The organism is Arthrobacter sp. 10N418, from assembly GCF_056394725.1.
Genome location: NZ_JBFTIK010000016.1, coordinates 1 through 85665, shown reverse-complemented (window position 1 = coordinate 85665; position 85665 = coordinate 1). Strand labels below are relative to the sequence as shown.

The 85665-nt window shown below is 62.5% G+C and carries 82 protein-coding genes, 1 tRNA gene and 1 pseudogene; 36 read left to right on the top strand and 48 right to left on the bottom strand.

Annotated features, from left to right (window positions below):
- Positions 1-768: 768 nt before the first annotated feature.
- From AC1DCZ_RS14000 to AC1DCZ_RS13970, 7 genes are all read right to left on the bottom strand, one after another.
- Positions 769-1893, bottom strand: coding sequence for an EAL domain-containing protein (locus tag AC1DCZ_RS14000; protein WP_476975131.1), 1125 nt, complete (start codon positions 1891-1893; stop codon positions 769-771).
- A 137-nt stretch (positions 1894-2030) separates the two neighbouring features.
- A complete protein-coding gene (locus tag AC1DCZ_RS13995) occupies positions 2031-2249 on the bottom strand; it encodes a hypothetical protein (RefSeq protein ID WP_476975130.1) in 219 nt (72 codons plus the stop codon).
- 407 nt (positions 2250-2656) lie between these two features.
- Complete coding sequence (locus AC1DCZ_RS13990; protein ID WP_476975129.1) at positions 2657-3379, bottom strand: SDR family NAD(P)-dependent oxidoreductase; 723 nt, start codon at positions 3377-3379, stop codon at positions 2657-2659.
- A 26-nt stretch (positions 3380-3405) separates the two neighbouring features.
- On the bottom strand, positions 3406-4173 hold the full coding sequence (locus AC1DCZ_RS13985; RefSeq protein ID WP_476975128.1) for an SDR family NAD(P)-dependent oxidoreductase: 768 nt from the start codon (positions 4171-4173) through the stop codon (positions 3406-3408).
- Positions 4170-5567, bottom strand: a complete 1398-nt coding sequence (locus AC1DCZ_RS13980; protein WP_476975127.1) for an MFS transporter — start codon at positions 5565-5567, stop codon at positions 4170-4172. Before AC1DCZ_RS13980 ends, AC1DCZ_RS13985 begins: the two co-directional genes overlap by 4 nt.
- Entirely contained in the window at positions 5564-6454 is an 891-nt protein-coding gene (locus AC1DCZ_RS13975; protein ID WP_476975126.1) for a polysaccharide deacetylase family protein, read from the bottom strand. The genes AC1DCZ_RS13980 and AC1DCZ_RS13975 overlap by 4 nt, the downstream gene beginning before the upstream one ends.
- Before the next feature lie 57 nt (positions 6455-6511).
- Entirely contained in the window at positions 6512-7528 is a 1017-nt protein-coding gene (locus AC1DCZ_RS13970) for an asparaginase (RefSeq protein ID WP_476975125.1), read from the bottom strand.
- 522 nt (positions 7529-8050) lie between these two features.
- Between AC1DCZ_RS13970 and AC1DCZ_RS13965 the strand changes: the two genes are divergently transcribed.
- The gene (locus AC1DCZ_RS13965) at positions 8051-8884 is read left to right on the top strand and encodes a substrate-binding domain-containing protein (RefSeq protein WP_476975124.1); all 834 of its coding nucleotides are present in this window, start codon (positions 8051-8053) and stop codon (positions 8882-8884) included.
- Between the two features lie 346 nt (positions 8885-9230).
- Here the strand turns inward: AC1DCZ_RS13965 and AC1DCZ_RS13960 are convergent, their stop codons facing one another.
- Complete coding sequence (locus AC1DCZ_RS13960) at positions 9231-10721, bottom strand: PucR family transcriptional regulator (protein ID WP_476975123.1); 1491 nt, start codon at positions 10719-10721, stop codon at positions 9231-9233.
- Between the two features lie 75 nt (positions 10722-10796).
- Between AC1DCZ_RS13960 and pxpA the strand changes: the two genes are divergently transcribed.
- From pxpA to AC1DCZ_RS13930, 6 genes are all read left to right on the top strand, one after another.
- A complete protein-coding gene (pxpA, locus tag AC1DCZ_RS13955; protein WP_476975122.1) occupies positions 10797-11552 on the top strand; it encodes a 5-oxoprolinase subunit PxpA in 756 nt (251 codons plus the stop codon).
- Positions 11553-11589: 37 nt separating this feature from the next.
- Complete coding sequence (locus AC1DCZ_RS13950) at positions 11590-11829, top strand: acetyl-CoA carboxylase (protein WP_476975121.1); 240 nt, start codon at positions 11590-11592, stop codon at positions 11827-11829.
- Between the two features lie 2 nt (positions 11830-11831).
- On the top strand, positions 11832-13184 hold the full coding sequence (locus tag AC1DCZ_RS13945) for an acetyl-CoA carboxylase biotin carboxylase subunit (protein WP_476975120.1): 1353 nt from the start codon (positions 11832-11834) through the stop codon (positions 13182-13184).
- Positions 13181-14086 carry a 5-oxoprolinase subunit B family protein gene (locus AC1DCZ_RS13940; RefSeq protein WP_476975119.1) on the top strand — a complete coding sequence of 302 codons (906 nt, stop codon included), beginning with the start codon at positions 13181-13183 and terminating at the stop codon, positions 14084-14086. Before AC1DCZ_RS13945 ends, AC1DCZ_RS13940 begins: the two co-directional genes overlap by 4 nt.
- Entirely contained in the window at positions 14076-15065 is a 990-nt protein-coding gene (locus AC1DCZ_RS13935) for a 5-oxoprolinase subunit C family protein (protein WP_476975118.1), read from the top strand. Before AC1DCZ_RS13940 ends, AC1DCZ_RS13935 begins: the two co-directional genes overlap by 11 nt.
- Positions 15066-15393: 328 nt before the next feature.
- Positions 15394-16497, top strand: coding sequence for an oxidoreductase (locus AC1DCZ_RS13930; protein WP_476975117.1), 1104 nt, complete (start codon positions 15394-15396; stop codon positions 16495-16497).
- 72 nt (positions 16498-16569) lie between these two features.
- On the opposite strand, the pseudogene AC1DCZ_RS13925 reads toward AC1DCZ_RS13930, so the two are convergent.
- Together AC1DCZ_RS13925 and AC1DCZ_RS13920 are read right to left on the bottom strand one after the other, a co-directional pair.
- Positions 16570-16650, bottom strand: a pseudogene (locus tag AC1DCZ_RS13925) (IS3 family transposase); the annotation flags it as partial.
- 536 nt (positions 16651-17186) lie between these two features.
- Positions 17187-17888: a FadR/GntR family transcriptional regulator gene (locus tag AC1DCZ_RS13920; RefSeq protein ID WP_476975116.1), complete on the bottom strand. Its 702-nt coding sequence runs from the start codon at positions 17886-17888 to the stop codon at positions 17187-17189.
- A 145-nt stretch (positions 17889-18033) separates the two neighbouring features.
- Between AC1DCZ_RS13920 and AC1DCZ_RS13915 the strand changes: the two genes are divergently transcribed.
- A complete protein-coding gene (locus tag AC1DCZ_RS13915) occupies positions 18034-18945 on the top strand; it encodes an NAD(P)-dependent oxidoreductase (RefSeq protein ID WP_476975133.1) in 912 nt (303 codons plus the stop codon).
- Positions 18946-18964: 19 nt separating this feature from the next.
- The gene (locus tag AC1DCZ_RS13910; RefSeq protein ID WP_476975115.1) at positions 18965-19819 is read left to right on the top strand and encodes a class II fructose-bisphosphate aldolase; all 855 of its coding nucleotides are present in this window, start codon (positions 18965-18967) and stop codon (positions 19817-19819) included.
- 150 nt (positions 19820-19969) lie between these two features.
- On the opposite strand, the gene AC1DCZ_RS13905 is transcribed toward AC1DCZ_RS13910, so the two are convergent.
- Positions 19970-20806: an aldo/keto reductase gene (locus AC1DCZ_RS13905; RefSeq protein WP_476975114.1), complete on the bottom strand. Its 837-nt coding sequence runs from the start codon at positions 20804-20806 to the stop codon at positions 19970-19972.
- Between the two features lie 133 nt (positions 20807-20939).
- Positions 20940-21872, bottom strand: coding sequence for an aldo/keto reductase (locus AC1DCZ_RS13900; protein WP_476975113.1), 933 nt, complete (start codon positions 21870-21872; stop codon positions 20940-20942).
- A gap of 262 nt (positions 21873-22134) precedes the next feature.
- Between AC1DCZ_RS13900 and AC1DCZ_RS13895 the strand changes: the two genes are divergently transcribed.
- The 11 genes from AC1DCZ_RS13895 to AC1DCZ_RS13845 all read left to right on the top strand — a co-directional run bounded on the left by AC1DCZ_RS13895 (position 22135) and on the right by AC1DCZ_RS13845 (position 34278).
- A complete protein-coding gene (locus tag AC1DCZ_RS13895; protein WP_476975112.1) occupies positions 22135-23472 on the top strand; it encodes a four-carbon acid sugar kinase family protein in 1338 nt (445 codons plus the stop codon).
- The gene (gene pdxA, locus AC1DCZ_RS13890; RefSeq protein WP_476975111.1) at positions 23469-24491 is read left to right on the top strand and encodes a 4-hydroxythreonine-4-phosphate dehydrogenase PdxA; all 1023 of its coding nucleotides are present in this window, start codon (positions 23469-23471) and stop codon (positions 24489-24491) included. The genes AC1DCZ_RS13895 and pdxA overlap by 4 nt, the downstream gene beginning before the upstream one ends.
- 36 nt (positions 24492-24527) lie before the next feature.
- Positions 24528-25304 carry a DeoR/GlpR family DNA-binding transcription regulator gene (locus AC1DCZ_RS13885; RefSeq protein WP_476975110.1) on the top strand — a complete coding sequence of 259 codons (777 nt, stop codon included), beginning with the start codon at positions 24528-24530 and terminating at the stop codon, positions 25302-25304.
- Between the two features lie 703 nt (positions 25305-26007).
- Positions 26008-26700 (top strand): aspartate/glutamate racemase family protein, encoded by a 693-nt coding sequence (locus tag AC1DCZ_RS13880; protein WP_476975109.1) that lies wholly within the window; start codon positions 26008-26010, stop codon positions 26698-26700.
- A 2-nt stretch (positions 26701-26702) separates the two neighbouring features.
- Positions 26703-28202 carry a four-carbon acid sugar kinase family protein gene (locus AC1DCZ_RS13875; RefSeq protein WP_476975108.1) on the top strand — a complete coding sequence of 500 codons (1500 nt, stop codon included), beginning with the start codon at positions 26703-26705 and terminating at the stop codon, positions 28200-28202.
- Positions 28203-28337: 135 nt separating this feature from the next.
- Complete coding sequence (locus AC1DCZ_RS13870; protein WP_476975107.1) at positions 28338-29321, top strand: sugar-binding protein; 984 nt, start codon at positions 28338-28340, stop codon at positions 29319-29321.
- Between the two features lie 73 nt (positions 29322-29394).
- Positions 29395-30909 (top strand): sugar ABC transporter ATP-binding protein, encoded by a 1515-nt coding sequence (locus tag AC1DCZ_RS13865; protein ID WP_476975106.1) that lies wholly within the window; start codon positions 29395-29397, stop codon positions 30907-30909.
- Entirely contained in the window at positions 30906-31952 is a 1047-nt protein-coding gene (locus AC1DCZ_RS13860) for an ABC transporter permease (protein ID WP_476975105.1), read from the top strand. The genes AC1DCZ_RS13865 and AC1DCZ_RS13860 overlap by 4 nt, the downstream gene beginning before the upstream one ends.
- Positions 31953-32003: 51 nt before the next feature.
- Entirely contained in the window at positions 32004-32891 is an 888-nt protein-coding gene (locus AC1DCZ_RS13855; protein ID WP_476975104.1) for an NAD-dependent epimerase/dehydratase family protein, read from the top strand.
- A gap of 121 nt (positions 32892-33012) precedes the next feature.
- Entirely contained in the window at positions 33013-33417 is a 405-nt protein-coding gene (rbsD, locus tag AC1DCZ_RS13850; protein ID WP_476975103.1) for a D-ribose pyranase, read from the top strand.
- Positions 33418-34065: 648 nt separating this feature from the next.
- Positions 34066-34278 carry a hypothetical protein gene (locus tag AC1DCZ_RS13845; protein ID WP_476975102.1) on the top strand — a complete coding sequence of 71 codons (213 nt, stop codon included), beginning with the start codon at positions 34066-34068 and terminating at the stop codon, positions 34276-34278.
- Positions 34279-34439: 161 nt separating this feature from the next.
- On the opposite strand, the gene AC1DCZ_RS13840 is transcribed toward AC1DCZ_RS13845, so the two are convergent.
- A complete protein-coding gene (locus tag AC1DCZ_RS13840; protein ID WP_476975101.1) occupies positions 34440-35114 on the bottom strand; it encodes an SDR family NAD(P)-dependent oxidoreductase in 675 nt (224 codons plus the stop codon).
- A gap of 694 nt (positions 35115-35808) precedes the next feature.
- Between AC1DCZ_RS13840 and AC1DCZ_RS13835 the strand changes: the two genes are divergently transcribed.
- Positions 35809-37266, top strand: a complete 1458-nt coding sequence (locus AC1DCZ_RS13835) for a DUF2971 domain-containing protein (RefSeq protein ID WP_476975100.1) — start codon at positions 35809-35811, stop codon at positions 37264-37266.
- A 274-nt stretch (positions 37267-37540) separates the two neighbouring features.
- On the opposite strand, the gene AC1DCZ_RS13830 is transcribed toward AC1DCZ_RS13835, so the two are convergent.
- Positions 37541-38332: an AbiTii domain-containing protein gene (locus tag AC1DCZ_RS13830; RefSeq protein ID WP_476975099.1), complete on the bottom strand. Its 792-nt coding sequence runs from the start codon at positions 38330-38332 to the stop codon at positions 37541-37543.
- A gap of 842 nt (positions 38333-39174) precedes the next feature.
- Between AC1DCZ_RS13830 and AC1DCZ_RS13825 the strand changes: the two genes are divergently transcribed.
- The 4 genes from AC1DCZ_RS13825 (at position 39175) to AC1DCZ_RS13810 (ending at position 42485) form a co-directional block, all read left to right on the top strand.
- Positions 39175-40278, top strand: a complete 1104-nt coding sequence (locus tag AC1DCZ_RS13825; RefSeq protein WP_476975098.1) for a site-specific integrase — start codon at positions 39175-39177, stop codon at positions 40276-40278.
- Positions 40275-41777: a tyrosine-type recombinase/integrase gene (locus tag AC1DCZ_RS13820; protein ID WP_476975097.1), complete on the top strand. Its 1503-nt coding sequence runs from the start codon at positions 40275-40277 to the stop codon at positions 41775-41777. The genes AC1DCZ_RS13825 and AC1DCZ_RS13820 overlap by 4 nt, the downstream gene beginning before the upstream one ends.
- Complete coding sequence (locus AC1DCZ_RS13815; RefSeq protein WP_476975096.1) at positions 41764-42147, top strand: DUF6262 family protein; 384 nt, start codon at positions 41764-41766, stop codon at positions 42145-42147. Before AC1DCZ_RS13820 ends, AC1DCZ_RS13815 begins: the two co-directional genes overlap by 14 nt.
- A gap of 95 nt (positions 42148-42242) precedes the next feature.
- The gene (locus AC1DCZ_RS13810) at positions 42243-42485 is read left to right on the top strand and encodes a hypothetical protein (protein WP_476975095.1); all 243 of its coding nucleotides are present in this window, start codon (positions 42243-42245) and stop codon (positions 42483-42485) included.
- A gap of 1437 nt (positions 42486-43922) precedes the next feature.
- Here AC1DCZ_RS13810 and AC1DCZ_RS13805 read toward each other — a convergent pair.
- The 3 genes from AC1DCZ_RS13805 to AC1DCZ_RS13795 form a co-directional block, all read right to left on the bottom strand.
- Complete coding sequence (locus tag AC1DCZ_RS13805; RefSeq protein WP_476975094.1) at positions 43923-44561, bottom strand: HAD-IA family hydrolase; 639 nt, start codon at positions 44559-44561, stop codon at positions 43923-43925.
- 47 nt (positions 44562-44608) lie between these two features.
- Positions 44609-45154, bottom strand: a complete 546-nt coding sequence (locus tag AC1DCZ_RS13800; RefSeq protein ID WP_476975093.1) for an AAA family ATPase — start codon at positions 45152-45154, stop codon at positions 44609-44611.
- A gap of 71 nt (positions 45155-45225) precedes the next feature.
- Positions 45226-45516, bottom strand: a complete 291-nt coding sequence (locus AC1DCZ_RS13795; protein ID WP_476975092.1) for a putative quinol monooxygenase — start codon at positions 45514-45516, stop codon at positions 45226-45228.
- A gap of 239 nt (positions 45517-45755) precedes the next feature.
- On the opposite strand from AC1DCZ_RS13795, the gene AC1DCZ_RS13790 reads away from it, so the two are divergent.
- Together AC1DCZ_RS13790 and AC1DCZ_RS13785 are read left to right on the top strand one after the other, a co-directional pair.
- Positions 45756-46325, top strand: a complete 570-nt coding sequence (locus AC1DCZ_RS13790) for a hypothetical protein (protein WP_476975091.1) — start codon at positions 45756-45758, stop codon at positions 46323-46325.
- A 26-nt stretch (positions 46326-46351) separates the two neighbouring features.
- Positions 46352-46852 carry a hypothetical protein gene (locus AC1DCZ_RS13785; protein WP_476975090.1) on the top strand — a complete coding sequence of 167 codons (501 nt, stop codon included), beginning with the start codon at positions 46352-46354 and terminating at the stop codon, positions 46850-46852.
- 539 nt (positions 46853-47391) lie between these two features.
- On the opposite strand, the gene AC1DCZ_RS13780 is transcribed toward AC1DCZ_RS13785, so the two are convergent.
- The 7 genes from AC1DCZ_RS13780 to AC1DCZ_RS13750 all read right to left on the bottom strand — a co-directional run bounded on the left by AC1DCZ_RS13780 (position 47392) and on the right by AC1DCZ_RS13750 (position 53286).
- The gene (locus AC1DCZ_RS13780; protein WP_476975089.1) at positions 47392-47799 is read right to left on the bottom strand and encodes a hypothetical protein; all 408 of its coding nucleotides are present in this window, start codon (positions 47797-47799) and stop codon (positions 47392-47394) included.
- Positions 47800-48051: 252 nt separating this feature from the next.
- Positions 48052-48570 carry a dCTP deaminase gene (locus AC1DCZ_RS13775; RefSeq protein WP_476975088.1) on the bottom strand — a complete coding sequence of 173 codons (519 nt, stop codon included), beginning with the start codon at positions 48568-48570 and terminating at the stop codon, positions 48052-48054.
- A complete protein-coding gene (locus tag AC1DCZ_RS13770; protein WP_476975087.1) occupies positions 48567-49094 on the bottom strand; it encodes a dCTP deaminase in 528 nt (175 codons plus the stop codon). The genes AC1DCZ_RS13775 and AC1DCZ_RS13770 overlap by 4 nt, the downstream gene beginning before the upstream one ends.
- The gene (locus AC1DCZ_RS13765) at positions 49078-49599 is read right to left on the bottom strand and encodes a hypothetical protein (RefSeq protein WP_476975086.1); all 522 of its coding nucleotides are present in this window, start codon (positions 49597-49599) and stop codon (positions 49078-49080) included. The genes AC1DCZ_RS13770 and AC1DCZ_RS13765 overlap by 17 nt, the downstream gene beginning before the upstream one ends.
- Positions 49600-49667: 68 nt before the next feature.
- Positions 49668-51644 (bottom strand): hypothetical protein, encoded by a 1977-nt coding sequence (locus AC1DCZ_RS13760; RefSeq protein ID WP_476975085.1) that lies wholly within the window; start codon positions 51642-51644, stop codon positions 49668-49670.
- A 203-nt stretch (positions 51645-51847) separates the two neighbouring features.
- Entirely contained in the window at positions 51848-52711 is an 864-nt protein-coding gene (locus tag AC1DCZ_RS13755; RefSeq protein ID WP_476975132.1) for a DUF4231 domain-containing protein, read from the bottom strand.
- Between the two features lie 23 nt (positions 52712-52734).
- The gene (locus AC1DCZ_RS13750) at positions 52735-53286 is read right to left on the bottom strand and encodes a TIR domain-containing protein (RefSeq protein WP_476975084.1); all 552 of its coding nucleotides are present in this window, start codon (positions 53284-53286) and stop codon (positions 52735-52737) included.
- Between the two features lie 266 nt (positions 53287-53552).
- On the opposite strand from AC1DCZ_RS13750, the gene AC1DCZ_RS13745 reads away from it, so the two are divergent.
- On the top strand, positions 53553-54527 hold the full coding sequence (locus tag AC1DCZ_RS13745) for a TIR domain-containing protein (RefSeq protein WP_476975083.1): 975 nt from the start codon (positions 53553-53555) through the stop codon (positions 54525-54527).
- 517 nt (positions 54528-55044) lie between these two features.
- On the opposite strand, the gene AC1DCZ_RS13740 is transcribed toward AC1DCZ_RS13745, so the two are convergent.
- From AC1DCZ_RS13740 to AC1DCZ_RS13645, 20 genes are all read right to left on the bottom strand, one after another.
- Entirely contained in the window at positions 55045-55221 is a 177-nt protein-coding gene (locus tag AC1DCZ_RS13740) for a hypothetical protein (RefSeq protein WP_476975082.1), read from the bottom strand.
- Positions 55222-55513: 292 nt separating this feature from the next.
- Positions 55514-57709 (bottom strand): hypothetical protein, encoded by a 2196-nt coding sequence (locus AC1DCZ_RS13735; RefSeq protein WP_476975081.1) that lies wholly within the window; start codon positions 57707-57709, stop codon positions 55514-55516.
- Positions 57702-59258, bottom strand: coding sequence for a hypothetical protein (locus tag AC1DCZ_RS13730; protein ID WP_476975080.1), 1557 nt, complete (start codon positions 59256-59258; stop codon positions 57702-57704). The genes AC1DCZ_RS13735 and AC1DCZ_RS13730 overlap by 8 nt, the downstream gene beginning before the upstream one ends.
- Positions 59259-59398: 140 nt before the next feature.
- Entirely contained in the window at positions 59399-60679 is a 1281-nt protein-coding gene (locus AC1DCZ_RS13725) for a tyrosine-type recombinase/integrase (protein WP_476975079.1), read from the bottom strand.
- A 693-nt stretch (positions 60680-61372) separates the two neighbouring features.
- Positions 61373-62536, bottom strand: coding sequence for a flagellar hook protein FlgE (locus tag AC1DCZ_RS13720; protein ID WP_476975078.1), 1164 nt, complete (start codon positions 62534-62536; stop codon positions 61373-61375).
- 31 nt (positions 62537-62567) lie between these two features.
- Positions 62568-63032: a flagellar hook assembly protein FlgD gene (locus AC1DCZ_RS13715; protein ID WP_476975077.1), complete on the bottom strand. Its 465-nt coding sequence runs from the start codon at positions 63030-63032 to the stop codon at positions 62568-62570.
- 18 nt (positions 63033-63050) lie between these two features.
- A complete protein-coding gene (locus tag AC1DCZ_RS13710; RefSeq protein ID WP_476975076.1) occupies positions 63051-64754 on the bottom strand; it encodes a flagellar hook-length control protein FliK in 1704 nt (567 codons plus the stop codon).
- On the bottom strand, positions 64691-65383 hold the full coding sequence (locus AC1DCZ_RS13705; protein WP_476975075.1) for a C40 family peptidase: 693 nt from the start codon (positions 65381-65383) through the stop codon (positions 64691-64693). Before AC1DCZ_RS13705 ends, AC1DCZ_RS13710 begins: the two co-directional genes overlap by 64 nt.
- Positions 65380-65814 (bottom strand): flagellar FliJ family protein, encoded by a 435-nt coding sequence (locus tag AC1DCZ_RS13700; RefSeq protein ID WP_476975074.1) that lies wholly within the window; start codon positions 65812-65814, stop codon positions 65380-65382. Before AC1DCZ_RS13700 ends, AC1DCZ_RS13705 begins: the two co-directional genes overlap by 4 nt.
- Positions 65811-67139 carry a FliI/YscN family ATPase gene (locus AC1DCZ_RS13695; protein WP_476975073.1) on the bottom strand — a complete coding sequence of 443 codons (1329 nt, stop codon included), beginning with the start codon at positions 67137-67139 and terminating at the stop codon, positions 65811-65813. The genes AC1DCZ_RS13700 and AC1DCZ_RS13695 overlap by 4 nt, the downstream gene beginning before the upstream one ends.
- Positions 67136-67771: a FliH/SctL family protein gene (locus tag AC1DCZ_RS13690; RefSeq protein ID WP_476975072.1), complete on the bottom strand. Its 636-nt coding sequence runs from the start codon at positions 67769-67771 to the stop codon at positions 67136-67138. Before AC1DCZ_RS13690 ends, AC1DCZ_RS13695 begins: the two co-directional genes overlap by 4 nt.
- Positions 67761-68777: a flagellar motor switch protein FliG gene (gene fliG / locus AC1DCZ_RS13685; protein ID WP_476975071.1), complete on the bottom strand. Its 1017-nt coding sequence runs from the start codon at positions 68775-68777 to the stop codon at positions 67761-67763. The genes AC1DCZ_RS13690 and fliG overlap by 11 nt, the downstream gene beginning before the upstream one ends.
- Positions 68774-70417 carry a flagellar basal-body MS-ring/collar protein FliF gene (gene fliF, locus AC1DCZ_RS13680; RefSeq protein ID WP_476975070.1) on the bottom strand — a complete coding sequence of 548 codons (1644 nt, stop codon included), beginning with the start codon at positions 70415-70417 and terminating at the stop codon, positions 68774-68776. Before fliF ends, fliG begins: the two co-directional genes overlap by 4 nt.
- Complete coding sequence (gene fliE, locus AC1DCZ_RS13675) at positions 70417-70722, bottom strand: flagellar hook-basal body complex protein FliE (protein ID WP_476975069.1); 306 nt, start codon at positions 70720-70722, stop codon at positions 70417-70419. The genes fliF and fliE overlap by 1 nt, the downstream gene beginning before the upstream one ends.
- Positions 70722-71114 (bottom strand): flagellar basal body rod protein FlgC, encoded by a 393-nt coding sequence (locus tag AC1DCZ_RS13670; RefSeq protein ID WP_476975068.1) that lies wholly within the window; start codon positions 71112-71114, stop codon positions 70722-70724. The genes fliE and AC1DCZ_RS13670 overlap by 1 nt, the downstream gene beginning before the upstream one ends.
- Positions 71114-71455, bottom strand: a complete 342-nt coding sequence (locus tag AC1DCZ_RS13665) for a flagellar basal body rod protein FlgB (protein WP_476975067.1) — start codon at positions 71453-71455, stop codon at positions 71114-71116. Before AC1DCZ_RS13665 ends, AC1DCZ_RS13670 begins: the two co-directional genes overlap by 1 nt.
- Before the next feature lie 148 nt (positions 71456-71603).
- Entirely contained in the window at positions 71604-71957 is a 354-nt protein-coding gene (locus tag AC1DCZ_RS13660; RefSeq protein ID WP_476975066.1) for a hypothetical protein, read from the bottom strand.
- On the bottom strand, positions 71950-72456 hold the full coding sequence (fliS, locus tag AC1DCZ_RS13655) for a flagellar export chaperone FliS (protein WP_476975065.1): 507 nt from the start codon (positions 72454-72456) through the stop codon (positions 71950-71952). The genes AC1DCZ_RS13660 and fliS overlap by 8 nt, the downstream gene beginning before the upstream one ends.
- Complete coding sequence (gene fliD, locus AC1DCZ_RS13650) at positions 72453-73784, bottom strand: flagellar filament capping protein FliD (protein ID WP_476975064.1); 1332 nt, start codon at positions 73782-73784, stop codon at positions 72453-72455. The genes fliS and fliD overlap by 4 nt, the downstream gene beginning before the upstream one ends.
- A gap of 154 nt (positions 73785-73938) precedes the next feature.
- Positions 73939-75135 (bottom strand): flagellin N-terminal helical domain-containing protein, encoded by a 1197-nt coding sequence (locus AC1DCZ_RS13645; protein WP_476975063.1) that lies wholly within the window; start codon positions 75133-75135, stop codon positions 73939-73941.
- Between the two features lie 304 nt (positions 75136-75439).
- Between AC1DCZ_RS13645 and AC1DCZ_RS13640 the strand changes: the two genes are divergently transcribed.
- Genes AC1DCZ_RS13640 through AC1DCZ_RS13625 form a run of 4 tightly spaced genes read left to right on the top strand, consistent with a single transcriptional unit; the run spans position 75440 to position 78624 of the window.
- Positions 75440-75928: a flagellar protein FlgN gene (locus AC1DCZ_RS13640; RefSeq protein ID WP_476975062.1), complete on the top strand. Its 489-nt coding sequence runs from the start codon at positions 75440-75442 to the stop codon at positions 75926-75928.
- A gap of 10 nt (positions 75929-75938) precedes the next feature.
- On the top strand, positions 75939-77348 hold the full coding sequence (gene flgK, locus AC1DCZ_RS13635) for a flagellar hook-associated protein FlgK (RefSeq protein ID WP_476975061.1): 1410 nt from the start codon (positions 75939-75941) through the stop codon (positions 77346-77348).
- Positions 77349-77350: 2 nt separating this feature from the next.
- Positions 77351-78238, top strand: a complete 888-nt coding sequence (flgL, locus tag AC1DCZ_RS13630; protein ID WP_476975060.1) for a flagellar hook-associated protein FlgL — start codon at positions 77351-77353, stop codon at positions 78236-78238.
- Entirely contained in the window at positions 78235-78624 is a 390-nt protein-coding gene (locus AC1DCZ_RS13625) for a flagellar assembly protein FliW (RefSeq protein ID WP_476975059.1), read from the top strand. Before flgL ends, AC1DCZ_RS13625 begins: the two co-directional genes overlap by 4 nt.
- A 48-nt stretch (positions 78625-78672) precedes the next feature.
- Here AC1DCZ_RS13625 and AC1DCZ_RS13620 read toward each other — a convergent pair whose 3' ends face one another.
- The 3 genes from AC1DCZ_RS13620 to AC1DCZ_RS13610 form a co-directional block, all read right to left on the bottom strand.
- Positions 78673-79218: an AMIN-like domain-containing (lipo)protein gene (locus tag AC1DCZ_RS13620; protein WP_476975058.1), complete on the bottom strand. Its 546-nt coding sequence runs from the start codon at positions 79216-79218 to the stop codon at positions 78673-78675.
- Positions 79219-79366: 148 nt separating this feature from the next.
- Positions 79367-79672, bottom strand: a complete 306-nt coding sequence (locus AC1DCZ_RS13615) for a DUF4193 domain-containing protein (RefSeq protein WP_476894769.1) — start codon at positions 79670-79672, stop codon at positions 79367-79369.
- 161 nt (positions 79673-79833) lie between these two features.
- A complete protein-coding gene (locus AC1DCZ_RS13610; protein WP_476975057.1) occupies positions 79834-80328 on the bottom strand; it encodes a GyrI-like domain-containing protein in 495 nt (164 codons plus the stop codon).
- 201 nt (positions 80329-80529) lie between these two features.
- Here AC1DCZ_RS13610 and AC1DCZ_RS13605 point away from each other — a divergent pair, with 201 nt between their 5' ends.
- The 4 genes from AC1DCZ_RS13605 to AC1DCZ_RS13590 all read left to right on the top strand — a co-directional run bounded on the left by AC1DCZ_RS13605 (position 80530) and on the right by AC1DCZ_RS13590 (position 85090).
- The gene (locus AC1DCZ_RS13605; RefSeq protein WP_476975056.1) at positions 80530-81561 is read left to right on the top strand and encodes a nitrilase-related carbon-nitrogen hydrolase; all 1032 of its coding nucleotides are present in this window, start codon (positions 80530-80532) and stop codon (positions 81559-81561) included.
- Positions 81558-82583, top strand: coding sequence for an agmatine deiminase family protein (locus AC1DCZ_RS13600; protein ID WP_476975055.1), 1026 nt, complete (start codon positions 81558-81560; stop codon positions 82581-82583). The genes AC1DCZ_RS13605 and AC1DCZ_RS13600 overlap by 4 nt, the downstream gene beginning before the upstream one ends.
- 14 nt (positions 82584-82597) lie before the next feature.
- Complete coding sequence (locus AC1DCZ_RS13595) at positions 82598-84169, top strand: APC family permease (protein ID WP_476975054.1); 1572 nt, start codon at positions 82598-82600, stop codon at positions 84167-84169.
- Between the two features lie 180 nt (positions 84170-84349).
- The gene (locus AC1DCZ_RS13590; RefSeq protein ID WP_476975053.1) at positions 84350-85090 is read left to right on the top strand and encodes an SDR family NAD(P)-dependent oxidoreductase; all 741 of its coding nucleotides are present in this window, start codon (positions 84350-84352) and stop codon (positions 85088-85090) included.
- 142 nt (positions 85091-85232) lie between these two features.
- Here the strand turns inward: AC1DCZ_RS13590 and AC1DCZ_RS13585 are convergent.
- A tRNA-Thr gene (locus AC1DCZ_RS13585) sits at positions 85233-85306 on the bottom strand.
- Between the last annotated feature and the right edge of the window lie 359 nt (positions 85307-85665).

The following is an 85665-nucleotide window of genomic DNA, read 5'->3' as shown; positions in this document are numbered from 1 at the left end:
TGGAGCTTCAAGAAAATGCACGACGGATCCCATGGGGTTGGCTTCCCCACCAAGCAAAACAGTCACAGCATCACGCTATAGGGTCCGCCCAACGAACGGCTTCCGGGAAGCCAACTCGTCCCACATCAACACGTCCCGCTGCCAGTTAACTCCGCCGTCGCGATCGCCGAATTCGTTGCCGCTGTTCCGGCCGAAAGTGCCCGCCTGCTCGGGCAAACCCCGCACCAACGAACTCCTTGGACTGCGCACCACCCGCCGTGGTCACTACGCCGCGTTGTTCACCTCGATGTCGAAGAGCACGCGATATTTTTCCACCGCATCGAGCACCCTGGGGACGTCTACAAGCCTGGCTGAGCCAGTCCGGCCGGAGAGGCTGCTCCGCCGCCCCGTTCTCCTCGGTCAGGTCCCGGGGTAATCGGGATTACCAAAGACCCGGCAAAGTCCTCAACGAGCGGTTCATGGTTGTGAGGAACAAATGTACGGCTCCTCCGTCATTGACGTTCCATCCGGCGACACCTAAGGGCATCCGCAGCGTAGTTTGGCGTCAATATAAAAGTTCAACATGCCTGCCATCGCTGGCCAGCCGCCCTCCCCGACCAAGGGGGTTAGCCTCCAGATCGTCTGCTTAGGCCGGCTACCCTCGAAGTAGATCCCGCCTGCACCATCCGTAATTAACTTGTCGCAGGCAAGCAATCGATGCTCCTGACCGAGGGAGATTTAATCGGCAGTGTAGTAACCTCAGCAGCTCCGGACGGGGAACGACCCCTGTCACCGGGCATGGCCGTCCGTTCTCGTCCGTCTTTGTAAGGCCCAATTGCCCGGGGTGCGCGGCCAAACGTTCCAGTCTTCCGGGTGAGTGGTGGGCGCGCCCAGCAAGGAGCCCTGCCCAGCCGCTATGCCCAGCCCCCTGACGGCTGCCAGTTCGGCCGCGGTTTCGATATCTTGGGCAATCACGCCGGCACCGATGTGTCCGGCGAACCCGACCATGGCCTCGCACAGTGAGGAACGGAACGGGTTTGTATCAAGGCCGGAAACGAGGTTTCGGTCGAGTTTAATGATGTCCGGCCGGAGAACCCTGAGATGCCGGATCGACGTGACATTCGATCCGGAATGATCAATTGCGAGTCGGATCCCGGTCCGGCGCAATGGAGCCAGCGCGGCGGCTAGCTCCGTGGGTTCCTCCCGGGTCATCGTGTCGCTCACTTCCAGGACCAGTCGTCCGGGTTCAACGTCGTATTCCTCCAGAAACCCCGCCAGCAGTGGGTCCAGGCAGGTGTACGACGACAGTTTCAAGGTCACGAACAGGTGGGCCGGGAGGATCCTGGCGGCGGTTAGTGCCGATTCCATTTCCGCGAATTCAAGATCACATCCCAGCCGTTCATCCTCAACTCTGGCGAACCCGTCCTCGGCCAGTTCTCCGGTCTCGCCCAAGAACCTTGTCATTGCCTGCGCTCCAACGACTCCCCCGGTGGAGAGATCACGGATCGCCTGGAACGCGGTCAACATCATCCTATTTTCCAGCACTGCCGCGATTCTGGAACTGACACTAGCCGCCGTATGCGGGAACAGCCCGGCGGACGACTGCGGGGACGCAGCGTCGTTCCTGGGCCGGATGACGGGCACACCCGCCGGAGAGCTGGGCAGCGACCTGAGGGCCGCCAGGTGGTCCATCAACGCAGCTTCCGGCCTGTTGGGATGGGCGGCAAGAAAACGACGCAGCCGGGTTCGAGCTGACTCATCCTCCGGCTCGGAACCGGACAGGACCCCATGGATGATTTCGGCTGCCTGTTCGCGTATCGCTGGCCCTCCCTTGCTATCGGGCACGGAGTCGGGCGGGTCTTCTGGACGCCCATCATGCACCGGTGTTGGAGAGGACGACGGCTCTATCGACATTGCTTAATTCCTTCGTTTCCCGGTCCCGGGCGTTGCGCAGGCTGCCGTTCGCCTCGTCTCTGTCGGCAATTTCGCTCCCCGGGGCGGCTCCCGATGTAACAGAAGTTCAACTTCCGTTACCCCAGCCCGGTATCTGGTTAGGGAGCTTGCCGTTCCTGTGTAATCCCATAGGGGACTTCAGGGCTGATTTCGATGGTGAAGCGGCTGTGCCCGTGCCTGGTGACCAGTATTCCGTGCCGCCCTTCCTGTTCGGCTTTTGCGCGGGCTCTGTGTACTGCGTTGTTGATTTCGTCCTCGAGTGTGGAGGCTTCGGTGGCGGCGATTTCTGCGATCAGGCCGCTGGGCGGGGAGGTCATATTGTTTTCCGTTCTGCTGGGGTCGGGTCCGTGCGCGGAAGCCCTTGAGATTTCGTTCAATACGAGTTGGCCAGCTGCGCGGACTCGCAGTGCGATGTCTCCGCGCTGTCCGTCTCCGAGGCTGGTGAAGTCATGGAGCGGCTCTGGCTGCAGCTTGCCCGGGCTGCCCTTCAGGATGGCCGCCCATACCTGTCCCACGGTCGTAGCGGCTTCTGCGCCGCCCCTCGGTCCTTTTACCAGCCAGCCGCCGAGAGTGGCGACTACCTTTGGGGCCCCGGGCCATGCATGGAAAATGCTGTTGATTGTTTGGGCCACAATCAGGTGTTGCCGCATTGTTCTGACCGGTCCAAGAACCGGGTCGTTCACGACGGCTCGTCCGCAAGCACCGCACATGGGTTTGTCCTTTCTTACGGCATTACATCGCCGGAGTTTGGGCCGAGAGTTTGGCCCACGAAGAGGTTCCCTCCGGGGTCGCTGGCGAGCAGGAGTGCTGTTGGTGCTACCTCCGCCGTCGTTCCGAAGCGCCCGAGCGGAAGCTCCGCTCGTTTGGCCGCTTTCCAGTCTTCGGAGATCCCGTCAACGAGCGGCGTTTCGATCGGCCCCGGTGCGATGCTGTTGACGAGGACGTTATCGCCGGCGGTTTCCAGGGCCAGGGCTTTGGTCAGTCCCACCACCCCGGCTTTGGCGGCGCTGTAGTGGCTGAGCCCGGTGCCGCCCTTGATGGCCAGCTGGGAGGCGATGTTGATGATGCGGCCCCACTTCTGTTGCCGCATCTCCCCCACCACCTCCCGGCAGCAAAGGAAGACGCCGGTCAGGTCCACGGAAACAGTCTCATTCCACATGGCCAGGGTCATGTCCTCCAGCCGGGATTCTGTCAGGAGGCCCGCGCTGTTAACAAGGATGTCGATCTTGCCCAGCTGTTCCCGTGCGGCGGCGAATGCGGCCTTAACACTCGCTTCGTCCGAGACGTCGACCACGATGGCCCCCGCCGAGCCGGACCGGTCCAGGACAGCTACTCTGTCGCCATTGGCGGTGAAGGCTTCGGCGATGGCCTTGCCGATGCCGCTGGCGCCGCCTGTAACCACCACAGCGCGGCCCGAGGTGTGAGGGGCGGTGTCAGTGTTGTTCATTCGTTCCTTCCGACGCTATTTCTCAATCAAGCACGCATTTTGATGGTGAGACCGCCGTCAACCACCAGGGACTGGCCCGTGACGTAGGCAGCGTCGTCGGAGGTCAGGAACCCGATCACGCTGGCAACCTCTTCGGGCCGGCCGACCCGGCCCCACGGAATGTCCCGCCCGGCGCGCTGTAGGCCCTCGGGCCCCAGCGAGTTCACCGGGTCCAAGGACTGGGGAGTTTCGATGAGCCCGGGTATAACGGCGTTGGCGCGGATGCCGCGCGGTCCCAGCTCTGCGGCCACGCTGCGGATCAGCCCGAGCACGCCGGACTTGGCGGCCGCATAATGGGCATGCTCCTCCCACCCGTAGACGCCTCCAGCAATTGAGGACACGGCAACCATCGCTCCCCCGTTGGTCATCCTTGCGGACCCTGCACGCAGGGTTCGCAGCACCCCGGTGAGGTCGACGTCGAGCATGTCGTCCCAGCGCTCGTCGGTCAGTTCGCCCAAGGGCGAGTTGCGCAGGATTCCCGCATTGGCCACCGCGTAGTCCAGCCGCCCGTACTCCCCGACAGCGCGTTCGGCGAAAGCATCAACGGACGGCGTGTTGCGGACATCCACCTCGTGGATGACTCCATGGCCTCCTGCGTCCTGCACCAGGCGGAGGGTCTCTTCAGGGTCATGGGGGTCACCTGGATAGGTGCCGATAACTGACCGCACCCCATTTCTGGCGTAGTGGACAGCAAGTGCGCGTCCGATTCCGCTGGCTGCTCCCGTGATGATCGCAACCTTTGTCTCGGGTGTCATACTTCGACCTCGTGCGCGTGGTCCTCGAGCAGGGCTTCTGCCGGGGGCTTCGCTGCGATCATCAGGAGCCCGGAGAATAGTGTTCCGGTGGCGCCGACCCAGAGGGCCGCGGGGCCGGTGCCGGCTCCGGCTGCGACTGCGGTGAAGAGGGCGCCGCCGAGGATGACGCCGGGCTGGCTCATGGCTCCGATGAAGGCGGTGCCGGTGGCGCGGCAGCTGACGGGGTAGCACTCGGCCATGAAGTACTGGATTGCCGCGTACGGTCCGACGAGGAAGAACAGACCGGCGCCGTAGGTGAGGATGATCATGAACGGGCTGGTGGCGATGGGGCTGAGCATGATGGTGAAGGAGATGCCGGAGAGGATCCAGCCTCCGATGATGGTCCGTTTGCGGCCGATCCTGTCACCGAGCCATCCGTGGAAGACGTAGCCGAAGTAAGCCAGCATGTTGATGACAATCAGCATCCAGAACGCATCTGAAAGCTCCACTCCCTTGGCGTTCTTGAGGACGGAGCTGCCGAGGATGCTGAAGATCATGATGCCGAAGAAGTTGAAGATCCAGGCCAGGGAGAACACGACGGTGTTCCGGCGCAGGTGCGGTTCCCAGATGCGCTTCAGCGGGGCTGCGGAAGAGTGCTCGACGCCGTAGGCGTGGGCCAGTGAGTGGGCTTCGGCGGACTTGCCGCTCTTTTCCAGTTCGGTCAGCTTGTGGTGCAGTTCGAACTGGGGGGTTTCCTTGAGCTTCCGGGAGATGACCCACACAATGACCGCTGCGGGGACTGTCGCCATCAGATACAGCCCGCGCCAGCCAAGGGATGGGAGGAAGGCAAGGGCGAGTGCGCTTGCGAGCAGGAAGCCCAGCGGCCAGCCGCCCTGGATGAAGGAGTAGTGAAAGCCGGGCCGCTTGCGCTTGTCCGCGACTTCGGTGACCTGGTACACCTCGTTCATGTAGGTCGCGTTCACTGCCTGCTCGGAGAATCCGAGGCCGCCGAAGGAGCGGACCAGGACCAGGAGGCCGTTACTGAGGAACGGGATTCCGGTGGGGATCAACGCGGTCAGGCCGGAGATAACGGCGGTGCCGCCGACGGTGACCATCATGCCCTTGCGCCGCCCAAGCCGGTCAATAACGGGGCCGATGCCGAAACACACGACCGCCGTGCCGACGGCAATCCAAGTGTTGATTGCGTATGCCTCCGGTGCGCTCCAGCCGAATTCCTCCTGCATTGCGGGCAGGAGGGTGCCGAAAAGTCCGTAGTCGAAAACGGCGACGGTCCAGGCGAACAGAGCAAGAACGGTGGCGGTGGTGGTGTGGCGCTTGGAGAAGACCGGGAATCGGCGTTTCTCATCGAGGGCCGGCGTTGTCAGATCGACGCCGCTCTGCTGCTGGATGGTCATGACTGGTTTTCCTTTCGGGGGCTGCGGGTGAGGAAGGAGTCGGCGATCTGGTCGAATGTGAGCCAGCTGACGCCGTCGTGGGAGTTGATGTGTTCGATGAGGCGTTCGAGCATGAGCAGAACCTGAGGCCGGCCTGAGACGTCGGGGTGGATGGTCATGGTGAAGACGGCCTGGTCCATTTCCCGGTAGACCCAGTCGAACTGGTCCCGCCACATCTGTTCGATGTCGCGGGGGCTGACGAAGCCGTGGGAGTTCGGGGCGGCCTTGATGAACATCATGGGAGGCAGGTCATCGAGGTACCAGTTGGCCGGAATCTCGACGAGGTCCGTTTCCTTGCCGCGGACCAGCGGCTCCATCCAGGTTTCGGCGTCCTTGGTGTAGTCGATCTTCTTCCAGGTGTCGCCGACCCGGACATAGTAAGGCTCGAAGTCGCGGTGCATCAGGGAGTGGTCGTACTTGATACCGCGTTCGAGGAGGATCTCGTTGGTGACCGGGGAAAATTCCCACCAGGGAGCTACGTAGCCGGTGGGTCGGCGGCCGGAGACCTTTTCGATGAGTTCAATCGACCGGTCCAGGATGGCGGTCTCCTGCTCGCGGGTCATGGCGATGGGGTTCTCGTGCGAGTACCCGTGGACGCCGATTTCGTGCCCTGCGTCCACGATCATCCGGGTCAACTCGGGGAAGGTTTCGATCGAGTGGCCCGGCACGAACCAGGTGGCCGGCAGTCCGTACTTCTCGAAGAGCCGGATGAGCCGCGGGCCACCGACTTCCCCGCTGAACAGGCCGCGGGAGATATCGCATGGGGAGTCTTCGCCTCCGTAGGAGCCGAGCATTCCGGCTACGGCGTCCACGTCGACGCCGAACGCGACTTGGATGTCCTTGGTCATGAGATCAACCTTTCACTGCGTTTGGATTGTTTACGTTCTGTTATCAGCGGGAATGGATCAGGGGAGCTTGCCGCGGTGGGCGAAGACCTCGTCAATGCGGGCCGCAGGGGTCTCGAGTCTGAGCAGAACACTGAGCAGGATCAGCGATTGGGACGGCCTGAGCAGCCCGGAGGGTATAGCGCCGGCCGCGCGGAGGTCCGCACCGCCGCCGTCGCCGTATCGGGCGACGACGGCACCGGCCTCCACACGGGTGCTCGTCACCACCACGACACCTGCCGCGGCGGCCGCGGCGACCTCCTTGCAGATCTGGCGGTTGGCGTTGCCGGTCCCTGTGCCTTGGAGCACGATCCCGACCGCGCCGGCCTGGAGGGAGGCCCGCAAGAGTGTGGAGTCCGCACCCGGGTAGGCAGCTATCAGGTCTACGCGCGGTGACGCCGCGCCGGGGACAGGAAGAGGCAGCGGTGCCAGTCGGGACGGTGCCTGCTGCATCCTGACTTCGCCGGTGTCGGAGACCGATCCTGCTGTCCCAAAATCCGGGTTACCGAACGCGTCGAGCCGGGTTGTATGGCTCTTGCGTACTCCGGCTGCGGGGAAAATAGCTCCGCCGAACGCCAGCAGCACGCCCCTGCCCCGAGCCTGCGGGGAACCGGCTACGGCGATGGCATGGGACAGATTGTCCGGCCCGTCCGGGAACTCGGAGTCGGCGGCCTGCTGCGCACCCGTGAAAACCACCGGGCGTAGATCATCGTGAACGAGATCGACAAGGTAAGCCGTCTCCTCCATGGTGTCCGTACCGTGGGAAACGACCACACCCAGCACTTGGGGGTCGGCCAGGGCCTGTCTGATCCGGGCGGACAGGGCGATCATGTCATCGACCGTCAGCAGGTATGAACCCTTCCGGAAGACATCGACCACACGAACCGGGTGGGAGGCCGGGACTCCGATGCTTGCCAACACCTGTTCCCCCGAGTCCGATGCGACCGCTGCTCCCCCTGGCTTCGACGTACGGGACGAGATCGTTCCCCCCGTGGCCAGCAGGACTACGTGGGCCTCACGCAATTCGGTGACGGTCATTTCCACTCCATGTGTTGTGCACTACCTGTGGGTCCAACTAACCCAATCGATTGGGTTAGTTGGTAAAAAAATATTCTTGCGGTGATTCCTGCGGCCATGTCCTGGCGTTTCACCAAGGTAGATACCTCTGGTCGAATCCGGAACTCCGGTTGCCCAATCGATTGTGTAAGCCAATGGTGAAACTATAGAATGTGATCTAGGACACGTCAAGGGTCCGGTGAAATGAATCGGGAGCCATCGGGGATGCTTGTTAACGAACACTTACTGAATTGGGCAGGGACCGAAATGGACGACAGCATGGTGGGCGGGCGCACGGTCACATTGAGGGATCTCGCGAACGAGCTCGGCATTCACCCCTCGACGGTATCCAGGATTCTGCACTCCGGTTCCGAAGGGGCGAGAGCGGCGGCTTCGGTAGCGACCGCCGAACGCGTGCGTGAGTTGGCGCGGAAGCGTGGCTACTCCCCGGATCCGCAGGCAGCCGGACTGCGGACGCGGCGCAGCAGACTCTTGGGTGTAATCGTGCCAAGGCTTTCGGACCTGGTTCTGGCGACCATGTACGAGGGCGTTGAGGAGGCGGCGGCTGAGCTCGGCTACTCCACCTTCGTCATGAACTCCCGCGATGACCTGGAGGAACAACGTCGGAAAACGGACACCATGCTGGCCCGCCGGGTGGACGGACTGATCATCGGAGACGCCCACTTGGATGGCAGCCAGCTGCGCGAGCTGACCGAGCGCAAGGTTCCTTTCGTGCTTATGAACCGGCGCGTACCCGGCTATCCGTCCGCCATCTGCGACGATGTCCTCGGCGGCCAGCTGGTGGCCGATCACCTGTGGAGCCAGGGTCACAGAGACGTCGCCGTGATTGCCGGAGAGCCCTATGCCAGCACAGCCGTTGACCGGACAGCCGGTTTTCTCGACCGATGGGAATCCTTCGGTGGCAGCATTCCCCGGGACGCCGTGGTGTGGTCCAGGTTTGACACGGCCGGAGGACGGGAAGCAGCCGAGACAATCCTGACCAACTGCAGTCCCCGTCCGACGGCCCTGTTTGCCGTCAACGACTTCGCGGCGATCGGCGCCATGGGGGCACTACGGTCCCACGGCCTCACCGCCGGCCATGACATGGCTGTAGTGGGTTTCAATGACATATCCCTGGCGGCGGAGCTTCCCATCCCGCTCTCCTCAGTCCGCTCCCCCATGCTGGACATCGGACGGATGGCCGTTCAGCTCCTACAGCGGGTCCTTGACGGCGAACACGTCGAATCCATCAGGTTGAAACCGACCCTGTATGTGCGGGAAAGCAGCGCCCGGACCGAGCCCGCGGCTGCAGTTCAGGGGCCAGCCGGCAGCATTTGACCCAGCCCCCAGAAAATGGGCCGCCCGACCGGCACCTGCGGAAGGTAATTGCCGACCCTGACCCGCTGAACCGTAAGACCCGCCTACCGCGTATTACGGGAGTGAGGCACGCGCGCCCCTTGGATTTCGCCGCCGCAGGCGTAATCGCCCGGGCTTCACAGTTCCCACGGCCTGCCACCGCGCCCGCTTACTCGCGCACCCTGGCCTGCGACGACTCGAGGGCGCACCCACGTAACAGCGTCCGCCGTTGAGAGCATCGCCGCCGGCGTCCCAGGACATGCCTCGGGCAGGAAACGCCGGCCAGGTCAGAAGACACCCTTGCACCGGACCACGGTCAGCCCATGGATTATTGCAACGCCGTGGCGATGCTAAGCGCCAGCATGCACGTGGCCCGGACTTGGCCGTCCGACAAATCCAATTGAAGAAGATCCTCGATCTTCTTCAGCCTGTATCTCAGGGTGTTCCGGTGGATGAAGAGTTCCTCGCAGATCTTCGCGGAATCCCCGCTGTGCCGCAGATAGGCCTCGAACGTCTCCCGTAAGGCCGTGGCCCCGCCTGAGGCCAGCGGGGCCAGCAGCCGCTGGCACATCGCCACCAGGCCGGGGCTGGGCAGGCCCCGTACAATACCGGCGAGATCAGCTAACGGTGCCGGGTGCACGCCGGGCCGGCCCATGTGACGACGGCCAAGTTGCAGCGCCAGCGGCAATTCGCCGAGGCTAAGGGAGTCGGAGACGATGACGGACAGTTCCGGGGCATCCGTGAAGAACCCGCGTGCGGCATCCAGCAGGTCGACTACTCCGTGTTTGTGTTGAAGCAGAATGGTCGTGAGCCCGGCTTCCTCCATATACCTCACCGTGCTGAAACCAGTCTGCAGGCCCACACGTGCGCGCCATGCGATGGCGCGCAGTCTTGCGGGGGCTCCTTCTTTTGAACTGCCGATGAGCATCGCGCCCCAGTCGCCGTCAGGATCAAACCCGGATTCCTGGGCTAAGCGTCGCAATGGCGCCGAGGGCTCGCCGCGATCCTCATAGAGGGCCTCCATAAATCGTGCGGCCTCCCGGGAATGAAGCGGTGAATGCGACCCCAGGGTGTAGCCTAATTGCATCGCAATGACTGCGGCGACAGGGCCGAGTATGGGTTGGAGCACGATGTTGCTCCCGATCCCCTCGATGGAAAGCCGGAACTGCCCGGATTCGCCGCTGGGCAGTCGCAGCGCAGTTCGCGTGGGCCCGGCGGGAGCCGCACCCGCGGAGACAAGCTCGAACGCGTTCTCGTCGACCACAGCCACCCTGGCGTGGACGGCGTCCGCCACCCGCCCGAGAACCTCGGCCAAGGAATGCCCGTCGGCTGCCAACCGGGTGCATTCGTCGGCGAGCTCCCAGCCTTTTCGCAACTCCTCATAGCGTTCGGCGGCGATGGCCTTCTCCACATGACGCATGATCAGCACGAACGGCACTTCCGGCGGGAGCTCCAGCAGCGGCAGGCCGCGCGCCTCGCAGGCCTGAACCAGACCAGTCGGCAGCTCGCGGTGCGCGGCGCCGAGTCCGAATACCAGCCCGGAAACCGGAACAGTCAACAGGCGTTCGACGTAGGCGTCCCAGGTCCTGAAGTCTCTGACGTTCAGCCCCATGCCGTTGGTCAGAAGCAGCGCATTGACACTGAGGAAAGGCGTGGGGTCCATGTGTTCGGCGGGTGCGCACCAGGTGATCGGCCGGTCCAGGCGGCCTTCGGCGCCGCGAACACGGAGCCGGATGTTGAGATCGGCGTCGTCAACCAGGTCTGAGATTCTCAGGGGAGCCTCCAATGAGTGGCGGGCGAACCCCCGCAGGTAGTGCAAGCAGCATAAGCCAGCTTCACCAATTCATCTATCCGCACAATATCCCCGCTCCCGGATGCTGAGTAGCGTTGCAGCATGCAAACAAATGTGACTCCCGACACTTCTCCTCGCGCTGAAGGGCGTGTGTTGTTGAATTCCGACATGGGCGAGGGCCTGGGCCTCCACGAGTTCGGAAACGACCAGGAACTCATGCGCGTCATCGATGTTGCCAACGTGGCGTGCGGGTTCCACGCGGGCGATCCCGACGTGATGGACCGGACCGTGGCGCTGGCCGCCGAGCACGGGGTGGCTGTCGGTTCGCACCCCGGGCTCCCCGACGTCGTGGGTTTCGGTCGCCGCCGGATGGCACTGAGCCCTGACGAGGTCGAGTCGATCATCCTGTACCAGACCGGGGCCTTAACGGCATTCCTTGGTAAGCACGGGCTCCCGCTCAACCACATCAAGCCGCACGGCGCTCTCTATGGAATGCTGGCCGGTGATGAGGAGCTGATGGCGGCCGCCGCCGGAGCGGCGCTGCAGTATGGTGTTCCGTTTTACGGGCTCGCCGGAACCGCCCACGAAGTGGTGTGCCGGGCGATGGGGGTGGACTTCGTACCGGAACTCTACGTGGACCTCAACTACGGCCCGGCAGGCGAGCTGCTGATCCAGCGTCGCCCGGTTCCCACCGATCCCGCAGCCGCCGCCGAGCGCGTCAGTCGCGCCCTGGCGGGAGAGCCGGTGCTGGCCGTTGACGGAACCGAACTAGCTATCCCGTTCCGCAGCATCTGCGTCCACTCCGACGCACCCAATTCCACTGCCGTAGCCAGCGCCGTGCGTGCGGTCCTGGGCTAGAGCCGACTACTCCAACCATCTGAAAGCGAGCCCCCGCATGGCAAACATTATTTCCCCCCTCCCCGGCGTCTTTTACCGCAAGCCCGGCCCCGGCAAGCCGCCGTTCGCCAACGAAGGCGACAGCATCGAAGTCGGCCAGACCGTAGGCATCATCGAAATCATGAAACAGTTCACCGAAATCCAGTCCGATGTCGCCGGGACCCTTGAATCCTTCAACGTCGACGAGGGCGACATGGTCAATCCGGGCGACACCATTATCGTCATCCGAGAAGGCTAGTGATGAAGAAACTGCTCATCGCCAACCGCGGTGAAATCGCCGTGCGGATCGCCCGCACGGCCCGCGAAATGGGCATCGAGACGCTCCTGGTGGTCAGCGAGCCCGACGCCGATTCGCTGGCCGCGCGCACAGCCGACAATTTTGTCGTGATCGGACCGGCCCCCGCCCCCGCCAGCTACCTGAACCAGGACGCCGTCATCGCCGCAGCGGTTGAGAACGGCTGCGACGCCGTCCATCCTGGCTACGGCTTCCTCTCCGAAAACGCCACATTTGCGCGGAAGGTCGCGGCGGCGGACCTCACCTGGGTGGGTCCCGACGCCGACGCGATCGAAATGATGGGCAACAAGTCCCTAGCCAGGGAATCCGCCCGCAAGGCAGGCGTGCCAATCCTCCGCGGCTCCGACGGGCCACTCGACCCCGACGCCGACGCCGTGGAAGAGGCCCGCGGCATCGGTTACCCGCTGGTGGTCAAGGCCTCAGCCGGGGGCGGGGGCCGTGGCATCCGGTTTGTGCACAACGAGGGCGAACTGCTGGAAACCATCGAGATGGCGCGCGGCGAAGCGGCGTCCGTATTCGGGGATCCGACCGTCTACCTGGAGCATTTTGTGCAGCACGCCCGGCACGTGGAGGTACAGATCCTTGGGGATGGAACCAACTTCATCCACCTCGGCGACCGCGACTGCTCCATGCAGCGACGCTCCCAGAAAGTCATCGAGGAAGCCCCGGCCCCTGACCTTCCCGACACCGTCCGCCGGACCATCCGGGAATCTTCGGTGGAGCTTGCCCGGGAATGCGGCTACAACGGCGCCGGCACGGTCGAGTTCCTCTACGATCCGGTTAGCCAGGAGGCGGCGTTTATCGAAATGAACACCCGGATCCAGGTGGAGCATCCCATCACAGAGGAAATCACCGGCGTCGACCTGGTCCGTGAACAGCTGCTCATCGCCTCCACCGGCGCCATGTCGGTCCGGCAGGAGGACATAAAATTCAGCGGCCACGCCATCGAGTGCCGCATCAACGCCGAGGACCCGCACAACAACTTCTTCCCCAGCCCGGGCCTGATCACGGCCCTGGAATGGCCTGAAGGCGACGGGATCCGCATCGATGCCGGAGTGGAGGCAGGGTCCATGGTCAGCCCCTACTACGATTCCATGCTCGCGAAGCTCATTGTCCACAAGGACACCCGCGAAGCCGCCATCGAAGGGGCGCTGGAGGCCCTGTCCGGGACCCGGATCGAAGGGGTCAAAACAACCATTCCGGTGCTCAAGAAGCTCCTGGACCGGCTCGAATTCGCCGCCGTCAAGCACCACTCAAAGTTCATAGAAACCGTCGACAATCTGATGGAGGCACCATGAGTAGCCCCGCATCCGCCGAACGGGAGGCCCGCTACACCTGGGGCGGAGACGAGTTCCTGTTCGTCGAGGTCTCCGAGTCCATGAGCCTGGCCGCAAATTTCAGGGTCATGTCGATCGCCGAGAAGCTTGCAGAGCTGGAATTGCCCGGCATCGTGGACATCTGCCCTGCCAACGCCTCGCTGCTGGTGAGGTTCGACCCCGACGTCCTGCCGCCGTCGAGCCTTGAAGAGACCGTCCGGACCATCGAAGGGGACCTGGCGCACCACCAGCAGCAGGCCCTCGAAACCCGGATCATCGAAGTGCCCGTCTGGTACGACGATCCCTTCACGGCCGAAGTAGCCGAGCGCTTCCGCGAAGGATTCCACCAGGAGCCGGGCGGCAGCGACATTGACTACGCTGCCAAAGTCAACAACCTCAAGGATGCCGCGGAGTTCATAAAGCGGCATCACGAGCAACCGTGGCTTGTGTCCATGGTTGGATTTGTCGCCGGCCTGCCGTTCCTCTTCCAACTGGTCGAGCGCGAAAAACAGCTGGAAGTCCCCAAATACCTCAGCCCCCGCACGGACACCCCCGCCTTGACGGTGGGCCACGGCGGCTGCTTCGGCTGCATCTACTCGGTGAGGGGCGCAGGCGGGTATCAGATGTTCGGAATCGCAGCAGCGCCAATCTTCGATCCGGCGCAGGCCCTCTCCGATTTCAAGGACTTCATGGTGTTCTTCCGGCCGGGCGACATCGTAAAGTTCAGACCCGTGACCGAGGCCGAATACCGCAGCATCCAGGACGAGATCGCCGCGGGGACGTTCCGCTACCGTCAAGCGCCCGTGACCTTTGACCTGGCCAAGGCGCTGGCGAATCCCGAAGGCTACAACCAGGAACTCATGGAGGCCCTCAGTGGCATTTGATATCAAGAGCCCCGGGCTTGCCACCACGGTCCAGGACCAGGGACGCACCGGCCACTACAACGTCGGCATCCCGCAGAGCGGTTCCCTGGACCAATACTCTGCCGAACTGGGCAATGCACTGGTGGGCAACACCGCCAAGGAAGCGGTCCTTGAATGCACGTACCTGGGCCCGGCGCTGACCACCGACCAGGACGTCGTTCTGGCCGTCACCGGGGCACCGGTTGAGGTCAGGGTCAACGGCGAAGCGCGACCCCAGTGGACCCGGCTGCGGCTTAAGGCCGGCGACGAACTGAGCTTCGGCGTCATCCAGGGCGGCACAAGATACTACATCGCAGTCCAGGGCGGCATCGATGTGCCAGAGGTGCTCGGCAGCCGGTCCACCTACAGCCTGGGCGCCATTGGCGGATTCCACGGCCGCAAGTTAGAGGCTGGCGACCACGTCCCTGTCGGCAGCCCGCTCAACAGCGGCGCGGTTCCCGAGGCCGATACTGTTCCGGAAGAGTTCCACCCCGTCTTCGGCAAGGAGCAGGTCGTCCGGATTGTGCTGGGGCTTTATGACCACCGACTCACCGACGAGGGACTGGACAACCTTCTGAACGGCGAGTGGAAGGTGACTCCGGTCGCAGACAGGATGGGACTGCGATACTCCGGTCCCGGCGTCAAGTGGAAGGAACGGGAGCAGCCTTTCGGGGCGGGTTCGGACCCGTCCAACATCGTGGATGCCGGCTACGCCGTCGGGTCGATCCAAATTCCCGGTGGCACCCAGCCGATCATCCTGCACCGCGATGCCGTCTCCGGCGGCGGTTACGCCATGGTGGGAACCGTCATCAGCGCGGACATGGATCTGGTGGCCCGGGCCGCGCCCGGCACGTCCACCAGGTTTGTTGCGGTGAGCATGGACGAAGCCATCGCAGCCCGCAAGGAACTCGGTGAACGAAAGACCAACGCGAGGGCTGCCATCGGAGTCCGGGCTGTTTAACTGTCGAGTGACGGATCCGGACTTACCTAGGGATCCGTCCGGTTATCGGAGGCTTTCCGCCAGTTTCAACACAAGACTAGGCTCCGATGGCCGCCCGGGCACCCCTTCGCCCGCCGTAGGCGAGATTTTCGTGACAGCCCAGACCCTGGATTTCATGAGGTTCCTTCCTCAGCCGTCATCGTTCGCCTGACGCCTCCACCCAGAGCCCGCGGACCTGACCCGGCCCGCGCCTGAAATTTAACCCCCGCGTCTGTCGTTTGCACTACGGGGAGAACGCTCAACGGCGGCTCCCCTCTTTCTTTACCCGAAACACCTAAAGGAGATATTCATGCCGGATTTCGCACCCCTCTGGTCCCCCGTTCAGATCGGCCCAACCCGGCTGACCAACCGTGTTGCTCTGGCTCCCATGACGCGCATCAGTGCCACCGAGGACGGGCATGCGACAGAGAAAATGGCCGCCTACTACGAGGCCTATGCCCGCGGCGGCTTCGGGCTCTTGATCACCGAAGGTATCTACCCCGACACAGCGTACAGCCAGGGCTACCTATTCCAGCCGGGCATCGCGACCAAGGAACAAGAACGCTCCTGGACAAAGGTCGTCGAGGTAGTCCACTCCGCCGGTGCCCGGATATTCGCCCAACTCATGCACGCAGGAGCCCAGACCCAGGGAAACCGGTTCGTCGACTCCACCATCGGCCCCTCCCCCATCGCCCCCAAGGGTGAACAGCTGGCCTTCTACCGCGGAGAAGGCCCTTACCCCGTTCCCGCGCAGATCACCGCCGCCCAGATGGACGAGGTCCGGGACGGATTCGTCACAGCCGCGCTGCACGCCAAGGCAGCCGGATTCGACGGCATAGAAATCCACGGTGCCAACGGGTATCTGCTTGACCAGTTCCTTACCGACTACCTCAACAAAAGGACCGACAACTACGGCGGCTCACCCGAGAACAGAGTGCGGTTCGCCGCCGAAATTTGCCGCGCCGTACGTGAAGCCGTGGGTCCAGAAATGACCGTGGGGATCCGTATCTCCCAGGCCAAGGTCAGTGACAATGACCACCGGTGGAGCGGAGGCGCCGAAGAAGCCCAGACCATCTTTAAAACCCTCGGCGCCACGGGGATTGATTTCATCCACACCACCGAATACCGGGCCGCTGCCCCGGCATTCGAAGGCGGCACAGAGTCCCTCGCCGCCCTGGCCAAGAAGCACTCCGGAACAACCGTCATCGCCAACGGTAACCTCGACGACCCAGAAACGGCCGCGTCCCTGCTCCGTGAGGGGGACGCCGATGTCGTCGCCCTGGGCAAAGCAGCCCTCGCGAACCGAAACTGGCCGCACAGAGCACGGAATAACCTGGCCTTCGACGAACTCGACACCAGGCTCTTCGCTCCGGTAGCGGACGTCAAAGACTGGGAACTGGAACTTCCCGCATAATGAAAATCTCGCAACGAGCGGGCCAGGCGCAGATGAACTACTTCCCGAAAGTTGGACTGGCCGAGTAAGATCCTAGGTCGCGAGGGCCTGGGCTCGGTATTGTACCGGGCTCAGGCCCTTGAGCTTTGTGGAGACAAGTTCGTTGTTGTACCAGCGGAATTACTCGTTGGGAAACTTCTGCGGCAGCGGCAGCGGCTGCCTGGCCGCGCGCCGCCGCTTCCTGCATTCGCAGGTTTACCGGGAGGGGATTGTGTCGAAATAATGGCACGGCGTCCTTGCCAAATGGACGGGCTGGACCCTATATCTCCATTGAATGTCACTGTCCTGGGAGGTCGCGCACTGGAAGCCTGCACTGTGGTTTCTAATGATTCGTTCGGCCTTGGTGCTACGCGTGCGGACTGCGGCGTCGGCCAGAACCGAACCCCTCGTAGCAGGAGTCGGACATGCCGTTCAGAGGCGGCGCAGAGTCGCCGTGGAGGCGGGTATAGTCCGAGACCCGGTCAAAACAAACACTTTCGACGCGGCGAGGCACCCGGCAAGGATCTTCGGTAGGTTGGGCTCCGCCCGCTTTCCCGCACCGGTTCCGCGGCCTTTGACCCCTATATGAGCTTCGAGCTGAGTGGATGGCGGGCCGGGGGTGCTGGGAGCTCGCCGCACTCGGGCGCTGGCCGCCATCCTTCGGGCGCCGATCAGACGTGCAGAATGTATTGCTTTAGATCATTCATAGTTTGCGTCATGTGGCTGTCCATCGCCTGTCGTGCCCGTTCGGGATCTCCGGATTCGAAGGCCTCTACGATGCGGCCATGTTCCTCGATCGCGTTGGCTTGAATCTGCACCACTTTTGACGTCTCTGCGCGCCGGGCGGCAAGCACAACGGACAGGGGCTTGAAGAGAACCGCTAGAAAGACATTTCCGGAGGCATGATGGATTACATCGTGGAACGCGAGATCCGCTTCAACGAAGTGGGCGACGTCGTTGGCTTGGTGGGCTGAACGCATCGCAGCAAGGTGCCTGCGGATACTCTCGAGATCCTCAGCTGACATGCGTTCAGCGGCGAGCTTCGCCGCTCCCGTTTCGAGCATCCGCCGCAGTTCGATCAACTGGATAGAGGCTAAAGCATCATTTCCGCCCTCGGAAACTGCGCGCAAAACAGCCTCCATTGTCGTCCAGCGGTTTAGCGGATTCACAAACGTTCCGCGGCCACGCTCAATGCGCACCACACCTTGCGCTTCCAAAGTCTTGACCGCTTCGCGGATTGTCAACCGGCTGACTTCTTGTTGCGTCGTGAGCTCCAGCTCACCGGGGAGGGTTGATCCCGGGGGAAACTCGCCGGACAGAATGCGGTTTAACAGGTCATCGTAGACCATTCCGACCAGAGACTGACGTGCCACGGTGACCTTCCTGAGTGTTGTCTGTTCATCATACGGCGGAGTACCCTCTTCCGGGCCTATATATACGATGTCAGACGTATGATCTAGAATACTAGCGACCGTGATGAAGCAGGGCGATCGAAGTAGTTACTCTAGGAGGCAAGCCATGGCACCGACAAACAACGCTGGCGTTTCGACTATCGCAGTGCTGGGGCTTGGCGCTATGGGCTTGCCAATGGCGACTCGCCTAGCCGGTCAACTAACGGTTCGCGGCTTCGATATTAATGAAGGCCGCCGGAGGCTGGGCAACAACGCCGGCATAGAAACTTTTGATTCCGCTCGCGAAGCAGCGGCCGGAGCGAGCGTGGTTCTGGTCGCCGTGCGTAACGGCGACCAACTCAACAAAGTACTGTTTGGCCCGAACGGGGTTGCCGAGATCCTTACCCCTGACTCCGTCGTGATCCTGACCAGCACCGTCGGCACAGACTCAGTCCCCGCCGCAGTGGACGGACTGGCCAAGTACGGCGTCGCATTGGTGGATGCCCCGCTGTCCGGCGGCCCCCTGCGCGCCGGTGCAGGAGATCTGCTGATCGTTGTAGGCGCAGAGCCCAAGGCGTTGCAGCGTGCCCGCCCTGTTCTGGAACTGCTCGGGTCCACTATCACCGTCGTCGGAGATAGGCCCGGGGACGGCCAGGCCCTGAAGACCGTAAACCAGCTGCTCTGCGGGGTGCACATTGCAGCGGCGGCCGAGGCTCTGGCGCTGGCAGATGCCCTCGGCCTTGATCTGGACAAGACGCTCGAGGCACTTCAAGCGGGGGCGGCAGGGTCGTTCATGTTGTCCAACCGGGGTCCGCGGATGATTCAGGCCTATGACGATGACGGCGCCGAAGTATTGAGCCGTCTGGATATTTTTGTTAAGGACATGGGAATTGTGGGCCAGGCGACACGTACCGCGGGGCTGCCGTCACCAGTGGCCGCTGCGGCCGAGCAGCTCTACCTGCTGGGTCAGGCACAGGGCCTGGGCGCCGCGGATGATTCCGCAGTCATCAGGGTCGTCGCACCTGCCAGGCATTCCTGACCAACAAGAGGAAGAAACCATGCGCACTCAACTCGACGTTCTAGTCACTTCTTCACTGGCCTGCGGAGCAGCCGTGCCGGCATTCACCTGCTATGACTTCACCACGGCGCTGGCCATCGTGGAGGCCGCTGAAGCTGCCGACGCGGGGGTCATCTTGCTTGTTGCTCCAAAAACCGCCGCTTCGACATCCGGGCTTCGGCTGATCCGAGCCCTGCGTGGGCTCGCCGACTCTGCCGCGGTTCCTGTTTGCGTCCAGCTCGACCATGCAAGCAACCTCGAAGCCATCAGGGCTGCGGTGGCGGCTGGCGCGGACGCGGTCTTGGTGGACGGGTCGGCCATGGACTATGAAGCGAACATCCAGCTGGTCCGGTCCGCACGGGATGCTATCGGCGACTCAAGCATCGTGCTGGAGGCTGAGCTTGGCGGGTTGGCCGGGGACGAGGACCGAGCTTTCGCCATGAAGGCCGCCGGACTAACCGATCCCGGCAAGGTGGCTGACTTTGTGACCCGCAGTGGTGCCCAGTTGCTCGCCGTTGCCGTCGGTAACGTGCACGGAAAATATGTGGGCGCGCCCGAGATCCGCTGGGATCTCCTTCAGGACATCGCCACCAGATCCAACATTCCTTTAGTACTCCATGGAGCGTCCGGGGTGCCTGCAGAAGATCTGGCCGCTACTCCCGAAATGGGGGTGGGGAAGGTGAACTTTAATACAGAGCTGCGCACCGGCGTTTTATCTGTTCTGGAAAGGCAAATCTTGTCCCACCGCAGCGACGGGGAGAACCTGCTGGGACTATTGGGAGTATGGCAGGCAACCGTGAGGGGCTTCACTGGGGCGTCTCTGGATACGCTGTCGGGACGCGCGGCCATAAGGTAGTCATCGCTCAGTTTCAGCGACGACTACCCGATGGGGGGAACGCATCGGGCAGGAGGCTACGATCGTAGGCGCGTCAGTGTCCAAAATGTGGAGCGCCAGACATGCCTTAGCCCGTTTACCCCGCCCGTAATACCCCGGCGCGAAAAGTCCTTAGATCTGAGGAAAATCGAATGTAGCGGGATCCCCGCTGGTGCGCAGACCAGACTCGAGCCCCGAGATCAAACCAACCTCCTGCTCACTCAAGGAGAAATCGAAGACGTCGATGTTTTCCTGTATGCGTTCAGCAGCGACCGACTTGGGAATCACTATGTGTCCAAGTTGCAGATGCCACCGCAAGATGATCTGGGCTGGCGTGACTCCATGCGTTTCGGCGAGTCTCCGTACGACGGCACTGTTCAGGTCCTCACCTTGGCCGAGAGGGCTGTAGGCCTCAACGGCAACCCCGCGGGCGGCCGAGTAGCGGGTCAGCTCCGCTTGCTGGAAGCTCGGGTGGAGCTCGATCTGGTTTACGGCCGGGACGATTTCGCCCTCGGCCAGGATGCGGTCAAGGTGCGGTTCCAGGAAGTTGGACACGCCAATAGCCCGAACGGTACCCTCCGCGTAGAGCTTCTCGAGTGCCTTCCAGCTGTCGACGAAACGGTTGTGACGCGGGTAGGGCCAGTGGATTAAGTACAGGTCTATGACGTCGACTCCCAACTCCCTACGACTGTTCTCGAAAGCAGCCAGGGCGCTTTCATAGCCCTGATCGGCGTTGCGTAGTTTAGTCGTGATGAAGATTTCGTCTCGGGGGATTCCGCTGTTCCGGACTGCCTGGCCGACGCCCGCTTCGTTGGCGTAGGCCGCTGCGGTGTCGATATGGCGGTACCCGGCATCCAGTGCCAGTTCAGTGGCACCTCGAACTTCGTCCGGTTCGATCTGGTAGACACCGAAGCCGAGCTGCGGGACCTTTACGGCGTTGTTGAGGACAATTGATGGAACAGTTGACACTGGTTCTCTTTTCGGTTGGGTTGGTGCTCTTCGTCAGGACCGTGTGGGCTGACGGCGCTGGTACTTCCACTTGTTAACCCTGCGTCGAATTTGCCCGAGGCCAGGAGCGTCCGGGCTCCCTGAGGGAACGGGTCTACCGGTTGTAGCTTGACATGGGGCCGCGCAGCATCTTTCCGACGTCATCGCAGGCGGCCACTATGTCGGCAGGCAGCGGGCCCTCTTGCGCAACTCTGATGTTGAATTGCAGTTGCTCGACGCGAGAAGCGCCCAGCAGAATGGCGCCGACAGCCCGCTGGCTTATCAGCCAACGCAACGAGAGTTCGACGAGCGTGATGCCGTAACTTTTGGAGATTTCCTTAAGCAAATCGATTGCGGCGAAAAGCCGTTGGTCCCAATACCGCTTCTTGTACATGTCGGCCAGTTTTGAACTTCCGAACCGTCCTTCAGCGGGCATCTCCGTGAAATTGTGCTTTCCCGTGAGCAAACCGCCGCCCAGGGGGTTGTAGACCATGGTCAGCAGGCCGGTTGTCGCAGCGAACTCGACGTACTCTTCTTCGATTCGTCTGGCCACCAGGTTGAAGAGCTGCTGAGCCACAACGGGCCGCGGCGTGCCGATAGCGTCCGCGACATGGTTCAGTTCGCTGATCTGCCATGCTGCGAAGTTTGAGACACCCAGGGCACCGATGGTGCCCTGGTCCACCAACTCCGCAATGGCACCCATTGTCTCCTCCATGGGCGTTGCACGGTCCGGCTGGTGCAGATAGAACAGGTCAATGCGGTCCACACCCATCCGGCGAAGACTGCCATGCACAGACCGGGACAGGCCGGCAGCCGAGAGCGGCGGATAGCCGCCCGCATCAGGATGCGGGATGCCTGCCTTGGACGCGAGCAGAAAGGAATTCCGGCGCTTCGGCAGGAGGGACGCAAGTATTTCTTCGCTCGCTCCGCCTGCATAGCCGTTGGCCGTGTCAATGACGGTCACCCCCGCATCCAACGCAGCATCCACGATCGAAGCAGCCGCGTTCGCGTCGACGGTGTCTCCGAAAGCCATGGTGCCGAGAACCATTTGCGAGATGGGTAGACCAAGGCCTTGAACACGCGTTCCGTGCATTGCGACTCTTCCTTTGGCGGTGCGTTCACTTATGGGACTATAAGCCTGTCAGTATTGCGTGAACCGCGCAATACCATTTCGCGTGTTTCGCGCAGGAGTAGGTCCTGTCGTTATGCTGCCTTCGGGTGTCGTCGTGGAAAGAATCGTTCCGGGCGGCGTGTCAGCCGATGACTACACGGTTTCCGAAAACTGATACGAGAAGTGCGAAGAGGTCGGAATGAAGCGCATTATTGCTATCGCGGATGATCTTTCGGGGGCTGCCGAGACAGCAGCGGCCCTCACACGGCTCTCTGCGGAGATGCCGCAACCTGCGGGCGATGAAAGCTTCAATACAGCACATATCGTCCTGGTTCCGGAAGATCCTGAGGTCGCCGAGTTCGAGCACCCCGGGCCTTCGTGCGTGGTCTTTGATTCGGACAGCCGCAGTGCGGATGCCCACGAGGCGTCCGTGCGGCTGGAAACGCTCTTGCGGCGCATATATGAAGGCAGGCGACGTGATCCCCTCGTCTTTCTCAAAGTTGACTCCCTTCTACGCGGTCACATGTCCGCCGAGCTCGGAGTACTCCTCAAGCGAGGCCCGGTTATATTCGCTCCCGCACTCCCGGTGCTGGGCCGCAGCACGGTTGGCGGAGTCGTTCACAGCGCCGGCACTCCCCTTAGCGAGTCCTCGCTATGGTCTGCCGAAAGGAAAGCGGCACCGGGAACAATTGCGGACGCATTGGCACCGCTGGCCTCCGGGTTGGTCGGGTTGGAAACCGTCCGCGGCGACATAAGAGAACTGGACAGGGTTCTCAGTGAGCTAGCAAATAAGCACGCAATCGCAGTTTGCGATGCCGAAACCACGGAAGATCTCGACATTATCGCCGCGGCAGCCCTAAGGCGGAAGGGAATCCAGTTAGTCGGCGCTTCGGCCCTCGCGGCGGCACTCTACCGCGCCGTGGACTCAACACGGCCCCCTTCAGTACGGAAGATCGGTCAGAATCAGGGTCACCAGCCGGACTCTTCCCTAACCATCGGGGCCAGTTTGCGCCGGAAACCGGCACTGAAACCGGTACTCCTGGTTGTCGGTACAGCATCCACGCAGAGCCGAACTCAATTGCAGACCCTGGCCTCCTCCGGAGTTGCGCTGTTTACAGTGACCCCGGCTGAGCTTCTCACCGGCACCGCCGACTCCACCGCCCTGCGCACGGCGTTGCTGGCCGGGCCGGTCGCAGTGAGTATCAGCGCGACGGAGACCGCCAATGAGGCCTCCACGCTACTGACCGCAGCCCTCGCACGGTTCATCGCTCCGATTGCCGAACGGCTTCCCCTGGTGCTCACCGGTGGCGAAACAGCGCGTGCCGTCTTGAACGCCCTGTCCGTCCATTGGCTCGAACCAATCGCCGAAATCGAACACGGTGCGGTGCTGTCACGGACCGACCACGGCACGATGGTCGTGACTAGACCCGGCACATTCGGCGGCCCTGACAGCCTGCGCACCATTCTTGGCTACATTCACTCACATCTAGCATCCGAGACGGCAAGCCCGCGCATGCCAGGAAAGGCACACGCATGAATACCCTTGAGCCAAAAGACGTTCCCTTCATTGCCGTCACAATGGGCGACGGCGCAGGCGTCGGACCTGAAGTCGTGGTCGCTGCGCTCCTGGACCCGCATGTGAATGCGGAATGCCGGCCCGTCGTCATTGGCGATGCCCTCCGGCTGCGGCAAGCCGCTGGTCTCCTTGGCGTCAAGGCCACAATCGTGCGGGTCGACAGCGTCAGCGATGCTTTATTCGCTCCGGGTCGCATCAACGTCATTGACCTCGCATTGCTTCCGGAAGATCTTCCCTGGGGACAGCTTTCCGCACCCGCCGGGAACGCGGCATACGAATACATCAGAGTCGCTGCAGAGTTGGCCATGTCCGGCGACGTCCAGGCGATCTGCACCGCTCCCTTGAATAAAGAGGCACTACACGCGGCCGGCCACATCTACCCGGGCCACACAGAGCTCCTGGCCAGCCTCACCGGCACAGACGAGGTATCCATGATGCTGTCGACCAGCAAGATCAAGGTCATCCACGTGACCACACACATTGGTTTGGTAGACGCAGTAAAGAAGATCAACCCCGGGTTGGTGGAACGCACGATTCGACGGGGGCATCAGGCACTCGTGCGGGCAGGCATCCCTGACCCGAAAATCGGTGTCTGTGCCATCAACCCGCACGCCGGCGAGGGCGGACTATTCGGTCAGGGGGAAGAAGCGGAAAAGATCGAACCAGGTGTCCGTGCGGCGCGCGAATCCGGCATCGATGTCTACGGTCCGCTGCCGGCAGACACACTTTTCTTCTTGGCAGGTCGCGGCGATTATGAGCTTGTAGTAGCGATGTACCATGACCAGGGTCATGGCCCTGTCAAGGTTCTGGGTATCGAAGCCGGCGTGAACATTACCGTGGGGATGCCCGTCATCCGGACATCGGTTGATCACGGTACCGCCTTCGACATCGCTGGCAAGGGCATCGCGGACCCGCAGAGCATGGTCGAAGCGTTGCATCAGGCTGCCGAAATGGCTACCCGTCCGCCGGCCGATGGATAGAGACTCCCGAAAGCCATACCGGAAAGGAAAGATAGCATGCGATCCTCGGACATTCGCCGGGAGGAAATCGTCAGCTTGGCCACCAGGGCGGGCACCGCCAACGTTGAGGATCTGTCCAGCCACTTCCGTGTCACTCCTTCAACAATTCGCCGGGATCTCGCCGCGCTGGACGCACAGGGCAGGCTGGCGCGAACCTTCGGTGGCGCGCTCGGCCTGATCGCGCATCCCGAATCTTCATTACGACAGCGCATGGGCGTGGCATACGAAGAAAAGCAGGCCATCGCACGATGGGCCGCGGCTCAAGTGAAGCCCGGCGAAAGTCTGCTGCTGGATGCCGGCTCCACCGTTGCCGCCGTCGCGCGTGAGCTACGTTCCGCCAAAGACCTTCGCGTGGCATCCGTCGGGCTGACTGTGCTCGAGGAACTCTCCGACGCCGAAGGTATCCAACTTGACTGTTTGGGGGGGCGAGTTCGCCGGCTGAGCAAGAGTCTCCTCGGCCCGCTGACAGAAGCCGCACTGGAACGAATGACCTTTGATCGCGCCTTTCTAAGTGCCGACGCCGTCATGGCAGGCAGAGGCATCTGCGAAGCAGACCTCGAACAAACCAGGCTGAAAGAACTGATGGCTCAGAGAGCAGAGAAAGTCTATGTGCTTGCGCATGCAACCAAGCTGGGGAAGAGCCCATTCCATGCGTGGGCTCACCTCCCGTTGCCGTGGATTCTCGTAACGGACGATTCCGCGACTGAGGAAGACATCGAACCCTTCACTGCCGACGGGATCGAAGTCATTGTCGTGGACCGCGCTGAACCCTGACTCCAGCGCCAGCCAGTCTGCTTGGCCGATACGTCCATTAGGGCCGCGGACGGTTTGCTTGACAGCTTGACCTGCCCGAAGAAGTGGTCAGCTCTTGAAGACTGAGTCTCAGGCCGCTTGATCCGGATCCTGACTGACGAAGTCAGCGGTTGTAGAGGGTCTCGATGTAGTCGAAGATCGTGTCGCAAGGTCGGCCCGGGTCACCCGGCGTACCTGGTCCAGCAGTTCGACTTGCGTCACCGACGCCTCACCCCTCCGGGCCACATCAATAGCACCCTGGCGGAACTCAGCCCCATACGCCGCGCGCATCGTCAATATCCTTCCACGAGCCGACGCCCGCCGTGTCAGGCAGTCCACAACCGGCGGCAGTCTGGAACCAGCTCAACGACAGTCCGCCCGAACGAGTCAGTCACTTATCAGCAGCAGACCTTGGCCGCCCTCATAGACAGCCGGCAGAAATTTCTGTGATCGCCGTGTCGATCCTCGAGTGTGCGGCTCGTCGTCGCGCAGAAGCCGGGCACACCTGCGGCTTTTAGCCGCCGCCTTCAGCTCACGGTTCCATTCCAGGGCTGGGTGGGCCTGAGACTCTGGTGAACCTTGCTTACAAATTGGGCCGAAGGGTATTGACATGCCTGGACCGCTCCGCAAAGATAACTCATAAGTCATCAGACATCCGGCGTCTTACCAAAAGGAGATGATTCTCGTGTCAAAGAAGATCGCGATTCTGCATACAAGCTTCGTATTTGTTTCGGTCGAGCCTGTAATCAACGACCTCATTGCCGAGCTCATACCCGAAGCTGAAGTTATCCATTTTGTGGACTCCGACGTTTTGGCGACAGTCGTGCGCGAGCAGGGGATATCGTCCGCAAGCGAGGCACGAATGACGCATCTTGCGCAGGCAGCAGAAGCAGCCGGCGCCGACATCATTTTTTCTGCGTGCTCATCGCTGGGACCGGCTCTGGACGTCGCGGCGCACAGCGTTCATACACCGGTGGTGAAGATTGACGATGCGATGGCGATGCGAGCCGCCCGCGAAGGAACACGCATTGGCGTCCTGGCCACGGTGCCCACCACCCTCGGTCCAACGTCAGATCTTATCCAAACAAAAGCAGACGAAATCGGGCGTCGCGTCACGCTTCAGCAGCGGCTGTGCGAAGGCGCTTTCGAGGTCCTCATGTCGGGAGACCGTGAAAGGCACGACGCGATGGTCACTGCACAGGCTGCCGACCTTGCGAAAAACGTCGACATGATCGTCCTGGCGCAGGCCTCAATGTCCCGTCTGGCCGGCGTTCTCCAGGCGAACACCAAGTTGCCGGTTCTGTCGAGCCCCCGCATTGGCGTGGAACACCTGGCTCGACGTACCGCAGAACTCCCTGCGTCGAAGGGCCGGATCTGACCGTGGAAACTCGGAATTCAGATGAGTTGCTTTCCTCTGGACCGGCAGTCCTGCGCGTCCCGGACTCCAGACTGCGGATTCGGGAAGCAAACGCTGCCGGCAAGATCTGGGTGATCGTGCTCGACGACGACCCTACCGGAAGCCAGTCTGTCCAGGGAGTCCCGGTGCTTACAAGATGGGACGACGAAGATCTGAACTGGGCATTTGACCAGCCGGGCAACGGTTTCTTCGTCCTCACCAACACCAGAGGACTCAACGAAGAGGAAGCGCGGTCCACGGTCACAGATGTCGCAGAGGCCATCGGACGTGTCAGCAGCAAATTGGGTGCACGCTACACACTAATCACTCGCAGTGACTCCACTCTGCGCGGTTATTACCCTCTCGAAACCGACCTGCTCAGCGACATGTCCCGTTCTTCAGGCGAACCTTATGACGCGCTGCTCCTTGCCCCCGCATACATCGCAGCGGGGAGGGTGACGGAAGGCGACGTACACTACGTCGGCAGTGGAAACTCATTTGCGCCGGTTGGTCAGACAAACTACGCAAAGGACGCCACGTTCGGGTTCACCAACTCAAATCTCCGACACTACGTCGAGGAAAAGACACACGGTGGCGTATCCGCCAACGATGTCGTGAGCCTCAGCCTTGAAGATATCCGGATAGGCGGTGTGGAGCGGGTACGTGATGTCCTCCTGTCCTGCAGGAACGCCACCCCCGTTGTTGTGAACGCGCTTGATGAGGCCGACCTGGACGTGGTCGTTCTGGGCCTGATCCTAGCGGAAGAGGCCGGCGCCCGGGTGCTTAGCCGCACTGGACCCTCCTTCGTGGCGGCGCGCCTGGGCATCACGGGGCGTGACCCGCTGTCCCATGATGAACTCTTCACTAAGGGCGAGCGCGCTGGCCACGGGTTGGTGGTTGTGGGTTCGCACGTTGAGCTGACTACCCGTCAAGTATCGCGGTTGAAGAACGAATTCCCGGACATTGCGGCCGTCGAATTGGATGTCCCGAAACTGCTCGATCCGGATCAGCGCGCGGGCGAAATGGCCCGATGCGGTGACGCGCTCGCAGCAGCCCTGAAGCGGACTGACGCACTGCTTGTCTCGAGCAGAGAGCAAATCGTCGGCGACACGGGCCATTCAAGCCTGTTGATTGCGCAGATTGTGTCTCACGCGCTGGTCACCCTTACCGCGCGGGCGGTCAATGAAGTAGCAACCAAGTGGGTGCTCGCCAAGGGAGGAATCACCTCAAGCGACGTCGCCACTGAAGGGCTCAAGATTCGGCGGGCCACAGTCGCTGGGCAAATGTTTCCTGGAATCGTCTCCGTTTGGGTTAACGAAGGCGGCGACAGTCAGGAACTCAAGGGGCTTCCCTATGTCGTTTTTGCCGGGAACGTTGGAGATGAAACGAGCCTCGCCGAGGCGGTCAGGATTCTGCGGGGATCGGCCGTACTGACTAGCAGAAAAGGAATGACCCTCGACCAGGGCATTCGTCGGACGCTCTGACGGGGCTTGGGAGTATGCATGCCAGAAGCATGAAGGTTTCAAGTCACGGCACAGTGCAATTCAGAAATCATACATAGATCAAGATCTTCACAGTTTTACCCAGAGTCGCTTTGCAATAATTACAAAGGAGTAGTAATGCGTAAGATCACAGCCGTAACCGCCATGCTGGCCTCAGCGGCGTTTGCCCTCACCGCTTGCAGCGGCGGCGCCTCCGGCGCCTCCGGGACCTCCGGGGCCTCCGGGGCCTCCGATTCACAGGGTGCGTTTGTCTTCCTGCCGAAGTCGCTCAACAATCCTTACTGGGTAGACGCCCGGAAGGGAATGGAAGACGCAGCCGCCAAGATGGGTGTAACGGCTAAGTTCCTGGGTCCGGACACGGATGACGCCGCCGCGCAGGTGGCCATCTTCGATTCCGTCCTCGCCACCCATCCGGCGGGTATCGCCATCTCGCCGAACGATCCCGCAAGCGTAGTAGACGACATCGCCAAGGCCAAGGCGGCGGGCATTCCCGTTATCGCATGGGACGGACCCGTTCCAAACAGCGACGTCCTGGGCTATATCGGTACGGACAACGTCGCGGCCGGCGTCCAGGCCGGAGAAGCCCTCGCCAAGAGCATCGGGAACAAGGGCAACGTCGCCGTTGTCATCGGCAGCCTGAGCGCGGTGAACCTCAATCAGCGTCTGGAGGGTGTCAAGAAGGCTCTCGCCAGCCACCCGGACATCAAGCTTGTCGCCACCGAGGTCTCCGGTGAATCCATTGCCACGGCACAAACGGCCTCTGAGACCATCCTTCAAGCCCATCCCGACCTCGCCGGACTCATCGGCATCGGCGGTTCGGACTTGCCCGGCATTGCCGGGGCACTGAAGTCCGGCAACAAATGCGGGACCGTCAAAGCAGTCGGCTTCGACGTTGTCCCGCAAGGCGTTGAAGGCATGACGGGAGGATGCGTAAACGCCCTCATCTCACAGAAGCCCTTCGGAATGACCGCGCAGGCCCTCCAGATCCTCTCGGATTTCCACAACAACAAGTCAAAGCTTGACAAGAACTTCGTCGTCGACACCGGCGTCGTGACAGTCACTCCGGACACGTTGGCCGAGTTCCAGAAGACCGCCCACTAGCTGTCCAAGGGTTGCGGGGTCCGCGTAGAAGCACGCTGGCCCCGCAACCCGCAACCGTTACGAAGGAGTAACAATGGCTACGCATCCGCTCATTGCCATGCGGGGTATCGTCAAAAGATACCCCGGGGTTACCGCTCTCCGCGATGTCAGCCTGTCGGTCGAGCCCGGCGAAGTCATGGCGCTCGTCGGTGAGAACGGCGCGGGCAAGAGCACACTGTTGAAGATACTCGCCGGTGCCGCACATGCTGACGAAGGCGTCATTGAGGTCTCGGGAGAAACAGTTCAGGTACATTCGCCCCGGGAATCCCAGGCCCGAGGAATTGCGGTCATATATCAGGAGCTGAATCTTGCAAATGATCTGAGCGTAGCCGAGAACATTTACGTCGGCAGGGAACCAAAAACCCGGATGGGAACCGTGGATTTCCGGGCAATGGAGCGGGGTGCCGCTGACCTCCTGTCCGGGCTGGGCATCGATATCGCGCCGACTGAAATCGTGGGGAACCTGAACATCGCGCTCCGTCAGATGGTCGAAATCGCCAAGGCATTGCTGATAGAGGCACGCGTCGTCGTGATGGACGAGCCGACATCGTCGCTGACCGAGGAGGAAGTAGAAACACTTCTCAAACTCGTCCGTCAGCTTCGGTCCAATGGCGTCAGCGTTATCTACGTTTCACACCGTATGCGGGAGATTTTCGAGATCGCAGACCGCATTACAGTCATGCGGGACGGGGCGGTAGTGGGCGTCCGCGATGCCAAGATCACGAGCCCGAACGATCTCGTTCAGATGATGGTGGGACGGGAGCTGGAAGATCTCTACGGAGTACGCACTTCACCCGTGGACGGCACCGCGACCCCCACCCTGGAAGTCCGCGGCCTCGGCTCCGGCAAGCTGCTGCACGATGTGAGCTTCTCGGTGCGTCCCGGAGAAATACTTGCTCTGGCAGGGCTAATCGGTGCCGGTCGCAGCGACGCGGCAATGACCATATTCGGCGCTGCGAAACGCAGTCGTGGCGAAATCCTCATAGAAGGAAAGCCGATGACGTTGCGCACGCCGAGTGAATCCATGGCCGCCGGGATCGGTTTTGTTCCCGAGGACCGTAAACACCAGGGCTTATTTCTCGGACTGCCGGTCCGGGAAAACATGTCTTCGGCATCTTTGTCCAAGATCAGCCGCCTGTCCTTCGTGTCGCGACGCCGTGATCGAGACCTTGCGAGCCGCTACGCGAGGCAGCTGGGCCTCCGGGAGTCCGCGATTGAAGTCGCCGCAGGCACTCTAAGCGGTGGAAACCAGCAAAAGGTGGTGCTCGCCCGATGGCTGGCGCGAGTCCCCAAGCTTCTCATCCTCGATGAGCCAACTCGCGGCGTTGATGTGGGCGCAAAGGCGGAGATATACCAACTGGTCCGCAAGATCGCCAGCGAAGGTGTCGCCATTTTGGTCATCTCATCGGAGCTGACGGAAGTACTGGGTATCGCCGATCGCATTCTCGTCATGCGAGAGGGCTACGGCGTAGGCGAGCTGGCAGCAACGGAAGCAAACGAAAAGCGCATTATGGCTATGGCAACGGGAGTACAGGAAGACGTCTCATGACAATCAATGGAGAGACCGTGAAACGAGAAACACAAACGACGCTGGACAGTGGTCCGGCCTTGCCGGCGGCCGCTCGAACATCGTTGGGCGAGAAGATCCGCCACAGGTTGTTGAAGATCATCACTGCACGTGAGTCCACCCTAGCTGGCGTTGTCATTCTCCTGGTTATCTACCTTTCGTGGGCTTCGCCGTACTTCTTTACCGCGGGTAACCTAACGGTCGTCGGGCGGCAGATTGCTCTGGCACTGCTGATCAGCGTGGGTATGACGTTCGTCATCCTAATCGGCGGGATTGACCTTTCTGTCGGCTCCGTCGTCGCATTGGTGAGTGTCCTGTCAGGTGAGGCCATGGTCAACGCCGGGCTACCGCCGGTCGTGGCTGTGATTCTGGCGCTGGGCGCCGGTGCGCTTGTCGGACTGGTGAACGGCTCGATCAATGCCTTTGCGGGACTACCGTCATTTGTTGTGACTCTGGGCATGCTTGCCGTGGCGCGCGGATTGTCGCTCGGTATCACCGGCGGTTCAACGATCAGCGGCTTCCCCCCGGGCTTCCTCTACATCGGCCAGGGAGCATTCCTCGGCATCCCCGTTCCCGTCTGGATCGCAGCGGTCGTTGCGATTCTGAGCCACTTCGTGCTGACACGCACTACATTCGGCCGCCACATCTATTTCGTGGGCTCCAACGAGGAAGCAGCCAAACTATCGGGCATCCGGGTGCGCCGCGTGAAAATTTCCGTCTTCGTTATTTCCTCCACTCTCGCCGCGGTGTCAGGCATCCTTGAGACCGCAAGGCTGAGCGTCGGCCAACCGGCTGCAGGAAACGGATACGAACTCCTGGCCATCGGCGCAGCCGTCATCGGTGGAACGAGCCTGTTCGGTGGTGTGGGCGGGATCTTGGGAACCGCTCTGGGTACTTCCCTGCTCCTGCTTATCCAAAATGCGCTTATCCTCCTGGGTATTTCTGCCTACTGGCAGCAAGCATTCAGCGGCGTCATCATCGTCGGAGCCGTTGCACTGAACATGTGGCGAAGAAAACGTAACTAGAACGTGAAGACCAACGCCTCACTAAGGGCGCACAAAAACAAAGGAGCAATCATGAAGGTAGTAATTACTGGAGCCCACGGAAAAGTCGGCCGCGCAGCGACCCAGGCGCTGCTGGATGCCGGCCACGATGTTCTCGCGGTGGACTTGACCCGCCCGGGATTTGAACGCCGCGCAGAGGGAACCGCCTCTTATCAGATGGCGGACCTCACCGACGCCGGAGAAGCATACGCCGTTGTCCGCGGCGCAGACGCGGTTGTGCACACCGCCGCGATTCCCGAGCCCACCGGGAACCCGGCCCAAGTCGTGTTCCACACAAACCTCATGGCAACCTTCAACGTTCTTGAGGCTGCAGTGAGGTTCGGCGTAAAGCGTTTCGTCAACATCTCGAGCGAGACCGTCCCGGGCTTCTTCTTCCCGGAGCGCGACTTCCTGCCGGACTACGCTCCCGTTGACGAGGAACACCCCATCCACCCCCAGGATCCGTACGCGATCTCGAAGCACTTCGGCGAGCAGCTGATGGACGCCGCAGTCCGACGCTCGGACATCCGTTGCATCTCGCTGCGCCCAAGCTGGGTACAGTACGAGGGAAATTATGAGCAGAACCTCGGCCCCCAAGTTCGCGACGCCTCGGTCCTCAGCCCCAACCTGTGGAGCTACATCGACGCCTACGACCTTGCGGACGCAATTGTGCTTGCAACGGAGTCCGACCTGCCCGGACATGAGGTCTTCTACATCGCATCACCCGACAACGTCGGTGGACGAAACTTCGGTGAGATTCTGAACACCTACTACGGGGACAAGATCGAACTCCGCCCCACCGCACGCCCGGACGCCTCAGGAATTTCCAGCGCCAAGGCCCAGCGCATGCTCGGCTGGAGCCCGAAGCGGTCGTGGCGCGACTACCTGGATTCCGACGGCAAAGCACTTCCGCGAGGCTGAGAGAGTTCGCCCCCGTCGCCGGGGGTTCGGACCGCGTTCGGCGGCCCGAACCCCAGGCAACAACTGAATCCTGTCGATCAAGGCCAGAAAACCATAACGCCTAGAGAGCAAAAGGCAACCAGTGAGACGCAACAACGGCACCTTGAATGCGCAACTCTCGCGAGTCATATCTGAGTGCGGGCACACCGACTCGATCGTCGTGGCGGATGCCGGCCTACCCATCCCCGCATCGGTCGAACGAATTGATCTGGCATATCGCGCGGGCGCACCCGCCTTCTTGGACGTACTCGACACCGTTTTGGCCGAATTCATTCCTGAGAAGGCGGTTGTTTCCAGCGAGATGGTCCAGAACAGCCCAGACATGCTGAACGCCATCAGGCAGCGACTGGAACGGGCTGACGTTGAGATTGAATTTGAGCCTCACACCGAATTCAAACAGAGAACACACTTAGCTCGCGCGGTCGTTCGGTCAGGCGAATTCACACCCTATTCCAACATCCTCCTGATCTCAGGAGTTCCCTTCTAGGCCTACTCGGTCGGGTCGCCGGTTTCACAGTGAAAAGGTAAAGACTTCTTAGATCGGTGGTTAACATGACTCCCAACCTAAGAGGCTTCCTGAGCGGCGGTGATGCCGGGCTGACTTCGGCCGCCGGACCACACCGGACACGCTCTGCACGACGCGACATTGGCCGAACCCGGCGTCCTCTACGGATTCGATGACGACCTCGCCAGCCAGATCACGGCGACGTCAAACCGGATCGGCAGTGCCCAGCACATCGGAGGGTGACTTCTGCGGCAACTTCGGACGCCTAAAAGCCATCACCGGGCGACCGGCCCGCCCCCGCGGGGGATACCATGAACCAGCGCAGTAATGGAGGCGACCCGTGGGGAAGAAGACATTGCCACGCCCAACCGAGCTGTCCTTCCCGGCACAAGACTGGACCAACCTCGGGCCGGGTCAGCCAGTCCGCGTCCAGGACAACAACGGGCAGAATTTCGTCGCCGTCATCGAAACGAGGACCGGTAATTCGCGTGCTGTGTGGATCATCCGTGATGACACAAGGACCCGGCAGGTCATCGGAAACACCGAAGGCGTCGAGCTACTGCTGATCAATCAGTCTCCCCCTCTCCCTCCTCCAATACCCGCGGTCCAAGACCCATCCGGAAGGACCCAATGCTCGTAAAGACCAGCGCCCACTCTGTTCACGTCACGATCTCCTCTGCAGCCAATCTGGAAGAGACCCTTAACAAGGCTGTTGACATCCTCTTCCGAACAGCAGTTGCCAACAACTGCGGCATTCTCATAACACGCCACAGCCACGAGCTGTATACGGCGGACGTCCACCCGGGCGTTCCTTTTGGCCTGACACGAGAAATCAGCATGTGAGACTGGTGGGCACCCGCGTCGAAGCCGGGCGTCTGTGTGACGGGCTTTCACGGGCTCGACACCGGCCCACAATTGATCCGGCGCCTGCTTTGAGCGACGGCCGGTTCCACGTCCTGGCCCCGGAGATCAGCGAGGCAACATGGCCAACGCCGATAGCGCCCCTACTCCCTGCCGTCCTCGAGCGGGATGAGCATAGTGCGGAACGGACCCGGAACGGCATGGAGGCCCCAAACGCGATCGGCGACGTCGTCGATGCCGTTGACAAGCTGAAGCTTAGGAATGCCGCCGGGGATCACGAGTTGCGCGACACGGACGCCCTCATCCAAGAGTGCGTCGTGGAGCATCTCACCGTATGCGCTCTCGGCCGGGAACGCGACCGATGTGCCTGCGAAGTCGGCGCGTGCCTTCACCGAGGTTCCGCCGTTGATCAGGATCACGCTGCCGCCTCCTGCCTGCCGCATCGCTGGTAGCACCGTACGCACCGCGTGAATGAGCCCGAGAGCCGAGAACTGCAATGCTTCCAGCGCCAGCTCAGGAGTCATGTCGAGCACCGGCTTCAGGTATTCACGCGACGGGAGCGGGCTGTACTGCAACGTGGTGATGGATCCCAGCTCTGCCGCGGCACATGCGAGGGCGGCCTCAAGCTCCGACGGTACCAGCACGTCCGCGGCGTATCCACGCGCGGTCAGGCCGCCGGCCTCGAGCTCCGCGGCCATGACGTCAAGCTTGGACTGGTTCCTCGAGATCAGGGCTATCGAGAAGCCTTCGCGACCAAACCTTCGCGCAACTGCCGCTCCAAGTCCCGGTCCAGCTCCGATGATAGCGATGACGGGCACGGTGGGTTCCTTCGATTGATTTATTGTCTTGACAATAGCGCGGTCAGGTTAGGCGACAGTGTGTAGGCATCACCGTCTCGACACACCCGAACCCCTGTGATTCTAGTTCACTCCATCACTCCTCGCGAGTGCCCGTCTCAACGGGAGAGCTCGGCCGATCGGTCCTGAGCCTAGGCGAACCGCCCAACCCGCGGTCGTCAAGGTACTTGGGATGCGGACTAGTCAAGCCAGACTGTATGCCTCCGCCGGCCAACCCATAGTTCCGGCTGGCCCAGATGACGGGCCCCGTGCTCAAGAAGCTCGGTCTCGAATCAGGCAAACGCAATTTGACGCCCATAGGAGCATCATGGGCACGGCAAAGCTAAATCCTCCGGGCTTTTCCCGTGCCCATGAGGACGACGGGACCCCAGCTGGCTGGCTGTGCACAATCGCCAGGTTACCTCTTCCGAGAGACCCGCCAGTGCAGCCGGCGGCCGTGCACTGCTGCCTAGCGACGTTTAGAGTTAACCGCGGCTCCGTTCACCCATAGCCCAAACATTTTGTCCGCCGTGGGCTCGGCGCACATACGATTTTTTTGAGCTGTGAATGCCAAGGCTCAAAGGCTTTATGAAAACTTAGACAGGCACCTCGAAACGTGAGAGTGCCGCCAGAAACAGGAACGCAAGGGGATTCTGTGGTGAACGATAATAGCTCGGTGACTGAGCCAAACGGATCTGGTATCGGTGAGCCATATGCCTCGGATGCGGCAGCCGAATCCGGTTCCGGTCACGCCAGTGGCCATCAGCCCGACCCTGAACAGAATGGTCAGGGGATGCCGGCCGCAGAAAAGCTCCCCACTGCGATGGGCCGCAGCGACGGCGAGAGGGCAACTGAAAGATCGAACTACCCGGCCCCCGACGCCGTTGCACCTGAGAGCCTGGAACGCCTTCAACGGATCGTTTCGGCGCCCTGGCTACAGTCCTACGCAGCCGCAAATCTACCCCTGGCCCAGATGGGAGACTCAGTGAAGCTCCTGCACTCTCTCGAAGCCCTAAATCCGCAGCCCCACCTAATTGAGACCATCAATCAGATGCTCAAAGCATCTACCCCGGACTTTTCTCACATCATGGAGGCGGCTTCACTACCCCTCACACAGATGCTGCAACCAGCGTCTATCTCAGGCGCGCTCAAGACCCTGCTGGAAAACTCCCTCCGCCATTCCACATTTGCGGGGTTCGCCACGAAAACTCAGGAGTGGTTGACCACGACAGAGACCCTGAGGTACAGAAGCAACAACTATGTATGGCACTACACCAACGGATACGCCTGCCTCTCCATCATCAAGAGCGGAAGCCTCTGGGCATCAAGCCCTGAGAGCCTTAACGACGCTTCCGAAATGACACACGGACTTACTCTCATTCGTGAGGGCCTTGAGCGCCTGTTAGTCGAGGCGAAGGAAGAAGGCGACTACGATCCCGACGATTGGGCGACCGTCGAATTGCTGATGAAGGAAGTCCTAGATGACGCCTACTTTGACACTATGTTGAACGAGGTCTACTTCATCTCCGCCTCGAGCCAACCTGACAGCCTCACCCTGTGGAGAAATTATGCCAATGGTGACGGCTTCGCACTCGGACTCAGCACTAGCGTGGAACTGTCCGCGGACGGCATCGCCATGGACGGCCACGAGGGAACCGCAAACTACAGGGCCGACGTGCCTCCTATAAGCGGCTGGTATCGAGTCGTCTACAAAAAGCGTCAGAAAGAGCGCTTGGCAACGGAGTTTATCCAGAGCGCCGTGGAAGACATCGACCGGGCCGGCGAAAGTGACCACGAAACCTTGGTCAAGGAACTGAGGAAGCAAGCTGTCATCCTGGCATCGGTGATGAAACATGATGCTTTTGAGGATGAAAAGGAGGTGCGATGGATGACGACCAACTTCACTAACTTCGACCCTGTCCACTACGAGCATGGGCGCACGAGTATAGTCCCTGTCCTTCATGTAAGGGCCGCTTCACAGGATGGAGACTCTCTGCTGCCTCTTCGGGGCGTTGGGTGTTCTCCTGTGGCGCCCGATGGCATCGTTCGAACCATTCAAGGTCTATTGACGCAGATGGGCTACACGCGGGCGAGCGGAAACGTCAAGAAGTCCGAGCAACCGTTCCGGGGGTGACGACGCCCGCGAGCGGGCAGTCATCACCGGGGCTTTCTCCACTGCTTCTCTGATCTTCATCATCAAGGCACCGCTGTCCGCGGCCCGGTGGGAGTTGCCCTCCCCGCTCGCACGTCCTTGGGTCCAGGTTCCGTCGCGTTATCGCCGACCAATGAACCGGGAAGAGAGAAACCCTTTCGCTCACGGCGCATGAACGACGGCGACATCAGTCCTCAGAGCTGGTTTCTCAGCGGCTCACGCCCATGCGCTCCTGAATTTCCGGCCAGTCGTGGGGCTATTTCAGGAGCGCTAAATACCCGAACCACGCGGCAGCGATCGTTGCTATTCCGATTGCGGCCGTCCATAAGAACCCTGGGATGGACCATTTTGGCTGGTCTAACGGACTACCTCCGTTACTCAAGTCCACGTTGTTCCTTGAACCCCGTCCCTCGGCGGAAACGATTGCCACTCTGGCGCCATCCCCCATCGTGACCTGAAGAGCGCGGTCTACGGCTTGACCCGTTGAACTTGCGGTTTCGAACTCAATCTCGAATTCAGCGATCAGGGTAACCAATCGATTTCTTATCTGGTGCATCACGCCCGCTATTTCGCTCTTGGATATTAGCCAGTACAGCCGGTGGATCTCCTGAGTATCGCTTTGTAGTTCATGGTTCCAGAGGCGCACCAGTTCGGCGGATCCAGCGGGGGATAGAGTTACGGCGTCATCATCCGAACGGGCTGCCAGCTCCTCCAACGTCCCAATACCCTGGACGAGGGGCACTTCCTCGCTAATGGCGTCCCTGGCGAACTCGGGCAGGGAACTGGGCGCAATGTGTTGCCGACGGAACTGCGTCCATCCCGCTATGCCATCGATGACCAGGGGGGCGGCAACCTTCCTGTACGACGGCAGCTCAGCCTTGTTCCCCTTGAAACCGTTAAGCTCCGATGACGCCCAAACCACAAGGTCGCGAGAACCTGAGGCTCCCCCGAGTGCTACGCATTTCCGCAAAAGGTCAGAGACAGAGCTTGAGCTATCCAGCGCCCCGCTCTGAATATCGCGCAGCAGCTTGGTGGCACGATCGCTCATTTTCTCGGTTCCTCGCGTGTGGCTCTAAGGGAACTCCCGGGCAAGGTCACAGGGCTGGCTTTCCGGCCCAGGCCAATAGGAGCAAGCTCTAGACTAGCGAGTCATCTCTCTCAGGACGTTGCCGGGCAGCAGAGTCCACGTCGGATTCTGCTTACAGCGCCTTCCTCAAACGACGCCGCAATTAGCCAGCCCTTGATGAGGTCCCTTACACGCTCTCGCCAATCCGTCGCGAAAGCTAAGGGATATGTGACGTCGTACCGACCTTCCCGAGCTGGGCGAGCCGAGCGAGACGGACCCGGGCTGCAGAGGTTCACTGCTAGATGCCCGTGCGACTATTTGGTTGTTCCCAATTCCGCTTTAACCGCAGTCAAGAAGTCATCTTTGCCTTGTTCACCGCGCCTGCGTGCTCATCCCATTTTTTGGTGGATCGGAATCTTCTTTCGAAGTGATTGACGGAACTCCCGGCCGGAGACTGCCCGGAATCCGCGCTGATGTCCGCTTGTGTGAATCCTTTGGCCCGGCTGGCCACTTGGCGGTCAGATCATCCAGCGCCAGGACGTTCCACGTCCCGACCAGCAGGTTGGTGTCCGCCCTGGCGGGAATAGCGGCGTCCAAGGGCTGTTCGGGGTCGGTCTAAGTCTTCGGTGACAGCTGCCGGCAGCTGCTCAGGCATGACTCCATGCAAGCAGACAGGCTCCAAGACGCCGGATCATAAACTGCCGATATCTTTAGTCGTCTTCAGGCTGTCCGTCATGTAGTTCACGGGGGTTTGGGGCTCTGGTTGCTTCGTTGTGGATGGGTTAGCGTCATGTCCGTCCACGAGGCAGCTGACAGGAGCGGCGATGCGGGTATCAAAGGTATTGGATCCGGCAAGCAATGCGTTGTCGTTCACGCTGATTGGCGCGACCGGGGTGGTGGAACCGGCAGAGCGGTATCTACGGTATCTGGCCGAGACCGAGCGGTCACCGAACACGATCAAAGCCCACGCCCACGATTTGAAGGACTGGTTCGTCTTCCTGGACGAACACGGGCTCGACTGGCAGTCGGTGAAGCTGGAAGACGTGGGGGCGTTCATCAGGTGGTTACGGCGTCCGCCGGACATGCGCGGGCAGGTCTTTTCAGTTCTTCCGTCGATCGGGCACCATTGCGGCGAGGCGACGGTGAACCGCAAGCTTTCCACCGTGTCGATCTTCTATCAGCATGCCGCCCGCCAGGGCCTTGACCTGGGCGAACTGATCACGTGCTGGGACCCCGGCGCCCGCTCGGGAGGGTGGAAACCCTTCCTGCACCACATCAGCAAGGGCACCGCGAAACAGCGCAGGGTGGTGAAGCTTCCCGTGACTGCAAGGATTCCCCGCCTGCTAGCCCCCGACGAGGTCCAAAGCATTCTGGATTCGTGCGGGCACCTCAGGGACCGGCTGCTGTTCGCGCTGCTCCATGACGCGGGTATCCGGATCGGTGAGGCCCTGGGGCTCCGGCATGAGGACATCGCCGTGGCCGAACGGGAAATCACTGTCCGCCGACGCGACAACACCAACGGTGCGCGCGCAAAATCGCCTCACTCGCGCACGGTCCCGGTCACGGCCGACCTGATCCGGCTGTATGCCGACTACCTCGACGTCGAATACGGTGACCTGGATTCCGACTACGTCTTCGTCAACCTGTGGGGCCGGCCCTACGGGCAGGCAATGACATATGCCGCCGTCCACGACCTGGTGCGGCGGCTCCGGCGGCAGACGGGCATCGGGTTTGACCCGCACTGGTTCCGGCACACCTATGCCACTCGGATGCTCCGGGAGAACGTCCCGATCGAGGTGGTCTCTAAACTGCTGGGCCATGCGAGCCTGACGACGACGGTCAACACCTATGCCCATATCTCCAGCGATGATGCCCGCCGCGCACTGGCCGATGCGGGCTGGTTCGCCTCCAGAACGGTGACGATATGACCACCCTGCATCCCGTGCCCTCACGAAACGACCCACTGCCGGTCCGGATGGGGCCCTCGCTGGGCGCCGCAGCGCCGTGGGAGACCGAGTTCCCCAAGGACATCTGGCATGCCAGGGCCCTTGGTATCGTCGCCCGCAGCCAGGTCACGGTCCACTTCGAAAACATCACCCGGCCCTGGTTGAAACAGCTGGCCAAACGATGGGCCCGCTGGCGGCTGACGACCGGATTAACGGTCGAATCCGCGGTGCTGGGAACCAAAGCCGTGGAGAGCTTCAACGCCTTTCTGGATTCAACGAGGATCCCAGTCACTGGCACCGCCGATATTGACCGCGAGCTGATCGAGAGGTTCCTGGCCTACCTGCACACCCATGCCGCCGGGACGACGACGCACCGGATGCGGATCGGCCAGTTCAACACGTTTCTCCTCACCATGCGCCGTCACGGATGGGTGACCGATCTGCCCAGCACGGCCCAGATCTACACCGAGGACTATCCCAAAGAGACGGTCCGGCAACCCCGGGCACTGAGCGAACACGTCATGGCCCAGCTGGAAAACCCGGAAAATCTCGCCAAAATGGCCAGCCCGCATCACCGGCTGATCACCGTGATTCTGATCCGGTGCGGGCTGCGGATCAGCGACACCGTGGCCCTGACCCAGGACTGCATCACCCGCGACAAGGACGGTGCCCCGTATCTGCGTTATCTGAACCACAAGATGAAACGCGAGGCACTCGTCCCCATCGATGAGGAACTCGAACGGGCCATCGCGGAGCACATCCTCTACGTCAACGGCACGGGCAACTCCGGGACACGCCAGCTTTTCGCCCATGACCAGGTGGACGTTTACGGCGCCGGACACCTCAGCCCAGGCTCTTACAGCACCGCTCTTCGGCGATGGGTCAAGGACTGCAACGTCACCGACGAAAACGGCACCCCTGCCGTGGTCAGCCCACACCGCTTTCGCCACACGCTGGGCACCAGACTGATCAACCTCGACGTCCCTCAAGAGGTCGTACGCCGGATCCTGGACCACGACTCCCACCAGATGACGGCCCACTACGCCAGACTCAGCGACACAACAATCCGGCGACACTGGGAAGCCGCACGGAAAGTCAACGCATCCGGCAGCGTCGTAGAACTTGATCCCGACGGCCCCCTCGCCGAAGCCGCCTGGTCCAAACAACGCCTCGGCAGGGCCACCCAGGCACTTCCCAACGGCTACTGCGGCCTCCCGGTCCAGAAAACCTGCCCGCACGCCAACGCCTGCCTGACCTGTCCCATGTTCATCACCACCGCCGACTTCCTCCCGCAACACCGCGAACACCGGACGCAGGTCGTGCAGATAATCTCCGCCGCCGAAGCCCGAGGCCAGCAGCGGCTGGCCGAAATGAACACACGGGTCCTCGGCAACCTGGACCGCATCATCCAAACACTCGACAACGGAACGCGAGAAGGCCCCAGCCACTTAATCGAGGAGGACAACCGTGCGGGCAGATAACAGCCGCCATATCCGGCAGGCCGCGGAACGCCGGCACGAACTCACCCGCTCCAAAGCCGTCGCCGCACTCCGCGATCTCCAAAACCAGGGCGGCCCCGTCACCTTCGAAGCAGTAGCCGCGGCAGCCGGAGTCTCCCGATCCTGGCTCTACTCCCAGATCGATCTGCGAACCGTCATCATCGGGCTGCGCGAGGACCGCCCACAACAACCCAGAGCGAGTCGAAGCAGCGCCAGTACGGAGTCCCTGCGCGCCCGCCTCAATGCATCGCTGGAGCGGAACCGCGAGCTCTCCGCAGAAATCGAGCACCTCAGACACCAGTTGGCGCTTGCACTGGGACACTCGCGGAGTCGGAACACCAGAGGACTCTAAGGGAACCCCTCAACGGCACAGTCGGCCTCCCGCGTCGCGCGCTGACTAGGATTTGGGTAGAACGGGACTGCCGTTCAATTGGGGGAGATATGACAATGGTTAGTCTTGCAATCGCCGCATGGGTCGTGACTGGCCTCATCGCGCTACTCGGAATCAGCGCCGGAGCGACCATATGGTTCTACATGGAACCTGTCGTCGACTCAGTGCCCGACCCGGCGAGCTACTATGTCGCCGCCGGCGCCGGCTTCCTGGCACTGTTCCTTAGCCTCGCTGTCAGTATCGGCATTACCGTCCACTCAGTTCGGTGCAAATCCAGCGGGCGGACCCCAGCAATCTGACGCATATCGGCGACACCGTTCAGATCGGCGGATCTTGACCATCTGATTATGGCAGTTTGAGTGGGGACCGGATTTGCAGTCTGACTTGAGCCCACTTCGCGGCTCGCCGGTTGATGAATCGCAGTTTCAGTTGAGCCCATCACCCGCGGTTTTGATTCTCTCGTTTGCGCGCCAGATGCCTTGCAAATAAGCGAACGGATATGCCGATACCGATCCCTATGGGAACCACATACAGTACGCCCGACCGCGGGTATAGCTGACCCAGGACGGCACCGACGACTGCTGCGGAAACGATGATGAAGAGAATGATGAGTGTTAGTTTCAGGTCAGTCACTGTGGTTCCCCTTGCAGTTGTGTCACGGCAAGGCCGTGCTCGCCGGTGTGACACCTCGATCCTACGGGTGCCGCTTAGCGTCCCCAAAGACTGGCAATCCCGGGCGTAGCTCCGGTTGCGCATCCGAGCGAAAGCAAAGCGTTGGGGGCGTCCCAACCACTCAACAGGGCGAATCCGGACCCGCCCTTACATGGGTCCCGATCAGACCGCGATTCCCTCTCCAAATGGGCTCAAATGAGATTGACATTCTCAACCATCACGTCATCCAAAAGCTGCAGCCATTCAGCTACGAGGGGGCACCGTGAGCATCTCAAGTGCATCACGATTCTTCCCAGCGCTGAAGGACCCCGGAGCGCCCACTATCCACGTTCTGGACACTGTCCAGGACGGACAAGCCCCGCCATCACGGCTGTGATCCAGCAGGACTATAGATATGGGTCGTTTTCGACTGACCCAGAATGGGACCGTCACGTAGAACCGTGGGGAAGGGTCCTGCGGAACGTTGATGCGTTATCCCGAGTGCAGCAGGCCAGACAGAATCACGATTCGCCGCCTCCCTAGAGCTCGGCTGCCGGAGGCTCTCCAGGAGACGGGGCCGGCGCTGGAAGCTCATGTTGGATCTTCTGTATCTGCTGTGCCTGATGGGTTTGAGGACGGAAGATTTCATCCGCCATTCCGAGCAGATCTCCACTACCTCTGCGCCGCACGCCCAGCCGCCGGTTCCTACGCGAGGTCCACACCCAGATACCCGCTAACGCGGCTGGCACCCCAAGCACCGCCACCGTCCCGATCAAGATGTCCATGCCGGCCACCCTAGCCGGTGAAACCGTGCGGATCTTGCCGACCACCCTCGTCTCAGGAGGTTTGACGCCCGGAAGCTGTTCACTCGGGAAGCGGCTCTGCAACTCCCTGCGAGTCATCATTTCGACCCTCTGGTCCCTATGGAGTGACCAACCGAGAGGGATAGCGTCCGGTGACGAATCCCTTACCTGGCTAGCCATGCGATAAAGAGCGCCGTGAAAACGCCGCCATTTACCGCCGAAAGTCACACGCTCAGGCCGACGCGACGAGATGGGCTTCCGCCCGGCACTTAAAGTTGGGGGTCAGGTGTCATCCCCGTGATTGTCCGCGAGCCATGACTTGATGATCGGTGTTGCTGCTATCAAATCCGGTGCGATTTGATCGGCAGCACCGAGGTCTCGAACATGATGAGTTGAAGCGATCGCGAGCACCTTCATTCCGGCCGCTTTCCCGGCTTCCACCCCGCCCGGGGCATCCTCTAGGACGAGGCAATCGGCGGGGACGGCGCCCAGCATGCTTGCTGCAAGCAGGTAACCATCTGGGGCCGGTTTGCCGAACTCGACATCGCCACCGTCCACCAACACGGTAGGCGCCGGGATACCTAAGCGTGCGAAGCGAGCAAGAACTGTTTGTCTCTGCCCGCTGGTGACAACACCCCACTGTTCCGATGGCAGGCCGGCCGTCAGCTCGGAGGCCCCGGGCATTGGCGGAAACCGGTCTCCAACCCGGTCCATGATTTGCCGCAAAGAGCTGTATTCAGCGACGGCGTCCAGATGCGGAGCGATGCCGGCTACCGTGTCGACGGGGCGGCGCCCGTGAGTTGCGGCCCACACAAGTTCGGCATCCAGACCCTGGGCGTCGCTCCACTTGTTCCACACCAGCCTGTATCCGGCATACGAGTCAATCAGCACGCCGTCAACATCAAAAAGCAAAGCCCTCACCAACGCACCATACCGCCCGGCGAGTTCAAACCAGCGAATCCAGCAAGTCAGAACGCTAAGCGAAAGCGGCCGTCGACCATGGCGTCCGTGACGCGCTGGGCACTGCGAGCCATCTCCTCGCCTGAGGTGTCCAGCGCATGGTGGTCCAACGCTCCGAGATCCGCGAATTGGTCCCACATAGCGAGGATCGGGGCCTCCTCAATGAGGGCAGACGGCGCCGTTCGTGCCTGCGCCCGGGTGAGGGCGACGTCGCGGCGCGGCCGGAGGACCACGTAATCGATCGGCACGCCGGGTGTCTCCAGCGCTTCCGCCCGAAAATGTCCGAGCATCCAAGGCCCGACGATCCCATCGACCACAGTCAGGAAGCCACCCGCCGCGTACGCGAACGCGGCCTTCGCGATCACTTCCATAACCGTTTGATTTTGCGCGTCCGAGGCAGGCTCATAGGGCGGAATGGCACCGGACGCGATGTAATGCCAGAAGTCGTCCGTGTGAAGATGCACAGCCTTGGGCTGGCGGCGGACGAGCTCTTGTGCAATCGTCGACTTGCCCGCTCCTGGAGGACCGGTGATGACGACCACCTTGCTGCTCATGCCCTTCAGCTTAGGTGTGCGCTTCGATGGAACATCACCCGACGTTCGCAGCGCTGACTGCTTTCCAGCGATCAGAGGACCGGCGACAAGCCTTCAATCTCGTAGTGTCTAGCGAAGTGGGTAGTTGCCCTGCCCGATTCGCTCCGGGCGACTCGTTGCTGATGTGCCCGGAATGAGTCCCCGTCCTGGAATTGTTCGTCGACCTGCCATATCAGCGGGTTCTGAGTAGGGTTCACCTCGAATGAAAGGCATCCTGGCTCGGCGCGTGTCAGCTCGATGTGTAGGGGCAGGTGCTGCGTTACCACCGCGGTCTGCTCCTGGTCACTGCAAACAAGTTGGCCGGTTAGGAAGACGATGCTCATATCCCATCTTTACATTGCCGACCACAGCGGCCGCGCCCTCCGGGTAAAGCATCACACCTTCCGGAGCGGGTGATACGCCAAGGAGCGCCGTGAAAAACCCGCCATTTACCGCCGCGAATCACAGGCTTTGCCCATTGGCTCGCCAGACCGAAACCCGTAACATGTCCCTACACCGCGGCGGGCTGGGGAGCTGCCTTAGCGGAAGAGGCGCGGTCGTGGGAGACAGCCCGTATCGAGGAATGCAGCACTCTGATCTGCGCAACCTTATTCGTGAGTACAAGAAGCGGATCAAGACGTTTAAGCATGAACAGGAAATGATCGGGTGGCGAAACATGGATTCGGAAGCCTGGCAGGCGGAAGAGGAGAACATCGCCGGCGATCAGGCCCAAATCGACGAGATAGAGGCCGAGATTCACCGTCAGACTGAAGTACGCAATCGCCGTGAGGAAGCCCAGGAAAACCAGCGCAACCTTGCGGGCACTCCCCGGCATGATTCAGGGCCCAAACCTTTTGATACCGCACTCTCCGCCTGGTTCAGGAGCCAACGGTACGAACCGGCGAAGCACTTCGAAATATCCTGGCAGCTGGACGGACGTAGATTTGTAGCCAATTGGACTGCCGCTCCCAAGCGACTTGAAGTCTGGATGGTCGTTCAGCCAGGAACACCCGGAGCAACTCAGCGAGACGGCCAACACCTGATGCCGTGCAACAACTTCGAGGAGCAGAAAGCCGGGCGCATAGCTGAGAGCCATCGACCGAATACGGCATCGCCGCCGCGCAAGACCGGGCCTCGCCGGGCCGAGGGCTAGGGCACTCAGCGGAAGGAGTCACCCAAGTGAACGAAGAAGACCCCGAGTTCTATCGGAATATGTCGAATGGAGAGTTGATCCACCGGCAGCGAGAGGCCAACAGGTGGTACGCAGAGCTAGGCAAGAAGTGGAACAAGACTCCACACTGGGACGAGGAAGAGCGGGAAAGCATCTCCGAACTTCGACAGCGAGCGTCCAACTACGGGAATGCCATCCAGAAAGAACTTGATCGGCAGAAAGAGGAACCCAAGTCGGGTGTTACCAGTCTCGGAAAGGCGGTCAACTCTTGGTTTGCACGACAGGAATTCACCGTTCCAGACGCCGTCAACGTCTCATGGAGGGTGCAAGACCGTCAGTATTCGGGACGGTTTTATCATGACAGCGAAAGGTTAGAAGTATCGATCGAGGTGAAGCCCGGCACGCCAGGAGCACAACGACGCGGTCCAAAGTACTACCTACGTTGCAATACCGTTGAGGAGCAGCGGGCGGCAATCATTGCTGAGAGCAAGGCAGACCCACACGGCTAGAGGGGCGGCGGGCCTACGTGGGTTCTCCTTCTCCTTTATCGGCACTTTTTGTGCAATGTGGCCGAAAGCTATGGAGCCATCAAGATTTGGCTGTGCCAGGAAGGTACCATTCCCGCTTTGGGCACCGGGGACGCGCCCCGCATCCGAGGGGATTGGGCGAACCCCTGAATCGCGTGATTGGTGCTCGCTCTTAGCGCCGGAAGGGATGGGGACCGGCCCTCCTCACGCCCCTCGTTTCGGGCGCGCCGCCTCTGCGGTCAGGCGAACCCGCCCTGTTCAATGGCGTCCAGGACCTCAAAAACCGGGCCAGGACCGTCAATGGCGAGTACGTCAATAGGGCGTGACCCGCCAAGGAACGGCTCAGATCCCTCAAGCCAGAGAATCGCCGTCTCTGGCACCATTAGGGACAGCAGCCGCGGCACAACAAGGCGCCCCCCTCGGCCGGCTGCCCGGGTCACGACCGCATCTAGGTCTTCGCGTCCAGTCATGCCGGCCAGCCTAGGCCAGCGCCGCCCCTGACGTGAGGCCCATTGCGATCTCTAAAGAGTCTCGAGGTCGCGGGCATGAACCCATAGGCCCAGACGTGAGAACTCCTCAGGTGTCCCTGCCCTGATTCTGGCCAACCACCGCTCGGACGGCGCCGGCAGGGTCGTGACGACCCATTCGTCAACCAGAGGTTCAGGCCTCGTCCAGGAAGGCCGGGGAATGCCGAGGCGATCACATTCAAGCCCAACGACTGCGGCCAGCAAGGTGTCCCACTGGACTGACCCGGTGGACGCAGGGGGCAACAGGAAATCCTCCCGGTTGCCCGGCGAGGTATCCCGGAAGTCTGCGACGGCCGTCACGAGGACCCGGAACGCGAAATCCAAGTCACCGCGGGCCAGTTCGCGCCCGATGATTGCCGCAACCCTCCGTGAGCTGAGCCGATGTTCATCCTCCATGGTCATGCCACCACGATAGCCACCACGGCTCACATCCGCGCTCGACACCGGTCATCGCTTCAGCGGGAGACACTTCCCGGCACCTATAACAGGACTCTCGGATGAGAGTACGCCAGATAGTTCTCGAAGGAGCCTGACCGAATTTGCTTCAGTCTTCGAACGTCGACAAGACGATGAGAACTCCCACGTTGTTCTTCCAACGTGGCTAGGAGGCTCGGAGTCCGGGCGACGGTCGAGCTCCGGTCGGCGGCAGGCCATTCACGGGAAGTCGCGAAACGATTCTGACGGCCGCGCCGTCATCGAACCTTGGTATTTGCCGGCGTAAAGCGCGATCTCGCCCTGCGGAACCCAGAAGGTCACTTGTCCGATAAGCATCCCCGGGTAGATGCGCACCGGTTGGACACAGTGCAGTTGGAGGGTCCAGCGGTTGTGCGAGCCGATATCGATGAGGTCGGCCGTAATATTGATGAAAAGACCCAGGCGGGCAGTTGATGACTTCCCACGGATGATCGGGACGTAGTGGTCGCTCCCCATCACTTCAACGGTGGCGGACAAGTAAACGCGGGCTGGATCCAGCACCATGCCCGCTGGGTCGATCGGGATCTTGCTGACAGCGTTCTCTCGCGCCGAATCTAGGACGGATTCGTCATACACCAGAAGGGAATCGGAGAGCCGGAAGTCGTAGCTGTTCGGATTCAGCCGACTCGGATCGAAGGGATCTATCTGAATGCGCCCGGCCTCGACTTCAGCCTGAATCGCTGGTCCCGTGAGGATCACATCGCCGTCCCTTCGATAATCGAGGCTCGATGCCCGATGGGCTTCGAGTGACCCGCATACGATCCGTTGTAGCCTACTGAGCGCCCTTCGGCGCTCCAGAACGAGACCTGTCCAATCGTCATCTTCGGATAGATGATAAGCGGTTGCACCGCTGAGAGTTCAAGCGTCCAGCCATGCACTGCGCCGGTGTGTCCGAGATCTGCCGAGATCTGAAGGAACAGCCCGAGTCGCCCCATCGACGATCGCCCAATGAGGCTCGTAACCAGTGACGTGCTGCCGATCCGTTCGTAAGTGTGCCCCAAGTAGAGGCGCCCGGGCCGAAGCGCATAGCCACTCTCCGGAAATCGCACGGCACGCCAGATCGGAGTCTCTGCCGGATCGAGGATATTGTCGTCGTACACCAAAAGTTCACCACCGATCCGGTAGTTGTAGCTGTTCGGATTCAATTGCGTCTCATCGAACGGGTCGATTTCAATTTCGCCCGAGCGTACGTAGGCTCGAATCTCATCACCGGTCAGAATCACGAATTACCTTCTGCCAAAACTCTTCGACGCACACTTTTAAATCCGCCAGCGACCCGTCGTTGTCGATCGAGTCCATGAGCGGAAGCTCGTCGAAGCCGCGCTCGGTAACGTCGTCCAGCGCCCCGAGCGACAAATCGCCGCGGAGGCGTCGTCGCGCGCTTGATACGCCTGCAGCTACCTTCACTCCGACGAACCGAAAGCCCAACTCCTCGAGGAACCAAGCGTCAGCCGGTCGCATGTCGTCGCAGAGGATAACGTGCGGCTGCGACGGACTGAGTTCGATCCGACGCTGCAGTCGGCCGACGGTCTCACGAGCATGGTCGGCCAAGACCTCCGGATTGATTCGGCGCATCTCGGAACCGAGCACGTTGAGCAATCGGCCATCTTGCATGTCCGGGTTCTCCAACTGGCGCCCTGCCCGGCGGTAAACGTCGGCCTGCGCCCAATAAAGCGGGTCGGCGAGGCGCAGATGATGGAGCGTGAAGCCGCGCTCGATCGCAATCATTGCTGACATTCTGCGGAAGGACGACTTGCCTGAGCCGGGCGGGCCACACACAGCGATGCGGTGCACCATCAACCGGCCGACGGAGACTCGAACGTTCGGTCGATGAGGGCTAGAGCAGCACCGACCGCATCCGAGACCGTCGAAGCGGCATTGGGACGCAGCGCTGGGCCCGTCCACGATGCTTCGGTTTGCCCGAGGAGCGGGAACCAAGGAAACTCGCTAAGCTCCTCGAACGCTGCCCCCGCGAGCACGACAACCCGGAACTTGCCGGCGCTCTCGCGCAGTCGGTGCCCCATCTCGACCACTTCTCGGCCGATGTTTCCGCCCGAATTCTCTTGAAACCGACGGGCATAGGCCGGACTCGCAAGCACGATTGTGGCGTCTGAATCGAGGACGGCTTTGACGCTGTTGTCTCCGGGCGCCGTCCCCAGTCCGGTATAGTCCCGCCAAATCATGAAGTATCGGCGATGGCGTCTGTGCAATTCGTTAGCCACCGCAGCTGCGAGGGCTCTATCATCGGTGCACCAGGAGAGGAAAATCAACGGTCCTACGTGCCCAGCGAGGGTCCTAGTGTCCTCACTGATGAGAACTGCGCTCTGCTTAAGAGCGTCCCTGATCGCGAGAGCGATAGTCCCGTTGTCCCGAGCTTCGCGGTAGGCCGACGAAAGAAGGCCCTCATCTGGCTCGAAGATCAGGACGTCACCGTTCGTCGGGAGAATCGAACCAGGGTGGTTGAGAACCTGCGAGTACGGGCCGTTGAAATCGTGCAACTGTGGAAGATCATACACACCGCCTATATGTGATGGTCTGGCCGCCCGAATGGACTGCGCTGTTCCGATGCGGACGTTCTTCTGGGTGGCGAACGTGTCATCCTCGTAAAATTCGGCGAACACCGCCAATGGAATATCGAGAGTGGTCTTCGATCCAACGGATTGTCGTGTACTAAGCCAGCGCTCCTGATATCCGTCGGCTTCGCCGTTCAGCAGGTCCAGGGCGATCTGACCCTTTTTGGGGAAGCTGCTCTTCACCGATATCGCGCGGGTGATGAAAGCCTCGATCGCGACATCGTCCAAGAGGAGGAATAGGTCGATGGTGAGCGTCCGCTGAACCCCGATATTTTGCTTGATCCTGCCGCTCGTGTCCTTCGTGAAGGCCGCTTCCAGGGCTTCACGAAGGAGCATGACGCGGAACCGGTTCGGGGCGGACGAGTACACCGTCGAGTACAAGTGAGACCGCAGTGCGAGCAGGCTGCCGACGGTGCCGGGCGAGGAGCAGATCGGACCATCCGCGTCGACGTCGATCAGGGCCGAGACAGCCTCTTTGATGTCGACGCGCCCGACCCCGGTATGGTGTGCATCTCGAGCCACATAGTCGAGACGATCCGCGTCATAGACTCCATCAAGTAGGTGCAGGACCGCGCGCAGTTCGATGCGTTCCCCGCATTCACCCCACTGGCGACCGGTCATGAGATATGCGAGCAACGGGATGTCGTAGCCCTTCAGGATCGAACGAAACTCAGCGAGGCACGCGAGCGTGAAGACCGCCTTGGTGTTGGACCATTCGCTGACGTCTTGTCCTGTCGACTCCCGGACCGCTGTGTATACATCCGGATCCGCGCAGAACAGCTTGGCGGTGGCTTGCCCATACGGGAGCTCGCCGCAGTCCTGGAGAAGCGCGGCGACTAACAAATGCTGACGCGCACGATTCATGGCGTCCTCGTTCGTCTTGCCTTGCTTGTGCACCTCCATCGCAAGCGAGCGGAGGAACGTACCCGTCTCCTTGGTGTTCGCCAGAATCTCGCGCATAACCTGCATCGTGCCGAGCGCGTGTGAGTAACGGCTGTGATCGGCGCCCGCATATTCCCACGAGACGAAGCCAAGCTGCTTAATCCTGCGAAGCCGTTGAAAGCTCGGCGAGACTACCAATTTCTTTATGACATTTTGCGGTCCCCATACGTCAGTGAGATCGATGCGCCCGTGAACAGGGCAACGTATGTTCATCAGAGTGGACTCTAGTTCGCCGACTTCAGTCTTTTTCGCTGGCATACCGGTTCTTTTCTCCCCGTCATTTGCGACCTCTGCGACGAGACCGGGTCAGTGGTCTTCGTCCTCAGTGCGAGGGTACATCCGCAACCCACCGACGCAGAGGGTTTATCTCAAGATACCCAGCGGAGTAGGCACGGCCCCGCCAGCTTGGCATTGCCGCGTTGAACTCTCAAGATGTCCACCGTCAGGGGTGTCCAATTCGCTTAATTCACCGGCTTTTTGCCAGTTCGAGAGGCCAACCACAGGGTGTGTTCCCTGCTGATGGCTTCTTCGGCGTCGGCCACAACCGCGGCCCATTCCGTCTCGTTCAAGTCGACGAGTCGGTCCGCCTGAATCGCCAGCTCGGCTGCAGCCGTCGAGTATGCCGAGGCGAGCGGACTGTATTGCTTCAATGCTGTCCAAGCGGCCCCCGCGGCGATCAGAGCGCCGAGGAGTCCAGCGAAATCGACGGCCCATCCGCCGAAGATACGCAACGCGGCTAATACCAGGGCAATCACTTCACTGAGGATCAGGAGCACGCGCCACACCGTCGCCGATTTTCGATTCGCCCTCGCCTTGCGCGCATACCAGCGGTGCTGCTCCTCTGTGCGTCCGGCGATGTATGCAGCCCTTCGACGTCCGAATGGAGAAGTGCGAAGTTCCGTCATTCTTGGCGTCACGACGGCATTTCCCGATCCTAGGGTCACCCGATCTCGAGCTTCGGCTGACACTTCGTCAAGGCGCCGACGTAGGATCGATCGAGCCTCTGGCTCCGGCATTTCGTAAGGGAAAGGATTGGCTGCAACAGAGTAACGCCATGCCAAGGTCTTAGCGGATTCCGCGAGGGCTCTGCCGGAGTACCAATCTCTCTCAGGTTGATGGACCCAAGCAGCCAATTCGCTGGCAAGCGCGATCAGGAAGCCAGCCGCGATGACAATTGCGGCAACGTCCATCTTGCCCATCGTCCAGGTCAGAGATCCGCCCAAGGCAGCTACCAGAGCGCCGAACAGCCGAGCGCGTGAGTACCGCAGCGCCCACCTTTGTCCCACGAGCGAAGCGGTGTCCGCATCTCGCCAAAAACCTGGCATATCATCGTCCGTGAGTCCCAAACTCATGACACGGGCCCGTTTTGGGAACGAAGCGCACGCGTATTGTCGACGAGATGACTACGGGTAGTCCGGTACTGATATGCCAAATCAATGCATCTGGCCAATGCCGACGTAGTGGAGGGGTAGGTCCACCATCGGGCATAGCCGTCGTCCCCCTTCACGTTGTCGTTGACGCGAGCCGGCAGCTGGCGACCCGCCGATCCAGCCATTGACGGCAACGTAATTGCCAGGAGGCCATTTCGATTGTAAGAAGCGGTATTACGCAATGAAGTCGCTACCTCCCAATCGACGAATTTTCGTCCCCAGGTATTGCGCCCCACCATAACAATCGTGACTGTGCTGTCACGCAGGTAGTCCTCCCGGACACGTCGCATGATGTAGTCGTTGCTGTTGCTGTTGATTATGTCGCCCGCCATGCTGGCGCCGATACCCCTTGAAATCAGTACGTTCTCGTCGTGGTCGAACGTCTGTATGAACCTTTGGACTTCATCTTCATCATCGTGGTGATACGAGATGAAACACTTCCGTCGGGTGAATTCCGTCAACTGCGACATGGTTGGGCTCCATCTATTTCGCCAGCGGCTGTTGCGGGCATCTCTCGAAGAGCATAGAACTACCTGCTGACATTTCCGCTTCGTACGCGCCGCGATCTGGACACAAATAGGTGCAAACCGAACTGAGGTTCCGGCCACGGCGGACGGCGCTGCCCAGTCGACCTACTGCAAGAACTACTGGCCCCACTGAAGCCCTGGCACGTATTAGAGCCTTGACAATTTACCTAGGGGCTGTCATCTCCACTCTCACTGCCTACTATTGGCGGATGGTCTCTTCTCTCTTTCCCCCGCGTCTTCGTGGACAGGTAGCCTACGCCCTTGGTGGCAACCCCGAAATAACTCAAGCTGACTTGAATATTCTGTGGACAAGTTATGGTCAAGGTAAGCCCAGCCCTGATGCCAACAAACTAGTCAGAGCTGATGCACTGGTGAAGGCAATCGGCGATGGACTTTACGTTGATGAGCAGTTACTTGAGCTCCTCAACGAAGTCTTCTACTTCTCTGCGCGTGGTAACGCCCGGCGGAATCACGCGGAATCGTTCAAACCTCTACTTGTGGAACTGATGAGGCGAAACTTCCCAATTGACGAAGACCACGGAATCCAGCCACCTGACGGCACGCTGACGCTATCCGCACCGGATGACGCAACCAGCATACTAACGCCAGCCATTGCAGAGCGGAGGCCGAGACCAAGGAGGGCCACGCAACGAGCAGGAGACCAGCGCGCCATCTTCATCGTGCACGGACGCAACACGGCAGCCAAAGAGGAGCTCGTGAAGTTCCTCCGGCACCTCGATGCGAAGCCCATCTCTTGGCCAGACGCGGCGGCAGCAACTGGCAAGACTCGGCCCTACACACTCGACATCATCGAAGCCGGCATGAACATGGCCCAAGCAATTGTCGTTCTCTTCAGCCCCGATGATGAAGCTAGACTCAAATCCCATTTTCATCAGCCGGGCGACGGTCCACAAGAACGGAAGCCCACGGGGCAAGCCCGCCAAAACGTCACCCTCGAAGCGGGCATGGCAATGGCTCTGGCACCTGAAAGGACGATTTTTGTTCGCGTAGGAGAGACTCGCGACATCTCGGACATCCTCGGTATCAACTGGATAGATCTGGATGACAACTGGGAAAGCCGAAAGCGGCTACATGACGCCCTGCAAATCGCCAAGGTCAAGATCGAATCCGGCAGGAACCTAACATCACCCGACGCCGGAAGATTTTCCGACGTGGCCCTCTGATGACTGGGGTCAGCTGGTCTGCCAACTTTGAGCTGCCGCGGGGATTTGGGGCGACATGAAACGAGGCTACACACACGTGTTCGGACTGTCCAAGAACACCATACATATGGCATTCGGATTCGCCGCGATCATTCTTCGCGACTGGCACTTCATCCGACACGAGCAAGACCCCTGGTTCACACAACCCGATGAAGAACCCTGGGATTTTGGTATCAAGCCTCCGCGAACCCGGGCCCCACGAAGAAGACAGCTCAGAGACCTGATCAGGAACTGAAGACACCAAGCCAACCGCCGATGAGACTTGCACCCTCGTAAAACGAGGGCCGCCCACGGAAACCGAGGCAGGCTAGACCCGGCCACCGGGCCTCCCAGAAGCACCCCCGGCGACAATGTCGATGCCCCGATTCCGTCGCGACCGGGATGGACAGTGCCAAGAACGGGCAGAACTCCCCGCCGACCGAAGTCAGCGAGGAGTTCTGTGAGCCCAGTACGGGGGGATATATGAACTACCCGCTTGCTACAGGAGCGGATGTAAGGGTCTGACTTTCGCGCCAGACTCGGCAGCGGCTTTGGCGTCGATCTCCCGGATCGTCGCGTGCATGGCAAGTGCGTAGCGGCGAAGGTTCTCAAACTTGTCAGCTAACGCCGACATATCCTTGCGCAGATTGCGGATGGTTTCGTCACGTTCATTCAATTCGGACCTCAGGGTAGAGGCTAGTACTGGATCCACGCTCTCAGATGTCATAGGCCCTATGACATGAGGCAAGTTTTCAACTAGAGCAGTCAGAAATTCTGCATAGTGCTTCTGTGAGCTTCCGTATGAAAAACCTCCGACTTTGGACATGCCGAGGCGGCTGGGTGCCCCGCCTCGTTCACAGATGAGTGTGGCGGCGATGAGCGCGCGGATTGGAACGGGGAGACTTTCATTCGGCCTCAGTACGCTTGTGATAGCCCGAGCCATGTCAAGGTTGTTCATAGTCATTCACTTATTCGGTTCCGAGCACGGCACGGCCGGGCAGATCTGCAAGGATGAGGCTTCGGAGTTCGCTGTCCCTCATCGCAGCAAATTCCTCGACGAGACCCGGGAGATCTGACTCGATCTTCAGACGAGCCCGTTCAAAAACGCCCGTAAAGTGCTCCCAACCTCTTCGGCGTAGCTCTAACCGAGCTCGCTGGGACCGCGTTGTAGCGGAGTTTCGGCATGCGAACGGGTGGCAGAGCTTGAATTCGGCTTGGTCATTGTTCCCGCACATCCCACCAGGCCCAAAAACGCAGATTGTGTGTTCTCCGACGTAGATATTTCGGTTGCGTTTGGCCATTTGGATCAGTTGGCGATTGGACACTGGCCCAGTGAGTAGGTCATGTTCATCGTTTATCACCTTTTCAAGGCGAGCCGTGCCGTTGCCCGCGACGTTCGCGGGGTCTTGATCGATCCCTCGCGCCACCTCAACCAAGGCCTGGCCGATCCCGAGCTGTCGCGCCTCTACCAGAGACGCCGGATCGGCGATGTAAATGGAGCGAGGAAGGTGTCCCAGGTACCCCTCGGCAACGGTACGATTTGACCATTTTCCCTGCTCAGCGGCCAGCGCATCCCCCCATGCTTGGCTGGCGTACGCTTCCAATGCGGTTATTCTCAGTGTTCGATGCGCAAGCCATCTAGGCAGGGGTGGCAACGGTAAGATGAGCCCCCTCCGGGCGAGGTAGGTGCCCGTGCCTGCAAACTTCTCCAGGTATCGCGCGGTGAGCTGGAGCGTGTTGCGACGCTCCTCAGCAAACCGGCGCCCCAACCCAGGGTGGAGCAGGACATCTGTTCCTGTCTGGGGATGTTTTTTGCCATCAAGCCCGAGAGCAGCCTTCAATCGGTGGATGATCGCGACAGCACGGACCACGTCATCGCCAACCACCCATGATGTAGGCACTGGCTCAGTTCTATTTTTGACTAGAAATCCCCGCATCTTGGTCACAGGCACATCTAGATCGCCCCGTTCGTATGTTGCCTCGAACAGGCAATCATCGGGTATCGCAGCGAGTTCACGTTCACGCACCGTGGTCAGCATCGTGATGACCATCGCGCAGCAATACGCCAGCATTCCTGCCCAGTAATCGAGTTCGAGTCCGTAGCGCGTCGGGGCAAGGCTGTCGGTCCACGGGCGCATCTTGCCGTCGCCCCCCTGAACTTCGGTTATCGGCAAGTTGAACCCATCCACCGAGGCAGAGACTCCCAAGTCCTGGCGCAGTCGGTCGAGTATTTTCTTGGCGTCACCAGAAGGATTTTTCAGAACCATGGAAGAGCATCCGGCCAGCTTCACGAACGTTGCCCATGCTGGCGTAAGGTTTTTGCCGCGAAGACTGACCACCCCCGGAAGTGGCCGACCTGTCGTCTCCCACCTCAACAACAACTGCCCGACTGCCTCTATTTGCTCTTCTTTGGGCCGGGCGCCCAAGTCCGGCACTTTGGCGAGTTTTTCTAAGCGCAGGATGATGTCCTCGGTACAGTGGTCCATGATCCACAACGACATTCCTAGGAGTGGCCCGCAAATCTCCGGGGCGGGACGCTCAACATTTAGATCACGCTGCGGAACCCGGAATACTTCCTCCGGGGTCACGCCACCGAAGGGTCTGCCCCCAAACATACCTGGCACCCCTAGCAATCCTCTGTATAACCACAGAGACAGAAGCGGTCTGACGTAGTTGGCCAAGGTGACGGCCTGAGCTCGTGGGTTCTCTTCGGATAGAGTCCTAGCGAATGATTGCCAGTCTTCGGAGTCAAGTCGGTCCCCGAAGTCTCTCTCGATGATCGGGAGTGTAAATCCTAATACGGTGACGTAGGCCAAGAGGCTTGGGAATTTGAGCGGAGAATCGGCGGCCGCGGCGGCTGCCATCACGTCCGTCGTATTGAGTCCAGATTTTCCGTTTTCTGCCAGTTTCGGGGCGAGTCGGAGGAGGGTCCAATCCTTGACTGTGTTTCTCCAGCGCGCGGGAAGCCGATCGAAATCCAAAACGAAGTCGGTTGTGTTGACCAGCGGGTATCCGTCAAAGTTCCACACGGAATCGCTATAGCGGATTGGTCTCTTAACACTGGCTCCTCGCGGGATCAGTTCGCGCAGATCCACGCTGTTGGCCAAAGCCGGCCGCGCGCCGGGGACAGGAAGCATTCGAACTTTGGCGTTGTAATCAGGCAATGCTGCGACCTTCCAGATAGACACATGCGATGAGAACTCGACTGTTGCTGATTTCCTCTTTCGACACAGCCGAAACCAAGTGACTTGGGAACTGAGCCAGGGCCTTCTTTGCCAGGCGGTTAAGAAGGGGAGCTTCACTTGAGACCCATTCCTGCGGCTCCCGTCTGCGGATGTCCTCGGTGAAGTCCACCATGGCCAGAAGGCCCGGGATAACCTCGGGTATGCGGTAGCCGTTAGGACAGACGAAACAGGCCGCCGGCCCTAGCCCGCAGGGTTTGTCCCCGCCATCAGGCGCTCTACCGTTACTTGCGCACGCCGCGACCCCTACGTCCATCACCGCCTCCGCGGAAAGGAGAGGCACCAGCGCCTCGTTCTGGGCGAGGCTATAAACCTGCCCCTCCAAGGCGTGCCCAGCTGGCGCAATTGCCGCCGTTTTCATACGCCAGTGATCCGCCACACTGCTTTGCGTATTCAACAGTCCCGGGATAAGGATGACGTCTGGAACGGCATCCTTGAGGTACAACCTGGTCGTCTGAGCCGACTGGCCGATGACACCGTGCCCACGGTGGCGGCCGCGCAGCAATGCGGCTTTCCTCAGGCGTCGGAAGGAGAGTGTCGAGGACGGTATCCCCGGAAGAACGCCTGCTTGAGAGTTGTTGCTCCACCACTTATTAATTTCAGCCCCGTTCACGACTCTTGTAGCACCGGTCGCCACAAAAAGTAGCCCGTCAAAATTACGACTGTGCTGGCGGAATAAGCGGTCGACCCTGGTGGCGGCGGTGACAAACTCCAGCAGGCCGCCGTAGCTATAGAGTCCTCCCGCGGGGGCCGGTGTCCTCAGAATCTGGCGATTTCTGGCCTTCACCCCGGTTACGAAACTGGTGTCGTCCCCGGCCCGCTCGACCGAGTCGCAGGTGTAGGACTGGATGGTCGCTAGGTTTGGCCCCTCATTGTCTATTAGGGCCAATAGAACCATGGCCGCCGCCAAGTCGGATTGCTTCACCTCGAATTGTGGCGGACATCCTTCGTCCGTTCTATTGGGAACTAGGAGTGCGGCGTCGATGCGCAGCCAATTGTCGGGGAGGCCCCCCAGTGCTTCGCTGACTGCCTCCTGATGGCGTACATACCATTTTCCTACGGATCGTCGGGCCACGCTCTCTATAGCATCAGCCACATCCGGAGCGTATCCTTGCACATGACTTGTCTCGGCGGCCAGACTATGCGCGTGTAGGTATTCGCGGTACATCTGGCCGTCGCTCCGGATGTGGATGAATATGTCCGCCAGGAAAGTGCGGAGATTTCTCTGCACGGACGCGCTGACGCTCGCGGCAAGAACGCCCATCCACACGATATCCGGGGAAAGCGACGGGTGTTGCAAATCAAAGATTCCATGTTCTGTACCGAGCCAGCGCATAAAGGCCCGGGTCGAACACAATCTGGATCTGAGTGTTTCAATGGATGTCCATGTTCCACCCTTTATGTGTAGCTGTGAAAGAAGCCCCCCGGTTAATTGTTCGGCGGCCGCAGTCACGCCGAGCGTACGCAGCACAAATGGAGTTCTACTCCCGCGCGTTCTAATGGAGATCGCGCCCGACTCGTGTACTTCAGCGCCGGTGATATAGCTGACCTGGACCCCGCGCTCATCGGCAGTGCTTCGCCGCGGCACGTGTCTGTCGCTACGGGTGGCCATCATGTTCTGCCCAGAAAATCGTCTATGCCGTAACGAAGAATCATCATGCCTACCTGCCGGATGTATAGGCTGGTTGTAGCCTCATTTGCATGCCCGAGGGCCATGCTTGCCATCTGGACTGCACTCCGAATATCGACGCGATGCGGCCTCCCGTGCATGTCCCGGGCGGCGCTGGTGGGAACTCCGAGGATGAAGAGAGCCGCCAAGTGCGTGGAGTACGTATGGCGGAGGTCATGCGTATGAACGTGGGGAAAAACCCGCCCTTTGGAGAAAGCATTTACTTCAGCCAGCAGGGACACGTCACTCGTAAATTCCTGAGCTGTCCTGTATTTCACCGGCGCCCCGTCGGTTGTTGAGAGGAACAGGAGAGCCGGTTCACCGTCCTCTGTTAGAAGGCGTCGGCGCTCCTCGGCTTTCATGTTATTGAACGGGCGCTGAATTCCATTGGTGTCCACGATTCCACGAAAGCCAGGCGTCGGGGGTTCAGCGACATAGATCGGATCGCGGGGTTTCCAATCCTGCAAGAGCATCCGGCGCGCACCACGGGTGTAGTCCTGAACTCGTTGCAGATGGTGGCGGAACGCCGGAAGAACGACTTCCCGGCCTCGTTTCATGATTGACCCGGGAAGCCACATTTCAATCAGATCGCCGGGCGAACTCAAGTTCGGAAGCTCGTAAATCGTCAGATGCGTCAAGGTGAATGCTCTTGCGCCGCAGGCTAGGCCGAGACTTATGAAAGCTGCATCCCGCGCCCCGGTCCGGCTGGTGGCTGACGTACGGCCGTCGGATCCCGCGCGCCAGGCGGCAGCAAGCAATTCCGATACCAAGGAAGGAGTCAGAGGAGTACCGTCGGCACTCTTGCGGGCGACGTTTCGACCCTCCCGCATTGATAGCTTTGGCCCAGTGGGAGTAGGAACGACATCAAGGGTGAAAGGCAATTCGATGCCATGAGTGTCGCGCAGCCACTCATGGAACCCTCTGATTACGGTGCGATCTTTGTACCAAGTAGTGCCGGAAACTCGAGTATCCTCATCGACTGTCCGGTAGTTGACGTATTCAACTACGTGGTCACGGGTGGCACCGCGGAGTGAGCAATTTCTGCCGAGAAGGAACGAGGCATAGACACAGAGACTCTCTGCATAAGTCTTCGCGGTCTTAGTCCCACCGGTTCGGGCGCAGACGTAGGCCAGCCACGCGGTGGCATCTTCTTCGACAAGACCATCTACGGTCAGGATCGGCGAAAGAACCGGGTGAACGTCGTGGGGTAGCTCGCCCAGCACGTCTGCGAGGGAGCCTGGTTCCCACCGGCCGCCCCAAGTGACCTTGGCCCGTGGGTTCCGGGGTGCCACCTTACCGCCCTCGTAAGGAATGTTTGCGTTCTGGCTCCAACTGGCTACTACGGATTTCAGCCGGACGGAACCCGCAGACGGGACGGACAGCATCGCTGCTATTCAGTTCAAGGGCCAGATTTCGATGCTCTGCCAGCATTTGTCATCCTTCCTCCCCCTGAGAGTTCAGAGGAAACTACGGAAGGGTGTGGTGACAGAGTCAGGGTATCTTATGCGTCAAGCATCTGGCCCGTCTGGGTCTGAAAGCGCCTTGCTCCTTCGGTAGTTAGGTCTTCCTCCAGCCCAGTGATCGTTGTCCACGATCGGTTGTCAACTCTCACGAAGATTCCCCGCCCTCGAAAAGTTTCCCTGAGCGCTTGTCAATGCTGTCCTCAATCGGTTGCCATTTGTCCCCGAAGTAAGGCGGGAAGTCAGGCTCACTAGGGTAGGGCCGGTCTCAACCGAGGCTAGGGCCCAGGCGTCAGCTCAGCTCAAAGTAATTTCAAGCCAGTTCCCCGCCCGGGCCCGCAGTAATTGCTTCGCAGGTCCGGGCAACGGCTCGAGAGACAGCCCCGATCCGTATTTTGAATAGCTGTTAAGTCGCGGGCGGTACTCGCCTAGGAGACAGCTAGTAGTTCCGTACCGTTACCTCTTCAGCTGGGTCAGTTCCTGCAGGACCTCGTCCGAGGTGGTGATGATGCGGGCGTTGGCCTGGAAGCCGCGCTGGGCGACGATCAGGTTGGTGAACTCCTGGGACAGGTCCACGTTGGACATTTCCAGGGACCCGCCGGCCAGGGTGCCGATGCCGGCATCGCCTGCGCCGCCGAGCTGGACTCCGCCCGAGTTCGCGGTGGCCACGTAGGAGGAGCCGCCGGCTTTTTCCAGGCCCGTCGGGTTGGTGAACTTGGCCAGGGCAATCTTGGCCAGGACCTGCTTGGTGCCGTTGCTGAACGAGCCGATCAGGGAGCCGTCGTTGCCGAGGGTGAAAGACTCCAGCTTGCCGGTGGCGGAGCCGTTCTGACCGCTGACAATGAGGGAGGTCATACCGGCGAAGGCAGAGACCTTTGACAGGTCGACGGCGACGGCACCGATGTTCAGGGTTCCCGCGGACACGAATCTTCCTTTGTCGAACGTCAGCGTGGCCGGCCCTGCGTTGGCCGTCCCGTCCGTACCGGAGACGCTCCAGCTGTCACCCGCGCCGGTGAAGGTCAGGCTGAGGCTCCGCTCGGCGCCGGTGGCGTCGTAGACCTTGACGACGCGGTTCAAGGTGGCGCCCTCGGCGGGCAGGTTCCCGTCCAGCGTCACAGCGGACGTGGCGGCGGCGACCATGTTGTTCGGGTTCAGGGTGATGTCGCCGATGGCTCCGGCCGTATCGATCGCCCCACCACTCTTCGCGGTCCAGCCCTGGAGGATTCCGCCGTCGGGGCTGACCAGCTGGCTCGCCGCGTCAAAGTTGAACGATCCCGCACGGGTGAACAGCTGCTGGCCGCCCTTGCTGGTGACGAAGAAACCCTCGCCGGAGATCATCATGTCGGTGGCTCGGCCGGTGCTCTGCGAGGAGCCCTGGCTGAAGTTGGTGCTGACGCCGGCTACGCGGACGCCGAGGCCGATCTGCGCCGGGTTGCTGCCGCCGGACTGCGCCTGCGGGGAGGAAGCGCCCTGGGTCATCTGCGAGAGGGTGTCCTGGAACTGGGTGGTCGAGGCCTTGAAGCCGGCCGTGTTGACGTTGGCGATGTTGTTGCCGGTGACGTCGAGCATGGCCTGGTGGGCGCGAAGGCCGGAGATTCCGGAGTACAGCGAGCGGAGCATGGGAACTGCCTTTCTGCGGGTGGAGAACTGGTCAGGAAGCGGCCGGCGCGGTGAGCCCGGTGATGGAGTCGAGGGGGATGGCAAGAGCGCCGACCTTGACGGACGGAACTGTTCCGGCGTAGGACACCGAGCCGGCGAGGCCGGTGCCCGTGGTGCCGTCACCGAGCGTGTAGTCGACGGTGTGGCCGATCAGCTGGGCTGCGGCGGACCGCATCTGCAGGGAGAATGCCTCCTTGCTGTTGGTGGTCAATTCCGTCGTCTTTTCCATCATGGAGAGCTGGATGGTCTGGCTCATCATCTGGTTGGTGTCCATGGGGGCGCTCGGGTTCTGGTTTTTCATCTGGGCCACCAGCAAGGTCATGAAGACGTTTGCGTCCATGCTCTGGACGGGTGTCCGCAAGGTGGAGGCCGCCGGAGTGGCCCCTGCGCCGGCGACCGGCTGGGGTGTGACCGGCTTAGGCGCGATCGGCTGGGCTGCGATGGGCTGGATCGTCATGAGTCGCGTTCCTTCGTGTCAGACAAGAATGTCGAGGGTGGTCTGGGGGCCGTTCAGGGTCCTGGCGTTGCGGACGGCGGCGTCGGCCAGGGCCTCCCAGCGGCTACCCGGGCGCGGTTCGGCCGATCCGTTGCGGCTGCCTCCGCCTGTGTTGTTCCCTCCGGGGTCCCTGCCGGCGCCGTCCTGGCCTGCCGTTCCGTGCCCCGCACGGTCCTGCGCTGCGCCACCCGGCCCGGTGTGGTCGGAGAGGTCCAGGCTGGCGCCGAAGCCGGCGTCCGTGAGCTCCTTGCGGAGCTCGGGCAGGATCCCCCGCACGGCCTCGCGGCCCGCGTCGCCGGAGGCGAAGAGCTCGATCCGGACACCCGTCGCGTCGATATGCGCCCGGACGGTCAACGGCCCGAGGTCCTCGGGGCTGACTTTGAGGGTCATGATGTGCTGGCCGTGGGGTGCACCGGCCAGCGTGAAGAGGGGCTTGGCGAGTTGCGGCTGGAGGGTACCGGCGGTCTGGGGGGCCGGCGGCGGGGCTGCTGACGGGACGGAAGCCGACGGCGGCTGGCCGGCCGGCGCCGCGGCCGCCGTGCCTGCGGCGAGCGAGGCGGCAGCGGGTGTCGGGGCCGTGTTGTCGACAGCAGTTTTGGCGTCGGCAGCTGAGCCGGTGGAAGGCTTGGTTTCCACCGAAGCGATGCCGGGAAGGCCGGGCGCAGAGGCGTTCGCGACGCCGACGGCCTCGGCAGCCGTTGCCGACGTCCTGCTGGCCGACGCAACGCCCCGCCCCGGCGCAGTCCCCGGGACGACTGCGGCACCCAGCCCACCAACGGCGCCGAGCACTGCGGTCGGCGACGTGTTCGGGGCGGCTGAACCGGCCCCCACGGGGCTGGTGGAAGCGGGGCTCATGGAAGCTGTTCCCGCCGGCGGCTCCGCGGCGACGGACTGGGCGGGAGAAGACTGCGCGGCAGCGGACTGTGCGGGAGAAGACTGCGCGGCATCGGACCGCGGCGCAGCCGATGCGCCGCCCGGGACATCGGTCCAACCCTCAGCAGGGGACAGCCCCTTCGCGACCGCGGCGGCTGGAAGGGCAATCCCGACGGGGGCAGCACCTGTCTGAGCCCCGGCCGCCTGACCTCCGCTTCCCTGAGCGGCGGCCTGTTGCGCGGTGGCCGGCTGCCCGGCTCCGGCGGGGGTGGCGCCCGGCAGCGAAAGACGCGGATCGGTCGGCCCGGGCGGCTGTGCGACAGCCGCCGTCGGGGGCGTCGTCGCCACCGCCGGAGAAGCCGGCCCGTCCAGGACGGCAGGCGTCCCAGGACCGGCGGCGGCCAGCGGTGCACCCGTCTGACCGGCGGTTACAGACGATCCGGCTCCGGCGGCCGCGGCGTTGACGGCCGTGCCGTCACCGGCCGAAGCGGGGCCCTCGTCGGGAGCCTGAACGGCAGAATCATGGCTGGCTTTCTTATCAGCCGACGGCGTTCGGGCGTGCCCTGCGCTGCCGGCCGTCCTTCCCGCAGGCGTGTCCGGTGCGCCCTGGACGTCGCTCAGGACGGCGCCGAAGGAGCCTGCGTCCGCGGTCCCGGTCTCCGGCCGCGAGCGCCCGCCGTGCTGCGCGCGGGCGTGAGCCGGTGCAGAGGCCAGCGTTGAGGTGACGTCCATCGGAGCCGCGCCCATCACGACGCCGTCCCTGCGGGAACGATGCGCCGGATGGAGGTCAGGTTGGAGTATTGCTCCCATGCGTCACGGATCTGGATGGTCTTGCCGGGCACCGGGGCGTCGATCGCCTTTCCGTTGCCCAGATAGATGGAAACGTGGTTGCCGCCGAAGCTCACCAGCAGGTCGCCGGGCTTGGCCTCCGCGAGGGAGGCCACGGGCGTGCCCTGGCGCATCTGATCGCTGACCACGCGCGGAATATCGACGCCCAGGTCTTTGAAGACCCGCTGGGTGAATCCTGAGCAGTCCATGCCGGTCGCCGGGTTGGTGCCACCCCAGACGTACGGCACGCCGATGTACTTCTTGGCCATCGCCACTACGTCGTTACCCGTGGCCGCGCCAGCCGCGGGGGCGGTGCCAGGGACGGTGGCCTGTGCGGTAATGCCCTTGAGTGCGGCTGCCAATGACGTCGTGTTTCCCAGTCCCAGCCCGTCCGTGAGGGAGGAGGCATCCGTTCCTGTCGTGCCGCCCAAGGCCGCGGTGAGCGCCTGGGTGAAGGAGGCGGCGTTGTCGCTGCCGGTTCCGGTCGCGAGGGAAGACACCGCGGCAGCTTTCACGGCTGCAGCGGCTGTTTCGGTGGCCGGAGGGCGGGTCAATTCGGCAATCATGGACTGGATGCCCTGCATTCTGCCGATGGCTTCGGTCATGCTCATGACTTCACCTGCTGTTCGTCCCGGTGCCACATGGTGGAAGCAATCTCGTCCAGCGCCGACTGTTCTGCGCGCAGGTCTTCGGTGTTGACCTCGGCGTCGTGCCGGGCTTGCAGCTTTTCGAGTCCCACGGAGCGGGTCCGGGCGGCAATGAACTCCTCGCGGGCGGCAGCTTCATCGGTTTCGGCAAGACGCGCGAGGTTTTGCAGGTCCGCGAGCATGCTGTGCGAGGAGGACCGGGCGGCCGCAACGGCACGCAGGGAGGCCGAACTCGAGATGGGGTCGTCGGTCGCGGACAGCTCGCGGCGGGCCGCGGATTCCCGCGCCCGCACGGAGCTGGATCGTGAGCGGGCGCGGGCCAGCCCGGTTGCCGCCTGGTCCTGCTGGAGCTGGCGGAGGCGCAGGAGGCCTGCCAGTGAGAATTGGCGGTTCATGCTGCTGCTCCCAGGATCGAAGTGAGGTTCTCGAGCCGCAGCCACGACTCGGGGTGGGCCGTGGATTCCTCCATCGGCTGCTGCAGGAAGCTGTTCACGTCTTGCTCGTGGTTCAGGGCGGCGTCCACCAAGGGGTTGGTGCCCGCCTGGTAGGCGCCGACGTCGATCAGGTCCTGCGCGGCCTTCCGGGCCGCAAGCACCCGGCGCAGCGAGGCCGCGGCCTCAAGGTCGGGCCGGGAGTTGACCTTTGTGGCGACGCGCGACACGGATCCCAGCACGTCCACGGACGGGAAGTGCCCGGTCACGGCGAGCTTGCGGTCCAGCACCACGTGCCCGTCCAGGATGGACCGGGCGGCGTCGGCGATCGGTTCGTTGTGGTCATCGCCGTCCACCAGCACGGTGTAGATGCCGGTGACGGACCCCGTTTCGGCGGTCCCGGCGCGTTCCAGCAGCCGCGCCAGGATGGAGAAGGTCGACGGCGGGTAGCCGCGGGTGGCCGGGGGCTCCCCTGCGGAGAGGCCGATCTCGCGCTGGGCCATGGCGACGCGGGTGAGCGAGTCCATCATGAGGACGACGTCCTGCCCCTCGTCGCGGAAGGATTCGGCAATGCGGGTGGCGGTGAAGGCGGCGCGCATGCGCATCAGGGCGGGCTCATCCGAGGTGGCGACGACGACGACCGAGCGCGCCAGCCCGGCCGCGCCGAGATCGTCCTCCAGGAATTCCCGGACTTCGCGGCCGCGCTCCCCCACGAGCGCGATCACCGAGACTTCGGCGTCCGTGCCGCGGGCGATCATGGAGAGCAGGGACGACTTTCCCACGCCTGACCCGGCGAAGAGTCCCATGCGCTGGCCTTTGCCAAGCGTCGTCATGGTGTCCAGCACCCGGACTCCGGTCTGGAGTGCGGTGTCGATGCGTGCGCGCTTCATGGCGTTCGGGGCTTCGTTGTCGATCGGCACCCGGGGGCCGCTGGTGAGCGGGCCCTTGCCGTCGATGGGCCGTCCGAGCCCGTCAATGACGCGGCCGAAGAGCCCCCGTCCGGTGGGGACCAGCACGGCGCTGCCCTTTGTCCGGACCGGGTCCCCTGCTGCCACGCCGGCGAGCCGGCCCAGCGGCATGCAGCGCACGGAGCCCTCGAGCGCGGCGACGACTTCGGCGTCGAGGCCGGGGTTCTCCCCCACCGTCACCAGATCGCCCAGGGCGCAGTCCAGTCCCGACACTTCCAGGCCCAGGCCCATAACGGAGGTCACGACACCGACCCGCTGGGGTGCCGCGGCGGCGAGGGCGGCGGCGTAGTCGGCACGTTTGGGGCGCCATTGGTCGATCATGCGGGTTCTCCGGCTACGCGGTCGTCCCACTGCTCTCCCAGGAGGGCCGCGCGGGCGCGGGCCAGGGCACTGCCGAGGCTCGCATCGAGCCAGCCCTGTTGGTATTCGACTATGGCGTCACCGCGGCTCAGCGACGGGTCCGCCATGAGCGGCAGGCCTGCGGGCAGGTCCTGGCCTTCCTTGGCAAGGACTGCAACGTCCGCCGGGTGCAGCCGGATCGCCAGGACCGTCGCGGCATCGTTTCCGGAGAGGGCCCGGTCCAGGGCGGCGCGTGCAGTCCGGGTGCCGTCGGCGAGTTCATAGCCGAGGATGGCCTCGGCGAGTTCCAATGCGGTGCGGGCAAGGATCTCTTCGGTCTCGTGCAGGGCCTGCACATTGCGGTGCGCGAAATCGTTCCGGGCGACGGACAGTGCGCGCACGGCGCGGTCCAGGTCCTGCTGTCCGGCGGCCAGGGAAGATGCCTGTTCGGCGGCCATCCTGTCCCGCCAGCGGCGCTGTTCCTTGGCGGCCGCGCGGACGCCGGCTGCGTAGCCGGCGGCATGGCCTTCGGTGTAGCCGGCCTGCTCGGCGGCCGGACCGCTCGCGCGCAGCGAGGGGAAGACGATCCGCGCCGGGGCGCTGTCAGTAGACATAGTCCTCTTCGTCCCCGCGCTGGATGGTGATCTGGCCATCGGCGTCGAGCTCGCGCATCGACCGGACGACGGCGGCGCGGGCCTCCTCGATCTGCGAGGTGCGCAGCGGCCCCAGGGCGGCAATCTCGGATTCGAGGATCTCCAGGTTGCGGCCGGAGACGTTGGTGGTGATGGTTTCCAGGACGGTTTCCGACGCTCCCTTCATGGCGACGGCCAGCACGGCCGTGTCCAGCCCGCGGAGGACCAGCTGGACGTCGCGGCGTTCCAGCTTCACGATGTCCTCGAAGGTCACCATTTGGGCCCGGATCTCCACGGCGAGTTCCGGATCCAGCAGGTCCAGTCCGTCCAGCACGGAACGCTCCGTGCCGGCGTCGGTCCGGTTGATGATTTCCAGCAGCGGCTGGATGCCGCCCACCACCTTGGAGGCCTGCTGCGAGACGGCGGCGCCGCCGCGCAGCTTCAGGGTCTCCGCCACGATCCCGATCGCTTCGGGCGCGCCGGAACCCATCGTGGCGATGCTGAGGGCGACGTCGGCCCGCAGGGAGCCCGGCAGCCCCGACATCACCGCTGATGCCTTCCGGGGGCTGAGGTGCGCGAGGACCAGCGCGATGGTCTGCGGCAGCTCCCCGTCGATCAGCGCGAGGATCTGCACGGGTTCAATGTCTTCGAGAAATTCGAAGGACCTGCCGGCCATGTTGACGGTCAGTCGGTTGATCAGTCCGGCGGCCTTTTCGGATCCGAAGGACGCAGCGAGCAGGCCCTCGGCGAGTTCCCGGCCCCCACGCGCCTGGCGGGGGCTGGACAGCGCGGCGTGGTGGAAATCCTTCATGATCTGCTCGGCGACGTCCGAATCCACTTTGCGGAGCTTGACGATCTCCGCCGCGATTTCCTCGGCCTCGGAGTCCGTCAACTGGGCCATGACCTTGGCAGCGTTCGCCGGGTTCATCTGCATGAGGACGACGGCGGCACGCTGCGTGCCGGTCAGGGTCGAGTCGGCTGTTTTCATACCGGCTGCCTGTCTTCCATGAGGCTGCGGAGGTAGTCGGCGGCCTTTTCCGGGTTCGCGGCGACCATGCTGTCGATCTCAAAGCGGCGGCGCTCGGACTCGATCTGCTCGGGCGGGGGCCCCGGCAGCGGCCGCGGCGGCAGCGGGGGCGGCGGCAGCGGGGGCAAGGCAGTCATGGGGATCGCCGACGTCGCAGGCGCGGCGGCCGGAAACGCCGAGACGGCGGGCATGACCGGCATCATTTCCAGGTCCAGGCGTTCGCCCAGGTCCACGGGTTCGCGCTTCTGCCGGCGGCGCAGGACGATCGTGAGGATCAGCGCCAGGATCAGCAGCCCCAGGAGGATACTGCCGGCGGTGATCAGCGTTCCGATGAACTCCGACTGCTTTTGGGCTTCGGCGTCGGCTTTCGCCGCGGCGAGCGCCTTCGCGGCGTCGTCGGCGGCCGCGGTGCTGAACGGCACCACCTCAACCGTGACGACGTCGCCGCGGGTCTTGTCGATTCCGGCAGCGGAGGTGACCAGTGAGGTCAGCGAGGCGAGGTTCAGTCCCCCGGCGGCGGACTGGTTGACGGCCACGGAAATGGTCTGGCGCTTCACTGCCCCGGCCGGGATGACACGGTCTTCGGTGACCTTGTTGACGGCGTTGTTCTTCGTGGCGGTGGTGGAATCGAAGTTGCCGTTCCCGCTCGTTCCGCCGGGCACCGCGATGTTGTCGGGGCCGAGGACCCCTGCGGCCCCTCCCCCGGATCCGGTGTACTTCTCGGTCTTGGAAGACTCGCTGAGCGGAAGTGCTCCGTCCGTGTTGGAGAAGGTTTCGCTCTTCTGCTGCGCGGATTCGCCGGTGACGTCTGCGGCCACCGCAACAGTGGAGTTACCGGGGCCCACCACGCGGTCCAGGACAGCCTTCACGGCGTCGGACGTGCGGTTCTGGTAGTCGGTGGCCTGTTTCGTGGACGTACCTGCGGCGGCGCCGCCGACCGTGGAGAGCACGTTGCCCTGGGAGTCGACGACCGAGACGTTGGTGGGCTTGAGGTTCTCAATGGCGGCCGAGGTGAGGTGGACGATTGCCTGCACCTTGTCGCTGGAGAGGGTGGTCCCCGCGGCAGTTTCAACAAACACCGAGGCCGTGGTGTCCGGCGTTTTGGACACGAAGACGGTCTTTTCCGGGATGGCCAGGCGGACAGCGGCGGTCTTGACGCCGTCCATGGCCGAGATCGTGCTGGCCAGTTCGCCTTCGAGCGCCCGCTTGTAGGTGACCGACTGCTGGAATTCAGAGGACGTCACACCCATTTTGTCCAGCAGGGAGTAACCGGTGGCGGCGGCCGTCGGGAGGCCGGCGGCGGCGGCCTTGAGGCGCTCGTCGTAGACCTTCTCCTGCGGGACCAGGATGGTGGCGCCCCCGTCGCTCAGTTCATAGGGGATGTTGTCCTTCTTGAGCTGGTCCACGATGCCGCTGGCATCGGCGCTCTTGAGGCCGGAGAACAGGGGCGTCAAGGCAGGGCGCGTGAGCCAGGCCGACAGGGCCACGATGCCCACGACCAGCAGGGCTGCGCCGATCACGGCGATGGTGCGTTGTCCGGCGGAGAAGCCCTTGAGCCCGGTGCCGAACCGCTGGAAGAAGCCAGTAATCTGCGGAGGCATCAGGCTTGCATCCTCATGATCTCGTTGAACGCGTCAACACCCTTGTTGCGCATGGATGCCACCAGTTCCAGGGTCACTTGTGCCCGGGTGGCCGCGATGGTGGCGTTTTGGATGTCGTCCAGGTTGCCGGTGACGGCCGAGACGGCGAGCTGGTTCGACGTCGACTGCAGCTGCTGGAGGTTATCCACTGCACCGGTGAGGGAGGCGGCGAAACCGGAGCCGTCCGTGCCGGCGGCGGCGCTGGTGCCGGAGATGTAGTCCGTGGGCATAACGCCCTGGACGGGGGCGATCGGGGAAATAGGCATCAGGATTTTCCAATCTCAAGGGCCGCCATGTAGGTCTCGCGGGCACGGTCGACCACCTGTGCGTTGGCTTGGTAGCCGCGCTGGGCGACGATGAGCGCGCCCATCTGTTCGGCCATGTCGATGTCCGGGTACTTCACGTTGCCGTTGGCATCCGCCAGGGGGTGGTCCGGCTGGTAGACGATCCGGCCGGTGCCGCTGCCCAGAGGGGTGCTTTTGACATACACGCCGGTGCCGTCGGAGCCTTCGGCGGCTTCGACGTACTTGGCCTGGAAGGCGGGCCCGGACGTGCGGGACACGTTGTTCATGTTGGCGAGGTTGTCCGAGACGGCGTCAAGCCACTTGCGGTGCACTGTCAGGGCTGAGCCGGCGATGCCGATCGCGTCGAAAGTCATCAGCTCGTCCTCATGGCGGCGCGGTCGGCGGTGAACTCGTTCGTGACGGCCCGCGCGGCGAACTGGATGCGCAGCACCGTATCGATGTTGGATAGTGTTTCGGTGTCCAGGTTGACGTTGTTGCCGTTCAGCTGGGTGGGTTCCAAGGACGCTGCCGTGGCGGCCTGGACATGGCCATCGCCTGACTGTACCGACTGGGCCAGTGCGTCCTCGAAGCTGACGCGCTGCGCGTGGTAGTTCGGCGTGTTGACGTTCGCGATGTTGTTCGCGATAGTCCGCTGGCGCAGTGACAGCCCGTTCAAAGCGCTGGTCAAAGCGGCGGAGGTCACGGATTCGAGCACAGTGTCCTGCCTGGGAAAGGTGGGGTGTGGCCGATCCGTGGCCGAAATGCGAGCGATCCGTGCTCTTACAGTGGTTATCGGCACTGGTCAGCGCCGCGTTAGGGGAAATATGAAACGAGTTTTTCGGGTTCTTCGGAGCCCGGTCTTCTCAGCCGTGCACGTCTAGATAGACAGCCCTGGAGGGCTCGGCGACACCGGGGACAGCGGACACGGCCTGCAGCTGCCGGGAGACGTCGTTCCGGACATCTTCCAGGCGGCGCGCGACCCGTTCCTGCGCGGCTGCGAGGGCGACGGCGCGACGGCGGGCTTCCGCGGGGAGGGGGCCGGCCAGCGACGGCGGAGCCCAGCGTTTTTCCTGCCGGGGTTCCGCCGCGAACCCCGCGGGGCCGGCGAGGGGGCCCAGCGGATCTTTCAGGGTGCGTTCGGCGGCCTCGACGGCCATTTCGAGCACGTCCAGGACAACCGTCCAGGCGGCCAAGGTGGTGTCTGTTTGCTCAGCCAAAACCGAGGCTCCCGCCACCGGTTCCGGGCTGGGTGTTCCAGGCCCCGGTTCCCGCGAAGGCAGGCGTCGCCGCCGGAGCCGTGAATGCCGGCGTTGCCGCGGGGGCCGGAGCCGCCGCGGCGGCCTCATGCCAGGCCTGGCGCAAGGGCTCGAGCAGGTCGATCGCTTCCCTGGTCAGGGCCGGGTTGCGCTGGATGTTGGCGTTGACCAGCGCCGTAGCGGCGTAGTTGTAGATCCCCAGGAGCCCGTCCGCGCCGTCCCAGGTGTCAGCCCTCAGGGACGAGGACAGTTCGGTGATGATGGCCTGCGCGTGGATGAGGTTCTCTGACGCGACGGACCAGTTGGCTGCTTCTTGGGCCGTTTGGGCCCGGCCGAGGTCCAGCAGGAGCCGGTCGTAGAGCATGGTGAGCAGGCGCGCCGGGGGCGCGGAGAGAACCGAGTCTGCGAGGTACTGGTTGCGCTGGGCGGCATTGCCGTAGCCGAAGGGTGTGCTGGTCATGCTCCGCTGCTTCCTGAAGTGGCTCCGCCCAGCTGGGCCGTCAGCCAGGATGATTGTGCCTTCATGCCGCTGAGCGCGACTTCCAAGGCGGAATAGGTCTGCTGGAGGGTAGCTCGCCGCATGGCCAGCCGGTCGTCCCAGCTGGCGATCTGGTTGTTGATGTCCTTGGCGTCGGACTGCTGCCCCAGGATTTTGGTTGTCAGCAGCCCGGTCGTAGGATCGGAGGCCTGCTTGGCGGCGTCGGCTACGCGGCCGGCAATGACCCCGACGGCGGCCATGGTTCCGGTCGGGTCCTTTGCCAGGGCGTCGGCGAACTTGGCGGCGTCGAACTGCATGGTTCCGGTTTTCGTCAGGACAATGCCAATCTCGGACGGGGACCGTCCGTTGACCGGCTGCGACGCGGCCGAAAGGATGGCGTCGTTCACCGAGCGGACCGTGCTGTCACCGGTGAAGGGCCCCCCAGACGTGATGGGGTTACCCGCACCGTCCGTGCTGGCCACGACGGTGCTCTTGGTCGAGATCTGGGCCAGGACACTGTTGACAGCGCCCACCAGGTCCGAGGCCGTCTTGCTGATCTGGTTGGCGTCTCGGGCTACGGCGACGTGCACCGGAGTCGCGGAGACCTCCGAAACCGTCAGCGAGACACCTGCCAGGACGGTGTCAAAGGTATTCGATGAGGAGGTGATCGGCTGTTCAAGGCCGGGGACGCCTGCCCACAGCCTGATCTGGGCGTCCTGGGCGGTCTTCACATCGGTCAAGGCCGCCGTCGTGCCGTCCGGGTTGCCAATCGAAAAAGCGGCGGCGCTGCCGGTCGTCGTCGAGGTGAACTGGAGCCGGAACTGTCCTCCGCCCACCGAAACTTTACTGGCCGTCACCCCGGCGCCGGCCGTATTGACGGCCGATACGACGTCGTCCATCGAGGTGCTGGCCGGGGTAACTGTGACGGTTTTACCCCCACTGTTGATGGTCATCGTGGAGAAAGGCCACGCCGTCATCGCCTGGCTCACCGAGACCTGCCCACCAGCCAATTGATCAACGGTGAAGTCCAGGGATCCCGAGCTGGCGCCCGCGCCGACCGTCGTGGTGACAGATGCGGAGCTGCTCGTCGCGGCGTAGAGATCGAGGGCGTTCGGCAGCGCGGCCTTCGAGGCCTTGGTTGCAAGATCGGCGACGCTGGCGTTAAGGCCTTGAAACGCTGAGATGCTGGACTGGACGTCCGCCACCCTGCTCTTCAGCTGGGTTTGCGGGACTGCTTCCAGGGTCATCAGGGAGTTGATCAGGCTGGTGGTATCCAGCCCGCTGGACAGGCCGTCGATGGATAGTCCCACGTTTCACAACCCCTCTGACGAAAAAATGGTTCTTGGATGAGCGGTAGCCGGGGTGCTGCATAGCGCCCGGGAAGGAGGTTCCCTCCCGGGCGCTAAGAGCCTGCCTGAGCTGTCCTACTGTACGGAATCAGCGGACCGATCCCTGGTCAATGACCTAGCGGAGCAGCTGCAGTACACCCTGACCGGTCTGGTTCGCCTGGGCGAGCATGGCCGTGCCTGCCTGGGACAGGATGTTGTTGCGGGTGAACTTGACCATTTCCTCGGCCATGTCCGTGTCGCGGATACGGGAGTTGGAAGCGGTCAGGTTTTCCTTGGCCACGTTGATGGTCTGAACAGCCGACTCGAGACGGTTCTGGGAAGAACCCAGCTCCGCGCGGGCGGTAGACACGGCGGTGATCTTCGCATCCAGGACCTTGATTGACGCCTGTGCCCCAGAAGCGCTGGAGAAGTCGAGTCCGACATTGGCCACCGTACCAGGGGTCGTCAGCCTCGCGGTGCCTCCCTCAGCTACTGTTCCCCCCGAAAGCGAAGTGACGGAGAGTTCAGATACGCCTGCCGCCGTTTTCACGACTGAAGCCACCATCTTTGACGAGAACTTAGAATCGTTGTTCAGCGCTGCGGCCAAGTCTTCGACCTTAGTGAGGCCTCCGGTGGCACCCAGGTTGCCGGTCGTGACTGACGTGGTGGAAAGGACGGCGCCAGCGGAGTTCTTATCCGTCACGGCAAAGGTCAGTCCCGAAGTACCTGTTCCATCGAACGTAAGGAGCTGGGCCGCTGTCGGTGCATAACCGGTGCTTGCTGTGGTCCCCGCGCCCAGTGCCGAAGAGATAGCACTGACGTTTGCCTTCGTGAGGTCGACCGTGATCTGGCTGGCAGCGTCAGCGTTAGCGCCGACCTGGAACTTCAGCGCGTTAGCCGCACCACCCCGGGAACCGTCGAGCAGCTGGGCACCGTTGAAGTTCGTCGACTGCCCGATGCGACCCAGCTCCGAGACCAGGCTGTCGGCTTCGGTCTTGATCGCGTTGCGGGAGTCGGCGTTGTTGGTGTCGTTGGCGCCCTGGACGCTCAGGTCGCGCAGACGCTGCAGGATGGACTGGGTCTGGCTCAGGCCGCCTTCAGCGGTCTGGACTGCGCCAATGCCGTCCTGGGCGTTGCGAGCGGCAACCGTGAGGCCACCGATCTGGGACTTCAGGCCCTCGGACAGTGCCAGGCCGGCCGCGTCGTCACCGGCGCGGTTGATGCGCATGCCGCTGGAAAGCTTCTCCAGCGACTTGGACAGGTCGTTCTGGGTGTTGCTGAGGTTGCGGTAAGCGTTGTTCGCAGCCAGGTTGGTGTTGATCTGCATTCCCATGATGTTTCCTCCATGATGTGGGACAGTGTGCGAGGGCCCATCCATGGGCCTTCAGGAGTAGTTATCGCCCGGCTGACTAGTCAGGTAAGGGGAATCCGAAAAAATGTTTTCCCAGTTCACGAGATCCTGTCCCGCGCGCTAGGACTGCCCTTTTATCCGCTTCATTCCCGCTAACGCATGGCGCGGTCCGGCCGATAGTTTCTACGAACCCTGCTGTTGGCTGAGTCGTCCGCACGATTGAACAGCCGCACCGGCACCACCGCACCTGTCAACCGCTACACACAATGAGGGAGCCGTCCAGAACATGGCCATCCACGAACTTTCAGCCCTGTTGTGGAGGGAGCGTGAACTTCTGGACGTTCTCACTTTCAAGCTGGAAGAAGAGCAGCTGCTCCTCACCTCCGGCAAATCACGCTGGCTGGCGCACGGCACCAAGGAAGTCGAACAGGTCCTTGAGCACCTTTCCAAGGCGAGCCTGGCGCGCACCATCGAAGCCGCCGTCGTCGCCGAAACCTGGGGCCTGCCCTCGGACGCTTCACTCGGCGAGCTTGCTGCCGCCGCCCCGGAGGGCGCCTGGTCCGAGGTCCTGACCGCGCACCTGACTGCCCTAACCCGCCAGACGGCCCTCATCAAGGAACTGCGGGACTCCAACGAGCAGTACCTGCGCACCGCGGTCCGATCCACCCAGGAGTCTTTGGCCGATCTGCGGCCCGCCGCGGCCGCCGGCACGTATGACGCCCAGGGCAAGACCGGGGAAACCGCCGGCTCCCGCCTCTTCGACAAGCAATTCTAAGGAAGCGACCATGAGCACCTTTGGCGCCCTGAATGCCGCCTACCGGGGACTGACGGCCGCCCAGCAGGGCATGAATGTCGCCGGCCAGAACATTGCCAACGCCGCAACCGAGGGCTACACCCGGCAGCGCGTGCAGCAGTCCGCGCTGGCCGCCCCGGCCCAGGGGCTCTTCGGCTCCGGCCGGCCGGAGTCCGGCAACGGCGTGTCCGTGGACGGCATCGCCCGGCTGGGCAGCAGCTTCCTGGACGCGGGAGTGCGCTCCGCGGGAGCCCAGGCCGGCTATGCGGGCGCCGTGTCCTCCGCCCTCCAGGGGATCGAGGGGATCCTCCAGGAGCCCGGCGAAAACGGCATCTCCACTGCGTTGCAGGGCTTCTGGTCCGCCTGGCAAGGCGCTTCCAACCAGCCCGACGACCCGGCCGCAAAGGGCCTGGTCCTTCAGGCTGGAAACGACCTTGCCACCAAGATTTCTTCCGCTTACACCGCTTTGGACACGCAGTGGAGCGGCGTCCGGAGCCAGGCCGACGGAGCCGTGCAGGCAGTCAACGCCGCCGCCACGCAGGTGGCCGCCTACAACAGCACCATCCGCTCCACCCTTGCCGCAGGGGGATCGGCCAACGAGCTCATCGACGCCCGGGCCAAGCTCACCGAGACCATCTCCCGGCTGACCGGCGCCACTGTTCGGGACCAAGCCGACGGCACCGTAGACATTCACGTGGGCGGCAACCCCCTCGTGATGGGTACCTCGGTCAGGGCCCTCGCGCTCTCGGGCAGTCAATCGACCGACAAACTCGGGGATTCCGTGCAGCTTGAATGGGCGGACCGGCCAGGGACCGCCGTAGCCGTTACGGATGGCGAAATCGCCGGGTCCCTCGCCGTGCTGGCCACGGCCGTCAAAGGGGGACCACTTGCCTCGGCTGCGGACTCGTTCAACCAGTTCGCCAGCAGGCTCGGCGATGCGGTTAACGCTCTCCACGCCGGCGGACAGACGTCTGCCGGTACCGGTGCCGGCAACTTCTTCAGCTTCTCAGCCACGGATGCCGCCCGCAGCCTGGCCGTAGTCCCCACGGACGCGGCGGGCATCGGCGTCGGCGTCAAGGATGCGGAGAAACTGGACGGCACCCTCGCCGACAAAATCTCACAGCTCGGCGCCGGGGCCAGTTCCCCGGACAACTTCTGGACCAATGTGGTCACGGGGATCGGTGTGCTCTCACGAGGCGCCCAGCAGCACGAATCGCTCAGCTCGGCGGCCGAATCCTCCGCCCTGGCCGGACGCGCCTCTTCCGCCTCCGTGAGCCTGGACGAGGAAAACGTCAGCCTGCTCACCAACCAGCACGCGTACCAGGCAGCGGCAAGAGTCATGACCGCGGTGGACGAAGCGCTGGACGTTCTTATTAACCACACCGGACTGGTAGGAAGGTAGACATGCTGAACCGGGTTACGAACCTGACCATGACCGCGGCGGCCCAGCGCAGCCTGCAGGCCCAGCAGTCCAAGCTGGCGGGGCTGCAGGACAAGGCCGCCACTCTCAACAAGATCACGCGCCCCTCCGACGATCCCACTGCCACCGGGGAGGCGATGCAAACCCGGGCCCGGCTGGCCGCCAATGCACAGTACGGACGAAATATCGAGGACGGCGGACGCTGGCTCACCGCCGCCGACTCGGCCTTGGGCGACGCCAACAACGTGTTGAACAAGATCCGCGACCTGACCGTCCAGGCCGGCAACGGCGCCCTCAACAAAACGGCCAAGGACGCCATCGCCATCCAGCTGGACGGGCTGAACCAGGACCTGCTCTCCATCGCGAACACCAAGCACCTCGGGCGCAACATCTTTGCCGGCAGCTCGGACACAGCGACCGCCTTCGGCCCGGCGGATCCGTCGGTTTTCAACGGCGTGGCGGACAGCTCGGTGGAACGCCGCATCAGCGCCGACCAGACAATCCGCGTCGATGCGGACGGCTCAAAGATCTTCGGCGCCGGCGACTCGTCGGTCTTCAAGCTCGTCAGCGATATGGCGACCGCACTGCGGGCTGGCTCGGATATCTCTCCTAAGTTGAACGACGTGGACGCCGCCTTGAAAAATGTCATCTCCGGCCGGGCTGAAATCGGAACGCAGCAAGTGCGGCTGGATCGCGCCGGCAACGTCAATACAGAACTGGGGGCCAGTTTGGATGCACAGAAGACCGGCATAGAAAAGGCAGACCTGGGCAGCGTGATCATGGACCTGAAGCTTCAGGAGACCAACTACCAGGTGGCCCTGGCCGCGACGGCGAAGGTCCTGCAGCCCACACTGATGGACTTCCTCCGATGAACACAGCCGTCACCAACAGCCCCGTCACGTTCACCGCGCCGATGCCGGGCTTCGAGAACGTGCACGACTTCACGCTGCGGAGCGTCGAAGGCGCCAACGGGCTGATTGCCCTCGAGGCCGGTTCCGCAGCGGTGCGGTTGTTCCTGGCCGACGCAGCGGTATTCGCGCCAAGCTACGCTCCGCCGATTACGGCAGCCGCACTGGAAGCCCTGGAACTGGAACCAGGAGAGGCGCCACAGCTGCTCGTTGTGCTCAACCACTCCCCCGGATCCACCACAGTCAACCTCATGGCCCCGATCGTGCTCAATCCCGGCACGCGCCGCTGCACCCAGCTCGTCCTGGACGGCCGCGACTACCCGCTCCGGGCCGACCTCGGCTCGCTCTAGCAAAGGCCGCCGTCGGCTGGCAGCTTGAATCTGTGGCAAACGCCGTCGTTACCAGAAGTGGGCGACGTCGATCACGAGGCGTGATCCGGCATCCGGACCCGCCAAGGCGAACACCCGGAACGGCAGGCGGGCGCGGACCCCGAGGCCCAGGCTGGTGTAGCCCTCAAAGCTGCCGGCCCAGGCCACCTGCCGGAACGTCTGGTAGCCGGCCACGTTCGCCAAGTCCTTCGGATCCGTCGGGGTGTACGTGGCATGGCCCTTGTCGTCATAGGCCGGGGCGTTGACGGTGACCCGGAGGAGGGCCTGGCCCCTTAGTTGGACTGGAAGTCCCGAGCCGTCCTGCACCACCTGGGGGACGTAGCGGACCGTGTATCCCGCAACCGGTCCGTTGAGGTCAATGACCAGCCGGTCAAAGCAGTAGTGCTGCCCGGTCCGGACGTTGACGACGTTGGCCTGGCTCAGGGCCGGATCGGTCTTGGCCAGCGAGCCCCACACCAGCCCGCAGTACGGGTCTGCGGCGGCCGGGCCCGCTGAGACCAGCCCCGATCCTATGACCAGCACTATGGCCAGTAGCCACGCCCGGAACGTCTTCATCTGGGCCGCCTCCTTGGGTGCCGCGATATCTCAAGAATAGGAGCCTTGGCGGCCCGCGGCGAGGTTGGCGGAAGGATCGCCGCCAGAGCGTTAAACTACGAAGCGCCGGCACCCCTTCGGGTCCGGCGCTTCGCAGTGACGCGGATTCCTAGCCTTCGCAGTCGCGGCAGTACTTCATGCCGTTCTTTTCGCGGGCCACCTGGGACCGGTGACGGACCAGGAAGCACGAGGCGCACGTGAATTCATCGGACTGCTCGGGCACAACAACAACGGTCAGTTCTTCACCGGACAGGTCCGCTCCGGGTAGATCAATGCCTTCGGCGGTGTCGTTCTCATCGACGTCGATGACGGCGGTCTGGGCGCCGCCTCCACGGGAAGCCTGAAGGGCCTCCAGCGATTCAGCGGGAGATTCTTCTTCTGACTTGTTGCGTGGGGCGTCGTAATCGGTAGCCATAGCGGGGGTTCACTTTCGTTGCTGCGCAGCGCCATTTCAGGCACCTCAGTGAAGCAGTTTAGGTCATTATGCACGGAGTTGCAGAATAGTGTGTTCAAAGCGACACTATGCGTCGCCGGGGCGTGTAAAAACGACGTTGCGCGGCAATCAAGTCATATTTTTCAGGCAAGTGGCCACACAACGAGGGTCTGCCACTTCGACTGGTCGGGCTCGGTTCCGGGATCGCTGAGGTAGTACTCCCACATCGCTCCGCCGGGGGTCACACCCTCGGCCTGCATCCGGGCCAGGATCGCGCCGTAGGTCTGCTGCAGCGATTCGTACGGGCCGATATGCAGGGCCTCGAAGGCTGGCCCTGCGGGAAGCGTCCCGGCCGTGACCCCGGCGTCGGAGCCCCCGGCCCTGGCAAAGGCGGCGGCCAGGGGAAAGCCGGCTTCGACGTCGACGACGTCGGTGGGCATCCCGCGGTACAGCGCAAACGGAGGTCCGGCGAGTTGGACATGCTGCTGCTGCACTGCCCCCATCACCGCCCCGAAGGCGCGGCCGAAGAAGTCCCGCAGCTCGGCCATCGGGACGGTTTCGCGCAGCACCGCCGTCGGTTGTTCCTTGAGTTGCGTGGACTTGATCTCTGGTGTCTTTTCCGCATTCGTTTCACTCATACGCCCAGAGTCCGCTGTCCGGTTTCCACGGACTAGGGCCTTACGTCCCTGCGGCCGCGAGCGCACCGGCGGGCCCGCAGGACACACCCCCCGCAACACAAATGAATTTTATTCATTTAACTCTTGCCCTCCGGCCCCGCTTGCCCCGATACTAAATGAATTGCATTCATTTAGTGATCCCCGTCTCATTGGAGTAGTCAGATGATCGAAATCACCTCCCTGCATTCGCCGCCGTCCCTGGCCCGGACGGCGCCGTCCGGCCGCCAGGCACTGCGGATCGGCGTGGTCCAGCACCGCTGGCATGCCGACATCCCCATTCTGCGTGCCGAGCTGGACGAGGGCGTCGAGCGTGCCGCGCGGCTGGGCGCCACCGTGGTCTTCCTGCCGGAACTCACGCTCTCCCGCTACCCCGCGGACACCCTTCCGGAGAACGACACCTCGCGTTCCGGAGCCCGGCCCCGGCCGTCCGGCACTGCCGAGGATCTGCTCACCGGGCCCACGTTCCGTTTCGCGGCCGATGCGGCGCGCCGGCACGGGGTCTGCGTCCACGCCTCGCTGTACCAGCGTGCGGACCATCCGGACGGCCCGGACGACGGCCTGGGCCTGAACACTGCCATTCTGGTTTCCCCCGAGGGTGAACTCCTGGCGCGGACGCACAAGCTCCACATTCCGGTCACTGCCGGCTACTACGAGGACAAGTTCTTCCGCCCCGGCCCGGCCGCTGACGACGCCTACGCGGTCCACTCCCCCGCGGAGCTCGGCGGTGCACGGCTGGGCATGCCCACCTGCTGGGACGAATGGTTCCCCGAGGTTGCCCGCCTGTACGCCCTGGGCGGGGCCGAAATCCTGGTCTACCCCACGGCCATCGGCTCCGAACCGGACCACCCGGACTTCGACACCCAGCCGCTCTGGCAGCAGGTCATTGTCGGCAACGGCATCGCCAACGGCCTGTTCATGGTGGCCCCCAACCGCTGGGGCAACGAGGGGACGCTGAACTTCTACGGCTCGTCCTTCATCTCCGATCCCTACGGCCGGATCCTCGCCCAAGCCCCGCGGGATGAATCCGCCGTCCTCGTCGCGGACCTGGACCTGGACCAGCGCAAAGACTGGCTGACGCTGTTCCCGTTCCTGGCGACCCGCCGCCCGGACACCTACGCCCGGCTCACCGAGTCGGTCCGCCGCGACGCCCCGCTCGGCGGCGAAGCGCCGCTGGCCATGGCGGTGGACGCATGAGCGGCTGGCGCATGCCGGCGGAGACGGCGCCGCAGGAGCGGATCTGGATGGCGTTCCCCACCGGCGGCTACACCCTGGGCGGGACGGACGACGAAGCCCACGCCGCCCGGTCCACGTGGGCCGCCGTCGCGAACGCCGTCGTCGGCTTTGAGCCGGTCACCATGCTGGTGGCGCCCGACGACGTCGAGACCGCCCGCCGCTATCTTCACCCCGACGTTGAGGTGCTCACCGCCGAACTGAATGACGCCTGGATGCGGGACACCGGCCCGAGCTTCGTGCTGGACGGCGGAGGCCGGCTCGGCGCGGTGGACTGGGTGTTCAACGGCTGGGGCGGCCAGGACTGGGCGGCGTGGGACAAGGACTCGCTCGTGGCCGCGGAGGTCTCGGCACGGTCCGGCGCACGCCACCTCGTTTCGGCCCTTGTCAATGAGGGCGGCGGCATCCACGTCGATGGTGAAGGCACTGTGCTGGTCACTGAGACCGTGCAGCTGGATCCCGGCCGCAATCCCGGGCTGGACAAATCGGACGTTGAAGCCGAGCTGGCGCGGACCATCGGTGCCACCCATGTCATTTGGCTTCCCCGCGGCCTGACCCGGGATTCGGAGAAGTTCGGCACCCGTGGCCATGTGGACATCGTGGCCGCCATCCCGTCGCCGGGTACCCTACTGGTCCATTCCCAGCAGAACCCGCAGCACCCGGACTTCGAGGTCAGCCGCCAGATCATCAGCTACCTGGCCACCACCAGGGACGCTGCCGGGCGTGAGTGGAACATCATCGAGGTGCCCGCCCCGGAGACCTTGACGGACGGCGACGGCTTCGTCGACTACAGCTACATCAACCACGTGGTGGTTAACGGGGGCGTGATCGCCTGCACGTTCGCGGACCCCATGGACGAGAAAGCATTGCGCATCCTCGGTGACGCCTACCCAGGGCGCAAGGTCATCGGCGTCGACGCCCGCGAGCTCTTTGCCCGCGGCGGCGGCATCCACTGCATTACACAACAGCAACCGGCTGCCTCCTAGAATAGGTCTCTGACATGAGTCAAACGATCGGCCGCGAACGCGGCGCATCCTCTCCCCACGACGTGGTCGACCCCGCCGGTTCGAAGCACGGCATTACCGGCAAGGGGCTCAAGGGCGGACAGCTCGGCCTGCTCGCCGTCGTCGTCCTTGGCATTTCCTCCGTGGCGCCCGCCTACAGCCTCACGAGTTCGCTGGGGCCCGCCGTCGGCGCCGTGGGAGTGCAGCTGCCGGCGATCTTCATCATCGCGTTCATCCCCATGATCCTGGTGGCGTTCGCCTACCGCGAGCTCAACGCCGACTCCCCGGACAGCGGCACCACGTTCACCTGGGCCACCAAGGCCTTCGGCCCGTACGTCGGCTGGATGGGCGGCTGGGGCCTGCTGGCCGCAAACATCATCGTCCTCTCCAACCTGGCCGGCGTCGCGGTGGACTTCTTCTACCTCTTCCTGGCCCAGGTCTTCGGCAACCCCGAGCTCGCGGACCTGACCTCCAACAAGGCGCTGAACATCGCCACCTGCCTGGTGTTCGTGGCACTCGCGGTCTGGGTCAGCTACCGCGGCCTGCACGCGACCAAGCTGGTGCAGTTCAGCATGGTCGGGTTCCAGGTCGTCGTCCTGGCCATCTTCATCGTCATGGCGCTCACCCACGCCGCCTCCGGGGATTCCCCCACCGCCATCGGCTTCAGCTGGGACTGGTTCAACCCCACGAAGATCGAAAGCTTTGAGCAGTTCACGGCCGGCATGTCCCTGGCGGTCTTCGTCTACTGGGGCTGGGATGTCTGCCTCACCGTGAACGAGGAAACCAAGGGCGGCAAGGGAACTGCCGGCAAGGCAGGCACGACGACGGCGATCGCCGTACTGGGCCTGTACATCGCCGTGATCGTGGCGACCATGATGGTGGCCGGCGTGGGCGGGGACGGCATCGGGCTGAACAACCCGGACAGCCAGCAAAACGTCTTTGCCGCGCTGGCTTCCCCCGTGATGGGTCCGCTGGCCATCCTGATGTCCCTGGCTGTGCTGTCCGGCACCGCATCATCCCTGCAGTCCACCATGGCGTCCCCGGCCCGCAGCCTCCTGGCCATGGGCCACTACGGGGCGCTGCCGCCGCGCTTCGCCACGGTCAGCAAGCGCTTCGGTTCGCCGGGCTACGCCACAGTCGTGGCCGGCCTGATCTCCGGCGGGTTCTACGCGGTCATGAAGGCGGTCAGCGAAAACGTCCTCAACGACACCATCATGGCCCTGGGCCTCATGATCTGCTTCTACTACGCCCTGACCGCGTTCGCATGCACGTGGTACTTCCGGCACAGCCTGTTCTCCAGCGTCCGGAACTTCTTCATGCGCCTGCTGTGCCCAGTGATCGGCGGCCTGGTGCTCACCGTGGTGTTCTTCCAGACGGCGGTGGACAGCTGGGCTCCCGAGTTCGGCAGCGGCTCCGAGATTTTCGGGGTGGGCCTGGTGTTCATCATCGGGATCGGAATCCTGTTGCTGGGCACGGTGGTCATGCTCCTGGCGGCCCGGTTCCACCCGGGGTTCTTCCGCGGCGAAACCATCCGCAAGGACACCCCTGCGCTGGTGATCCCGGAGTAGGTTCCGGCTTCTTGACCCGTACGGCCCTGCACCCAGGATTCCGGGGGCAGGGCCCTGCGGCTTTTGTGCCTTTACTCCACGGGAGTCGCAGGAGCATCATTCGACAGTACGGGGCCCGTCCGCCCCTGCCGGCTGCGGACCGGTCAAGGATCTGGAATCTCCACCGATGGAGGCCTCAATATGACTCGCGAACGCACTGCACTGGTTACCGGCGGCGCACGAGGCATCGGCCGCTCCATCGCGACGCACCTTGCAGAGAGCGGCTGGAAAGTAGTCGCTACGTACAACACCGGTCTCGACGAAGCGAAGGAACTCGAACGCAGTCACGGGGTGGATATGCGGCAACTCGATCTGACGGATAGATCCCTCTCCCTGGGCTTCGCCCGTCGGATCCGTGACGAATTTTCCTTCGATGCGCTGGTCAATAATGCTGGCATCCTCGACAAGGAACCCTTCGGGGACCTGACGTTGGATGCGTGGGATCGAACCTTTGCTGTAAATGTCACTGCCCCACTCATCCTGGCCCAGGAAATCGGCCCAAATATGCCCGCCGGTGGGAGCATTGTCAACATCGCCAGCACAGATGCCTATATCGGCTCCTTCCGGGGGATTGCCTACTCGGCCAGCAAGGCAGCCCTTCTTTCTCTCACGCGAAGCCTCGCCAACGTGCTTGGCCCCCGCGGAATTCGCGTGAACGCCGTGACTCCCGGCTGGGTAGACAATGGCCTGACTGAACAATCCTACGAAGCGGCAAGCCTCACGCCCCTAGGTCGCAACGGGAATCCGGAAGACATAGCCAACGTCGTCGCATTTCTCCTTAGCGCAGACGCCTCGTTCATCACCGGGGCGTCGATCGTCGCCGACGGCGGGTACACCGGCGTCGATTACTTCATGAAGAAGGAAAACGATTCCCGTGGCTGAGTTGCCTCGATCGTTTCGCCCGCGTGAGTGCGGGGTCCGGATCGTCTTTGGCCTGTCACGTGATGCCAAAAGCGTGGCGTGCGCCAAGGCAAGAAAAACCCCTCCGTTCCGGACAAGATCGCCGGAACGGAGGGGTTCTTTGGGCCCCCTGTCGGATTCGAACCGACGACCCCCGCTTTACAAGAGCGGTGCTCTGGCCAACTGAGCTAAGGAGGCATTCCTGTGCCGCCCGGTACCTGGCCGCAAAAGGGCCGGCGCCTGGGCGCTAGATAAGGTTAGCCCACGGACGCCCGGTGGTAAAAACGGCGGCGGTGCAGTCTGCGAAGCAAGCAGGAAGGCCCCGTCCCGGACGAATCCGGGACAGGGCCTTTCTGACGGCCGCGCGGCTGCCACGCGGCTACAGCGCGCGGGCGCCGCTGCTTCTAGCCCCAGGTTTTCATGGCGGGTCCGTCGGGATGGCGTGTTAATCAGGGAAAGGGTGCTCTGAACTGGGAAAATAGTGGTTGTCGAGACCGTTATTTGCCGAGCGAGGGAGCACCCTTTCGATGCAGAAGTCTACCCGTGTTTTTCCGTCC

Bases quoted from the DNA above. Each gene is read 5' to 3' on its own strand.
- AC1DCZ_RS14000 (WP_476975131.1), bottom strand. From the start codon at position 1,893: ATGTCGATAGAGCCGTCGTCCTCTCCAACACCGGTGCATGATGGGCGT.
- AC1DCZ_RS13995 (WP_476975130.1), bottom strand. From the start codon at position 2,249: ATGACCTCCCCGCCCAGCGGCCTGATCGCAGAAATCGCCGCCACCGAA.
- AC1DCZ_RS13990 (WP_476975129.1), bottom strand. From the start codon at position 3,379: ATGAACAACACTGACACCGCCCCTCACACCTCGGGCCGCGCTGTGGTG.
- AC1DCZ_RS13985 (WP_476975128.1), bottom strand. From the start codon at position 4,173: ATGACACCCGAGACAAAGGTTGCGATCATCACGGGAGCAGCCAGCGGA.
- AC1DCZ_RS13980 (WP_476975127.1), bottom strand. From the start codon at position 5,567: ATGACCATCCAGCAGCAGAGCGGCGTCGATCTGACAACGCCGGCCCTC.
- AC1DCZ_RS13975 (WP_476975126.1), bottom strand. From the start codon at position 6,454: ATGACCAAGGACATCCAAGTCGCGTTCGGCGTCGACGTGGACGCCGTA.
- AC1DCZ_RS13970 (WP_476975125.1), bottom strand. From the start codon at position 7,528: ATGACCGTCACCGAATTGCGTGAGGCCCACGTAGTCCTGCTGGCCACG.
- pxpA (WP_476975122.1), top strand. From the start codon at position 10,797: ATGCAAACAAATGTGACTCCCGACACTTCTCCTCGCGCTGAAGGGCGT.
- AC1DCZ_RS13950 (WP_476975121.1), top strand. From the start codon at position 11,590: ATGGCAAACATTATTTCCCCCCTCCCCGGCGTCTTTTACCGCAAGCCC.
- AC1DCZ_RS13945 (WP_476975120.1), top strand. From the start codon at position 11,832: ATGAAGAAACTGCTCATCGCCAACCGCGGTGAAATCGCCGTGCGGATC.
- AC1DCZ_RS13940 (WP_476975119.1), top strand. From the start codon at position 13,181: ATGAGTAGCCCCGCATCCGCCGAACGGGAGGCCCGCTACACCTGGGGC.
- AC1DCZ_RS13930 (WP_476975117.1), top strand. From the start codon at position 15,394: ATGCCGGATTTCGCACCCCTCTGGTCCCCCGTTCAGATCGGCCCAACC.
- AC1DCZ_RS13915 (WP_476975133.1), top strand. From the start codon at position 18,034: ATGGCACCGACAAACAACGCTGGCGTTTCGACTATCGCAGTGCTGGGG.
- AC1DCZ_RS13910 (WP_476975115.1), top strand. From the start codon at position 18,965: ATGCGCACTCAACTCGACGTTCTAGTCACTTCTTCACTGGCCTGCGGA.
- AC1DCZ_RS13900 (WP_476975113.1), bottom strand. From the start codon at position 21,872: ATGGTTCTCGGCACCATGGCTTTCGGAGACACCGTCGACGCGAACGCG.
- AC1DCZ_RS13895 (WP_476975112.1), top strand. From the start codon at position 22,135: ATGAAGCGCATTATTGCTATCGCGGATGATCTTTCGGGGGCTGCCGAG.
- pdxA (WP_476975111.1), top strand. From the start codon at position 23,469: ATGAATACCCTTGAGCCAAAAGACGTTCCCTTCATTGCCGTCACAATG.
- AC1DCZ_RS13885 (WP_476975110.1), top strand. From the start codon at position 24,528: ATGCGATCCTCGGACATTCGCCGGGAGGAAATCGTCAGCTTGGCCACC.
- AC1DCZ_RS13870 (WP_476975107.1), top strand. From the start codon at position 28,338: ATGCGTAAGATCACAGCCGTAACCGCCATGCTGGCCTCAGCGGCGTTT.
- AC1DCZ_RS13865 (WP_476975106.1), top strand. From the start codon at position 29,395: ATGGCTACGCATCCGCTCATTGCCATGCGGGGTATCGTCAAAAGATAC.
- AC1DCZ_RS13860 (WP_476975105.1), top strand. From the start codon at position 30,906: ATGACAATCAATGGAGAGACCGTGAAACGAGAAACACAAACGACGCTG.
- AC1DCZ_RS13855 (WP_476975104.1), top strand. From the start codon at position 32,004: ATGAAGGTAGTAATTACTGGAGCCCACGGAAAAGTCGGCCGCGCAGCG.
- AC1DCZ_RS13845 (WP_476975102.1), top strand. From the start codon at position 34,066: ATGCTCGTAAAGACCAGCGCCCACTCTGTTCACGTCACGATCTCCTCT.
- AC1DCZ_RS13830 (WP_476975099.1), bottom strand. From the start codon at position 38,332: ATGAGCGATCGTGCCACCAAGCTGCTGCGCGATATTCAGAGCGGGGCG.
- AC1DCZ_RS13825 (WP_476975098.1), top strand. From the start codon at position 39,175: ATGCGGGTATCAAAGGTATTGGATCCGGCAAGCAATGCGTTGTCGTTC.
- AC1DCZ_RS13820 (WP_476975097.1), top strand. From the start codon at position 40,275: ATGACCACCCTGCATCCCGTGCCCTCACGAAACGACCCACTGCCGGTC.
- AC1DCZ_RS13810 (WP_476975095.1), top strand. From the start codon at position 42,243: ATGGTTAGTCTTGCAATCGCCGCATGGGTCGTGACTGGCCTCATCGCG.
- AC1DCZ_RS13800 (WP_476975093.1), bottom strand. From the start codon at position 45,154: ATGAGCAGCAAGGTGGTCGTCATCACCGGTCCTCCAGGAGCGGGCAAG.
- AC1DCZ_RS13795 (WP_476975092.1), bottom strand. From the start codon at position 45,516: ATGAGCATCGTCTTCCTAACCGGCCAACTTGTTTGCAGTGACCAGGAG.
- AC1DCZ_RS13790 (WP_476975091.1), top strand. From the start codon at position 45,756: ATGCAGCACTCTGATCTGCGCAACCTTATTCGTGAGTACAAGAAGCGG.
- AC1DCZ_RS13780 (WP_476975089.1), bottom strand. From the start codon at position 47,799: ATGACCATGGAGGATGAACATCGGCTCAGCTCACGGAGGGTTGCGGCA.
- AC1DCZ_RS13765 (WP_476975086.1), bottom strand. From the start codon at position 49,599: ATGATTGCGATCGAGCGCGGCTTCACGCTCCATCATCTGCGCCTCGCC.
- AC1DCZ_RS13760 (WP_476975085.1), bottom strand. From the start codon at position 51,644: ATGCCAGCGAAAAAGACTGAAGTCGGCGAACTAGAGTCCACTCTGATG.
- AC1DCZ_RS13755 (WP_476975132.1), bottom strand. From the start codon at position 52,711: ATGCCAGGTTTTTGGCGAGATGCGGACACCGCTTCGCTCGTGGGACAA.
- AC1DCZ_RS13750 (WP_476975084.1), bottom strand. From the start codon at position 53,286: ATGTCGCAGTTGACGGAATTCACCCGACGGAAGTGTTTCATCTCGTAT.
- AC1DCZ_RS13745 (WP_476975083.1), top strand. From the start codon at position 53,553: ATGGTCTCTTCTCTCTTTCCCCCGCGTCTTCGTGGACAGGTAGCCTAC.
- AC1DCZ_RS13720 (WP_476975078.1), bottom strand. From the start codon at position 62,536: ATGCTCCGCTCGCTGTACTCCGGAATCTCCGGCCTTCGCGCCCACCAG.
- AC1DCZ_RS13715 (WP_476975077.1), bottom strand. From the start codon at position 63,032: ATGACGATCCAGCCCATCGCAGCCCAGCCGATCGCGCCTAAGCCGGTC.
- AC1DCZ_RS13710 (WP_476975076.1), bottom strand. From the start codon at position 64,754: ATGGGAGCAATACTCCAACCTGACCTCCATCCGGCGCATCGTTCCCGC.
- AC1DCZ_RS13705 (WP_476975075.1), bottom strand. From the start codon at position 65,383: ATGAGCATGACCGAAGCCATCGGCAGAATGCAGGGCATCCAGTCCATG.
- AC1DCZ_RS13700 (WP_476975074.1), bottom strand. From the start codon at position 65,814: ATGAACCGCCAATTCTCACTGGCAGGCCTCCTGCGCCTCCGCCAGCTC.
- AC1DCZ_RS13695 (WP_476975073.1), bottom strand. From the start codon at position 67,139: ATGATCGACCAATGGCGCCCCAAACGTGCCGACTACGCCGCCGCCCTC.
- AC1DCZ_RS13690 (WP_476975072.1), bottom strand. From the start codon at position 67,771: ATGTCTACTGACAGCGCCCCGGCGCGGATCGTCTTCCCCTCGCTGCGC.
- fliG (WP_476975071.1), bottom strand. From the start codon at position 68,777: ATGAAAACAGCCGACTCGACCCTGACCGGCACGCAGCGTGCCGCCGTC.
- fliF (WP_476975070.1), bottom strand. From the start codon at position 70,417: ATGCCTCCGCAGATTACTGGCTTCTTCCAGCGGTTCGGCACCGGGCTC.
- fliE (WP_476975069.1), bottom strand. From the start codon at position 70,722: ATGCCTATTTCCCCGATCGCCCCCGTCCAGGGCGTTATGCCCACGGAC.
- AC1DCZ_RS13670 (WP_476975068.1), bottom strand. From the start codon at position 71,114: ATGACTTTCGACGCGATCGGCATCGCCGGCTCAGCCCTGACAGTGCAC.
- fliS (WP_476975065.1), bottom strand. From the start codon at position 72,456: ATGACCAGCACACCCTTCGGCTACGGCAATGCCGCCCAGCGCAACCAG.
- AC1DCZ_RS13645 (WP_476975063.1), bottom strand. From the start codon at position 75,135: ATGGGAATGCAGATCAACACCAACCTGGCTGCGAACAACGCTTACCGC.
- AC1DCZ_RS13640 (WP_476975062.1), top strand. From the start codon at position 75,440: ATGGCCATCCACGAACTTTCAGCCCTGTTGTGGAGGGAGCGTGAACTT.
- flgK (WP_476975061.1), top strand. From the start codon at position 75,939: ATGAGCACCTTTGGCGCCCTGAATGCCGCCTACCGGGGACTGACGGCC.
- flgL (WP_476975060.1), top strand. From the start codon at position 77,351: ATGCTGAACCGGGTTACGAACCTGACCATGACCGCGGCGGCCCAGCGC.
- AC1DCZ_RS13625 (WP_476975059.1), top strand. From the start codon at position 78,235: ATGAACACAGCCGTCACCAACAGCCCCGTCACGTTCACCGCGCCGATG.
- AC1DCZ_RS13620 (WP_476975058.1), bottom strand. From the start codon at position 79,218: ATGAAGACGTTCCGGGCGTGGCTACTGGCCATAGTGCTGGTCATAGGA.
- AC1DCZ_RS13615 (WP_476894769.1), bottom strand. From the start codon at position 79,672: ATGGCTACCGATTACGACGCCCCACGCAACAAGTCAGAAGAAGAATCT.
- AC1DCZ_RS13610 (WP_476975057.1), bottom strand. From the start codon at position 80,328: ATGAGTGAAACGAATGCGGAAAAGACACCAGAGATCAAGTCCACGCAA.
- AC1DCZ_RS13605 (WP_476975056.1), top strand. From the start codon at position 80,530: ATGATCGAAATCACCTCCCTGCATTCGCCGCCGTCCCTGGCCCGGACG.
- AC1DCZ_RS13600 (WP_476975055.1), top strand. From the start codon at position 81,558: ATGAGCGGCTGGCGCATGCCGGCGGAGACGGCGCCGCAGGAGCGGATC.
- AC1DCZ_RS13595 (WP_476975054.1), top strand. From the start codon at position 82,598: ATGAGTCAAACGATCGGCCGCGAACGCGGCGCATCCTCTCCCCACGAC.
- AC1DCZ_RS13590 (WP_476975053.1), top strand. From the start codon at position 84,350: ATGACTCGCGAACGCACTGCACTGGTTACCGGCGGCGCACGAGGCATC.